The organism is Anabaena sp. CCY 9613 (assembly GCF_963920895.1).
Lineage (GTDB): Bacteria > Cyanobacteriota > Cyanobacteriia > Cyanobacteriales > Nostocaceae > Cyanocohniella.
This window is the reverse complement of record NZ_CAWUDE010000004.1, coordinates 115,344-230,686: the sequence shown is the minus strand read 5'-3', so window position 1 is coordinate 230,686 and position 115,343 is coordinate 115,344. Positions and strand designations below refer to the sequence as shown.

General features: G+C 40.4%; 92 protein-coding genes, 1 tRNA gene and 6 pseudogenes (1 of these 99 only partly in view). 55 read left to right on the top strand and 44 right to left on the bottom strand.

Annotated features, from left to right (window positions below):
- A protein-coding gene (locus ACM0OT_RS06515) for a cytochrome P450 (protein ID WP_414563583.1) crosses the window boundary here: on the top strand, positions 1 to 614 show its 3' end. It extends 775 nt beyond the left edge of the window; the window shows 614 of its 1,389 coding nt (coding positions 776-1,389); its start codon lies beyond the left edge, outside the window; it ends in the stop codon at positions 612 to 614.
- A 120-nt stretch (positions 615 to 734) separates the two neighbouring features.
- On the opposite strand, the gene ACM0OT_RS06510 is transcribed toward ACM0OT_RS06515, so the two are convergent.
- The 5 genes from ACM0OT_RS06510 to ACM0OT_RS06490 form a co-directional block, all read right to left on the bottom strand.
- Entirely contained in the window at positions 735 to 6,359 is a 5,625-nt protein-coding gene (locus tag ACM0OT_RS06510) for a protein kinase domain-containing protein (RefSeq protein ID WP_414563703.1), read from the bottom strand.
- A gap of 97 nt (positions 6,360 to 6,456) precedes the next feature.
- Entirely contained in the window at positions 6,457 to 7,179 is a 723-nt protein-coding gene (gene hetI, locus ACM0OT_RS06505; RefSeq protein ID WP_414563582.1) for a 4'-phosphopantetheinyl transferase HetI, read from the bottom strand.
- A 356-nt stretch (positions 7,180 to 7,535) separates the two neighbouring features.
- Positions 7,536 to 8,750: a hypothetical protein gene (locus ACM0OT_RS06500; protein ID WP_414563581.1), complete on the bottom strand. Its 1,215-nt coding sequence runs from the start codon at positions 8,748 to 8,750 to the stop codon at positions 7,536 to 7,538.
- Between the two features lie 64 nt (positions 8,751 to 8,814).
- The gene (locus ACM0OT_RS06495) at positions 8,815 to 9,495 is read right to left on the bottom strand and encodes a hypothetical protein (RefSeq protein ID WP_414563580.1); all 681 of its coding nucleotides are present in this window, start codon (positions 9,493 to 9,495) and stop codon (positions 8,815 to 8,817) included.
- Between the two features lie 1,016 nt (positions 9,496 to 10,511).
- Entirely contained in the window at positions 10,512 to 11,528 is a 1,017-nt protein-coding gene (locus tag ACM0OT_RS06490; protein WP_414563579.1) for a sulfate/molybdate ABC transporter ATP-binding protein, read from the bottom strand.
- A 286-nt stretch (positions 11,529 to 11,814) separates the two neighbouring features.
- Between ACM0OT_RS06490 and chlP the strand changes: the two genes are divergently transcribed.
- The gene (gene chlP / locus ACM0OT_RS06485; protein ID WP_414563578.1) at positions 11,815 to 13,035 is read left to right on the top strand and encodes a geranylgeranyl reductase; all 1,221 of its coding nucleotides are present in this window, start codon (positions 11,815 to 11,817) and stop codon (positions 13,033 to 13,035) included.
- 152 nt (positions 13,036 to 13,187) lie between these two features.
- A complete protein-coding gene (locus ACM0OT_RS06480; protein ID WP_414563577.1) occupies positions 13,188 to 13,802 on the top strand; it encodes a Uma2 family endonuclease in 615 nt (204 codons plus the stop codon).
- A gap of 90 nt (positions 13,803 to 13,892) precedes the next feature.
- Here ACM0OT_RS06480 and ACM0OT_RS06475 read toward each other — a convergent pair whose 3' ends face one another.
- The 3 genes from ACM0OT_RS06475 to ACM0OT_RS06465 all read right to left on the bottom strand — a co-directional run bounded on the left by ACM0OT_RS06475 (position 13,893) and on the right by ACM0OT_RS06465 (position 17,622).
- On the bottom strand, positions 13,893 to 15,011 hold the full coding sequence (locus ACM0OT_RS06475; protein WP_414563576.1) for an ABC transporter permease: 1,119 nt from the start codon (positions 15,009 to 15,011) through the stop codon (positions 13,893 to 13,895).
- A gap of 67 nt (positions 15,012 to 15,078) precedes the next feature.
- A complete protein-coding gene (locus ACM0OT_RS06470; RefSeq protein WP_414563575.1) occupies positions 15,079 to 15,954 on the bottom strand; it encodes an Npun_R2479 family HD domain-containing metalloprotein in 876 nt (291 codons plus the stop codon).
- A gap of 468 nt (positions 15,955 to 16,422) precedes the next feature.
- Complete coding sequence (locus tag ACM0OT_RS06465) at positions 16,423 to 17,622, bottom strand: RNA-guided endonuclease InsQ/TnpB family protein (protein WP_414563574.1); 1,200 nt, start codon at positions 17,620 to 17,622, stop codon at positions 16,423 to 16,425.
- An 86-nt stretch (positions 17,623 to 17,708) separates the two neighbouring features.
- Here ACM0OT_RS06465 and tnpA point away from each other — a divergent pair, with 86 nt between their 5' ends.
- Positions 17,709 to 18,104, top strand: coding sequence for an IS200/IS605 family transposase (gene tnpA / locus ACM0OT_RS06460; protein WP_414563573.1), 396 nt, complete (start codon positions 17,709 to 17,711; stop codon positions 18,102 to 18,104).
- Positions 18,105 to 18,139: 35 nt separating this feature from the next.
- Here tnpA and ACM0OT_RS06455 read toward each other — a convergent pair whose 3' ends face one another.
- A complete protein-coding gene (locus tag ACM0OT_RS06455; protein ID WP_414563702.1) occupies positions 18,140 to 20,305 on the bottom strand; it encodes a GumC family protein in 2,166 nt (721 codons plus the stop codon).
- 1,013 nt (positions 20,306 to 21,318) lie between these two features.
- Between ACM0OT_RS06455 and ACM0OT_RS06450 the strand changes: the two genes are divergently transcribed.
- The 12 genes and pseudogenes from ACM0OT_RS06450 (at position 21,319) to ACM0OT_RS06395 (ending at position 35,119) form a co-directional block, all read left to right on the top strand.
- Positions 21,319 to 22,668 (top strand): glycosyltransferase family 4 protein, encoded by a 1,350-nt coding sequence (locus ACM0OT_RS06450; protein WP_414563572.1) that lies wholly within the window; start codon positions 21,319 to 21,321, stop codon positions 22,666 to 22,668.
- Positions 22,669 to 23,002: 334 nt separating this feature from the next.
- Entirely contained in the window at positions 23,003 to 23,431 is a 429-nt protein-coding gene (locus ACM0OT_RS06445; RefSeq protein WP_414563701.1) for a hypothetical protein, read from the top strand.
- Positions 23,432 to 23,443: 12 nt separating this feature from the next.
- The gene (locus ACM0OT_RS06440) at positions 23,444 to 24,286 is read left to right on the top strand and encodes an ABC transporter permease (protein ID WP_414563571.1); all 843 of its coding nucleotides are present in this window, start codon (positions 23,444 to 23,446) and stop codon (positions 24,284 to 24,286) included.
- A 16-nt stretch (positions 24,287 to 24,302) separates the two neighbouring features.
- Entirely contained in the window at positions 24,303 to 25,589 is a 1,287-nt protein-coding gene (locus tag ACM0OT_RS06435) for a polysaccharide ABC transporter ATP-binding protein (RefSeq protein WP_414563570.1), read from the top strand.
- Between the two features lie 21 nt (positions 25,590 to 25,610).
- Positions 25,611 to 26,120 carry an acyltransferase gene (locus ACM0OT_RS06430; protein ID WP_414563569.1) on the top strand — a complete coding sequence of 170 codons (510 nt, stop codon included), beginning with the start codon at positions 25,611 to 25,613 and terminating at the stop codon, positions 26,118 to 26,120.
- Positions 26,121 to 26,289: 169 nt separating this feature from the next.
- Positions 26,290 to 27,006: pseudogene (locus ACM0OT_RS06425) on the top strand (Gfo/Idh/MocA family protein); the annotation flags it as partial.
- A 23-nt stretch (positions 27,007 to 27,029) separates the two neighbouring features.
- The gene (locus ACM0OT_RS06420; RefSeq protein WP_414563568.1) at positions 27,030 to 28,058 is read left to right on the top strand and encodes a DegT/DnrJ/EryC1/StrS family aminotransferase; all 1,029 of its coding nucleotides are present in this window, start codon (positions 27,030 to 27,032) and stop codon (positions 28,056 to 28,058) included.
- A 12-nt stretch (positions 28,059 to 28,070) separates the two neighbouring features.
- A complete protein-coding gene (locus tag ACM0OT_RS06415) occupies positions 28,071 to 28,778 on the top strand; it encodes an acyltransferase (RefSeq protein ID WP_414563567.1) in 708 nt (235 codons plus the stop codon).
- Positions 28,768 to 29,742, top strand: coding sequence for an NAD-dependent epimerase/dehydratase family protein (locus ACM0OT_RS06410; RefSeq protein WP_414563566.1), 975 nt, complete (start codon positions 28,768 to 28,770; stop codon positions 29,740 to 29,742). Before ACM0OT_RS06415 ends, ACM0OT_RS06410 begins: the two co-directional genes overlap by 11 nt.
- Complete coding sequence (locus tag ACM0OT_RS06405; protein ID WP_414563565.1) at positions 29,735 to 30,937, top strand: DegT/DnrJ/EryC1/StrS family aminotransferase; 1,203 nt, start codon at positions 29,735 to 29,737, stop codon at positions 30,935 to 30,937. The genes ACM0OT_RS06410 and ACM0OT_RS06405 overlap by 8 nt, the downstream gene beginning before the upstream one ends.
- Before the next feature lie 163 nt (positions 30,938 to 31,100).
- Entirely contained in the window at positions 31,101 to 34,133 is a 3,033-nt protein-coding gene (locus tag ACM0OT_RS06400) for a N,N-dimethylformamidase beta subunit family domain-containing protein (protein WP_414563564.1), read from the top strand.
- Positions 34,134 to 34,156: 23 nt separating this feature from the next.
- Entirely contained in the window at positions 34,157 to 35,119 is a 963-nt protein-coding gene (locus ACM0OT_RS06395) for a hypothetical protein (RefSeq protein ID WP_414563563.1), read from the top strand.
- A gap of 343 nt (positions 35,120 to 35,462) precedes the next feature.
- On the opposite strand, the pseudogene ACM0OT_RS06390 reads toward ACM0OT_RS06395, so the two are convergent.
- Positions 35,463 to 36,074 (bottom strand): annotated as a pseudogene (locus ACM0OT_RS06390) (ISL3 family transposase).
- A 177-nt stretch (positions 36,075 to 36,251) separates the two neighbouring features.
- Between ACM0OT_RS06390 and ACM0OT_RS06385 the strand changes: the two are divergent.
- The 12 genes from ACM0OT_RS06385 to ACM0OT_RS06330 all read left to right on the top strand — a co-directional run bounded on the left by ACM0OT_RS06385 (position 36,252) and on the right by ACM0OT_RS06330 (position 49,539).
- Positions 36,252 to 38,543, top strand: a complete 2,292-nt coding sequence (locus ACM0OT_RS06385) for a glycosyltransferase family protein (RefSeq protein WP_414563562.1) — start codon at positions 36,252 to 36,254, stop codon at positions 38,541 to 38,543.
- 126 nt (positions 38,544 to 38,669) lie between these two features.
- Positions 38,670 to 39,368: a class I SAM-dependent methyltransferase gene (locus ACM0OT_RS06380; RefSeq protein WP_414563561.1), complete on the top strand. Its 699-nt coding sequence runs from the start codon at positions 38,670 to 38,672 to the stop codon at positions 39,366 to 39,368.
- Positions 39,369 to 39,391: 23 nt separating this feature from the next.
- Positions 39,392 to 40,318: a glycosyltransferase gene (locus tag ACM0OT_RS06375; RefSeq protein ID WP_414563560.1), complete on the top strand. Its 927-nt coding sequence runs from the start codon at positions 39,392 to 39,394 to the stop codon at positions 40,316 to 40,318.
- A 30-nt stretch (positions 40,319 to 40,348) separates the two neighbouring features.
- Positions 40,349 to 41,353 (top strand): hypothetical protein, encoded by a 1,005-nt coding sequence (locus ACM0OT_RS06370; RefSeq protein ID WP_414563559.1) that lies wholly within the window; start codon positions 40,349 to 40,351, stop codon positions 41,351 to 41,353.
- Between the two features lie 26 nt (positions 41,354 to 41,379).
- Positions 41,380 to 42,243: a glycosyltransferase family 2 protein gene (locus ACM0OT_RS06365; protein ID WP_414563558.1), complete on the top strand. Its 864-nt coding sequence runs from the start codon at positions 41,380 to 41,382 to the stop codon at positions 42,241 to 42,243.
- 5 nt (positions 42,244 to 42,248) lie between these two features.
- Positions 42,249 to 43,241, top strand: coding sequence for a hypothetical protein (locus ACM0OT_RS06360; protein ID WP_414563557.1), 993 nt, complete (start codon positions 42,249 to 42,251; stop codon positions 43,239 to 43,241).
- 8 nt (positions 43,242 to 43,249) lie between these two features.
- Positions 43,250 to 44,377 carry a glycosyltransferase family 4 protein gene (locus tag ACM0OT_RS06355; RefSeq protein ID WP_414563556.1) on the top strand — a complete coding sequence of 376 codons (1,128 nt, stop codon included), beginning with the start codon at positions 43,250 to 43,252 and terminating at the stop codon, positions 44,375 to 44,377.
- 16 nt (positions 44,378 to 44,393) lie between these two features.
- Positions 44,394 to 45,509: a glycosyltransferase family 4 protein gene (locus tag ACM0OT_RS06350; RefSeq protein ID WP_414563555.1), complete on the top strand. Its 1,116-nt coding sequence runs from the start codon at positions 44,394 to 44,396 to the stop codon at positions 45,507 to 45,509.
- Positions 45,510 to 45,519: 10 nt separating this feature from the next.
- Positions 45,520 to 46,875 (top strand): O-antigen ligase family protein, encoded by a 1,356-nt coding sequence (locus tag ACM0OT_RS06345; protein ID WP_414563554.1) that lies wholly within the window; start codon positions 45,520 to 45,522, stop codon positions 46,873 to 46,875.
- Positions 46,876 to 46,920: 45 nt separating this feature from the next.
- Positions 46,921 to 48,114 (top strand): glycosyltransferase, encoded by a 1,194-nt coding sequence (locus tag ACM0OT_RS06340; RefSeq protein WP_414563553.1) that lies wholly within the window; start codon positions 46,921 to 46,923, stop codon positions 48,112 to 48,114.
- An 82-nt stretch (positions 48,115 to 48,196) separates the two neighbouring features.
- Positions 48,197 to 48,970, top strand: a complete 774-nt coding sequence (locus tag ACM0OT_RS06335) for a glycosyltransferase family 2 protein (RefSeq protein WP_414563552.1) — start codon at positions 48,197 to 48,199, stop codon at positions 48,968 to 48,970.
- A complete protein-coding gene (locus tag ACM0OT_RS06330) occupies positions 48,967 to 49,539 on the top strand; it encodes a YdcF family protein (RefSeq protein ID WP_414563551.1) in 573 nt (190 codons plus the stop codon). The genes ACM0OT_RS06335 and ACM0OT_RS06330 overlap by 4 nt, the downstream gene beginning before the upstream one ends.
- 179 nt (positions 49,540 to 49,718) lie before the next feature.
- On the opposite strand, the gene ACM0OT_RS06325 is transcribed toward ACM0OT_RS06330, so the two are convergent.
- Positions 49,719 to 52,088, bottom strand: coding sequence for a DUF4082 domain-containing protein (locus ACM0OT_RS06325; protein WP_414563550.1), 2,370 nt, complete (start codon positions 52,086 to 52,088; stop codon positions 49,719 to 49,721).
- Between the two features lie 745 nt (positions 52,089 to 52,833).
- Here ACM0OT_RS06325 and ACM0OT_RS06320 point away from each other — a divergent pair.
- The 5 genes from ACM0OT_RS06320 to ACM0OT_RS06300 all read left to right on the top strand — a co-directional run bounded on the left by ACM0OT_RS06320 (position 52,834) and on the right by ACM0OT_RS06300 (position 55,304).
- Entirely contained in the window at positions 52,834 to 53,313 is a 480-nt protein-coding gene (locus ACM0OT_RS06320) for a YdcF family protein (protein WP_414563700.1), read from the top strand.
- Between the two features lie 201 nt (positions 53,314 to 53,514).
- The gene (locus tag ACM0OT_RS06315) at positions 53,515 to 53,934 is read left to right on the top strand and encodes a DUF29 family protein (RefSeq protein ID WP_414563549.1); all 420 of its coding nucleotides are present in this window, start codon (positions 53,515 to 53,517) and stop codon (positions 53,932 to 53,934) included.
- 53 nt (positions 53,935 to 53,987) lie between these two features.
- Positions 53,988 to 54,152: a hypothetical protein gene (locus ACM0OT_RS06310; RefSeq protein ID WP_414563548.1), complete on the top strand. Its 165-nt coding sequence runs from the start codon at positions 53,988 to 53,990 to the stop codon at positions 54,150 to 54,152.
- Between the two features lie 25 nt (positions 54,153 to 54,177).
- A complete protein-coding gene (locus tag ACM0OT_RS06305) occupies positions 54,178 to 54,735 on the top strand; it encodes a WcaF family extracellular polysaccharide biosynthesis acetyltransferase (protein ID WP_414563547.1) in 558 nt (185 codons plus the stop codon).
- Positions 54,736 to 54,983: 248 nt separating this feature from the next.
- Positions 54,984 to 55,304, top strand: a complete 321-nt coding sequence (locus ACM0OT_RS06300; RefSeq protein ID WP_414563546.1) for a hypothetical protein — start codon at positions 54,984 to 54,986, stop codon at positions 55,302 to 55,304.
- 48 nt (positions 55,305 to 55,352) lie between these two features.
- Here the strand turns inward: ACM0OT_RS06300 and ACM0OT_RS06295 are convergent, their stop codons facing one another.
- The 4 genes from ACM0OT_RS06295 to ACM0OT_RS06280 form a co-directional block, all read right to left on the bottom strand.
- Complete coding sequence (locus tag ACM0OT_RS06295; RefSeq protein ID WP_414563545.1) at positions 55,353 to 55,664, bottom strand: DUF2103 domain-containing protein; 312 nt, start codon at positions 55,662 to 55,664, stop codon at positions 55,353 to 55,355.
- 5 nt (positions 55,665 to 55,669) lie between these two features.
- A complete protein-coding gene (clpS, locus tag ACM0OT_RS06290) occupies positions 55,670 to 55,996 on the bottom strand; it encodes an ATP-dependent Clp protease adapter ClpS (protein WP_414563544.1) in 327 nt (108 codons plus the stop codon).
- A 90-nt stretch (positions 55,997 to 56,086) separates the two neighbouring features.
- Positions 56,087 to 56,803 (bottom strand): hypothetical protein, encoded by a 717-nt coding sequence (locus ACM0OT_RS06285; protein WP_414563543.1) that lies wholly within the window; start codon positions 56,801 to 56,803, stop codon positions 56,087 to 56,089.
- A 352-nt stretch (positions 56,804 to 57,155) separates the two neighbouring features.
- Complete coding sequence (locus ACM0OT_RS06280; protein ID WP_414563542.1) at positions 57,156 to 58,547, bottom strand: 1-acyl-sn-glycerol-3-phosphate acyltransferase; 1,392 nt, start codon at positions 58,545 to 58,547, stop codon at positions 57,156 to 57,158.
- Positions 58,548 to 58,615: 68 nt separating this feature from the next.
- On the opposite strand from ACM0OT_RS06280, the gene proS reads away from it, so the two are divergent.
- Both proS and ACM0OT_RS06270 read left to right on the top strand, forming a co-directional pair.
- Positions 58,616 to 60,424 (top strand): proline--tRNA ligase, encoded by a 1,809-nt coding sequence (proS, locus tag ACM0OT_RS06275; RefSeq protein WP_414563541.1) that lies wholly within the window; start codon positions 58,616 to 58,618, stop codon positions 60,422 to 60,424.
- 97 nt (positions 60,425 to 60,521) lie between these two features.
- Positions 60,522 to 60,968: a GNAT family N-acetyltransferase gene (locus ACM0OT_RS06270; protein ID WP_414563540.1), complete on the top strand. Its 447-nt coding sequence runs from the start codon at positions 60,522 to 60,524 to the stop codon at positions 60,966 to 60,968.
- A 311-nt stretch (positions 60,969 to 61,279) separates the two neighbouring features.
- Here the strand turns inward: ACM0OT_RS06270 and ACM0OT_RS06265 are convergent.
- A pseudogene (locus tag ACM0OT_RS06265) lies at positions 61,280 to 61,434 on the bottom strand (metallophosphoesterase); the annotation flags it as partial.
- A gap of 16 nt (positions 61,435 to 61,450) precedes the next feature.
- Positions 61,451 to 61,753 carry a hypothetical protein gene (locus tag ACM0OT_RS06260; RefSeq protein ID WP_414563539.1) on the bottom strand — a complete coding sequence of 101 codons (303 nt, stop codon included), beginning with the start codon at positions 61,751 to 61,753 and terminating at the stop codon, positions 61,451 to 61,453.
- A gap of 239 nt (positions 61,754 to 61,992) precedes the next feature.
- On the opposite strand from ACM0OT_RS06260, the gene ACM0OT_RS06255 reads away from it, so the two are divergent.
- The gene (locus tag ACM0OT_RS06255; RefSeq protein ID WP_414563538.1) at positions 61,993 to 62,142 is read left to right on the top strand and encodes a hypothetical protein; all 150 of its coding nucleotides are present in this window, start codon (positions 61,993 to 61,995) and stop codon (positions 62,140 to 62,142) included.
- On the opposite strand, the gene ACM0OT_RS06250 is transcribed toward ACM0OT_RS06255, so the two are convergent.
- Entirely contained in the window at positions 62,139 to 64,157 is a 2,019-nt protein-coding gene (locus ACM0OT_RS06250; RefSeq protein WP_414563537.1) for a glycoside hydrolase family 10 protein, read from the bottom strand. The two genes, ACM0OT_RS06255 and ACM0OT_RS06250, sit on opposite strands and share 4 nt — an antisense overlap.
- A gap of 219 nt (positions 64,158 to 64,376) precedes the next feature.
- Between ACM0OT_RS06250 and ACM0OT_RS06245 the strand changes: the two genes are divergently transcribed.
- Positions 64,377 to 64,841, top strand: a complete 465-nt coding sequence (locus ACM0OT_RS06245) for a hypothetical protein (protein ID WP_414563536.1) — start codon at positions 64,377 to 64,379, stop codon at positions 64,839 to 64,841.
- Between the two features lie 56 nt (positions 64,842 to 64,897).
- Here the strand turns inward: ACM0OT_RS06245 and ACM0OT_RS06240 are convergent, their stop codons facing one another.
- A complete protein-coding gene (locus tag ACM0OT_RS06240) occupies positions 64,898 to 66,295 on the bottom strand; it encodes an amidohydrolase (protein WP_414563535.1) in 1,398 nt (465 codons plus the stop codon).
- Positions 66,296 to 66,449: 154 nt separating this feature from the next.
- Here ACM0OT_RS06240 and ACM0OT_RS06235 point away from each other — a divergent pair, with 154 nt between their 5' ends.
- Together ACM0OT_RS06235 and ACM0OT_RS06230 are read left to right on the top strand one after the other, a co-directional pair.
- Positions 66,450 to 67,220, top strand: coding sequence for a cysteine hydrolase family protein (locus ACM0OT_RS06235; RefSeq protein ID WP_414563534.1), 771 nt, complete (start codon positions 66,450 to 66,452; stop codon positions 67,218 to 67,220).
- A 21-nt stretch (positions 67,221 to 67,241) separates the two neighbouring features.
- Complete coding sequence (locus tag ACM0OT_RS06230; protein ID WP_414563533.1) at positions 67,242 to 67,697, top strand: cupin domain-containing protein; 456 nt, start codon at positions 67,242 to 67,244, stop codon at positions 67,695 to 67,697.
- 62 nt (positions 67,698 to 67,759) lie between these two features.
- Here the strand turns inward: ACM0OT_RS06230 and ACM0OT_RS06225 are convergent.
- Both ACM0OT_RS06225 and ACM0OT_RS06220 read right to left on the bottom strand, forming a co-directional pair.
- Positions 67,760 to 67,906 (bottom strand): annotated as a pseudogene (locus tag ACM0OT_RS06225) (IS701 family transposase); the annotation flags it as partial.
- A 219-nt stretch (positions 67,907 to 68,125) separates the two neighbouring features.
- Positions 68,126 to 68,911, bottom strand: a complete 786-nt coding sequence (locus ACM0OT_RS06220; protein WP_414544945.1) for an RNA polymerase sigma factor SigF — start codon at positions 68,909 to 68,911, stop codon at positions 68,126 to 68,128.
- A gap of 614 nt (positions 68,912 to 69,525) precedes the next feature.
- Here ACM0OT_RS06220 and ACM0OT_RS06215 point away from each other — a divergent pair.
- Both ACM0OT_RS06215 and ACM0OT_RS06210 read left to right on the top strand, forming a co-directional pair.
- Complete coding sequence (locus ACM0OT_RS06215; protein WP_414563532.1) at positions 69,526 to 70,254, top strand: Bax inhibitor-1 family protein; 729 nt, start codon at positions 69,526 to 69,528, stop codon at positions 70,252 to 70,254.
- Positions 70,255 to 70,574: 320 nt separating this feature from the next.
- The gene (locus ACM0OT_RS06210; protein ID WP_414563531.1) at positions 70,575 to 72,200 is read left to right on the top strand and encodes an adenylate/guanylate cyclase domain-containing protein; all 1,626 of its coding nucleotides are present in this window, start codon (positions 70,575 to 70,577) and stop codon (positions 72,198 to 72,200) included.
- Positions 72,201 to 72,617: 417 nt separating this feature from the next.
- Here ACM0OT_RS06210 and ACM0OT_RS06205 read toward each other — a convergent pair whose 3' ends face one another.
- Positions 72,618 to 73,577 (bottom strand): aldo/keto reductase, encoded by a 960-nt coding sequence (locus tag ACM0OT_RS06205; protein ID WP_414563699.1) that lies wholly within the window; start codon positions 73,575 to 73,577, stop codon positions 72,618 to 72,620.
- Between the two features lie 174 nt (positions 73,578 to 73,751).
- A complete protein-coding gene (locus tag ACM0OT_RS06200; RefSeq protein WP_414563698.1) occupies positions 73,752 to 74,243 on the bottom strand; it encodes a DUF2243 domain-containing protein in 492 nt (163 codons plus the stop codon).
- Between the two features lie 312 nt (positions 74,244 to 74,555).
- Here ACM0OT_RS06200 and ACM0OT_RS06195 point away from each other — a divergent pair, with 312 nt between their 5' ends.
- The 3 genes from ACM0OT_RS06195 to ACM0OT_RS06185 all read left to right on the top strand — a co-directional run bounded on the left by ACM0OT_RS06195 (position 74,556) and on the right by ACM0OT_RS06185 (position 79,515).
- Entirely contained in the window at positions 74,556 to 75,041 is a 486-nt protein-coding gene (locus tag ACM0OT_RS06195) for an NADAR family protein (RefSeq protein WP_414563530.1), read from the top strand.
- Between the two features lie 337 nt (positions 75,042 to 75,378).
- The gene (locus ACM0OT_RS06190) at positions 75,379 to 78,138 is read left to right on the top strand and encodes a GAF domain-containing protein (RefSeq protein WP_414563529.1); all 2,760 of its coding nucleotides are present in this window, start codon (positions 75,379 to 75,381) and stop codon (positions 78,136 to 78,138) included.
- A 606-nt stretch (positions 78,139 to 78,744) separates the two neighbouring features.
- On the top strand, positions 78,745 to 79,515 hold the full coding sequence (locus tag ACM0OT_RS06185; protein ID WP_414563528.1) for a hypothetical protein: 771 nt from the start codon (positions 78,745 to 78,747) through the stop codon (positions 79,513 to 79,515).
- A 14-nt stretch (positions 79,516 to 79,529) separates the two neighbouring features.
- On the opposite strand, the gene ACM0OT_RS06180 is transcribed toward ACM0OT_RS06185, so the two are convergent.
- Positions 79,530 to 80,384: a phosphate/phosphite/phosphonate ABC transporter substrate-binding protein gene (locus tag ACM0OT_RS06180; protein ID WP_414563527.1), complete on the bottom strand. Its 855-nt coding sequence runs from the start codon at positions 80,382 to 80,384 to the stop codon at positions 79,530 to 79,532.
- A 284-nt stretch (positions 80,385 to 80,668) separates the two neighbouring features.
- Here ACM0OT_RS06180 and ACM0OT_RS06175 point away from each other — a divergent pair.
- Positions 80,669 to 81,218: pseudogene (locus ACM0OT_RS06175) on the top strand (IS4 family transposase); the annotation flags it as partial.
- A gap of 196 nt (positions 81,219 to 81,414) precedes the next feature.
- On the opposite strand, the gene ACM0OT_RS06170 reads toward ACM0OT_RS06175, so the two are convergent.
- Positions 81,415 to 81,543 carry a hypothetical protein gene (locus tag ACM0OT_RS06170; protein WP_414563526.1) on the bottom strand — a complete coding sequence of 43 codons (129 nt, stop codon included), beginning with the start codon at positions 81,541 to 81,543 and terminating at the stop codon, positions 81,415 to 81,417.
- Here ACM0OT_RS06170 and ACM0OT_RS06165 point away from each other — a divergent pair.
- On the top strand, positions 81,542 to 82,855 hold the full coding sequence (locus tag ACM0OT_RS06165) for a TldD/PmbA family protein (protein WP_414563525.1): 1,314 nt from the start codon (positions 81,542 to 81,544) through the stop codon (positions 82,853 to 82,855). The two genes, ACM0OT_RS06170 and ACM0OT_RS06165, sit on opposite strands and share 2 nt — an antisense overlap.
- Positions 82,856 to 83,389: 534 nt before the next feature.
- A complete protein-coding gene (locus ACM0OT_RS06160; RefSeq protein ID WP_414563524.1) occupies positions 83,390 to 84,604 on the top strand; it encodes a glutathione S-transferase family protein in 1,215 nt (404 codons plus the stop codon).
- Positions 84,605 to 84,680: 76 nt separating this feature from the next.
- On the opposite strand, the gene typA is transcribed toward ACM0OT_RS06160, so the two are convergent.
- The gene (gene typA / locus ACM0OT_RS06155) at positions 84,681 to 86,471 is read right to left on the bottom strand and encodes a translational GTPase TypA (protein WP_414563523.1); all 1,791 of its coding nucleotides are present in this window, start codon (positions 86,469 to 86,471) and stop codon (positions 84,681 to 84,683) included.
- 693 nt (positions 86,472 to 87,164) lie between these two features.
- Here typA and ACM0OT_RS06150 point away from each other — a divergent pair.
- The 3 genes and pseudogenes from ACM0OT_RS06150 to ACM0OT_RS06140 all read left to right on the top strand — a co-directional run.
- On the top strand, positions 87,165 to 88,100 hold the full coding sequence (locus ACM0OT_RS06150) for a UDP-glucuronic acid decarboxylase family protein (RefSeq protein ID WP_414563522.1): 936 nt from the start codon (positions 87,165 to 87,167) through the stop codon (positions 88,098 to 88,100).
- 162 nt (positions 88,101 to 88,262) lie between these two features.
- The gene (locus ACM0OT_RS06145; RefSeq protein ID WP_414563521.1) at positions 88,263 to 89,654 is read left to right on the top strand and encodes a UDP-glucose dehydrogenase family protein; all 1,392 of its coding nucleotides are present in this window, start codon (positions 88,263 to 88,265) and stop codon (positions 89,652 to 89,654) included.
- 180 nt (positions 89,655 to 89,834) lie between these two features.
- Positions 89,835 to 90,323: pseudogene (locus ACM0OT_RS06140) on the top strand (transposase); the annotation flags it as partial.
- 266 nt (positions 90,324 to 90,589) lie between these two features.
- Here the strand turns inward: ACM0OT_RS06140 and dnaB are convergent.
- The 11 genes from dnaB to ACM0OT_RS06085 form a co-directional block, all read right to left on the bottom strand.
- Complete coding sequence (dnaB, locus tag ACM0OT_RS06135) at positions 90,590 to 91,945, bottom strand: replicative DNA helicase (protein WP_414545670.1); 1,356 nt, start codon at positions 91,943 to 91,945, stop codon at positions 90,590 to 90,592.
- A 113-nt stretch (positions 91,946 to 92,058) separates the two neighbouring features.
- Complete coding sequence (locus ACM0OT_RS06130) at positions 92,059 to 93,291, bottom strand: RNA-guided endonuclease InsQ/TnpB family protein (RefSeq protein WP_414563520.1); 1,233 nt, start codon at positions 93,289 to 93,291, stop codon at positions 92,059 to 92,061.
- Between the two features lie 356 nt (positions 93,292 to 93,647).
- A complete protein-coding gene (gene rplI / locus ACM0OT_RS06125) occupies positions 93,648 to 94,106 on the bottom strand; it encodes a 50S ribosomal protein L9 (RefSeq protein ID WP_414563519.1) in 459 nt (152 codons plus the stop codon).
- A gap of 193 nt (positions 94,107 to 94,299) precedes the next feature.
- Positions 94,300 to 95,241 (bottom strand): Npun_R2821/Npun_R2822 family protein, encoded by a 942-nt coding sequence (locus ACM0OT_RS06120; RefSeq protein ID WP_414563518.1) that lies wholly within the window; start codon positions 95,239 to 95,241, stop codon positions 94,300 to 94,302.
- Between the two features lies 1 nt (position 95,242).
- Positions 95,243 to 96,247, bottom strand: coding sequence for an Npun_R2821/Npun_R2822 family protein (locus ACM0OT_RS06115; RefSeq protein ID WP_414563517.1), 1,005 nt, complete (start codon positions 96,245 to 96,247; stop codon positions 95,243 to 95,245).
- Positions 96,248 to 96,289: 42 nt separating this feature from the next.
- Complete coding sequence (locus ACM0OT_RS06110) at positions 96,290 to 97,249, bottom strand: glycosyltransferase family 10 domain-containing protein (RefSeq protein WP_414563516.1); 960 nt, start codon at positions 97,247 to 97,249, stop codon at positions 96,290 to 96,292.
- A gap of 24 nt (positions 97,250 to 97,273) precedes the next feature.
- On the bottom strand, positions 97,274 to 98,485 hold the full coding sequence (locus ACM0OT_RS06105; protein ID WP_414563515.1) for a glycosyltransferase family 4 protein: 1,212 nt from the start codon (positions 98,483 to 98,485) through the stop codon (positions 97,274 to 97,276).
- Between the two features lie 20 nt (positions 98,486 to 98,505).
- Positions 98,506 to 99,378: a hypothetical protein gene (locus ACM0OT_RS06100; protein ID WP_414563514.1), complete on the bottom strand. Its 873-nt coding sequence runs from the start codon at positions 99,376 to 99,378 to the stop codon at positions 98,506 to 98,508.
- A 98-nt stretch (positions 99,379 to 99,476) separates the two neighbouring features.
- Complete coding sequence (locus ACM0OT_RS06095) at positions 99,477 to 100,607, bottom strand: glycosyltransferase (RefSeq protein WP_414563513.1); 1,131 nt, start codon at positions 100,605 to 100,607, stop codon at positions 99,477 to 99,479.
- A gap of 136 nt (positions 100,608 to 100,743) precedes the next feature.
- Positions 100,744 to 102,987 carry an ATP-binding cassette domain-containing protein gene (locus tag ACM0OT_RS06090; RefSeq protein WP_414563512.1) on the bottom strand — a complete coding sequence of 748 codons (2,244 nt, stop codon included), beginning with the start codon at positions 102,985 to 102,987 and terminating at the stop codon, positions 100,744 to 100,746.
- Positions 102,988 to 103,076: 89 nt separating this feature from the next.
- Entirely contained in the window at positions 103,077 to 104,282 is a 1,206-nt protein-coding gene (locus tag ACM0OT_RS06085; RefSeq protein ID WP_414563511.1) for a glycosyltransferase family 4 protein, read from the bottom strand.
- 448 nt (positions 104,283 to 104,730) lie between these two features.
- On the opposite strand from ACM0OT_RS06085, the gene gloB reads away from it, so the two are divergent.
- A complete protein-coding gene (gene gloB / locus ACM0OT_RS06080) occupies positions 104,731 to 105,504 on the top strand; it encodes a hydroxyacylglutathione hydrolase (protein ID WP_414563697.1) in 774 nt (257 codons plus the stop codon).
- Between the two features lie 43 nt (positions 105,505 to 105,547).
- Here the strand turns inward: gloB and ACM0OT_RS06075 are convergent, their stop codons facing one another.
- Both ACM0OT_RS06075 and ACM0OT_RS06070 read right to left on the bottom strand, forming a co-directional pair.
- Complete coding sequence (locus ACM0OT_RS06075; protein WP_414563510.1) at positions 105,548 to 106,702, bottom strand: iron-containing alcohol dehydrogenase; 1,155 nt, start codon at positions 106,700 to 106,702, stop codon at positions 105,548 to 105,550.
- Positions 106,703 to 106,831: 129 nt separating this feature from the next.
- On the bottom strand, positions 106,832 to 107,545 hold the full coding sequence (locus ACM0OT_RS06070; RefSeq protein WP_414563509.1) for a LuxR C-terminal-related transcriptional regulator: 714 nt from the start codon (positions 107,543 to 107,545) through the stop codon (positions 106,832 to 106,834).
- An 85-nt stretch (positions 107,546 to 107,630) separates the two neighbouring features.
- Between ACM0OT_RS06070 and ACM0OT_RS06065 the strand changes: the two genes are divergently transcribed.
- On the top strand, positions 107,631 to 108,338 hold the full coding sequence (locus ACM0OT_RS06065; protein ID WP_414563508.1) for a DJ-1/PfpI family protein: 708 nt from the start codon (positions 107,631 to 107,633) through the stop codon (positions 108,336 to 108,338).
- Between the two features lie 8 nt (positions 108,339 to 108,346).
- Here ACM0OT_RS06065 and ACM0OT_RS06060 read toward each other — a convergent pair whose 3' ends face one another.
- Positions 108,347 to 109,021, bottom strand: a complete 675-nt coding sequence (locus ACM0OT_RS06060) for a LuxR C-terminal-related transcriptional regulator (RefSeq protein WP_414563507.1) — start codon at positions 109,019 to 109,021, stop codon at positions 108,347 to 108,349.
- Positions 109,022 to 109,122: 101 nt separating this feature from the next.
- Between ACM0OT_RS06060 and ACM0OT_RS06055 the strand changes: the two genes are divergently transcribed.
- A complete protein-coding gene (locus ACM0OT_RS06055) occupies positions 109,123 to 109,779 on the top strand; it encodes a DUF3386 domain-containing protein (RefSeq protein WP_414563506.1) in 657 nt (218 codons plus the stop codon).
- A 111-nt stretch (positions 109,780 to 109,890) separates the two neighbouring features.
- On the opposite strand, the gene ACM0OT_RS06050 is transcribed toward ACM0OT_RS06055, so the two are convergent.
- Both ACM0OT_RS06050 and ACM0OT_RS06045 read right to left on the bottom strand, forming a co-directional pair.
- On the bottom strand, positions 109,891 to 110,292 hold the full coding sequence (locus tag ACM0OT_RS06050) for a fasciclin domain-containing protein (RefSeq protein ID WP_414544013.1): 402 nt from the start codon (positions 110,290 to 110,292) through the stop codon (positions 109,891 to 109,893).
- Between the two features lie 185 nt (positions 110,293 to 110,477).
- Entirely contained in the window at positions 110,478 to 110,783 is a 306-nt protein-coding gene (locus tag ACM0OT_RS06045; RefSeq protein WP_414563505.1) for a hypothetical protein, read from the bottom strand.
- Between the two features lie 333 nt (positions 110,784 to 111,116).
- Between ACM0OT_RS06045 and ACM0OT_RS06040 the strand changes: the two genes are divergently transcribed.
- On the top strand, positions 111,117 to 112,244 hold the full coding sequence (locus ACM0OT_RS06040; RefSeq protein WP_414563504.1) for an acyltransferase family protein: 1,128 nt from the start codon (positions 111,117 to 111,119) through the stop codon (positions 112,242 to 112,244).
- A gap of 182 nt (positions 112,245 to 112,426) precedes the next feature.
- On the opposite strand, the gene ACM0OT_RS06035 is transcribed toward ACM0OT_RS06040, so the two are convergent.
- Positions 112,427 to 113,302 carry a M48 family metallopeptidase gene (locus ACM0OT_RS06035; protein WP_414563503.1) on the bottom strand — a complete coding sequence of 292 codons (876 nt, stop codon included), beginning with the start codon at positions 113,300 to 113,302 and terminating at the stop codon, positions 112,427 to 112,429.
- A 253-nt stretch (positions 113,303 to 113,555) separates the two neighbouring features.
- Complete coding sequence (murA, locus tag ACM0OT_RS06030) at positions 113,556 to 114,923, bottom strand: UDP-N-acetylglucosamine 1-carboxyvinyltransferase (protein ID WP_414563696.1); 1,368 nt, start codon at positions 114,921 to 114,923, stop codon at positions 113,556 to 113,558.
- Positions 114,924 to 115,262: 339 nt separating this feature from the next.
- On the opposite strand from murA, the gene ACM0OT_RS06025 reads away from it, so the two are divergent.
- Positions 115,263 to 115,343 (top strand) — tRNA-Leu (locus tag ACM0OT_RS06025).

The window sequence follows — 115,343 nt, the reverse complement described above, 5'->3', positions numbered from 1 at the left end:
TGCTGTTTGCAGGTTATGAAAGCACGTCAACCGTCATGTCTTGGGGATTGTATTGGATTCATCGCCAGCCAGAAGTTCGGAAAAAACTCCTGGAAGAATTAGATAGCCTTGGTGATTCCCCTGACCCCATGAGCATTTTCCGGCTACCTTATCTCACAGCTGTTTGTAATGAAACCCTGCGGATTCATCCGGTTGTGATGCTGACGTTTCCCACAATAGTGCGAGAGCCAGTGGAATTACTAGGTCATACATTAGAGCCAGGTACGTCAATTGTTGGTTGCATGTATCTGATGCATCAGCGAGAAGATTTGTATCCCCAACCCAAGGAATTCAAGCCAGAACGCTTTCTAGAAAAACAATTTTCTCCTTATGAATTTATGCCCTTTGGTGCTATCAGGCGCTGTGTTGGCGAAGCTTTAGCTATGTATGAAATCAAGCTGGTTTTCGCCAAAATCTTGTCTAATTATCAACTTGAACTAGCCGATCGCAAACCAGAACGACCTGAACGCCAAGCGGTGACACTAGCACCTGCTAATGGCGTAAAAATGGTAATGACAGGTAGGCGTACGCGTCCGGAGTCTCCAGTAAATATGGCAACTGCACACACCGCTTAAGGTTAATTCGTGCATTTTAATTTGCTGGGGAGTAGGGAGAGGGAAAATGAGGGAGATGAGGACATGTCCAACTTTTTGCTTTACTCTAACTACTGCTTCGCCAACTTCAAAAGCAATTGATTATTTTTGCATTGGTATTTCAATGACAAACTCAGTCCCCTTTCCAGGAGTCGAATTACAAGTTAACTGACCTTTGTGTTTATCTACAACAACTTGATAGCTAATTGATAACCCCAATCCTGTCCCACTACCTATGGGTTTAGTGGTAAAAAATGGGTCAAAAATTTTCTGGCAGACCTGGGCATTCATCCCATAACCGTTATCACCAATGCGAATCCTCAAGGTATTGGCTTCTCCTCGCTCAGTGCTGATGTGAATCTGTGGTTTGTCAGTTATTTTTTGATTCACTATTGATTCTTCTAAAGCATCAATAGCATTACTGAGGATATTCATAAATACCTGATTGAGTTGGCCAGCGTAACAATTTACTTGGGGTAGCTCTGCATATTGTTTAATCACTGCAATTTCTGAGCGATCGCTCTTTTCTTTGAGTCGATGCTGCAAAATCATTAAGGTGTTATCAATGCCTTCATGAATATCTACAGGCTTCATTTCTGATTCATCGAGGCGAGAGAAATTACGTAAACCCAAAACTATATTCCGGATGCGTGAACTCCCGACTTTCATAGAATTGAGAATCTTCGGCAGGTCTTGTGCGAGAAAATCGACATCAATTTCTGCGGCTTTTTCTTCAATTATGTCTGAGGTATCAGGATATTCTTGTTGATAGAGAACAATTAAATCTAGCAAATCTTGGACATAATCACTAGCATGATTAATATTGCCATGAATAAAATTGATGGGGTTATTGATTTCATGAGCCACTCCTGCCACCATTTCCCCTAAAGAGGACATTTTCTCACTTTGAATTAATCGAGTTTGGGTACTTTGTAATTCTAGGAGTGCTTGTTGCAAGCGTTGATTGTTTTCGTTGATTTCTTGGGTTCTCTGCTCTACTTTTTCTTCTAAATTGTGGTTGTATTCCTCTAAAGTTTGATTGGCGCTGGCTAAATTTGTGTAAAGCAAAGAATTTTCTAGGGAGATCGCCGCTTGGGTAGTCAACAGCTTCAAAACTTCGACGCGATCGCGGGTAAATGCTCCTGTCGTCAGGTTATTCTCTAAATAAAGAATACCTAACAATTTACCTTGATTAATCACCGGAACACACAACAAACTCTTGGGTTGCTCACGCACAATGTAGCGATCGCCTGTGAGAAAAGCCACGGTTTTGACATCATCAATCACGAAAATTTCTTTGGTACGTTTGATGTAGTTAATTAAAGTTATGGGAACATCAGTACTAGATTCTAGTTGAGTGGATGGAAACTCTGTGGAGATACAATCCAAATTGGCGCTAGAACTAACTGCGGTTACAGTTAAATTTAAATGATCACCTTCACTCAAAATCAGCACGCACTTAGAAGCGCCAGCATTTTCCATTACAACTGCCATTAAGGTGGAAAGTAGTTGCTCCAACTCAATTGCTCCAGATAATGCTTGGGAGGCTTTAATGACAGATGCCAAGTCCAGCATATCGGAAACGCTGCTTTGAGAAGCGTTAGAGCTAATGACAGTTTCGTTAGTACTGGGGATAGATTGAGATATGCTGATATCGGTAATCTGACTATTACTGGCTGAGAGTTTCAATTTTTCTGGCTGAAGAATAGGCGCAAGTAATTGGGGATAGTTGGTTTGTAAGTGTTCCGCTTTGGCTAATGCTCCCCAGTGAATATACCCATAGTAAGCATGATTCATATAAAGTTGGGCAATTTTGTCTTTGCCCCATTGAAAATAAAATTTAGCAGCTAATTCATTAGCTAACGCCTCTTCGTTGAGATATTTGTTTTCTTTGGCTAGAGAAATAGCGCGTTCATAATTATCCATTGCTGCTAAATTTTCCCCAAAAAGTCGCTGCCTTTCAGCCTCCACAAGATAATATTTGTGCAAGAAATTCATGGGGGAATGATTTGCCCAGTGCAGCATTTTTTCTTGATTAACTTGCACTCTTGCTAGTATATTTTTTTGCTGCTCATCTGTTGCATCTGCATAAATTGCCAGATGTGCCAAAGAATCATAAAAATGGAAAATAGGCACAACCAGTTGTCCTGCACCACCATCTAAATACTTTTCTGCCAACACACCATTTTCCACAGCTTCAGAGAAATCTTCAAATAGATAACATAGAAATAATTTACTGACATATAAATGAAACAGTCCCATGATATCGTTACCTTGGATGTGAATCGGCAGCATTTTTTCTTCATCGTAGGCTTCGCCGACTAAACGACAAGGATTTTCCGCCGAATCTACCAAGTTCAAGATATTTTGCCGATAGATTTCATGCCAATAAAATGCTGTTTGTTGTTTAATTTGACAGATGGCATGGCTATAATTTGCTACTTCTTGTTGCAAACCTGCCAGTTTTTTACCGATATAATATGTACCATAAGTGTAATTAAACAATGCATAGGCAGCATGTTCTAAATCTCCTGTTTCTAATCCAGCAGCGTAAGCATCTAATAGAGGTTGAAAATTTTCTCTGGCATGTTCCTTCCAATGTCGGATAGCTGAATTAAATACCACTACGGTTTTAGCGGTAAATTTTTCCGTATTCTGCTTAATCAATAGATTTAAAGCCAAGTTACCAAATTCATAACCAGACTCAATGTTTCCCAGCGAACAGAGTAGAAACCCATAGCTAACATAGACATATGCAGACAACGGCATATTGCCATATTGGATTGATAAGTTGATTTGTTTGAGAATAATCAACAAAAACAGATGAGGATTAGTCTGATAGGCTAAAGAACTGACACTGGATAAGATAGGCATAATTGCCATTGTTTGGACTGCTGTCATTTCTGGCAAGTCAATAAAATCCTCAATGCGCCTACCTGTGAGATTTGATGTTGTTTCTGCCATTGCTAGCTGTACATCTGACTCGCTGGCATTTTCGGGAAACTCTACCCCCAATAACTTTAAAAATGATAGTCCAATATTGACTGCTGCTAATGCTTGATTTTGCGCTCCATAAGCCTGAATTTTAATTTCATAAAGTTTCACTTTCTCGAACAGAGATTGCACCTTTTGTAGTGCTACCTCTGTTAATTTTTCCATTTGCTGAAAATTTCCCGCTAAGTATGCCGCCTCTGCTGCTATTTCATAGAAAGTTAGGGTAAACTCATATTGTGTTTCCCAGCTATCATCTGTCAGTAGTTTAATTCCTGTAGTGAAATACTTGAGTGCAGTCGGATAAGCTGTGGATGCCAAAGCCTTACGTCCAGCCAGCAAATTCATCTCAGCTAATTGAAGGCGATCGCTTGATAGGTTAATTAAAGGAATTGCAATATTAAACTGATTTACTAGTTCAAAAATTATTTCTTCTCTTTCAATAACTGAGGTATTTTTTAACAGTAATTGTCCTATTTTTAGGTGAATTAACTGTTTTTCTCGTTTGGGAATTAGAGAATAAGCCGCTTGCTGTACCCTGTCATGAATAAAACTATACTTAGGTAATTGGGAGTTGCCATGTGTAGATTCTTTTTCTTCCAAGTATTTTGTTGTTTCTGGACTTTCTTTGCCGACTAATTTGTAGGATTCATTTTGTGGTATTACTAACCCTTCAACCAAGGCAGTCCATAAATCTGAAGCTGTATCGACTGTAGATTTATCATAAATCATTGCCAGGGTTTTTAGGTCAAATTGATTACCAATACAGGCTGCTAATTTCAGGACATCTTGAGTTGGTGTTGGCAACTTCATGAGTCGAGTTGTCATAAATTCCACCACATCATCTGTCAGAGCTAATGCCTGAATATTTCCTAAGTCGTACTGCCAAGATCCTAAATCAAAATTAAATTCAAATATACCATCCTTGTATAAAGCCTTGAGAAATTCATGAGTAAAAAAAGGATTGCCTTTGGTTTTGGCAAAGATAATTCTAGTCAGAGCGAACTGACAAGTCAGCGCTTGCGCTATCGCCTGTTTTTCTGGGCAGCGTAAAGTATCAGCAATCAAGCAGTTTAAATCACTTTCCGTTAAGGGTGTTAAAGTGATGGTGTTAACCGCAGCTTTGGTATTTTTCAACTCTTCAATTGTCAAATACAGTGGATGTCCTTCGGCTACTTCGTTATCCCGATATGCACCAATTATGAGCAGACTTTTATCACTTGTATACCCAGAAGATAAAGCCATGTTTTGCGGGGCTTTATTGGTTTCGTTCATTAATAGTTGCATTAATGTTAACGAAGCCGCATCTGCCCATTGCAAGTCATCCAAAAATATTACTAAGGGATGTTCTCTCGTCATGAAAACATGGATGAATCTCTGCAATAATAAATTGAAGCGATTTTCGGCGGCACTACCAGTAAGTTCTATTATTTCTGGTTGCTGACCGATAATTAATTCCAATTCAGGAATCACATCAATAATTACCTGGCCTTGTTCACCCAATGCCAATAATATTTGATTTTTCCACTGTTGAATTTGCTGATCTGTTTCTAAAAGAATTTGCCCAATTAAGTCCCGAAAAGCTTGTACAAATCCGCAAAAGGGAATATCTCGTTGAAATTGATCATATTTTCCCTTAATAAAGTAGCTACGTTCCCGGACAATGGGTTTGTGAATCTCGTTGACTACAGCCGTTTTACCAATGCCAGAGAATCCAGCTACCAATATCATTTCTGTGGTACCGTTACTAACACGTGCAAAAGTAGCCAATAAATTTTCTACTTGGCTTTGGCGACCATAGAGTTTTTCTGGAATCAAAAAACGGTTGGAAATATCTTTTTGGGCTAATTCAAAGTTTGTAATTTTTCCTGTTTGTTGCCATTGTTGACGGCATTCTTCTAGGTCATGTCTGAGTCCGTGGGCGCTCTGATAGCGGTCTTCCGCATTTTTGGCCATCAACTTGCTAATAATGGCAGATAATACTGACGGAATGTTCGAGTTAACTTGGCTAGCTGTTGGCGCATGTTTGGCAATGTGACAGTAAACTAACTCTATGGGGTCTGCGGTAACAAAAGGCAATTCTCCCGTTAGCAGTTCAAACAAGGTGACACCCAAAGAATAAAAGTCACTGCGGTAATCGATACCTCTGTTCATCCGTCCCGTTTGTTCGGGGGAAATATAAGCTAATGTGCCTTCTAAAACGTTGGGATTAGTCAGGAATTGAATTTCTCTAGGTAACAGGGTGGCAATACTGAAATCTATCAGTCTGACTTCAAAGGTGGTAGGGTGAATAATAATATTGGCAGGTTTAATGTCTTTGTGGATGATGCGATCGCGATGCAGTCCCTCTAGAGTCGATGCTATTTCTGTGGCGATGTGAAAAAACTCTTGTAGGGTGATAGCATTTCCATTTTGGTGCTTTTTCGCCTGTTGCCAATCTTTGAGGGAGATACCACCACAGTCTTCCATGACCAATGCATAGCTGTTGCCGTAGTTTTCTAAACTCAAGGGTTTGATGATGCCAGGTAGGTTGAGGTTTTGAGTAATAGTGTACTGATTACGGAACTGAGAAATTTCACTGAATGTAGGGTATTCATTCCGCAGCAGTTTAATGATAACGCCTTTTTGGTCTTGTTCTCTGATGCCTCGATAAACTAAGGTTTTGCTACCAGAATATATTTGCTCGGTAATGGAATATCCCGGAATGGTCAAAATTATGTTGGATAACGCTAACATTACAGCAATGCTCACAGGTATGATTTGCTTTAGTATTCCCTGTTGACTAATACCAAATATCACAAAGGATTATTCTTGGTTCCTGTGGCCAAATATGTTATTGCTGATATGGAAAAGCTGAATATTGCCAGCATTGCAACGAACAATCAAAACCTGCGACCACAACAGCAGCCAGATAATTTTCAGTAGGCGTTAACTCAAAGAGACTCCAATCTTCAGCTGTTTGCAACTTGGCAGGTTCGCTAATATTTAGCATGACTTCAATTTGTTCTAACTGGGCGAGTCCTTCCCCAGTGGCTTTTAAATACGCTTCTTTACAAGTCCAATAACGGAAAAATATTTCTTGCTGTTGATGACCACACAGCGATCGCACTACGTCATATTCTCTGGGTAAAAAGAACCTTTGGGCCAGGGTTTCAATATCAGACATGGGGCGGATACATTCTAAATCTACGCCAATGGGTCGATGATAATTCACTGCACACAAGGCTAATCCCTGGGAATGAGACAAGTTAAAAGCGATGCCACTATTACTTAAGTTAGGAGCTAATACTGGTTTACCACGGGGTTGATAATCAAACTTGACTTGTTGTGGCTCCATACCCAAGTAGCTCCCCAAGATACTCCGCAGACTACCACGACCGGCAATAAAACGCCGCCGATGCTCCGGAAAATAAAAGCGGTTAGCACGAGTGATTTCGTCACTAGAGAGGGTTGCGAGTAAATTTTGTAATTGTGGTTCTGGTACATCCAGGTCAATTCGCCAAACATGAACATCATTCGGCAATAAAGTTAAATCTGCTGGTACAGGTAGCCACATGGAATCATGTATGTCACGTTAATTTGGCATTTTGGCACACTTAATTTTAAAAGGATAGATACACTGTGTAAGTGGGATACATTTCATGTGCAAAGTACTAAAGATTGAAATCCCTCGACTAGTTACCGAGGGATTTTTTATCCACTTTTGTTGAGGCCATAAGCCCGGAGAGCATGACTAGAGCCTCCGGCACGCTACCGCGGTAAGCGCAGCTATGCCCGCTAGGGCTTTATGCCTATCGCAGCTTGATCAGCTAGTGGGCATGAATAATTAAACTATGCCAAATAATAGCAGCCGACTTACTGATCAAGTGATGAGTCTAGAAGATTTGACTTTTGACTTTCAAGGTAGCGGTACTAGCCTCTAGCCCCTAGCCTCTGTTTGTAATTGAGTGTACCCAATACTATAGTCAACAGCAATAAAGCTTTGAGCGCTGACGGTTCTGGTACTTCTCTGACTTGGGGTGGCACAAAAGTATTGCTTGTAGGTGATTCTCCTCCATTATCGACGGCAATTAAGGGGGGCAAAGTATCGGGTATCGCTTCGACAGGAGTAGGTGGTTGGCTAGAAGAACTATCTCCTTCCAGAAGTAAGAATAGAGCCATAAGAGGAATTAAACCATAAAGCCACCCATAATTACCCCCTGAAGGCAATACAACTTCATTCAAAAAAGGTACATCTAGAGCAACCGTCATCTCTTCTCCTACCGGTAGTGGATTTTCACTGACAATAGCTGTACCAGGCAATGTTGGTAATTCTGGTTGATCTGTGAGTGGAACGTCAACTATTTTCCGCCCATACCAACCGTCATCTCTAACGCCCGGTGAGTAAGGAAAGGAAAGTAGTCTCAACACGCTTTGTCTGAGTCCTCTCTCGTCACCTATATTTAATGCGCGTAACCCTTGAGAAATGTTAGATAAGTAAAATTCGGTCATATCTGGAGGTAAATCCAGAGAAGTAACCTGCTGTTCTAGGTTAGGAATTTTGGCTACTTCTTCTAAGAGAACGCGCCCGTAAGAGTATTTCAAGTCCAACAAACCATCACGAGGGCTAATTTCTCTCCCTCTTGATAGGGGTGACCAAGCAAAATTCCGGGTGACATCTGCAAGACCAGTTACAGGATTACGACTTACAGATTGACCCAACACATACCGATGTCCATCCAAAATTGAAGGGTCTTCATTCCGCCAAAATGAGGCGTAGGGAATTGTCGGTAATCGAGGATTGTTATTATAAAAAGCCGCAAAGTTACGGTAGTTATCTTGACCACCAGTAGCTCGCATCAATAAGTCATAGTAGTTAGCACCATGAGATTGATTGATGATTTGTTCAACTACTGTTCCTGTTTTGTTACAGCCCAAACCATCACCCAGACTACAGTCTGGCATAACTCGCATCTGGCGCAGATTCTGATTATTCTGACGTTGGTACTCTAAATACTGCGACTCTTGTCCTTTAGGAATAGAATCACGCTGGTTCACACGTAGCTGTGCTGTGGCTGATTCACCTATTGTCAGCACCACCACCAAAGACGAAAAGAAGATTGCAATATTTTTAAACGTTGACTTCAACAAGATACACCTCAACAAAACCACACAGAACGCTTACCGAACATCATGAAAAACTGAGCATTGCTTAACGATTAAGTTTTAATCTCTCTCTCACAGAGGGTTGTAATCTCCTGGGCGTTGCTCCAGTATTTAAGTTTTCAGGTGCTTGAATATTGATGGTGATAGCCGAGCCTTTGAGATCTCCTGTAGAGAGTGTTTGGTACAAAACTAATGCTCGGTTGGGTTGGTCAAAGAAAAACCCCCGCCGGGAAGCTTGTATTTTGCCTTCTTTTACCAGATCTACAAAGGTTTCTAAATATCTGCGGACACTTTGACGGTTCTCTTGACTGGTATTCATGTGACGCTCAACCAGCTTCATAAAAAAGTCAATACTTTGATATTCCTGTCCTTCAATGAAGTTACCGCCATCTAGAAAAGAACTGGCTATCAGCTGTCCGTTCATCTCTTGAACCTTAAATAAGGTGTAATAGCGTTCTTCTCTTTTGGGGTCGTTTACATAACAGACCCACGCACCATCTTGGCTTTGTGTAAAACCTTCCTGAGCGAGATAGGACAGTAAGGAGTTACTTGGCTTATTTGGTAGTGGTGGTAATAAATCTGCAACTGGATCTACAGAGCAAAGCCTCTGGTTTGTTCTTGGTTGAAGAGTCGTCGGGGCCTCTTTGGCAATGGCCACATAAGACATTGCTATCAGTGCCAAGACTTGCAACACGAAGGCGCTAGACCAGTGAATAAATATCTTCATCTTGTTTTCCTCCATTTTTAGGGTCAGTAAGCAATAATACTGATTTTTGTAAGTATTGACTGAGATTCATATCATAAATAAAAAGTAACAATTGCTTTGTTTATTTTTAGCGGTTATCACGCACTATTATTTACACAAACAGTAAAATTTTCATGAATTGTAAAGGGAATGCAACACTCTAAGTTTTTTACACTCTTGCATTGCTTGAGTTCCCAATGCCACTCTTCTATCAATTGATTTTGCGATCGCTACTCATAATTGATCCTTGTATTTCAACCAATTTATACCCGTCTGAACTGGAGGCAGAGATTAATTGAACTGATGTTAACTAGAGTGTTACTTTTAGTAACATTACTGAGATCAGAATCTATTTGATGGTGTGATTTTGTAGTCTTAGATATTACATGTTATCTAAGTATTAGCTATTGATTACTCATCAGTACCTGGGGATAAGCCTTACTCTGGTTGCAACTAGGATGAATAGTTCAAAATATATCTTCACCCGCACGAGAAATTCAGCGTTGCTAACACTAGCAAGCTATGTGGCTGATTGATATTTTGCGTATCTATACAACAGAAGCTTTGACGGCTTCGGTTAATATGATGCTATTGACTATTTCTTGATCAAAAATTCACATATAGCTTTTTGCTGTATGCCTTAATTGATCAACTTCCATACTCGGATAAATTATGTCTGCTTTACTCTCTAAAGCTTGTGTGAGTTTTTGTGCCTGTATTGAATAACTCACTATATTTTTGGCCATCGGTAGTGCATCCATGTATGTTTTTAGTCCAGTCTGTTATTTGATGGATGTAAAGACTTAACTTTACATAGCGGTGATATTACCATCAAGGACAAACCAGAAAAATGGTGTGTGTACAACTTTCAAAATTGAACACTGTGAATCTTTTAGGTGATTGCTAAAACTTTGCAACTCAAATTTTTTGTCAACGCATTCTTTGACAACCAATATCAATTTTGCTGAATATCGGTGGAAATCAGCGCCATGAAACAGCTAAATGGAATAATACAAAGGAAAAGATTTTGCATCTTTGGGCTTCACATACACCCGTTGCTGTGGTTCTAACTGTAACTCGTTAAAGCGATCGCGTGTTAAATGTGCTGCCACTACTTGCCCATCATCCAAAGTTAATTCCACCTGAACTTCCCAACCCAAATGTATCAACCGACTCACTATAGCCGGGGTAGTAGTACCATTAGCTTGTCTTTCAATCAGCACATCTTGCGGACGCAAAAATATTTGGGGATTTGGGGAATCGAAACCACTGCCTTGAAAAATCCTAGAGGTGTTGGGCAAAACGTTCACAGGTCCGATAAAGCTCATGACAAATGCTGATGCCGGGTTGTCGTAAATTTCTGCCGGTGTCCCCATTTGTTCTACACGTCCTTTATTCATGACTACGACCTGATCAGAAACTTCCATTGCTTCTTCTTGGTCGTGGGTGACAAAAACAGTGGTAACATGTACTTCATCATGGAGGCGGCGTAACCATGCCCGCAAATCTTTACGGACTTTAGCATCAAGTGCGCCAAATGGCTCATCTAGCAATAATACGTTAGGTTCTACAGCCAGGGCCCTAGCTAATGCTATCCGTTGTCTTTGACCACCAGAAAGTTGTGATGGGTAGCGATCGCCTAACCCACTCAATTGCACCAACTCTAGTAACTGATCTACCTTTCCCTTAATCTTTTTTTTGGGTGCCTTGCGAATTTCTAAACCAAAGGCAATATTCTGCCGGACATTGAGATGCTTAAATAGGGCATAGTGTTGAAACACAAATCCAATATTTCGCTCTTGGACGCTTTGATATGTAGCATCTTTGCCAGTAAGTAAAATTTTGCCGCTATCTGGCATCTCTAAACCAGAAATTAACCGCAGCAACGTGGACTTACCAGATCCCGATGGCCCCAATAAGGCAACTAATGAACCACTTTTGATTTCGAGATTGACCTCATCAACAGCCTTAAAGCTCCCGAAATTTTTGGATACATTTTCAACTACTATGCCCACTGCTGCTATTCCTCTGCAACTCTATCTACGGCTTTTCGCTAGGGTTACCGTGCTTTATATATACCATACATTAATATCTTTTGAGTTAATTCAAATTAGACATTTATTTTCTCGGACTAAGGAAGACAACTTGACTTCACGGCGGTACTAGTACCCATTTTTGTATCGAAACATTAAGGAATGTTGCATTTAAGTCAAAACCTGAAGGTAGAGCGCGAAAACAGCCAAAACTCCGTGGTACTATGCTTTCGGTAAATGTTTTTATCAAAAAATTGGGAGAAGACCTTTGACACTACGGGTTGCTGTTGTTGGGTCAGGCCCTGCTGGTTCATCTGCCGCTGAAACACTGGCAAAGGCTGGAATTGAAACCTACCTGTTTGAGCGGAAACTGGACAATGCAAAGCCCTGTGGGGGTGCTATTCCCCTATGTATGGTGGGTGAATTTGACCTACCCCCAGAGATTATTGACCGTCAAGTACGGAAGATGAAAATGATTTCGCCTTCCAATCGTGAAGTTGATATTAATCTGGTAAACAAAGAAGAATATATAGGAATGTGCCGCCGTGAGGTGCTGGATGGTTTCATGCGCGATCGCGCGGCAAAACTAGGAGCAAATTTAATTAATGCCACTGTTCATAAACTAGATATACCCACAAACAACACCGATCCTTATACAATTCACTACGTTGACCATACAGACGGCGGCGCACAGGGTATTACTAAAACCCTAAAAGTGGATTTAATTATTGGGGCGGATGGGGCTAATTCCCGAATTGCCAAAGAAATGGATGCTGGGGATTATAACTATGCGATCGCCTTCCAAGAGCGCATACGCCTCCCCGAAGACAAAATGGCATATTATAACAACCTGGCCGAAATGTACGTTGGTAACGACGTTTCTACCGACTTCTACGCCTGGGTATTCCCCAAATATGACCACGTAGCCGTGGGTACTGGCACAATGCACGTCAACAAAGCCAGTATTAAACAGTTACAAGCTGGCATCCGTTCCCGTGCTTCCGAAAAGCTAGCAGGCGGTAAAATCATCAAAGTAGAAGCTCATCCCATTCCCGAACATCCTCGTCCCCGGCGTGTTGTCGGACGAATTGCTTTGGTAGGAGATGCGGCTGGCTACGTCACCAAGTCTTCTGGTGAAGGTATTTACTTTGCTGCTAAATCTGGGCGCATGTGTGCCGAAACCATTGTCGAAATGTCTAACAGTGGTGCGCGCATTCCCACAGAAAAGGAACTCAAGATTTATTTGAAGCGTTGGGATAAAAAATACGGACTCACCTATAAGGTGCTGGACATTCTGCAAAGTGTGTTCTACCGTTCCGACGCTACCCGCGAAGCGTTTGTAGAAATGTGTGGTGATATGGATGTCCAAAAGCTAACATTTGATAGCTATCTATATAAGACAGTTGTCCCCGCCAACCCCATCACCCAACTAAAAATTACTGCCAAAACTCTTGGTAGCTTAATTCGCGGTAACGCTTTAGCACCCTAATCACAACATAAATTAGGGTAAAACTTGGAGGAGATGGGGAATAGATGCATTTATTCCTTGTCTCCTCTAAATTTTTGCCATGAGACACGCTATATACTTTGATTTAGTAATGCCAAAATTGTTATTAAACAAGCAATTGCGGAAACAATATCATGTTTCAACCTTTAGTTGAGCCTATAACTTTTACAGAATTTCTGGAGTGGAAACCAGAAAATGGTAGATATGAATTACATAAAGGAATCATAGTCGAAATGCAGCCGACAGGAGACCCTGAATTGGTTAGAGCATTTCTGATTAGAGAACTCAACTTTGAAATTCGCAGATTAAATCTTGCTTATTCAATTCCTAGCCAAGCATTGGTTAAAGCAGTAGATAAAAAATCTGGTTACATTCCCGATGTATTAGTATTAAATATCCCTAACTTAGTTAATGAACCACTTTGGAAAAAATCATCTACTGTTGTTCAAGCAGAATCAATTCCATTAATAGCGGAAGTTGTCAGTACTAACTGGCGTGATGACTATTTTCTCAAATTTGGTGAGTATGAAGAAATTGGTATTCCTGAATATTGGATTGTCGACTATGCTGCTCTTGGCGGAAAGCGGTTTATTGGCAACCCTAAACAACCAACAATATCAGTTTATAGTTTAGTTGAAGGAGAGTATCAAATCACTCAGTTTCGTGGCAATGACCGCATTCAATCACTCGCTTTCCCACAGCTAAATTTGACTGCTGAACAAGTTTTTCAAGCTGCTTTGGAGAGATAATCAACAGTTTGCTGTTTTTTACCTCTTTCCTCGCCTCATAAGAATGACTGTTGGGAGGTAGGTAGAACCTCCATTAAAATCAAGTTTTACCTATCTTCGCAAACTGCGGGGGTCGAGGGCATCTCTTAAACCATCACCCAATAAATTAAAAGCCAACACAGTCAGAATAATTAACGCCGCTGGGGGCCAAATTAACCAAGGTTGCAGCACCAAAATCGAAGCATTGGTAGCTAAAGAAAGCATATTACCCCAAGAAGGATCTGGTTGTTGAATTCCCAAACCAATGAGACTTAATACAGCTTCCGCACCAATAAAGCCGGGAACCGCTAAGGTAGCAGAGATAATCACATAAGTGGCAGTTTGGGGCAAAATATGGCGGAGAATAATATAAATTGGCTTACCACCCATTGCTCTTGCTGCTTGGACAAATTCTCGCTCTTTAATTGAGAGTACCTGTCCACGAATTACCCGTGCTAACCCAGCCCAACTAATCACCGAAGTAATCACCACAATCAGTAAAAAGCGTTGGGTACTAGTTAAGCCAGGTGGTAACACCGCACCTAAGGTTACCAATAGATATATCCCAGGAAAAGTCATCAGCACTTCGGCAAAGCGCATAATCACGCTGTCAGTCCAACCTCCAAAATAGCCGGAAATACCACCGATAATTAAACCTAGGGGGAAAGTAATCAACACCCCGATAATCCCAATAAACATACTAATACGACCACCATGCACCAAACGGCTGAATTGATCGCGGCTTTGGTCGTCAGTACCTAAGATATTGAATTGAGCTTCACCAGTGCTGCCAAACAAATGCCAATTTAAAGGTATACCGGGAAAAATAGTTACTTCATTCCAGGTCGGAGGTAGAGGTAAACTAAACTGAAACAGTCGGTATTCAGGCCCAGAGACAAATAAACGCAGAGGCGAGGGTTTTTGAAAGTTTACAATAAGTTGGCGATCGCCTGTTTCTAAATCAGTATCTCCCTGGGTTGTCGGATAAATATGCGGCCCGATAAAGTTTCCTGATTGTTGAGATACCCAATAAACCCGAGTTGGTGGCAACAGTGAAGCATTTGGCTGTGAAGCAAGAGGGTTGTACGGGGCGACGAAATCAGCCGCAATTACCGCCACATAGAAAATTAACAGCACAATTGCCCCAAATCGCGCCAAAGGATTTTTCTGAAGTCTTTGCCACCAATTCATAGTTATTTGTCCCTTGTCATCAGTCTTTTGTGATTAGTCATTCGATAAATAAACTAATGACTAATATCTAAGCATGTCTTTGCTCTACTAAATATAGATGTTCTTCTTGGCTTTTTTCATGTTCTACCACAAAAACATTCGAGTAGAGATTAGCCAGAATTTGTTTACCCTGTTGTGTCAAAGACAAATAATGCAGTCCATCTTTAATATAGGGATGTACGCCATGCCAGTAAAACTTAGCGTAATTCTTGCGTAAATCGGCAGGTGTTTCGTAACCCAAAACTTTATTCATCCCCGTTTCTTCAAACTCATAGAATAAAGAAGTGATTTTCTTTAAGTAACGTGGGTCACTTAGTTGCCCAATCAAATCCGCTGCACGGACTAAGCCAGCAAAGCTAGTGGTATCTTGATGATCTTCTGCTACAGGCACAGGAAACCGAGTCCATTCAATATTACTTTTTATGACATCAGCGTCGATTAACTTGTGACCACCAAAACGCTCATCAATGAAAAGTTTAGCTCTATCAACATGATAAGGAGTGAGACTAGCATCAGATGCCCCTGGATGCAAAGAAATCATTCTGCCGTTTTGTCCTGTAGCATACAAACCTGCTGCTTCTTTGTCTTGGCGACAAACTCCTTTGACGTAGCCAATATCATGACATACCAAGGAAATAATAAAGTGCAACCAGTCTTCACTAGAAACACCACCTTCCCGGATGTGTTTACCGCGTAAAATTTCCTGTCCTACCAGGGCAACTAAAACGGAATGCTCAACATTGTGATATAGAGCATCGCTATTGGCAATGTTTTCCAACGCCATATTCCCAGCCCAAGCGATGATATCTTGATAATCATTTTTTAAGCAGCCGTATGTGCGACTGTAACCATCTCGAATTTGCTTAACAAAGGCATCAATTAAAATTTCAGTGGCATTGAACATATTGTTGGCTCAGATAGATAAGATTTATTTATGTAATGTCGTCAAAATTGCATCATCATGTTTGCCCTGACTAGATTGGAGACAATGCAGATTTATCCTTTGTAACTTAAGTATCGGTATGGGTGCTAGTTACCTTTATACTTGCTCATAATCATAGGCCATGCTTTCGTGAACTACTTACGCCGTAAGCTGCACCTGTCTCAGTATTTCATACTCATCTACTATGTAGCGGTGATCTGAATACACAAGATTTGTGACTTCAATATAAACCGCGTGTGCCTTCGCAAAAGATGCTATTATAGTTGTTAAACTTATTTTAGTTAAGAATTCTTGCGGGTGTAATTCAGTGGTAGAATTTGACATCCTCACCGGGCTGAAGCCTCGGTGATTCCAATCTAATCAAACAGACTTAACCCTTCGGGTTCGCCACTTTGCCATCGACGCAAAGCGCCAAGACGGCAAGTGGACTCACTGAATGAATTCTTGGCGGGTTGACGCTTCGCAGGATGCTGCTACTTTTGTCGTAGTCTGACGCTTTCCTCCACGTCCGTTTTGAGCCTCCGAATATCCTCCGGCGGCTTTAATATTAGTCGCGGCGTTCACGTCCCTATCGTGTGTAGATTCGCAATTTAAACAAATCCATTCACGAATTGAAAGGTCGAGCTTACCGCCTCTAAATCCACAGCATGAGCAAGCTTGGCTCGTTGGTTCCCATCTGTTGATAATGCGAAATTCGCGCCCGTATTTTTCGGCTTTACCTTCCAAAAATGTTCTAAACTGTCTCCACCCTAAATCGCTAATTGCTCTGGAAAGTTTACGGTTTTTGAGCATTCCTGAAACATTTAAATCTTCTAAGATAATCGCTTGATTTTCACGAATTAACCTAGTAGATAACTTGTGTAAAAAGTCTGTTCTAGTGTCCTTAAGTTTGGCTTGTAGTTTAGCTTTGCGTTTACGCGCTACTTCGTATCGTTTTGACCCTCTTGTTTTGCGAGATAAGTTTTTGCTGAGTCGCCGCAGTCTCCCAATACGCTTTTTTAACGGTTTTGGTGCGTCTACCTTTTCGCCAGTGCTGAGAGTTGCAAAAGTTGTTATACCTAAATCTACTCCAACAGCATTGTTTAGCGACGGCAAGGGCGAGGACTGAATTTCTACTACAAAGCTAGCAAAGTACCGCCCCGCAGCATCTTTGACAACAGTTACAGATGATGGCTCGGCAGGTAGCTGCCTTGACCAAACAACTTCTACTTGCCCAATCTTGGCAAGATAAACCGATGTTTGGCATACTTTGAAACCACCCTTCCGAAAACGAGCAGACTGAGCAGCGCGACGCTTTTTCAACTTGGGAGGTCGAGCAGGTTTACCTTTGCGCTCCTTCCTGCATGATTTAAAGAAGTTTTGATATGCCTGTTCTAAGTCGTTTAGAGATTGCTGTAAGGGGATGTTTGATACTTCAGATAACCACTCCCTTTCAACTGTTTTCTTGGCTTGAGTGATGAACAGCTTTTGCAAGTCTGCACATGAAGGCTTTTTATTGCCACCAAGATATTCAGTCTTGCAATGAGCAAGCGCGTCGTTCCACACCACACGAACGCACCCAAACAACTTGCTTAATAGCAGCTGCTGGGCATCAGTCGGATAGATTCGGTAACGATAACGTGCTTTCATAGTGAGTCCAGTGCGGTCTTGGGGTTTCCCCAAGTAGAGCAACTGGCGAACCCGAAGGGTAAAATTATACCATTTGGTCTACCACTATGAATAAAGAATATGGACGCGGTAAACACAGCGTTACATCGCTTAAGTCTCATTTGGTCTTTGTTACTAAATACCGTAAAAAGATATTTGATGCCGAACGTCTGGATGTCTTAATCCAAGCATTTGAGGGAGTAGCAAAGAAGATGGATTTTAGTATTCTTGAGGTTAACGGGGAAGGCGACCACGTTCACTTGCTGGTTGATTATCCACCTAGGTACTCTGTATCTCAGCTGGTGAACCACCTTAAAGGCGTATCATCAAGGCTTTACCGCAAGCAGTTTGCAGACTCTCCCCACGCTGAACACCTTTGGAGTCCTTCTTATTTTGCTTGTTCTGTAGGTGGCGCACCTATTGAAGTTCTAAAAGAATACATCCAAAATCAAAAGTCGCCCTAGAAGGGCGAGGCTTGAATCCCATTCTTTTGGTCAAGCTAAGAATAATTCTTATAGTTACGTTTTTCACCGTTACCAACTATACCTAAGACATCCAAACGGGAAGTTTTGAGGCTATCCAAAGCTTGTTTCAGTATGGAAGAATCTGTTTTGTCCATTTTTACTACCATCAAAATGCCGTCTGTTTGAGGTGCTAGTAAGCTAGCATCAGCAAGTTCCAAGACTGGGGGAACATCATAAATCACTAAATCAAAATTGCTGTGAAAATCTACCATCAATCTCTTCATTTTTTCAGATGAGAGCAACTTTGTCGGATCGGGTGGTATCGGTCCAGCAGTGATCACGGATAATTGGTTCATTGAGGGCAGTTCTTTAATCACTTCTTCTAGGGGCAAGTTTGTAGAAATTAAATTACTTAATCCCCATAGGTTATTGACATTTAATAGAGTGTGAATTATTGGTTGGCGAAGATCTGCATCTACCAGCAGGACTCGTTGTCCCATAACGGCAGCTACTTGAGCTAGATAAAAAGCAATGGTAGATTTACCATCACCAGGTAGTGCTGAACTAATGACAATAGAACTAATCTGGCGATCGGAACTGAGCAATTGAATATTTGTATAAAGTACCCGCACAGCTTCTAGGAATTTTTCTGAAAAGTAACCGCTGTGTTCTTCATTGGTAAAGAAAGGTAAGCCAGAAATACTGCTAGCTAGAGAAATAGGTACTTTAACCCAAGCATTTTTTTTGTTTGTCGTGTGATCACGGTTGTTTTCCAATTGTTTTTCAAATGGAATACTACCTAAGACTGGCAGTCTGACCTTTTCCTTGAGAGTATTAACTGTATGGTAAGTACTGTCTAATTTTTCCATCAAAAAGGCAATACCAATGCCTATGACTATACTGGCAACCAATCCTGTGAACAAACTACGTGTCATATTTGCAGAGTTAACAGGGTTCACTGGTTTTTCAGGTGATTGAATCAATTGCCACCCCAATTCTGTCTGGGATCTCTGAATTTGAAGATTTTCGCGGGTAGATAAAAACCGATTCAAGCTTTCAGTTGCTACCTGTAACTGGCGTTGTATTTCAGTATATTGCCTAGACAAAACTGGTAGTTGCTGGCGTCGTTGTTCCAGACTTTGTTCTAATTTGGCAAGTTCTCGACTTTGTACTTCTAGATTTTGCAGCTGAGTTAATAATTCTGCCGACCTTGTATTTAAAGCTCGCTGTGATTCTTGTTGTAGCACAGACAATAAGCGACTTCGTGTTTCTCTCAATTTTTGGAGACTTGGGTTAGCATCTTGTAAACGAACTGACTCTGTAGCTATCTGTACATCAAGTTGCTGAATTTGGCTGAGTAATTGCTGATACAACGGAGAACTATTTAACACTGTCTCTCGGCCACTTGCCTCTTGTAAAAAATCGAGACTAGCACGGGCTTGTGATAATTGGAGATCAATAACTCCTCTTTGTTCAGACAATGCGGTGGTTTGAGTCGCAAGTGATGCAGCCTGACTTTCTGGATTGCTCAAGTCATGCTTTTGTTGAAAAAGTTGCAGTTCTCGTTGCAGATTATCAACGCGAGTTTGGATGTCTGGCAGTTCTTGGTCAATAAACTGAGTCCCCTGACGCAATTTGGTTTGCCGTTTCTCTTGGCTGTATTCTAAAAACTCTTGAGCAATTTTATTTAGTACTTCTTGAGTCTTATTTGCATCTTGAGTTCGATAGGTGACTCTGATAATTTTGGTTTCATCCAACTGAGCAATATTTAGAGAATTGATCAGCGAACCGTATGTGAGGTCTGGATAATCTATTTGTAGCTGCTGAACAATCTTTCCCAACATTTCAGGGCTTTTCAGAACTTGGATTTGACTGTCATAATCTAAAGCAGAATTATTCCTATTAGGCTCTTCGACAATATTTACAACTTCATCATCCAAAGGTTCTACCAACATCTCAAAAGAACTTTCATATTCGGGTTGCTGGGGATTCAGTATTAAGTTGGCAATCACAGCAGTCATCACAGCAATACTTACCCCTGCTATGACTAGCGCTCGTCGTTTGACAACATCCAACAATCCTGAAAAATCGCCGTCATTTCCTTCTCCGTCATCCATTGGTAAAGGCTGGGACTGAGGAAATACATGTATAAATTGACTATCGTCATTAGAATTTGAGAATTGAGAAGAATGATTCTTCATCATCTATTAATACTTGGTAGTGTTTCACGTAGGATTCAGTAATAAGAACTTTTAATTCAGAAGCGAAGGTATATTAAAGTTAAAAATAAAGGTATTAACATGATATTGACCCTAATTTTCTAATAAAAAGAAATAAATTAAGTTACTAAGATTATTTATATTTTTTTATTTACGTAAATTCAGTTGAGTCTAAGGATAATACTTACGTGCTTGACTTTGATGAATGGGCATTGCATAAAGTATAAGTTAATTTATTTAACTACTATTACATAAGCCAATGTATCTAATGATAACTTATTTATATAGTTTATACCACGGTTGAAGATTGTCAAAGAATTAAGATTTTATTACATTGTTATGTTGATTTGATGAAGAATTTGAGGGCTTAACTTAAAAAATTATCACCTAATATAAATTTACTGTAAAGTAATTTGGGTAACATACAAATATGATATTCTAAATTTGCTAAATAAAACCCAGTAAATGCTTATGTAAGCAAATCAGTAAAATAAATTACATTGTACAGGAATAATATACGTAAGTACAAATAACTAAGGAATTCTGCTGTTGTATAGTTAAGTAAAAGTTTTAACAATGTTCACTTATTGTAGATTTGTTATAAAATTTTAGTTCTACTATTTGCTCCTAGCAGACTACGCAGATAATAAAAACATGTAGTTAGTAATCTATCTAAATTTTATCTTCACCATTTTTGTGTTTCCTTTTATTAAGATTAGTTTTAAGTTAGATAGAGAATTTTTGGATGGGTGTAACACATTTATTCTTGATAGATAATTTAATATTTTCTTTATCCATAGAGTGTGCTGCAAATTATGTAATTCTCTGTATACTTAATACCTATGTTGATATAATTTAGTAGCTAAACCAAAGCTAGTAGAAATTAATTATTAGTGTTCCAGTGCAAATTACACATTAATGGCTAGGGCAGTACAGTAATAATATTTGTTTGCAATTAAAACTTTTGAATTTTTCCAAGATTAGGATGAAAGCCGATGAAAATTGATGAATGGATTAATCACAAATTATTGCAATCCATTTCTACTCGGACAAACACCAAGAACGAGAATTATAGAGAATCATACAAAGCGATCAAATTGTCTGTAGTTACCCAATTTTTTCCTCCAGATTATGCAGCCACAGGCCAGTTAATAGAAGAACTAGTAAGACAGTTAGAGCAACAAGGGGTTGATATAGAAGTTTTTACAAGTCAACCTGGATATGCCTTTAGGTCGGATAGTGCGGCAACATTTGAATACTCTGGTGGAATCAAAATTCAGCGATCGCGCACGGCTCAACTTTGGCCAGGTAGGATTCGTGGTAAAGCCGTAAATGGTATTTTATACACTGTGCGGGCCGCATTGCATTTGCTCAGAGCTTGGCGGCGCAGTAATTTAATGCTAGTGACTACGGCTCCCCCATTTTTACCATTAATAGGGTATTTGGCTTATGTATTGTTCCGATTGCCCTATGTATGCATACTTTATGACCTTTACCCAGATATTGCGATCGCCTTGGGAGTGGTGTCTCCTCGTAGCTGGTTAGCGCGAATGTGGCGCGCCATCAACAGACAGGTTTGGCTAAATGCCAAGGGGATCATAGTGCTAAGTCCAGCCATGAAGGAGCAGGTGGTGGCGAATTGTCCACAAGTGGCTGAGAAAATTTCTGTAATCCACAGTTGGGCTAACCCTGATTTAATTAAACCTCTTGCCAAACCAGAAAACTGGTTTGCGTGGAAGCATAACTTAGTAAATAAGTTTACTGTTCTTTACTCCGGTAATATGGGACGCTGCCATGACATCGACACCATGTTCGCAGCTGCTAAGGAACTGCAAAACGAACCAATTCAGTTTGTATTTATTGGTGGCGGGGCAAAGCGTGATGAATTAGTAGAAGAAGTTGAGCAATTAGGGTTAGAAAACTTTACATTTTTACCATACCAAGACAAGAAAGATCTGCCCTATTCACTAACAGCTTGTGATCTGTCATTAGTTAGTGTAGATGCTTGTACAGAAAATTTAGTTGCTCCTAGCAAGCTTTACTCAGCTTTAGCAGCGGGAAGACCTTTAGCAGTGATATGTTCACCTAATTCATATTTGCGGGAATTAATTTCTGAAGCCGAGTGTGGCGGTACATTTGATAATGGAGATAGTCATGGACTTGCTCAATTTATTCGTTTACTTAGTCGTGATCAACAACTAGGAGAAAAAATGGGCATGGCAGGGAGAGATTATTTGCGATCGCACTTTACACCTAAGGTGATAGCGCAAAAATACTTTGAAGTTTTACAACAAGCTATCACCCCTGGTAAAGTAAGAATTATGCCTCAGAAAATTAAAAAGTAAATATGATGAAGGTATTTAAACTTTGATAAATTTCAGGTAAAGCATGAATCAATGTGTGAAAAAACACCATACATCGTGGTATAAATTTACCATTGCAAGATTAATTGCAGAGATTACAATTCTTGATATCCAAAAATTAATTTTTGCCCTGAATTAAGAGTTGTAAATAGATGATGAAATCCGAAATCAGCTAAAAAAATAAAAAATTGCATTAGTTTCCATTAAAAAAATGTGTGTTCTCTCAGGAGTTGGGCTTTGACGGTCTTGTGATCTCAGTCCCTCCAGCGTAACCTTCCCGATTTGTTGTGTATGTAGATTGACATGGGAGGTCGAATTGCAGAGAAGGTGTGACCGAAATCGAAAACGTTCTAAAAGAAGGGCTATTTATTGCCCAATTCATAACTGTTATTTGGATAGTGTTAGTCAGAAATATCCGATGTTTGCTGACCAAGCAGGACAGTTACAGCAACGGGGGATGAGTCGGCGTAGTGCATTAATGCTAGTCCAGACTCACACAGCAGTACTCATAGAAGGTGAATGGTTAGAAGCTTTTTGGTGTGAAGAATGCCAGGAAACAAAATGGTATCACGTGCGTAAGTCAGGTAATAACGTCTATGAACTTACACCAGCACCACAAGAGCTTTGGCAACAGGTAACAGGCGTAACTGACCCCAGGGGTAATCCTACTGTGGGAGAATTTACCCGCCGACATTCACGAATGGTTAGCAACCATAGCATCAAAGATTTTAAATTTGTGGTTTAAGTATCAAGAAATATGAACAGTCGAGATATCGTCTCCAAACAGGAGTTAGTGATTGAAGCCGGACGCTCCGAGCAGCAGTATTGGCAAGATTTATGGCGCTATCGAGAACTGTTCTATTTTCTTGCTTGGCGAGACATTTTAGTACGCTACAAACAAACGGCTATCGGTGTTATTTGGGCGCTAATTCGACCATTTTTGACAATGGTGGTATTTACCGTGGTTTTTGGCAAAATTGCTAATTTACCTTCAGGAGGAGTCCCATATCCAATTCTAGTTTTTTCAGCTATGTTGCCCTGGCAGTTCTTTTCTACTGCCTTGAGTGAGTGCAGCAATAGTTTAATTGCTAATGCCAACTTAATTTCTAAAATTTACTTTCCGCGTTTGATTGTACCCATCAGCGCCGTAATAGTCAGTTTTGTAGACTTTATGATTTCTGGCATAATTTTATTGGCGCTGATGGCTTGGTATAACTATGTTCCTAACTGGTACATTTTGACCTTGCCCTTATTCATTGGCATCGCTTTTGCTGCTTCCATAGGAGCAGGTCTATGGCTAGCAGCGTTAAATGTAGAGTACAGAGACTTTCGCTATATAGTGCCGTTTATTGTCCAGTTTGGCTTATATATATCGCCTGTTGGTTTTAGTAGCAACGTTGTGCCAGAGCAGTGGCGTTTGCTTTACTATTTAAATCCGATGGTAGGCGTAATTGATGGCTTTCGTTGGGCAATTTTAGGTGGAGATGCAAAAATCTACTGGACTGGATTCATTCTATCTATAGGGTTAGTTTTATTTTTATTAATCAGTGGCATTTGGTACTTCCGCAAAACGGAACGAACATTTGCTGATGTGATTTAAGTTAGGGTATTTGCCAATGTCTCAGAAGATTATTTGTGTAAATAATTTAAGCAAAAAATATATTATTTCTCATCAACGTGAGGGAGGCGATCGCTATCAATATAAAGCTCTCAGAGATGTCATTGCTGATGGTGCTAAATCTCTGGCGAAAACATTTATTAAACCTGGGAGCAAAAAAATACCTAATCCAGGGCGGGAAGAGTTTTGGGCATTACAAGATGTTTCTTTTGAGGTTAAACAAGGTGAGGCGATAGGAGTTATTGGACGCAATGGTGCCGGCAAATCAACGTTGCTCAAAATTCTGAGTCGAATCACCGAACCCACCAAAGGACGTATCTCCATCAACGGGAGGGTAGCCAGCTTACTTGAAGTAGGAACAGGATTTCACCCTGAACTCACTGGACGAGAGAACATTTACCTCAACGGTTCTGTTCTGGGGATGAGTAAAGTTGAAATTAAACAGAAATTTGATGAAATTGTCGCCTTTGCTGAAGTCGAGAAATTTTTAGATACTCCAGTAAAACGTTATTCCTCTGGAATGTATGTCCGTCTGGCTTTTTCCGTTGCGGCTCACCTAGAACCTGAGATTTTGATTGTAGACGAAGTTTTGGCAGTGGGCGATTCGGCTTTTCAAAAGAAGTGCTTAGGAAAAATGGGAGATGTAGCAACTAAAGAAGGACGCACAGTCTTATTTGTCAGTCATAGTATGCAAGCGATCGCCCAACTCACCCAACGTTGTATCCTGCTTTCTAAAGGTAATGTTCAGTTTGATGGTAATACCAGCAAAGCCATACAATTATATCTGGCTGGGCAGAAAGAAGAGGTGGAAGCACAAGCTGTTTATCAAGCGCCAGACAGTAAAACAGGTAATTATATAGCTTGGGCAAAGATACATACTTCAGAGGGACAAGGAATTCACTGCTGGGGGAAACCTATTACCGTTGAGTTTGCCCTCCATATAGAAAAACCCCATGAAAGTCTGCGTTTTTCGTTTCAAATAGTTAGCGCCTTGCAACAGCCCATTGGTATATTCTACTTTTTTGAATCTGATGCACCTTTCCATCGGGAACCAGGAACTCACATCTTACGGTGTGAGATACCCAAATTGCGGCTTTACATGGGTTCTTATACCTTAACGACATGGTTTGCGGAACGACGTAGCGAAGCCCTGTTAGAAAATCTCCGAGAAATTTGCCCGTTTGAAGTAAGTATGCACGAATTTGAACGACTAGATTATCCGTGGCAACCTGATGAATGTACTTATTTAGAAGATGCGGTTTGGAAAACTGAAGAAAAATATTAATCAATTTGAGGGAGATAAATAATGCCAATAAATGATGATGTCAAGTTAGGTAGTCATGTGAAAATTTTTCATCCCCAACTTGTAAACCTTTATGGTTGTACTATTGGGAGTGAAACCAAGATTGGCACATTTGTGGAAATTCAGAAAAGTGTCATCGTAGGCAGTCGGTGTAAGGTTTCATCACACAGCTTTCTCTGTGAGGGAGTCATTCTTGAAGATGAAGTATTTGTTGGTCATGGCGTTATGTTTACCAACGATCTTTATCCACGTGCCACTAATGAAGATAGTAGCTTGAAAACAGATGCTGACTGGGATGTTTCAGAGACACGAGTCAAACGCTGCGCTTCTATTGGTAGCAACGCCACGATCTTAGCAGGAGTGACGATTGGCGAAAAAGCCATAGTTGGGGCTGGAGCAGTAGTGACTACCGACGTACCCGATTATGCAATCGTAGCGGGAGTTCCTGCTCGTGTAATTGGGGATGTGCGCGATCGCTCTCATCACTTGGAAATGTCAGCTAGCAGTTTGTAAGATTTTTGTTTATTTATATTTAGATATTTCTGAATTTTAAGTCCTGCAAAAATCAAGCTTTTTTCTGTCAAATAAAAAGTGATTTGTGATAGAAACAGCAACTATTACTAACCTTTATTGGCATTGGTTGATAGTGCATAAAAAATAAATTTTCATTAATTGAAACACAATGGGAAACATCATTAATATCGGTGTCATCGGCTATGGTTATTGGGGTCCAAATCTGGTAAGAAATTTTGTAGAGATGCCAGAAGTTGAAGTTAGAACAGTCAGTGACTTTAACCCAGAACTCTTGGCAAAGGTGCAGGCTCGGTATCCCAAAATTAAAGTCACTAAAGATTGCCGAGACATATTTACAGATCCCAAAATTGATGCTGTAGTCATCGCCACACCTATTTCAACTCACTTTGAATTAGCTTTAGCAGCATTGCAGGCTGGTAAACACGTCTTGGTGGAGAAGCCAATGACAACTACCTCCGCTCAAGCAATGCGGCTGATTGCAGAGGCGGAAAAACGTAACCTAGTGTTAATGGTCGATCACACCTTTGTGTATACAGGTGCTGTCCGCAAGATGCACGATTTAATCGGCACTAATTCCTTGGGTGATATTTACTACTATGATTCTGTCCGCGTCAACCTGGGACTTTTTCAGCATGATGTCAATGTCATCTGGGATTTGGCAGTTCACGATCTCTCAATCATGAGCTATGTATTACCATCCCAGCCTTACGCTGTGTCAGCGACAGGCATCAGCCATGTTCCTGGAGAACCAGAAAATATTGCCTACTTGACCTTATTCTTTGAAAATAGCTTGATTGCTCATCTTCATGTCAATTGGCTAGCACCGGTAAAAGTTCGTCGCACACTGATTGGTGGTAGTCAGCGCAAGACGAAATTGATACCGCCGTCTTGAAAGTACTTGCAAGTACGCAATTTGTTCTGGGGAATGAAGTCAAGGCTTTAGAAGCCGAGTTTGCAGATTACTGTAACGCTGATTATGGCATTGCTGTCAATACAGGTACTAGCGCCCTCCATTTAGCATTACTAGCAGCAGGTATTGGTGCTGGTGACGAAGTGATTACCGTGCCTTTCACCTTCGTTGCCACCACAGCAGCAATTTGTTATACCGGAGCCACACCCGTTTTCGTAGATATTGATCCTGTTTCCTACACAATAGATGTCACCCAAATTGAACAAGCCATAACTGAGCGCACCAAAGCCATTCTGCCGGTACATTTATACGGTCAACCAGCAGACATGGAACCAATTTTGGACATTGCCCGCCGTCATGGTTTGGTTGTGATAGAAGATGCAGCTCAAGCTCACGGGGCTGAGTACAACGGGCAACGGGTAGGTAGCATCGGTGACATTGGTTGTTTTAGCTTTTACCCTGGTAAAAATTTAGGGGCTTATGGTGAGGGAGGCATGGCAGTTACCAATAATCCTGAATATGCCCACACTATGGGAATGCTGCGTGACTGGGGTCAAGAGCGCAGATATCACCATGTCCTCAAAGGTTACAACTATCGCATGGATGGCATCCAGGGAGCGATTTTACGGGTAAAGTTAGGCTACATCGAAGCGTGGACAGAAGCAAGAAGAACACACGCAGCAAAGTATGATCAACTTTTGGCAGGTTCTGGTGTCAGCATACCAGATGTGATGCCTTATAGCCGTCACGTTTATCATGTCTACGCCGTGCGATCGCCTCAGCGAGATACCCTACAACAAAGTCTGCAAGAGCAGGAAATTCAGACAGGCATCCATTACCCAATTCCAGTGCATCTCCAACCAGCTTATGCTGAATTTGGTTATAAACCTGGAGATTTTCCACACTCAGAAGCAGCATCTAGGGAAGTGTTATCCCTGCCTATGTATGCAGAACTAAGCACAGAGTCACAGATTCAGGTTGCCAAGGCGGTAATTAGCTTAACATAACCAAGGAATTCAATGTCTGATCCAGGTAAGACTAAGATAGTCACAGCTATCCACGGTTTACAATCAGAAAAGCTAGACCCTGACTTTGAAATTCAGCTAGCAGAATATTTAAATACTCAGTATGAACAAAAACCATTAATCGAATTATACGCACGCTTTGCTACAAGTGACGGCGAATTTGACGGGCTAATGCGGCGAGCTATTTGGCGCGCGGTAGCACACAAATTCGGGCATAACGTTCGCATTGGCAATGGTGTAGGCTTTAAACATCTCGAAACCTTTGAGATTGGGAATCAAGTATTTATTGGTTCACAAAGCTATATTCAAGGAAGGTTCGATGGTACTTGCATTATTGGTAACCACGTTTGGATTGGCCCACAGAGTTATTTTGATGCCCGTGATTTGATTATTGAAGATTATGTAGGATGGGGCCCAGGTGCAAAAGTACTGGGTTCAGCACACACTGGCTTGCCGATTGATGTTCCCATCATCCAAACAGACCTAGAAATTAAATCAGTAAAAGTGGAAACAGGAGCTGATATCGGGATGAATGCAGTGATCCTACCTGGCGTAACAATTGGCCAAGGCAGCATTGTTGGTGCTGGAGCAGTTGTTACCAAGGATGTACCACCATTTGCGATCGTCGCTGGTGTCCCCGCTAAGTTTTTACGCTGGCGGGAAGGATATGAACCATTAAAGAGTACAGAATATGCAAAATAAACGAATTTTAATTACAGGTGGTGCAGGTTTAGTTGGTTCCCATATTGCCGATTTGTTGGTACATGAAGGAGTCTCAGAAATTATTGTTCTAGATAACTTCACTCGTGGACAATTGAAAAACCTTGCTTGGGCAAAAGAGCATGGCCCTCTGGTAATTGTAGAAGGTGATATCCGGGAGCAAAAACTCCTGAGTGAAGTCATGCAAGGTGTAGATATAGTCTTTCATCAAGCAGCAATCCGCATTACCCAATGTGCCGAAGAACCGCGTCTAGCTTTGGAAGTGTTAGCAGATGGTACTTTCAATGTGTTGGAAGCAGCAGTCAAAACTGGGGTAAAAAAGGTAGTCGCTGCCTCATCAGCCTCAATATACGGTATGGCAGAGGAGTTCCCAACAACCGAATCTCATCACCCCTACAATAACCGTACTCTCTACGGTGCGGCAAAGGTCTTTAATGAAGGTTTATTACGCAGCTTCTATGATATGTATGGGCTGGACTATGTAGCATTACGGTATTTCAACGTCTACGGCCCGCGTATGGATATTTACGGCGTATACACTGAAGTACTGATTCGCTGGATGGAGCGCATTGCTAAAGGTCAGCCACCACTGATTTTCGGTGATGGCAAACAGACAATGGACTTTGTGTATATCGAAGACATTGCCAGAGCAAATATCTTGGCTGCCAAAGCCGATGTTACTGATGACGTGTTTAATATTGCCAGTCATGTGGAAAGCAGCCTGAACGACCTAGCCTATAGTTTGGCTAAGGTAATGGGGTCAGATTTACAGCCAGAATATGGTCCAGAACGCAAAGTCAACCCCGTAGCCCGCCGATTGGCAGATGTGAGCAAAGCCAAACAATTGCTGGGTTTTGAGGCGCAGATATCTCTAGAAGAAGGATTACGTCGGCTAGTAAGTTGGTGGCGTGAACAGAAATTGGCAAAGGAAACAAGCAATGTCTGAGAAAATCAAGTCTATCCCCATCGCTAAACCCTGGATGGGTGAAGCAGAAGCAGAAGCAGCTAGCCGCGCGATCATGTCCGGTTGGGTAACACAAGGGCCAGAAGTCGCCGCCTTTGAGCAAGAGTTTGCAGCTTATATAGGGGGAAACTACGCTTGTGCTGTATCTAATTGCACTACTGCACTGCATTTAGCGCTCTTAGCTGTAGGTGTGCAACCTGGGGATGAAGTGATTACCGTCAGCCATTCCTATATTGCCACTGCCAATAGTATTCGCTACTGCGGTGCAAAACCAGTGTTTGTGGATATTGAACCACAAACATACAACATCAACCCAATGTTAATTGAGGATGTGATTACAACTCACACCCGTGCCATTCTGATCGTCCACCAAATCGGGATGCCTTGCGACCTCAAAGCCATCCTCGATATTGCCCACCGCTACGATTTGCCAGTAATTGAAGATGCAGCTTGTGCGATCGGTAGTGAAATTCTCTGGGATGGGCAGTGGGAGAAAATTGGTAAGCCACATGGAGATATTGCTTGCTTTTCTTTTCACCCCCGCAAAGTAATCAGCACTGGTGACGGTGGGATGCTGACCACAAATAACCCCGAATATGATAAACAGTTTCGCCTTTGGCGACAACATGGAATGAGTGTCCCTGATACTGTACGCCACGGTGCGAAACAGGTAATATTTGAGTCATATCCGATGCTGGGTTACAACTACCGCATGACTGATATTCAAGCAGCAGTTGGCCGAGAACAACTCAAACGTCTGCCAGAAATTGTGGAACGCCGACGTTATTTGGCACAGCAATATCAGGAAAAGCTAGCAGATGTACCGGGATTAAAGTTACCCACTCAGGCAAATTGGGCAAAGAGTAACTGGCAGAGTTTTTGTGTACGGCTAACAGAGAAATATGACCAGCTACAAGTCATGCAGGGAATGCTAGATGCTGGCATTGCCACGCGACGCGGGATTATGTGCGCTCATCGGGAGCCAGCTTATCAAATTGAAGCTTGGTCATGTGGACTTGAGCCAAAAGCTTGTGAGTGTGATGTTGGAAAGTGCGATCGCCTTTCTGAGAGTGAACAGGCACAAGACCATACAGTCCTCCTACCCCTGTTTCATCAAATGACTGAACAGGAACAGGACTATGTGGTGGAAGTTTTGAAAGTAGCTTCTCAGGTTTAAGGGAGTTCTCAGAAATTAATTACCACTAGTTGTGGGGTGTACATATTGTCCATCCGTGGCTTGGCCACCCCACAAGAAGTAGTTGATTATTTTTTTATTTGTAAGTCCCTAAGGAAGTTACTTTTTATCTTTCGTAATTATTAAACCTTATGGGAAACTAAGTATGGTTACTATCTTTAGCAATCAAGTTCCAAGCATTCCCAATAACAGCGATAGCTCTTACGAATTAGGGATGAAATTCCGCAGCACCGCGGCAGGAGAGATTTCCGCCGTTCGCTTTTGGAAAGCCCCCAGCGAAACAGGAACTCATATTGGCAAGATCTGGTCAGTAAGCGGAACTCTTTTAGCAAGCACCACTTTTACCAATGAGACGACTTCTGGCTGGCAGCAACAAACTCTGGACACGCCACTGATCATTCAAGCCGACACCACTTATGTAGTCTCTGTCAACGTTAACACCCATTACGTCGCCACTAACGATGAACTAGGCACCTCCATTATCAATGGGCCTCTCAGCTCAGTGGCAGACGGTAACAACGGGGTTTTCAATTTCACTCCAGGAGATTTTCCAACTGTTTCTTACCAGAATACGAACTATTTTCGTGACATCGATTTTGTAGCTATTCCCCAACCGACAATCACAAAGATTAGCGGCGACAATCAAACTGGTGCAGCCGCAACTCCCTTACCCAACCCATTGGTTGTTCAGGTCAAAGATGCAGATGGCGATCCCATATCAGGGACTACGGTGACCTTTGCTGTTACCAGTGGTGGAGGGTCAGTATCACCTTTAAGTGCATTAACTGATACAAATGGTCAGGCTAGTACTACCTTAACCCTTGGAGCGAATCCTGGCGCTACAAGTCCTGTGGTTAATAATGTGACTGCCACAGCAGACATAGGGAACGCTATCTTTTCCGCTATCTTTTCTGCCAATGCCAGTCCTTCAGGAGAGGTTCAAACTCTGTTTACAAATCAAGTCCCAGATTTGCCAAATTCTACAGATTATAACCCTACTTATGAATTAGGCATGAAATTCCGCAGCGCTCAAGGCGGACGAATTGCCACCATCCGCTTCTGGAAAGCTGCTAGCGAAACAGGAAATCATGTCGGCAAAATTTGGACGGCAACGGGAACTCTATTAACAAGTGTGGTTTTTACTAACGAAACGGCTTCTGGCTGGCAGGAGCAGCTTCTAGAAACACCAATAAATATTCAAGCCAATACGACTTATGTAGTTTCTGTCAACATCAACACCCATTACGTTATTACTCAAAATGCACTGGCTAACCCCATAGTCAATGGCGATCTTAGCTCAGTAGCAGACGGCAGCAACGGGTTATACAATGTAAATTCAAATTCTTTTCCAACCAGCTCTTTCCGGAATGCTAACTATTTTTGCGACATTGGCTTTATCGTTGGCAGCGCCTTAATTAAAGTCAGTGGAGACAATCAAAGTGCCACCACAGGAGCAGCTCTGCCCAACCCCCTAGTTGTACGAGTTGTAAACGCTCAAAACGTTCCTCAATCAGGGGTAACGGTGAACTTTGATATTATCAGTGGCGGGGGAGCGCTCTCGGTTACCAGTGCAGTCACTAATGCTAGTGGTGAAGCAAGTACTACTGTCACAGTAGGGCAAGCTCCTACCGCACTTGGAGGACTGACAGTCAGGGCGAAGGCAATAGGCATTGGCACTACCAACTTTTCGGCTACAGCAATTCCGACGAACCCGAATCCCATCTATTTGGAAAATCTCAATCCAGGCACGACTAACTGGAAACTGGACAACCCTGGCAATGGAGAGATCGCGGGTTATGCCTCGGCCACCAGTGTTAATAAAGGGGGATCGCTAGATATTAAGGTTTCTCTTGGACAACCAGCACAGTATACCATCGATGTGTATCGCTTAGGCTACTACAGTGGTAAGGGAGGAAGGCTGATTGCCAGCAGCGGTACCCTAACAGGCACGACCCAACCCGCCTGTAGTATAGACCCTAATACCAGACTTGTTGAATGTAACTGGACAACTTCCTACGTTTTGCAGGTAGGTAGCAACTGGACTAGTGGTCTTTATGTAGCGAAACTCACTGACCAGGCAACAGGCGTAGTAGCCCACGTGTGGTTTGTAGTCCGGGATGATAGCAGCACGGCTGATGTTTTATTCCAGAGTTGTGTTTCTACTGTCCTAGCCTATAGCTCCACGGGGGGTTACAGCTTGTACAGTTCCGACAGCCTTGAGAGGCAGCGGGCTTTCAAGGTTTCCTACGACCGGCCGTTCTTCCAAGCAACTTATCAAAATTCTAGCCAACCAGCCAAACCTTTGCAGTGGGAATACAACATGGTGCGTTGGCTAGAATCTCAAGCTTACGATGTTACCTACACTGACAACATGCAGGTACACGCCAACCCACAAGAATTGTTCAGTCATAAAGTATTTTTGTCTGTAGGCCACGATGAGTACTGGTCTAAAGAAATGCGGGATCATGTGGAAATTGCCCGAGATGCCGGAATTAATTTGGGAATTTTCTCCGCCAATAGTTGTTATTGGCGAGTGAGGTTTGAAAGTTCTACTACTGCTGCGGGACAAGTCAGACCTAACCGGGTGATGGCCTGTTACAAAGCGGATTGGGCATTAGATCCAGTTGTCCAACAGCAGGGGCCATCAGCTGCAACTAATAAATTCCGTAGCGCCCAGAACCAGCGACCAGAAAATGCTTTGTTTGGAGTGATGTACGGTAGCGATTTAGATACCTACGGTGGTTTTAATTTTACTGTTAGCAACGCTAGTGATCCTTACTACGCAAACACAGGACTCCAGAATGGAGATCATCTGGCGATGTTAGTGGGTTATGAATGGGATTTTATCGTTAATAATGGGTCTGCTCCTGCTGGAGTCGTCAAATTGTCTGAGTCAACAACCATACCCTCCACTGTACTGCCTACCTTCGACGAACCAGTTGGAGAACAAGGACTTCCTGCCAACCAGGATTTTACCAAATCTCACTCAGTCCGCTACACAGCTAGTAGTGGGGCTAAAGTTTTTGCCTCCGGTACCATTCAGTGGGCATGGGGGTTAGATAGTGACGGCATTAGCCCATTTCGGGAAGATACTCGCGCTAAGCAAATGACTGTCAACATCTTAGCAGACATGGGGGCGAAACCCCAGACACCAAATGCAAACCTGATTGTTCCTTAAAGCATCTCACAAGGAGTATCGTAATGCCATCATTAAAACGCCGACAATTTGGCCAGCTAGCTGCTGCGAGTTTGACTTCTACTGTTGTTGCTGGTCTGTCTAATAAGGCCGTTGCTCAAAAGCCCGAACTCAAGCAGGAAATTCTTTATGGAGTCAAACCCCTTGCTACACCCAACAATGAAAACCGGGAAGACCAAACTCCGTCAATAGAGTTGAGTACTGCCGAATTGGCAACGGGAAAAGTTCTTTCTAGGCTCAATCGCCAATCTCTGTTCGTTGACAATCCTTCGCCTGTACCGAAAAAAGGAAGAGCTTTCTATGTTGCTCAGTCTAATCGAGTTACAAAGGCGGTAGCACTTAAAGATGGGAGTCTTGTAATTTCTACTGTGTCTAGCACGAGAAATGGTTTTTTCAACCATCTGTTGTTTACTGTCGGTAATGCTGCTGTCCCTGTATTTAGAGCGAAAAAAGTACTAGGCTTTAAGAAATCCAATCAAACTGTTGAAAGTTTGCTGAGCCTTCCCAATAATCGACTTCTGTGTTTGGTAGCAACCGAGGGTGTCCCGCCTTATAGTTTCAGAACGATCGATTTCACCACAGGTAAAGTTCTTGACCGCGACGATTTGGATCTACCTCCATTACCACTCAACCATGGATTTGCTAACCTGTGCCAAGATGCCAAGGGAAATATTTTTGCAACTGAGATCGGCTCAGAAGGTATCCCAATTTTAATTTCAATTAACTTGCAGGAGAAAGCCCTAGTTACTGGCAAGGTGGTAATTAAGAGATTGGCGCCACTGAAGTTTGAAGGACGCCCTCTTTCCAACGATCTTAAAGACTTGACCTTCTCTCCTTCTGGTCAATTGTATGCGGTTGCTGCTGATACTAATAGAAAAAACAATGCCGTATTTACAGTAGACGTGAAAACCGGCAGGCTGGGGCGAGTAAGGAACTTTGAATCTGAGAAGTTTACGTTCGCTCTCTAGTATTACAAGTTTATACCAATTCGCAATAGTCGCCTCCAGCAAGAAGCAAGCTACGCAATTAATAAATACAGATTCTATCTAGGTTTTAAGGGTTGAATCTGTTACCGAATTTTAGAGAATTGGTATTAGTGCTAAAGAAGCGAGCGCATGAATTAAAACCTTTGTGCAATCGCTTCGCTTATTCCTAAAAACTCAAAGCCATAAAAAATAGGCTAAGTAGTATTATTAGTATTAAAAGTGTGCGATATATTCTGAAATATACAGAAAAATTGAACGTTCGCTGTTCGATAAAATAAACTTATATAAAAGAAAAATATGGCTCTTCCAGACTAGATATGTTAAATTAACAACAGAAATACCAATTTAGTAAAACCCTTCTTCTAAAACTATGAAAGTTAGTTAAGCCATAAGCTTTGCGTTTAATAAGCTTAATCTTCTGATTAATTCCTTCTACAATACCCTGAGTAATTCGGTGATCAAAATAAGCAATAATTTCATCTATCCATTTACTGATTGTTCGACAACTTTTGGGGAAAAGTTTATAAGCTGCTTGTGTCCAATCCAGAAATTTATATAAGGCTTCATCACTGGTTATGGAACTTTCAAATATATCTCTAATTGCTTCTTTATGGCGATATATTTCTCCTAATTATGGAGCCACTTTTTGGAGTAAATTTATCTGAGATTGTTCCTGAGTACTGAGGCATTCTTTTTTCTTTAACAAAGGGTATTTACTGTGATTTAAGCCAGTTAATTTATTTTCTCTTTCTTGGCGGTTTTTAATTTTTAAGGCTGCTCTTTTTTCCTGTTTTCTTCTTGCATCTAACTCCTGATTGATTTGTTTCATGACATGAAACCTATCGGCTACATAAGTGATAAAGTCGTAATTAATAACCTTGATATCTTCAATATTAATAAATTTAGTAATAAAATGAAGTAGGGGATTAGATGGCATATTTATTAAAATAGTAGTTTTCATATTTAATCTTTCTTTTACTTTATATTATGAATTTATTCTGTAATTACTCTTCCTGCATACTTTACCGCCACTATTAACTGCTAATTACAGAAATTATGCTTGATTTATTTATGTTATTTTAACATAACTACTCTGGGAGAGCCAAAAATATTTATGAATAACATTAATAAACCAAAACTTGTTTTCTTTCAATGGAATAATCAAGGTTCAGCCAAATTTTACAATTTACATAAACAAGAACATGTTAAGTGTCTATCAGAATTTTTTGAAGTAATTGTTATTAGTCATGAAAGCGATTACCAACAAATTTGCGAACAATATCAACCAGATTTAGCTTTGTTTGAAACTGGTAATGCCTCATCTGATAAACGACGAGTTAAAAATACTCATTATTATCCAGAAATACCAAAATTAGCTTTCTATAACGGAGATTCTTTTTGTGGATTTCATTCAGCCTTTCTTTCTGATATCGAACATTGGGGAATAGAGACAGTATTTACAATATCCATTCCTTTAGCTGAATATCTTCCAGAGATTGCTGACAATTTATTTATCTGGCCAAATTTTATAGATTCTGACATATTTAGAGACTATAATCAACCTAAAAATATCCCAGTGCTGATTACTGGTAGCCAAACATCACTATATCCTTGGCGACAAAAAATTAATAGACTTGTTGCTAAATATTATCCCACTTTAATTTGTCCGCATTTAGGATATATGCAAAACCGAGAAACATCAAGAATGCTTTTTGGCGAACAGTATGCTCGGATGATTAATGCTTCTTCTTTTTCACCTACTTGCGGTACAATGGCAAGGGAATTTGTTCGCAAATTTCTGGAAATTCCTGGTTCTAAATCCTGTTTGATAACAGAAAAAAATGCAACTGTCGAAGCAGCAGGTTTTGTTGATATGGGAAATTGCGTCTTTGCTGATGAAAATGACATATTAGATAAGCTGGATTACCTATTTCAAAACCGGGAAGAATTAGAGAAAATTACTAATGCTGGTTATCAACTAGTTCATTCCCAACATACATTAAAACAACGAGATCAAATTTTGCAATGGTTTCATCTACACAAAGCCCTGAAACCAAATCAAAGGATTGTTCAAAAAAGTCCTTTTGAGCCTTTAAAGGTTGTAGACAGTTCATCAGCAATTAAAAATTCACATATTGTTGTGAACGCATCGGATGTAGCGCTACTGCATCAAGGAGATGAAAAACTCTGGGCGGGTAAATATGATGAAGCAGAAGCTTTGTATCTCAAATGCTTAAACTTTGTAGACTCTCAAGCACAACCAAAATTCCGACTGGCATTATGTCACCTCTACAAAGGCAATGCAGCAACGGCACATTATTGGATTATTCAGCCAATTGAATGGACTCTCGATCTACTAAAAGCTATAGATCCCGATCCATTAGAGTGGGCTTATTTAATTATTACTCTGCTTTGCCAAGGAAAATTAAATGATGCTGTCAACTATGCTAATAAGTTTCCCTCTCTTTGCCATTCCGAACTAGATCGGACTCGTTGGGTTATTAATACTCTCACAAGTAGAGACATTTTACCCTACAGTGACCCATTAAAATGCCAGTATAGCGCTCACCGATTGCCTAGCCAAAACTTCCAAGACTGGCTCAACCAAATCTGTATGATGCTTACAGCATGTCAACAATTTGAAGTTGTTAAATTGTTGAGCGATGCCGCTTATTTAAAATCTCAATCGCTAAATAAACAAACCAAAGGTTTTACAGATAATTTGGTTTCTAAATCGATTGATTTTAGAAGCTTAAAATCTTATAAAACCTCGGTAAAACAGTGGCTAATTTTAAATTTAAAAACATTGCTACGTGAGCCAGTCTCTCGTTTAGAAACTAGATTTGGTTACTTCCTTCCTTACGAATTTTCAACTATAAAATCTGATGAATTTTTTCAGACAATCCGCAAAATGGTCAAGGAAGAAGATATCAAAACAGCTTTAGTAATTGGAGCGTCTAGTGGAGAGGTGATTACGGAAGCACTTTTAACAGGCATCAGAGAGAACCCAAACAAGCCAACCGCCTTTTGTATCAATATTTCTACTCCTAAGTTTAATAAGTTACAAAAGCGTTTCATGAGTGAGTCTGTTGTCAAATCTTATGATATTCCGCCCAGTTCTTCAGAAGACTTACCTAAAGAAACTAGTAAAATTATCAGAAATATTAAAGAAAAAAACAATATTAATCTTTTTGATATTATTTTAATCGATGGTTCTCAATTAAGCATAAGTATTGAGGAATTAGACAATGAATTGGAAGACTATAAGTTTGTTTTATTGGATGATATAAATACATTTGAAAATTATAAGAATCACCAAAAACTACTTTTAGATTCCAATTATTTAGTATTCACCCAAAATCCAGAATTACGTAATGGGTATGCGATTTTTGAGCAACTTACTTAAATAATAGGCTAGGAAGTGATCGGGTAATGCAGAGTAGAAAATAGGAATTTTTATTACTCATTGTGAGTGTAACTCATATTCATTTAGAATCGGTTGGTGAAAACATATTTTTGGAGATTTAAGAAAATGAAAATGCAAATAAGTGATTTTTCTTATAGGGCATCATATCACTTGATTTGGCGAGCAGAACAATTACTAACTGATTTCCAAAGTTCTTCAATTAATAGGCAACTTAGCAAACTAAGCTGCTTAAATAAGAAAAAGATAAGCACACACATGACTGCTCGCGAACTAAATACGCTCTACATATTAGCTAAGGAGCTTAGAGAATCTGCAAAAGCTTTAGAAATAGGGTCTTATTTAGGAGCATCTAGTTGTTATATTGCGGCTGCTTTGGCTTCCAAAGGCGGACACTTATTTTGTGTTGATACTTGGGAAAACCAAACTATGCCTGAGGGTGAAAGAGATACATTCAAGGAGTTTAAAAAAAATACCAAAGCAGTAGCTGATCGCATCACTCTAATCAGGAAGAATAGCCAGGATCTGATACCTTCAGATTTCCTTGAGAATCCTCTAAATCTTGTTTTTATTGATGGCGATCATAGTTACAAAGGAAGCAAAAATGATTACGAAAAAGCAACTCCTTGGATTGTAGGAGGAGGTATTCTTGCATTCCATGATTGTATTGCTTTTGAAGGCGTAGCTAGAACAATTGGTGAAGCCCTTGCTAGTGGTAAATGGAAATTTGGCGGACAAGTTGATAATCTTCTTTGGCTACGTAAAGTAGAAAAAGGTTGTTTAGAATTTGAACATTCAGCATTTTAAAACAAAGCCCAAAGTCATTTTGTATGCAACTACCCCTTAGTATAATTATCTGTGCCCACAATCCTCGACGAAATTATTTAGAGAGGGTTTTAGAAGCGTTAAAATATCAAACATTATCTAAAGATTTTTGGGAAATTTTGTTAGTTGATAATGCTAGCGATCGCCCTCTAGCGTTGGAAATTAATTTAAGTTGGCATCCCCAAGCTCGCCATATTCGAGAAGAACAACTAGGGCTGACTGCGGCTCGGCTGAGAGGAATTCGAGAAGCTACGGCTGGAGTAATAGTATTTGTTGATGATGATAACGTTTTAGATTCAGATTATTTAGAAACCACATGGCAGATTAGTAAAGATTTTCCATTTATTGGTGCTTGGGGTGGACAAATTAAACCTGAATTTGAAGTACCACCTCCATCTTGGGCAAAACCTTATTTAGGAAATTTGGCAATTCGAGAATTTGAGCATGATCGCTGGTCTAATTTAACAGAGCAATATGAAACAACCCCATGTGGGGCTGGGCTTTGTGTTCGTAAGGTTGTTGCACAAAATTATAGTGAGTTAGTTCGTAAAAATCCTCAACGAGCAAATATGGATCGCAAAGGTAAAATGCTTACCTCTTGTGGAGACTCCGACTTAGCATTTACAGCCTGTGATATCGGTTTAGGTACAGGCCTATTTGCATCTTTAAAACTGACTCACTTAATACCTGCTAATCGTTTACAAGAAGACTATCTGTTGCGTTTAGTAGAAGGACTGGCTTACTCACAAACAATCCTCGCATATTTTCGAGGCGTTTTTGCGCCCCAATCTTTTTGGAAAAGCTCAAAAATATATTCGCTATATTTATTTTTACGATATGGCTTAAAAACATACTCTTTCCATCAAGCAGGAATTAAGGGTAAAAATTTGGCTTTTAAAGAGATTAAAATGCAAGAAAATGCCGTTATCTAGTTATTATTAATAAATAATATTTAATTTTATATGAATACGATAATTAGTTTGTTTTTGAATATAAGTAGATATTTAATTTCTCGAAGAAGACCTGGCATTTCTCACAAAACTTTAGACAAATGCCAAACACATTTTGATATCCAAGGGCAAGAGGCAGGAGATTATATAAAAGATATTTTATCGAGAGATAAACCCTGCATGATTAGTAGACTAGGTTCTACAGAGCTTGATACTATTTTGGTATATTTAAATATCATCGATAAATCAAGCCTTTTGCTGAAAAGCATTAAATATATCAATGGCGATTTTGGTTGGTTTTGGTGGGATGAATCAGTCAAGAAAAAAATTATAAATTTATCTGGCTTTTTCCCATCTGACGAAACTAACTTAAATCGTTTTTGTGAATTAATGATTCGTGATATCAAAAATATTGATGTACTTGGTTCCTGGTTAGAAGCAGAGGAGCGATTTAGCCAAATATTACCTAATACAATAAATGCAACAAAAGTATTACTAACAGATTTAGAACCGTATCGCCATGAACGACCTTGGTCAGCAGCTTTAGAAGGAAAAACAGTTTTAGTAATATATCCTTTTGAAGAAAGTATCAAACAACAGTACAATAAAAGACATTTGTTATTTGCGGATAGCAAAGTTTTACCAGAATTTGAACTAAAAACCATGCCAGCAGTTCAATCTATTGCAGGAAATAGTGTAGATTTTCCCACATGGTTTGATGCTCTTAATTTTATGTGCGATCGCATTTCCAATATTAATTTTGATATAGCTGTTATCGGCGCAGGAGCCTATGGTTTGCCATTAGCTGCTTTTGTCAAGAATATTGGCAAAAAGGCTATTCACCTTGGAGGAGGTACTCAAATTTTATTTGGTATTCGTGGTGCAAGGTGGGATGAAAGACCTTATTATCAAAAATTATTTAACGAACATTGGGTACATCCCCTTCCCTCAGAAAAGCCGGCAACAGTAAATAATTTTGTGCAATCTCATGGAACTGAAAATGGTTGCTACTGGTAGAATTTTAACCAAAAATAAAGGTTTTGATGGTAAGCAAATACGATGGATTCAAGGATTTTGCTGCTCAAGAGCAGTCCTTGAGGGAAAAATATCCAAAAATTTCTGTGATTACAGTAAGTTTTAACCGGCTGGAGGAATTACGGGAAACATTTTCTAGCATCATTTCTCAGACATACAAAAATGTAGAATATATCATTATTGATGGTGGTTCTCAGGATGGTACGCTAGATTTCCTACACAAAAGCAATGAAAATATATCCTATTGGATTAGTGAAAAAGATGCTGGAATTTATGATGCCATGAACAAAGGAGCCTTGGCGGCTACTGGGGATTGGATAATTTTTATGAATTGCGGTGATAAATTTTTTGCAGAAGATACGCTGGCTAAAGTTGCAGAATATCTTGATAATTCAGTGGATGTTGTTTATGGCAGAACTGAATATGTTGTTAACGATAAATATGGATATCATACCTATCAGCGTCAGCCATATAATTTATCTATAATCTGGCGTGAAATACCTACTTGTCATCAGAGTATTTTTGTTAAAAGAGAACTACAAGTTAAATATCTCTTTGATACGTTCTTAACTTGGTGTGCAGATCATGATTTCATCGCCAAGGTTTACGTTGCTGGCTATCATTTTCAGGAAGTTCCTGTAATTATATCTAAATTTGATGGATCAGGAGGAGTGTCTAGAGATTTATTGAGCTTTACTAAAGAGCGTTGGTCTATTTGTAGAAAATACTTTGGCAAATCTATTCAGCAAGAGTTGTATTTTGTTAATGAATACAAAAGTTTTTGGTTGCAGAAAAACATCATTAGTAAAATTCGTGAGATCCTTCCTAGTCAATTGATTCTTGCTTTACGTAAACATAGAAAAATATATTGATTAATATGGCTCATTCTAAGAATATTGGAGTCTATTTTTCAGCGAATGATGCAGTTTATGATTGGACGATCGCTTTTCTCAATAGCTTCAGAACCTTTAACCCAGATTTGCAGCTGATTCTGATTCCCTTTAATGATAAGTGCGATCGCCTGTTTAATTTGAGTGATATTTATAAATTTGAGGTATATACTGATTCATTTTTTCTTCGATTAGAGGTAATTGGTCAGGCATTTGAGCTAGGCTACACACCTACTGGCCCTTATTGGTTCAGGCGATATGCTTCTTTTTGGGGACCATTAGAACATTTTATGTACTTAGATGCCCGGCAAATCGTGCTAGCGGATCTCAAACCTTTCATCGAAGCAGTAGAAACCTACGGATTTGACTTCTTACATTATGATTGCGCCATTAATCAAGTTTACGAACCAGGAGAATTTCGCCAAGAAGCGTTAAGACAAGGTCGAGGTCGCGGTTTTAATTCCGGTCGTTGGGCTTCTCGAAAAGGACTATTCTCAATAGAAGAGTTTGAAAAACTAGCAGAGAGTGCTTTGAAAATACGGAACCAACTCAATCCTCGTAATACAGATCAAGCCTTTATTAACTACTGCTGCGACACGAAACCCTTGCGCTATGGGCATTTTGCAGAAGTGATTGGAGGCATCTGTCAAAACGGGTGGGCAAGGCAATCAGGAAAAATTTACCTAAAAGATGGGAAGTACTATTTGTGGGATTATGGCGGTTTAGACCATAAAAAGCAGGTAGTTATTTTGCACTGGGCTGGTTATCAATTAAATTCATTAATGCCTAGTAAATATTTATTTTATAAATACTTTTTAATTGATAGATCTATTTTTGATTTATTGTTTATTGTTTGTAAAAATAGTTTCTACTACTTATTAGAGTTTCCCATTCAAAGCTTGAGAAAAAGGCGCTTTTTAAATAATATCTACCACAAAATAGCCAACTCTATAATCAAACCCAAAAAGGCTGGTACATAATAATTTTGATGAAAATAATATCTTACATTCATCCCATTCGCACATATCTACCCTGCACAGGAGTAGGTCGGCATATAAATCATATTTTGTTAGGTATTAAAGCTAGAAAAGAGGTCGAACTAGAACTTTTTTTTTCACAACAATGGCTTGGAAAAGATAATAAGCTAGACCCGCGTTGTCCCTTACGGGAACTACCGAAGTATACTTTCCCTACATTAGAAAATTTTACTGAGCGTACATGGAAACTATTTGGTTACCCACGTATGGATCGATATTTACCAGAACAAACAGACTGGCTCTACGCACCAATGGAAACTTATATACCAGTGTCAAAGTGTCCAGTTGCTGTCACAATTCATGACGTACAAGCATTTGAACCAAATTTACCTTGGTCACATACTTGGCAGCATCAATTGTTTCGCTACAAATGGGGGCGTTGGGTACGTCGTGCTTTATCTGAATGCCGGGTCGTTTTTACTGTGTCGGAATTTTCCAAGCAGCGAATGGTGGACTTACTAGGGGGTGATCCGCAAAAGATTATAGTAGTTGGAAATGGTGTTGAGCAGTCTTTCTTTGATATTGCCTCAAAAAATCCAAAAGATTTAAAGCGACCAATCGAAGCTCCATATACTTTAGTAGTTGGTGGCCTACGTCAAAAAAAAGGAGGTGATTATGTCCTCGCTGTCGCAGAGGCTTTGCTAAAGCGCAACAGTAACTTAAATATCGTTGTTGCTGGTGAATTAGAAGCAAATTACATTGAAGCTGCTAAATCTTACTCTAATATTACCTTGTTGGGCATGGTTTCAGATGAGGATTTACCCCAGCTGCTACGCAAAGCAACATCCCTGTTATTTCTTTCTCTCTATGAAGGATTTGGTATGCCCGCGCTTGAAGCAATGGCTGTAGGTATTCCAGTCATTGTTTCCAACAAAGCCTCTCTGCCAGAAGTTGTTGGAAATGCTGGGATTATTGTTAATCCAGAAGCAACTGAACCCATCGTAGAAATCCTTGTAAATTTGACAGAAAATAGTCATCTTGCCGAAGAATATGCTCAACGAGGGCGCAAACATTCAGCACAATATACTTGGTCGCAATGTGTAGATCGGGTACTAACTGCTTTACAGCAATTTGCTTAACACTAACACAGTAACTATGGCTCTCAAAGTTGTCTTCTGCTGGGCTGATATCTCTGGCTACATGGCAGCCTGTTGGCGAGCTTTGCATCAATTATCAGAAATTGATGTATTTGTTATTGCCTTTCAAGCTCGTACTGAAACGGCATTTTCTGACCAACTGATGCAAGGTATTCCCTGCCGGCTTTTAGATCTACAGGAAAGACAGGATGCCAATTTCATTAAACGTTTAGTGTTGTCAGAATCTTCCGATGTAATTGTTCTTTGTGGCTGGTTACACAAACCTTATCGTCAGCTGGCGTTTGCGTCTGAATTTAAAGAAGCAGCCATAATTATGACTATGGATACCCCCTGGTGGGGTACTTGGAAGCAGCATCTAGCCCGTTGGTTTCTCCACTCTTACTTACAACGGATAAATAGTGTTGTCGTTGCTGGAGAACGTAGTTGGCAATATGCCTCACGTTTGGGAATTGACTCAGCAAATATAGTACGTGGAGTTTATGGTATTGATTACGATGCCTGGTCTCCATTATGGAGACAACGGCTAGAATCTCAATGGCCGCGTTCCTTTTTATTTGTCGGTCGCTATGTGCCGGTGAAGGCAGTTGATGTATTAATAGAGGCTTATCAACTTTATCATTCCCAAGTATCCAATCCTTGGACATTGGTATGCTGTGGACAAGGGGCGTTGGAATCACATCTTCAGGGAAAACAGGGAATTGAGAATCGAGGATTTTTACAGCCAACAGAAATGCAAGCCGTATGGCAATCAGCAGGCGCTTTTATCTTGCCCAGTCGGTTTGATCCTTGGCCTTTAGCTTTGGTCGAAGCTGCCGCAGCTGGTTTACCTATTATTTGTACTGATGTCTGTGGTTCTGCGGTTGAGGTAATTCGACCTTGGTATAATGGGTTGATTATACCGAAAGAAAATCCAAAAGCTTTAGCCAAGGCAATGCTTACTTTACATCAAAACTATCTTGAGCTACCAATTTGGGGAGAGCGATCGCAACAGCTAGCAGCACCGTACGCCACAAATATTTGGGCAACTCGTTGGCTGCATTTGATACATGGCGTACATCAGATGAAAACAGTCAAGCAAAATACCACTAATCTGGTTTCTGGAAATTTGGTATGAGTTCTAAAGGATGACTTCAGATTTTACTAGTAGACTTCTTGACCTCATTTTTAGCCCTTATGGCTTAGTAGGTATTGTCATTGGTGTAATAGTTTTGGAACAAGCTAGACGCTCCCGCCGTTTAGCTTGGTTATTATTCTCATTTTGCTGTTACGCGGCCTCACTAGGAAAGTTTAAGGATGAGTGGATACCCGAGCCACCACCTCTAGTTGTTCCCTTGCAGCAGTTGCGCGATATGGGTCGCCCTCTAACTATAGTTCTTCTCGTTTTGCTGATAGTACTAGGAATGCAAACGCGCAATGGATGGCGAAGGACACTGATTCCACAACCAATCTACTACTTGATAGCATTTCAGATAGCAGTTTTTGCCAAAATCTTATTGTATGGCGACATAGGCTTTGGGTTACTTGCTTTGCTTACATTTGTGGCTCTTGTACTTATGTTCAAATTAGGGCCTTCACGTTGGTTGCAGGATGAATACAATTTCCACTTAGGTGTTTGGTCACTTGCGATGGTTGGTGCCATCTTTGCGATTTCCTGTGCTTATCAAGGAAGATTCAATATGCAGGCAATGACATTTGTGCAAGGAAGATTCTTGGGAACTACTGGTAATGCACAACATGCGGCTGCTCTGTTAGCCGGCACTATTCCCAATTTGATCTTCCTTATAGAAAGCCGTAAAAAATGGGATTGGATAAAAGCTTTATGGATTGCTATTTTACTTCTTATAGCTTACTTTTTATTCTTAACAGGTTCCCGAACTGGTGGAATTATGGCAGTAAGCTCGATTTTATTCTTTTATCGTAATAGAGGTGGTTCTTTGCCAAGGCTAGGCTTGTTTATTGGTGTTTTATCTGCCATAGTATTTTACTTTTTAAAAACTCCAGATGCAATTTCTAATAACGCACCGGAAAGCAACAGGTTTGTTTCGGGTGGAAATACACGTGAAGGAGCATGGTCTGGGATGTGGAGTGGTTTCAGGAGTAATCCACTCTTCGGTTCTCCCTTGCAAGGAGATCGGTTGGTTTTTGGTGAAAATTCTTGGTTAGCTGCTGGAGACACTACAGGTTTGGTGGGATTTATACCTATAGTAATGGTAGGACTGGGGTGTTTGAAGATGATGTTTGAACTTCATAAATTAAGTAATAGAAAGCCTAATTATTTTTTACAAAGTAGTACTGTTATTGCGGGTTTGACAGGTCTTTTAGCTGGAAGCTTTTCAGAAGCTCTTCTCTTAGGAAATTTATCTTTTTCTGTCTTTTCATTGCTTATGTATTTGTCACTAGGAAAATATTTACTTGATTTGGATGTTATACAAAATCAGTACCTTTTACGGCAGTCAACACAAAATCAAAATTCTAAATAAAATTTGTATTATTACCAAAATTTTTTACCTATTAATTCTTCATTAATGAAAGTCCTCCATATTATTCCTTCTGTAACAAAAGTGCGTGGTGGTACTAGTCAGGCTGTTTTAGATATGGTAAAAGCATTGCGATTAAATAATGTCGATGCTGAGATTGCCACCACGAATGATGATGGTGATACCTTACTGGATATTCCACTTGGAAAACGTATTGAATACAATCATATTCCAGTTTGGTTTTTCCAACGTTTTTCACCAAAGATCAGAGCAGTCAGGGAATTTGCATTCTCTAGTGAGTTGACACAATGGCTTTGGCACAATATTTTTAGGTATGAGATTTTGCATATTCATGCTCTATTCTCCTATCCATCTACAATCGCAATGGCGATCGCTCGCCTCAAAAATGTTCCTTATATAGTAACTCCGCATGGTTTACTATGTGAGTGGTCTTTACAACAAAGTAAACGTAAAAAGCAAACTTACCTTAAACTCATAGAGCAAGCAAATCTTAATAACAGTCAGGCTATTCACTTTACCTCCCAAAAGGAAAAGCAAGAAGTATCCCAACTTAAACTGCACCCAGCCAATTTTGTGTTACCCCTGGGAATGTCTTTACCAACCCAGATTTCCGAAGCTCGCCAACGTCTGCGGCAACAATTTAATATTCCACCAGACGAACCTATAATTTTATTCTTGTCTCGGCTGCATTATAAAAAAGGTTTAGATTATCTGATTCCTGCTCTCAGTAAAATTACACAGTATAGATTTACTTTCATACTTGCAGGTAGTGGTACTTCGGATTACGAAGCCCAAATAGAATCTCTGCTTGTCTCTAACAGATTGCGCGATCGCACTCGTGTTGTTGGATTTGTCGAAGGGGAGACAAAGGATATATTGATGCAAGGTTCAGACCTTTTTGTTCTGACCTCTCACTCTGAGAATTTTGCTGTCTCAGTTTTAGAGGCATTATCTGTAGGTGTTCCTGTTCTCGTTACTCCTGGTGTAGCTCTAGCTTCTGTTGTACAACAAAACCAACTAGGTTATGTTCCAGAAATGGATATAGCAGCGATCGCCGATGCTTTAGAAGATTATTTAAACAATACTCAAATTGCTAAAAACATGGGTGAGCAAGCTCGCCAGATGATATGTGAAAAATATACTTTAGAAAAAACAGCCTCACAAATGAAAGAGATTTATACAACTGTTCTGAAAAAAGCACCTCTTACTGTTTTGTTTTAAAATTTATTCACTGTCTATTTGAGAGATTTATCAACAATTTACTCGTGTCTGCAATTTTGTTAAATTTGTATGTATTTAATTTATGTTAGATAAAATTACCCCACTAATTCTTACCTATAATGAAGCATCTAATATCAATCGAACACTACAAAAACTGAATTGGGCAAAAGAGATTATTATTGTTGATAGTTATAGTAACGATGAAACTTTAAAAGTTATAACATCCTATACCCAAGTGAAATTATTACAAAGAAAATTTGATACCCATGCTAAACAATGGAATTACGGGTTACAACAAATTAACTCCGAGTGGGTATTATCTCTAGATGCAGATTATGTTGTTTCAGAAAAATTAATTGAAGAAATCAAAGGATTACCTGAAAATTCACCAATAGATGGTTATTTTGTTAAATTTAAATATTGTGTTTTTGGTAAACCTCTTAGGGGTACTATACTCCCTCCTAGACAGGTTCTCTTTAATATAAACAAATCTATTTACATTGATGATGGTCATACCCAACTCCTACAGGTGAAAGGGAAATCAGCAATATTATCCAGCTATATTTATCACGATGATCGCAAATCTCTTAGTCGTTGGTTATGGGCACAGGATCGCTATATGCTGATTGAAGTCGAGAAATTATTGAGTACTCCGGTAAGTAAATTAAGTTGGGGCGATCGCATCCGCAAACAAAAATTTCTTGCCCCTGTCATTATCTTTTTCTACTGCCTGATTATCAAAGGTGGAATTCTTGATGGGTGGCATGGTTGGTACTATGCATTTCAACGCGTATTAGCAGAAATTCTTCTGGCAATTCGTTTGATTGAAGCAGAGCAATTAAAAGAAGAAACATGAAGAGAAAATTTCATTGGCAATTCAAAAAATATTTGATTTTAGTTCTAGGAAGTTCTCTTCTGTCTTTACTGCTCATCATTCCGCTACGTTTATTAATTGCCCAATCCCTAGCTCCTCAACCGCAAGCTATCCTTACCCTTGGCGCTTGGACAGATCGAGAAGAGACTGCTGCTGAAATCGCCCGTTGGAATCCTTCTTTAGAAGTTTGGGTTTCTTCAGGTACCCCACCTGAACTAGTAAAACCGATTTTTCAGGCTGCTGGTGTATCAGAAAGCCGTCTTCATCTTGATTACCGTGCTATTGATACAGTTACAAACTTTACCACAATTGTTCCTGAATTTAAGCGTAAAAGTATACACCACGTTTACCTAATTACTTCGGATTTTCATATGCCTAGAGCAAAGGCGATCGCTATCTTGATTCTTGGTAGCCGAGGTGTTGCATTTACTCCCATTTCTGTACAATCAGAACAATCGAAAAAAGAAACTATTTTTCCTGTTATTCGCGATATGGGGCGATCTCTACTTTGGATTGTCACAGGTTATACAGGAGCAACCGTGAAAAGTTAGAATAAAGTACTTTTTGTCAAACAGTTAAAATACTCAAAATATTTTTAATAAAAATGATAATCGCGAATGAAGAAAGGGGAGATGAGGCTAGAGTTCCTAGCCTCATCTCCCACTCTTTTTGACTATTATCGTCAAAATTATTGTCGACTTAACATAGATGTAGATGTGAGTTCAGTAAACTAAAAAACCGTAGAAGGAGTCATATTCTTTGTCGGGTTCATAGCATCAGAATCGACAAGAGTGACTTGAGGTAGGCCATTGAAAAGTTTAACAACATACACAGAACCTGCCTTCCTTGCACGTAAAGTCAGAGTTCCTAGTTTATTATCAATTTTTACCCTGATGTCACGGTCATCACCTACATTTGCCCAAGTAGTTACTAGCCAACGGTCTTCACCGACAATTTTACGTGCTAGGACACGAGCCGTGGGTATTGTGATAGATCCCCATATACCTGGTACTTGTTTTGTTTGACCTTCAGCAGGGAATTCCATTGCTGGCAATAGTTTAGTGTAACTTTTGTACGGATGCAGATTTGGACCAGACAGCAGATCTCCATTACGCAGATACTCCTCTAGATGTGAGAACAACGCATGAACATGACCTTGTACTGTTAATTGCTGAATTAGTGTAGGAGTTGTTGTCCCAACGGCCTTGTTATGGTAGAGCGACTCCCATATCGGTCCACTACATACAAAATAAGTACCCACAGACCCGACTGCTCCTGCCGTGTAGTAAGCCTTCATCATACCCATAAACCTATCTGGATCAGAGATTGGCACTTCGCCTTCCGAACCCATACTTACCCAAGGATAAGTAAATTTCTGTCCAAGATTGATTGCTCCAGATATATTGTTCAATGCTTGTGTCAAGGCATCCCACGGCACCATACTGTTGTACGATACACCACTCCAACCAGAGTTATGAAAATTGTGATACATCTCGGGAGACGTATAATCAGACACAATAGGTTTACGAGAAGAGTCTAGAAAATGCTCGTACAAGAACATATACCATGACCAGCCAGCCCATCGACCACGTTCAGTACCATATTGCTCCTGATACCAGGAATATACAGGTCGAGACTGCAAGTAACTAAATAATTTCTCCTTCAGGACTCCTTCTTGTCGCGCCTTGTTGCGAGATATATAAACAAACCAGTCATTCAGACCAGAGTTAATAAAGTCAGCTTTTACTTTAGGATCTTGTCCAAAGTACTGTTCCGGATCATTGTCGCCAAGAATCCAAAGCCCAGTCTCACCCTCATTAAGGACTAATTTGATAGGCTGTCCAGCAGATTTTTCTAACTGACCTAGCCGTTGACCATAATAATCGCCGATAATTTGAAAAGCCTCATTCGGTGCAGCAGGACTAACTATTGGTCGACCACCATTGAGAATGATATTTCCATTCTTGTCACGTAACCAAGTGTTTGGCGGTAGCTTAGGAAGGTCAGCGTTACGCCCATCATAGTTATCATAAAATCTATATACACCTCCTACAATAGCTATAGGTTGGTAGCGACCAGGATTAGCTAAGGCGACTTTGGACAAATCCTCTTTATCTATTGGTAGTCCATATCCCCAGTAATTGGCTAACTCAGTGTAAATTTCCTTAGATGGTCCACAACTTGCGTGACCTAAAGGTAACAGTGTATTGCCCTGTTTAAAGATAGGTCGAGGTGCAGCCCTGAGATGATCTAATGGAGTAGATTGCTGGTTGAGGATTGGGTTCGGAGTTGGTGTTGGTGTTGGCGTTGGCGTTGGTGTTGGTGTTGGCGTTGGCGTTGGCGTTGGTGTTGGTGTTGGTGTTGGCGTTGGTGTTGGTGTTGGTGTTGGTGTTGGTGTTGATGTGGCGGTAACAGCAACAAAATTGATGTCACGAAAATAGTTGCTATTACGGTAGGAGCTATTCGGGAAATTTCCGCGAGTTGAGTTATACACTCCATTATTACCGTCAGCAACTGAACTAAGATTTCCATTGGCTATGGAACTAGCTAGTTGATTTTCTGTGTAGGCATAATGGCTATTCGCGTTCACAGAAACAACATAAGTTGTATTAGCTCGAATACTCAATGGTGTACTCAGAGCCTTTTGCTGCCAACCAGAAGTAGTCTCGTTAGTAAAAGTGACGCTGGCTAAGAGAGTTCCTGTTGCTGACCAGATTTTACCAATATGAGTTCCTGTCTCGCTGGCAGGTTTCCAATAGCGAATGGAGTTAATTTGCCCGTCTCTGGTACTGCGGAATTTCATCCCTAATTCGTAGGGAGCGCCATCAGTCTTGGAAATATTAGGAACTTGAGTTGTAAAAACTGTACTTGTGGATGAAGTTGTCTGTGCTAATTTTATGTCGGTTAAAAATTTCTTTAGACTACCACTCTGAACAGAGTTAGTGTCCTTGTCTTGGACTGTGATTGAATAGGTTGCTGTTCGAGATGTATTCGTTGGGACTAGGCTAGCTGCATTGGTTGGAACAGCCCCAAAGACAACAGCCCACAAGAGAACAGTAGGAGAATAAATTACTCTCAGAACATTATTGAAAAGCTTCATAAAATCCTCATCCACCAACTATTTTGATGTTGCAAACACATTTCTATCTAAATTCAAAAGTTCAGTAGTATTTAGGTATACACACTGAAAAATTGAATCGCATGAAAGTATTAACTACCTTTGGCAGCTTTTCAACAATTGATTGCTTCTAGTAAGCCATAAAAATTGCTTACAGAATAAATTGGCACCGAAATCTTAAATTGTGACTAACACTAAGTTAAATCAGTGAAAAAACCAGGTTGTCAAAGGTGGTTTTAAATACGATCGCATAAATCCAACAGATGCTGTGAACAGTCATTACTGTTACCTCTCAATAAACCTGAAATTTTCTTGTTTCGCCTGGGTAAATTTACCATAATTTCATATATTGTCAAAGAAATTACAGTTAAACTACATAAATTTCCTTGAACTGAAAACCCTACAAATCACAGTCAGCAATGCTTTGGTAAAGAAAAAATTTTAAATTTATAGTACCGATTTAATGATTTTTTTTACTGTGTAGTACGTGCTTCGACATGAAGTATTTATGAAGTGTGTCGTTTATGTGAAAAGATAATAGGAGATTTTTTTGTGAAACAGATAAGTTAAATTTATGAAAATATGGGCAAAGTTATTCAAATTTCAACTTACAAAATATTTGATTTTGACTCCAGTAATTTTTGTCCTGACAATACTATTGCTCATTCCTGTAAGACTAGCGAACTGACAAAAGCCCTCCGGGCATCCAAGAAACAGCGCTTGCGCTATCGCCTATCACCAGTCCCCTCAACCTCAAGCTATTCTGACCCTCGGCGGTTGGACAGATCGGGAAAATTCTGCGGCTGAAATAGCACGTTGGTATCCTGATTTAAAAATTTGGGTTTCTTCTGGTACTCCACCTAAATTAGTAAAACCAATTTTTCAAGCTGCGGGTGTATCAGAAAGCAGACTTTATCTGGATTATCGTGCTGTTGATACAGTTACTAACTTTACTACCCTCATCCCAGAGTTCCAACAACACGGTGTTCAGCACTTATTTTTGATTACTTCAGATTTTCATATGCCGAGAGCCAAAGCGATCGCAACTCTCGTCCTGGGTAGTCAAGGTATTGCTTTTACTCCAATTGCTGTACCATCAAATCAACCCCAAGAATCAACTATCCGGATTATTCGCGATATTACTCGCGCCCTCTTGTGGATTTTTACAGGGCGTACAGGAGCAAGTCTTAATCCTGCTTTTGATTAACGACAAATATGCGTTTAGATAAATCAGTCAACAGTTGAGTTGATGCAAAAAGAAGCAACATGATCAAGAATATGTTGAGTTGTGCTGCCTGTTGACCCCATCTACAATTATCATTAACTGAATTGTATTGAAATATGGGAACTCAGCCCCTTGTTTTAGATAATTGAGTCAGCATTCAAACTTCAACTTTAATGGACGTTTATGGAAGAAATACTCAACTTAAAATCTTTATTGTTACAAGGTAACATCACGGAAGCATTAGCTATTGTTGAAGAATTAGAAGAAATGAGCCGTGAAGATAAAATTAATAATATCCGCAGCTATGCTAAAGTCTTGCTACTACATCTCATTAAGCAAAAAGCTGAGGAGCGAACAACCCGGTCTTGGGATGTATCAATTCGCAATTGTGTTCGGGAAATTCAGCTAAAAAATAAACGACGTAAGTCAGGAGGCTCTTACTTAACATCAGAAGAGTTGCGATTGGTTTTTGAAGAAGCCTATCCCTCAGCTTTAGATAATGCCTCTTTGGAAGTAGAAGAAGGAAGATATGAAGTAGAAGAGTTAGAATCAAAAATTGATCAAAATGTTATTATTAATCATGCCCTTAACTTAATTGCATAGATTTACATAGTGCATAATTTCTACACATATAGCTAATTCCCCCAGATTTTCATATGCCTAGGGCTAAAGCGATCGCAACCATCATCTTTGGTAGTCAAGGTATTGCTTTTACTCCAATTGCTGTACCATCAAATCAACCCCAAGAATCTTCCGGATTATACGAGATGTTGCTCGCGCTCTCCTGTGAATTTTTACAGGCTATACACAAGCCAGTATGAATCCTGCTAGTAATTAACTATAAATATGCGTTTAGATAACTATACTCTTGGTACTTATACTCCTGGCGCTCCTTACTTGCAACAAGTTTTGTGGTACTTTTTAGGGTCACCCTTGGTTGAAAGTCGTTGGCTTCCCATGTCAGCCTTAAAGGTTTGGGTACTCCGCAGATTTGGGGCAAAAATTGGTCAAGGCGTTCGCATTAAGTCTGGGGTGCGGGTGAAGTTTCCTTGGCGGTTAACTGTAGGCGATTATGTTTGGATTGGGGAAGATGCTTGGATAGATAATCTTGCCCATGTCACCATAGATAGTCATGTTTGCCTATCTCAAAATGTTTATCTTTGCACAGGTAATCATGATTGGAATCATTCTGATTTTCAACTGATTACGGCTCCAATTCATATTCAAGAAAGTAGTTGGATTGCGGCTAAGTCAGTGATTGGCCCTGGCGTGACTGTTGGTCGGGGAGCAGTTCTGACTTTAGGTGGAGTGACGGGGCGCTCTTTAGAACCGATGATGATTTATGCAGGTAATCCTGCTGAACCTATTAAGGAACGGAAGAAGGGAGTAGGAAGTGGGGAGTAGATTTATTTTTAATGTATTTAGGACTGCCATATCAAATCATAATTAGCGATCGCCTACTTTCTTTATAAATCTCCATAATTGAATTTAAAACTTATTATTAATAGCAATTTTGATAAAAATATAACTTTTGTTGCATTTTTTTAAATTAATTGCTGTGTTCTATTGCAGTTTGTAAATGTTTTTTGTAAGCAGGAGGATTATTCCTTTAGACTGAATCTCAACTGATTCAAGTATTGGGATAAGCGCAAATGCATTCGATCAATGTATTGTGTCACGAATTTGTAGTTGCTGTATCCTTTGTTGCTTGTATTGCTGGCCTACTGTTACTGTGGGATCGCAAGCAGCCAAAAGATAATCTAGAAGAAACAGAGAAAATTCTCTTTAGAATGAGCTTTTCTTATTGGCTCGTTTACTGTGTGGCATTCGGCATTGAGAAGATGATTTTACCTGACTGGGAAACTCTACTCATGTCTGTGAAAATAACTACGGCTTTGTCGTATTTTTTGACTTTTTCTTGTATTCTGAGTTTGCCGCTACATAAATTCGCAGTCCGCCATATTGAAGAATAATCAATAGTCAACAGTCGTTGAACTGTAAACAAGAGACTATGGGGCTGATTAATTTTTCATGGCGATCGCTAGTGTATCTTTGAATGTGTCCTGATCTAACGTGGTCAGGATAAATACCTCTTGTACTGTCTTACCCTGACGGGCGATTACTTTGTAGCCACCACGAATGGGTACAGACACACGCAGTTGCATTTTGGGACAATGACCCTTTGCACGTCCAATCACTCCTGGCGTGACAGTTTGAATCCCATGCTGTTGACAGAGGCGTTCTAAAATTGGGATGAGACCAGAAATATGAGTTGAGTGATTCCAGACTAATCTACCGTCTTTGTGAGCAGCGTCTTTATTGGCTTTACCCATGATATTTAAGCCGCTTCCAAAGGAGCCATTGTTAAACCAGCACGACGCAGCTGTTGATGATACAGTTCTGCTGGTTCTTGGGGTCCTACCCAAACAATGGCTTGTCCTTCGTAATGTACCTGATTAGTCAAATCCCACGCTAGATCACCCGTCATTCCGGGAATATACTTCATCAAACACTCAGCTACGTGTTGAAAAGTATTAAAGTCGTCATTTAACACGATCACCTTATAATTCGGATAAGGCTTACGGGTAACTTGATTAGACTGTTCAGGCGCTACAGTCGGTGACGTACCCGTTGCGTAAATAGCTGCTGAAAGTCTTGTAACCATAAAACAGTTAGCCAACAGAATTTTACAAAACTACACTATAAATAACTAGTTTAGTCTATTGTCTGGAGACTGGGGAATAGGGGCTAGGGGCTAGCGAATGCCAAACTCTTGAAAGATGCGTTGGTAGCTAGTGCGTCCTAGTTCTTCAAATTCGCTGCGTTCTTCATTACTGAAAGTAGTAAACACTTTTTCCCCAGCATCCTCAAACTTTACTTCTAATCGCCCATTGTCAAAAAAGAAAGTTTCACCATTATGGGTGAATTGTACAGCTTTGACGTTCCCATTTTCAAACCAGATGATTAATCCATCGCCTAATTCGGTGAGGTATTCTGCTGCTTGTACAGGGCGATTGTTAAGTATACAAGTTGTGTAAGTTATATCGCCTTCAACCTTGCTATTTTCTTGGCAACCTTCAGTTAGTTGTTCTAAAGCCTTCATGCGAGTGTCATACAAGGCTTGAGGATTTGTGGTGTCAATATTGTTGGTGGCTTCCTCATTCTTGATGACATTGCCATTATCGTCGTAAGTAATACAGTCATCGGGAATGCCGTCCTTGTCGTAATCGATACGGTAACCGTTATCTTTGCCATCATTATTGCAATCGATAGCTTGCCCAATAGTTGTGCCAGTTTTCTGGGGTGATGTGGTTTTTTTCTGAGATTTGCTGGACTCAGTAGATGGCAAGTTTGGGGCAATTTTAGAGACTGCAACACTGTGAGTTACAGTAGGTGCTATGGAAGAATTACCAAGATTTGGTTGTGATGAAACTTGAGATTCTTGACAACCTAGTAGAACTCCCATTATCATAAAAATTATAATTTGCAACCGTATATTTAACATATTTGTTACTGACAGATGTAATGGGACACAGTACTAAAACTGCTTGCGGAGATAGTTCAATAGCAGTGGTGCTGAAGCGTTACTTAGGAATGTGGATTTAATAAAATACAGAACCTCACCCCCCAACCCCTCCTTGGTAAGGGGAGACTTTGACGCAAGTCAAAGGCGGGGTGAGATCAAAAACTAGACTTGCATGTTATTTAATTCATATTCCTTATCTTAATGCGACTGATCATACATTTAGAATGTGGGAAACACTGGAAAATAACGACTCCAGGTTGAATTTACGGATAGATTGACACTCTAAACTGAATCATTCTCAAATTAAATTTTCCATCGCCTGTTGTAAATCATTGGTCAAATCAGCAACAGCTTGCCTCGCATTTAATCGATTTTCTTGATACACAGGATAACGCTCAGATACTGATATCGGCTCACCGATGGTAATTTTCACCCTTTGCTTACCTAGTTGGGGAAGTTGGGTGGCTTTATCACCTTTAATTCGGGCAATCATCTTCCATAAAATTAAAGTTGTCTCCGCAAACCTTTCTACTGTGGGTTTTTCGCGGATATAGCTGCTAGAAACCGCCACAAAACTTTCTACTAATCGCATATGCCACATTCGGGAATTGGCTTCGTTGGCAACGCGATCGCCTAAGGCTTTCTCTACAGGTGATAATGTTTTGATATCCTTATACTCTTCTCTAAATATATAATTCCAGCCAGCTTGCTCTACCCGCCGACAGCGATCGCTTAATTCACCTTTCGGCTGTAAGTTAAAATACTGTTCGGATATTTGTAAGGCTGTATTTAATAAAGCTTGCAACCGCATGGCTAAGATTTCATTACGATTACTGGTTTCTGTTGCCGTTGTTTTGGTATCCGGCAAAGTTTGATGATAAAACTGCGTATAAAACTTTTCCATCAAAGAAAGTAGGTGTTCAGCTAAAGTTAATAACCTGGGATACAGCGATTCTAAACAGGGATGCTGACTTTGTTCTTTGGGATTCACCACTAAACCACTAGCCGCTTCTAATTCACTTAATAAATCTGCGATCGCCTTCCAAGGAGCCGCCACATAACTATATTTCATCCCAACTGGTACAATTAAAACTTGTTCAGAGCGTCCTAGTTTCTGCAAGTCTTCTGCACACCAAAAGCCTAATTGGGAAATCCCTGGTTCCAAAGGACTGATGATCTCCGACAAACCATTGGTAGCACCTTCTGGCGCCGCCGCCATCGGGAATTTGCCATTGGCAAACAAGTCCCGCGCCGAACGTAACCCCGTCCAGTCAGCTTTACCCCTTTGAATGGAAGTCCCACCCAAATGCGAAGCAATCCAGCCGGTATAGGCACCAGCCCATAGAGGAATGCCGCGATCGTAGATAAAATGAGCATGAATTGGTAGTTGTAAGGCTGCATTCTGCTGGCGTGCTACTTTGGGCATAATTTGAGAAAACAAGTAGCCCAAACAAAACGGATCATCTGTTTTGGGATGACGAAATGCCAGCATAAAGCGGATTTTTCCCTCTTGAAACTGACGATAAAGATCCACCAAAACCTCTACGTTATCTGCTTCAATTTGGGTAATAGCTGTTTGCCAGTTAATCCAACTCGGTAGCAACAGATGAAAACCTCTCAAAATTAGAGGATTAAAGGCTGGGGGAATAAATTCTAGGGGTGCTTGTGCTTGATAAATTACATTTGACAAGGTAATTTGCTCCTGATGGATGGAAAATTATAAATTTAACCGATTACTTCTGGAAAGGGAAAAACACGATGCGACTGTCACAAATGTTATTCGTTACACTGCGGGATGATCCAGCTGATGCTGAGATTCCCAGTCATAAATTATTACTGCGTGCAGGTTACATTCGTCGCATCGGTAGCGGTGTTTATGCTTATTTGCCTTTGATGTGGCGAGTACTACAAAAGGTTTCCCAAATTGTCCGGGAAGAAATGAACGCCACAGGCGCACAAGAATGTCTTTTACCACAATTACAACCTGCTGAGTTGTGGAAAGAGTCGGGACGCTGGGATACCTACACCAAAGCCGAGGGAATTATGTTCTCCCTCATCGACCGTCGTGAACAACAATTAGGATTAGGGCCGACTCATGAAGAAGTAATCACGACTGTTGCCCGTGATATGATTCGCTCCTATCGCCAACTACCGCTACATTTATATCAAATTCAAACTAAATTCCGCGATGAAATTCGTCCCCGTTTTGGGTTGATGCGCGGACGAGAATTTATTATGAAGGACGGCTACTCGTTCCATACCGATGAAGCCAGCCTCAAGGAAACCTACCAAGATATGTACCAAGCCTATAGTAATATGCTCCGGCGTTCTGGGTTAGCATTTCGGGCAGTGGAAGCTGATTCGGGTGCAATTGGTGGTTCTGGTTCTACAGAATTTATGGTGTTAGCGGATGCTGGCGAGGATGAGGTTCTCTACACCGAAGATGGTAAATACGCCGCCAATGTGGAAAAAGCCGTTTCTTTACCCATTGATGCCGAAACTTCACCGTTTACCAGCTATGAAAAACGGGAAACACCAGGAACAGACACCATTGAAAAATTGTGTAATTTTCTCAAGTGTTCTCCCACTCAAATTGTCAAAAATGTCCTTTACCAAACAGTTTACGACAATGGCATAACTGTATTGGTGCTAGTGAATATTCGGGGTGATCAAGAAGTCAATGAAGTGAAATTACAAAATGAATTGACAAAACTAGCTACCAATTACGGTGCGAAAACAATTATTTCTTTAGATGTACCCGATGCCGAAACTCAAGCTAAATGGGCTAGTAAATCTTTACCTTTAGGTTATATTGCTCCTGATATTGGCAATGAGTATATTACTGCTAATAAACAATTGCATTCCCAGTTTTTGCGGTTAGTTGATCAAACAGTCGTTGACTTAAAAAACTTCGTTACAGGTGCCAATGAAACTGGCTATCACGTCGTTGGAGCAAACTGGAATGAGCAATTTAAGCTACCAGAATTAAAAGTAGATATACGCAAATCTAGACCAGGCGATCGCGCCGTGCATAATCCAGAGCAAACCCTAGAAACCGCCAGAGGAATTGAAGTAGGTCACATTTTTCAACTGGGTACGAAATATTCCCAAGCAATGAATGCAACATATACAAGTGAACAGGGTGAAGAAAATCCCCTATTCATGGGTTGCTATGGCGTGGGTGTATCCAGGTTGGCACAATCAGCCGTAGAGCAATCTTACGATAAAGACGGTATTATTTGGCCAGTTGCGATCGCACCTTATCAGGCGATCGTCACAATTCCCAACATCAAAGATGCTAAACAAGTAGAAATTGCCGAAAAACTTTACACTGAAATGAACAAAGCAGGTGTAGAAACATTACTTGATGACCGTGATGAACGAGCCGGGGTAAAATTCAAAGATGCCGATTTAATTGGGATACCTTACAGAATAGTTACAGGTCGGGCAATTAATAATGGCAAAGTTGAAGTAGTAAAACGCGCCACCCATGAAACCCAAGAAATAGCCATTGAAGAAGTTATTAATACACTCCAACAATGGATTAAAGAAGAAGTAGAAGCATAAAACACAACTCTTGTGGGGCAGGCATCTTGCCTGCCATAAATATGATTTTTTTTAAACTAAAATTTCCTGAAATTGCTATTGCCACTTACAGGTTATTATGAATTTTGCAGAAATTGAGTATCAAGATAAAGCAGAACTTACGCGTAATCAAGTCATCAATCTTTATGCACAATGTGGATGGTCATCAGCAGAGAAGCCTGAACAACTTTTATTAGCTCTTGGCAATTCGCACACAGTTATTTCAGCATGGCATCAGAATTTGCTAATTGGTCTTGGTAATGCCATCTCAGATGGAGCATTAGTTGTTTATTATCCTCATTTATTAGTGTTACCGTCATATCAAAATAGAGGTATAGGGCGCGAAATTCTAAAGCGGTTGCAAAGCCGTTATATTAATTTTCATCAGCAAATATTACTGGCAGTAAATAATGCTGTCCCATTTTATCAAAAACTTGGTTTCCAGCATTCACAGGGTGTCAAACCAATGTGGATATATGATGGCAATGATATTAATTTTTTTCAAAAAAATGATAAATCAGAGTAATATTGTTTGTCTTGCCTATTTTGGATTCAAAAGTTGAGGCAGATTTTGAAGTTTGAGATTATTCCAACTCTATAACCTACACTGCTTGTGCTTACTCAACTTCCGATTCATCCCGAATTTGGAAGTAGTAATAAAGGTTGGTAATAGTTAAGTCAGAAGTTTGCTGTAAATTTTTAGGAACTAGGGATTTTTCTTAGCACTGGCGATGGGATGGGATAGGCTCGATACTCAGCATTAGCTAGCCCATAATGGGCGTAAAAGCGTTTGCTGTTTTATAAATTCATTGCTTTGACTATATTTCAGCTATCTTGTCATCCCGTGAGGGTAATTTCTGTGACTTCTGGAGGGCAAAACAAGCATCCAGGCGGAAAAGTGCCCAGACCCCGATTGACATACAGCTTGTTAGCTCCCACCGGATACAATCCTGTGCCCATTCCCAATGCTTGACAACTTTAGGCCATTTGCCCAATATAGTAAAATTATCAGTATGCGATGATAATATTTCTTTCCCCTTTTATTGGAACGCCATTTACGTAAGTTTTCCTAGAATTATCTATACTATTGATCTCTTTTTTATTACTAACAGTACCTAGAGATTTAATTTCGGGCTGACTGGTTTCGGCCTGACTCGGATTTTTAGTAATATTGATTATATAAGCATAAGGATAATCTTCATGAGGTTGCCAATAACCTCCCAAAAGAGTCTCCGCCTGCCTCGGAGTTATGTCTTGTATAAGTAATTCTGTATCAATACGATGAAATCCTAAATCTGTTATTTCAGCCATTATCCTACTCCTTTATTTGATCAAATGATAGTTGATTGACAATATTAGAGGTTATGAAAAATCAAGTCAGGTTACTAAGTTGAAATGATATCTTAATTGATATTTTTATTTATAAAAGGGTTTTCTAAAAACTAAATTATCCTAAAGCAATAAATAAAATTTCACCTTTGGTAGTAGATTTTAGGTAGCTTTTGTTTTACCCTGCGATAGAAAGGGTTAAAAAAGTTCATCAAGAGACTATGAGACAACGCGAAGCTGAAAAAGATTTTATTTATCAAAAGCGTCAAGAAATTGAAATAGTAAAAAATGATTTAGCCTCTGGTGATAAGCAGGCAAGATGCCTGCTCTACAAAAAATTTGGGAATGTTTTTGAATTTGCAACTCCTTAACTGACTGTAATTACTGTTCCTAAACTCTCATTTGCCAATCTATCAACCGCACATACGGCATAGGTTCCAGCTTGTTGTACAGTGGCGAAAGTTGTACCAGCAGACAAAACCCGCTGAAGTATCCAAGTAGTACCAGTTTGGCGGTATAGAGTCCAAGAACGAACAGGCTGATTATCGCCTGGTTGCCAACTTAACCGACGATTGTTAACTTGTAGTTCTTTCGGGGGCGGTGGTGTAACTGTATTCTGCCAAGACATGGTAGGTACTATTGCAGGACTAGCATAAAGTGAATTTTGGAATCTGTCAGCAATGCCTTGACGATTTTGATTAATCGGAGTCATGCTGAAGAAAATATTTCCTAATGCTAGGTTTCCTACAAGGTTGCGCGTAATTTTTACTTGTTTATCAATTTCTTCATCTTTCCAGGCCTTACCATCGAGTTGACTAAGAGTATTACCTACATATATGTGTCGTCGTTGAGGATTAATTCCTGTCCACCATTGCAGTAAGACTGGGTAACTCTGAGCTGTTTGATCAGTGCGCCAATAAAGTTGGGGGGCCATATAATCAATCCAGCCTTGCTCTAACCATTTTTTAGCATCTGCATAAAGCACATTATAGGCATCTAAGCCAGTGATTCCTGGTGGTTGTCCAGGTCGATAAATCCCAAAAGGACTAATGCCAAATTTGACATGGGGCTTTGTAGCTTTAATTCCCTGAAATAGACGCAGCACCATTTGATTGACATTTTCTCGTCGCCAGTCACCTAAGCTAAGTCCACCACCTGTAGCCCTATATGCTGCGTAGGTTTTATCATCGGGGAAAGTCTGTCCTTGGATAGGATAAGGGTAAAAATAATCATCTAGGTGAATGCCATCCAAATCGTAGCGACTGACAACATCCATAATGACGTTATAAGCTCTATCTTGGACAATTTTGATTCCTGGGTCCATCCATAGCTGAGTACCCCACTGGTAAACTACATCGGGATTGGTTAAAGCTATATGGGGACGGGCATTGGGTCTAGCTGTGAGACTAGTTTTGGCGCGGTAAGGATTAAACCAAGCATGAAGTTCAATATTACGCTTGTGACATTCTGCGATCGCAAACTCTAAAGGATCATAAAATGGTTCTGGTGCTCTACCTTGAGTTCCCGTCAGCCAAGCACTCCACGGCTCTAATTGGGAAGAATATAAAGCATCTCCCTCTGGTCGCACTTGCAAAATTAAGGCGTTAAAGTTTAGGGTTTGGAGGCGATTGAGAATTTCTAGAAATTCCGCTTGCTGTTGGGCTACAGGAAGTCCCGCTTTGGAAGGCCAATCACTATTCCACACTGTTGTTACCCAGGCCGCGCGAAACTCTCGCTGATGACTGACACTTACAGTTCCCGACGTTGGCACGGCTAGCGGTGGCACTATGATAAAGTTGGAAGCTATTTTTTCTATCTGCCCCAAATACACCAAAGCTTGATATACCATCACTGATACTTCAGCGCGAGTTGCCGCTACAGTTGGGTTGAGTAATTTTACATTGGGATGACTCGCCACTAAATTTATACCAGTAGCAATAGCTACTTGACTTCTGGCATAACCAGGAATTTTATCTGCATCTTGATAAATTTGTGGTAAAGCACTCAACAAATCAAGTTTGATATCAGCCGCAATGTTCAAGCCATTGACCAAAGCAACTAAAACATCGCTGCGGAAAATTCGGTCATTGGGACGAAAACGCCTATCAGGATAGCCGATGAGAAATCCCGTTTCATAAGTTTTTTGAATGGCACTTATAGCCCAGTGATTAGCTGGGACATCCACAAAAGGAGTATATTTCCGCAACGGTGGCATTGTAAACACCGCCCCAATTATGGCTGCGAACTCAGCGCGAGTCACGGAATTATCGGGACGAAAAGTTCCATTAGGATAGCCATTCAAAATCCGCCGTGCTGCTAGGGCTTCAATGAATGGAAGCGCCCAATGGTTTTGAACATCAAGGAAGCGTGTAGTAGTAGATACCATAATAGATTGTAAGTAACTGTGCTTGGTTCTAATATTCTTTGTTAATTTAGCAACATGCAAGCGATATCGGATAAATTTTCACAGTTGCCCGATGACATATACAAGTGGCTCAGATTCAGTGCGATCAGCCTAACGGCATAACTGCGCTTACCGCATTATCGTAATGATTCGCTAAAATATGAAGTTACATGAAGTAATCCAGTATCTAGTCAAGTGCAAGTGAAAAAATTAATATTCTACTTATTATTTTTCCTGAGCTTATTTGGAGTTCTAGGATTTTCTTATGTTTCCTCTTACATCGCCGAAAAACCGCCTGTAGTTAGGTGTCAAGCAGATGCGTTTAGATCTGCCTCAGGTGAAAAATACTACACACATCCAGAAAAACTAGTAGTTCAACCTTGGCGCGGCCCGCACAATGTCTATGCTATATTTGCCATTCCCAATGGATATAGAAGTGACGGATTATTCACAGTATCAATCCGGGGAACTGAACTTTACTGTGGACAATTTTTCAATACTGGCAAAGTATTCACAGGAGTTGAACAGCCAAAATATTACACCATAATCAAGGGGCAATTAAACACTCGTATTGCTTTAAAGCTAATTGCTCAAGGCAAGTTAAATCAGTTAAAGCAAGCACAAAATTGGCAATTAGGTTACGTTAAATATCAGTCAAAAAGATAAATGAGGGGAATAATGAGGATAACATTTCCTATTCCTTAATCCCCACTCCCTAGATTTCACAAATCCATAACTTTGCGGTAATGTGCCTCAATTTGGGCAACCGTTTGAGACTTACGCTTTGTCTCCCATTGACTATGCTTAAATAATTCTTGCCGTAATTGATCAACATTAATTGTGGTAACTTGACCATCAGCCACAATTTGTTTACCATTCACCCACGCACTAGCCACAACATTTGCGGGACGTCCTAACACTAATAAACCAATGGGATCTGTCCGGGGAAGTAACGATAAATTAGTCAAATCATAGAGAACTAAATCAGCTTGTTTACCTACAGTGAGGGAACCAAGTTTATCAGCTACATTTAGTCCTTTAGCACCGCCCAAAGATGCCATTTCTACAGATTGGCGGGGAGTAATCCAGTGCTGATAATCTAAGTCTGTAATATTATGCAAAATAGAACCAATTTTAATGGCTTCCAGCAAATCCTGTGAATCATTACTAGAAGCACCATCACAACCAAAAGAGACATTTACCCCAGCTTGGCGATATTTTAAAATCGGGGCGATACCACTGCCTAAACGCAAATTACTTAAAGGATTGTGAACAACTGTAGATTGGGTTTGAGCCAGAATAGCAATATCATTATCACTTAACCAGACACAATGGGCTAAAGAAGTGCGATCGCTCAAATAACCAATACGTTGAAGATGTTCAACAGCAGTACAACCGTATTTTTCTTGGGCGAGTTTTTCTTGGGCCTTAGTTTCCAGCAAGTGAGAGTGACGACAAATATAATAGCGATCGCTTAACTCAATACATCCTGTAAATAAGGCATCGGTACACAGCTGAATCCCTGTAGGTGCAACTAACATACTCACACCCTCATCCGGGCGATGAAACTGCTTGATGACCTCTTCCATAATTTCCAACGTGGCCGCAGTTGAGCGAAAATAAGGCTCATGATTTTGTGCTGATTCCCCAGAGGGTATACCGGCGGTGAGGGATTCATCTTGAATTAGGGGCGCAATAAAAGCCCGAATCCCCACTTCTTTGTAAGCACGAACAGCCGTGGCGATGGTGGCTAACTCTTGTCCCGGAATTAACACCAAATGGTCTACCACACTTGTCCCACCGGAAAGTAAAGTTTCTACGGCTGTACCTAAAGCACTGAGATAAACTTTTTCTAAATCCAGGGGCGCAAAGTCATATAATTCTGCCAACCATAATTCCAAGGGAAAAATTGACATAATCCCCCGTTGCCACATTTCCGAGGAATGGGTATGAGCGTTAACGAAACCTGGGAGTAATAGCTTATTTCTCCCATCAACGGTAGTACCGATGACATCGAGGTTAGGTGCAATGGCAACTATCTTATTGTCTGCAACCTGCACATTTACGGTTGTGTAGGCATTTTCATCAGCAATCAAAACATTTTCGATAGTGAAATTCACAATTTACCTCTATCACTAGATTTCAACTATTCTATGAGTAACACTTGAGTAGCAAAACTAGGACTCACTTAACTTTTTAACCTTAATGAAGCGATCGCACTTTCAATAGCAATTCGGGTTACAAATTTAAGTACTGTCTTGTGTGTTGTCATTTATGAATCCGTCATTTCGGACTTTGGGAGTCGCACCAAACGCTTGGGCTGTGAATCAGGACATTGCAGACATTACTCGTCCGCCAAAGTCCCCCCTACCTGTTACAGTATCGACAGAAACTAAAACTCTGCACCTGGATTTAGCCAAAACTGCCATCCTAGTGATTGATATGCAAAACGACTTTTGTCACCCTGATGGTTGGCTTGCACATATTGGTGTAGATGTCAATCCAGCACGTCAACCCATCCCACCTTTAAATAACTTACTTCCAGAACTACGGGCCATCGGTGTACCTGTAATTTGGGTAAACTGGGGAAATCGTCCAGACTTATTAAATATTAGTGCGGCTTCGCATCACGTCTACAACCCTACAGGCGACGGTGTGGGGCTTGGTGATCCTTTACCTAGCAACGGTGCTAAAGTACTGATGGCGGGTAGTTGGGCGGCGGCGGTGGTAGACGAACTCCCACAGTTACCAGAAGATATTTGTGTGGATAAATACCGCATGAGTGGTTTTTGGGATACGCCTTTGGATAGTATTCTGCGGAACTTGGGAATAACGACACTATTATTTGGGGGTGTCAATGCTGATCAATGTGTAATGACCACGCTGTGTGACGCCAACTTTTTAGGATATGACTGCATTTTAGTCAAAGATTGCACCGCTACCACTTCTCCTGAATATTGTTGGCTGGCAACTTTGTACAACATTAAGCAATGTTTCGGTTTTGTTACAGATTCACAAGCAGTTTTAACAGCACTGAAGTCTTGAATTACGAATTAGGGGATAAATATGCACGCTACTAGATGTGTAATTCCTATTATCAAGTCACCCAAAGACTATCAAACATATCGTATCAGTCCACATGACTCCAATCGGCTGGCAATTATTTTCGATTCTATTAATGCCAATACCTCTTTAACTTGTTGTGTAGAAATTTTTGATGTTGGGGGTCAAACACCACCAAATCGTCATCAGTGGGCGGTGGAAATGTTTTTTGTCCTGAAAGGCGAAGGAATAGCTATTTGTGACGGCAAGAATGTTCCAATTAAAGCTGGAGATAGTTTATTAGTACCTCCTACTGGTACTCATTTGCTGAAAAATACAGGAAATACTCGCTTGTATACTTTGACTGTAATGGTTCCCAATGAAGATTTTTCGGAATTAATTCGTAGTGGTATTCCTGTGGAGTTGGATGCAGAAGATATGGCAGTATTGGGGAGATTAGATGCGTTGATGCCTTGTTAATCAAGTGGGAACAGATGTAAAAAGCCCACCTACGTGGGCTACTATTAACGGAACTTAAACTTGATAAAACTATATGCACAAAAAACTAAGATAAAATGTAGAGTTAGATTTCTTTTATTTCGGACATGATATTATTTTAACCCTAACCAAACCTTGGCTTATCTATAAAAAACTTCTACCCCATTTCTTGCCCCATAAGTATCAACTATCAATTGGGGTGAGACAATTTCATCATCTCTAAACGGCGTTTATTGACTTTGGTAATAAACTAAGGTACTTCGGTTAAAAAATGGTGCAACCGATGGTAAGTGACCCCTACGGCGTTATCTGCTATGGGAAATTTGAGTTGCTGCTGATTCTGCCTGATAAACTTCTAAATCATTGCCCCTGATCCTCTTCATCTCCCTCATCTCCCCCATCTACCCACTTCAAGACCCTGTAGGCATTACTTGTGGTTGCAAATAGCCAATGAGATCCTGAATACCTTTTTGCAAATACCGCGTAACTGTCATGGGACTAGTACCAATATTCTTAGCAGCATCCTTGCGAGAAAGTTCCTTTAAAAATACCATCTCAACTGCCATGCGGGGCTTTTCTTCTAACATACTGATTGCCCCTTGTAATTGTTGCCGTTCTTCGTCTTGTTGTTGAAGGGCTGTAGAACGAGGACAAGGAAGTGCTTCGCCTAAAGTTATTTGGCAATCAACGTAATGGACTGCGGTAGCATCCAAGCTTAAAGGCATCCGATTTTGTGCTGCTAATTTAGTTTCTTGCCATTCTTGTACAGAAACGCGAAGTACATCGGCAATTTCTGAATCTTTGGGAGAGCGACCTAAAGAAATAGATAATTCTTTACGAATTCTTTGCCCCTCATTGTAGAGTTCTTGCCAACGCCGAGGAATTTTTAATAGAGTACTGCGATCGCGTAAAAAGTGCAGCATCTCACCTCGAATATATGGCACAGCGAAGGAACTAAACGCATATCCTTGGCTGGGGTCGAAGCGCTCAATAGCTCTAATTAAACCAAAATAACCGATTTGTTCTAAATCTTCATAAGGTTCATTACATTGATGACTAAATTTATGTGCCATCTTACGAACTAAACCAGTATGTAACTGTACCAGTTGATTACGAAGTTTAATAGAGGGATTTTGGTGGTATAAGTGCAATAACTCCATACCATCAATTCGCATAGAGGATTCGCTTGTTGCCATATAAAAATTCCTTTGGTTGAACTCCTTTTATGGAAAAAAATGGAGTTACGTATATTGCCTTCAAATCTGTCATTATTTTCCTTAGTCAACGCTGAATAAACCATCGTCGTTTTACTGAATTTACGAAGAAACCTACTTTGCCAATCAGTATATACACGCATGAATTGGGACTTTCATCTGTTATTAGTTATTTTGTTTTTCTAGTTAGAAATTAATTACAACGAAATGTTGATTTTTTGCTATAAAAGATAGCTATTTATGCTGAAAAATGCATTAATTACTTCACAGCTATTTTGTATGATGAGCGAAACCTATTACAGTACAGGGTCAAGAAGAATCCCCCTACTCTGTGAGCAGACGTTTTGCATCTACGGGTGATGCGGCAAGTCTTGAGCGATAAGGGTAGTAATACACCAGTTACCTGGGAGTAGTTCACCCTCACCACAGTTTGTTTGGAGGAGATTACTTCTAGTCTGAGTTAATTACCTGGGGATGCAATTTTGTCAACGGCTCATACCAGCAGCAGGTTATTTCTCAGGGTGAATTCTGGCTGTTAACTACAAAAATTGGTAAGAATGGGAGTAAACCGGATCATTCATCTACAAAATTAACTTATGAGCAATACAAGTAACTTTCGTAATGCTATTCGTGAGGCTAAAACTCAAGCCCTCATTGGCCCAAATGTAATTGCCAATGCCCTGCCTTATGTCGGTGGCGGACTTGTGCTAACCGCTTTAGGAACCTATGGTGGTCTGAGCGTTATCCGTAGCAACCCTGAGATTTTCTTTCCCACCTTCATTGGGGCAATGATTGTGGAGTTAATTTTGTTTTTTGTGGCTCGCAATGTAGCTGAAAAAGGTAACAAGGGTATGGCGCTACCATTGTTAGCCACCTACAGCCTTTTATCTGGATATACTCTCAGTGGTTTAGTGTTTATAGCCTTGAGAACCCAAGGCGTTGGTATTCAAGGTATTGGTTTGGCAGCCTTAGGTTGTGGCATCACCTTTATTGCTGCTCGTCAAATCGGTTCTAATCTCTCTGAGCAAGATGGCATGGCTTTGACAAAAACTGTCAGCCTGGGTGTCATGGCTTTAGTAGCTGTCGTACTTATCCAATTTGTGCTGGCCTTGTTTGGTGTTTACACACCCAGTTGGTTAGAAATCGGTATCTCAGGTTTAGGAGTATTTCTGTTTGTGGGTGTATCTGTAGTTGATTTCTACATCTTGCCCCGCACTTACGAAGATGATCAATACCTACCTGCGGCTTTATCCATGTACCTTACCTACATCAACCTGTTTATCTTTATCTTGCGGTTACTGATTGCCATCAATGGCCGTGACTAAGTGTTACTGAAGATGAGGCATTAAACTTTAAGTACTGACCAAAGACGTAGGGGAGCAGGAGAGATTTTCCTGTTCCCTTTTAAAAACTAAAAAATATGCCAGAATTTCTTGTGGTGTGGGCATCTGGAGCGCTAATCACCCATAACAGGATGACCATCTGACAAGCTGGGATGATTAATTTTTTGGTGTTACTTTAACTACAAATAGTTGTCGTAATGCTATTAACAGTGCCATAAAGAAAAGGTAAAGTATACACTCTGCATATACTTGATCTTCAAGATGCTTGCGTCCCCAGTTTTCAGGATAGACACGTCACACTCATGACTGAAATTACATTACGTCTAAAACAGGGCGATACGGAAACAACGGTAGTGGTGAATCAAGATGAATTCACAATTGGTCGTTTACCGGAATGTGACTTGTACTTACCTTTTGGGGGAGTATCTCGTAGACATGCGCGTCTGGTGAAGACGGGTCAAGGTATGTGGACTATTGAGGATGTGGGCAGTAAAAATGGAACACAAGTAAACCAAACTCTCATCAGTCATGCTCAAGAGTTACATCATGGCGATATCATTTGGCTAGGAAATGTGAATTTGGTAGTACTATTTGCTAATCCTGGTACAGAGTTGATGCACCAACATACTGTAGCGGCTGGCACTTCTGAGCCAAGAACCATTTTTCGCAATGTCAAGCAATTGCAACAGCAATGGATAGAAGCTGATAGCAAGGATGGGGAACCCAGTAATAAAGATAAAACCATTGCCCGTCTCAAAGACTTGGTAGATATAGCTAAAAATCTTTGTGCAGCAGCATCTATCGAAGAGATTTTCTCTCAGGTACAACAAGTTGTGTTTCGTTACCTTGATAGTATTGACCGCTTGGCATTATTAATTGATGTTGGCGGATGTGGTCACCTAGAGTTAGTCAATGCTGGTACTAGAGACATTTCCCAACAAAGATATCTAGAAGGTGATAGCAATTGGATTAGTCATAGTATTTGCCAAAAGGTATTTGCAGAGAAAATAGCGATTCAAAGCGCTGATACCCATAAAGATGAACGGTTTTCTGGAGAACACAGTATTTTAGTCAAAGGCATTCGTAGTGCCATGGCTGTACCTTTGTGGGATGAAAATAAAGTTGTCGGTGTTCTTTACGCTGATGCTCATCTTTCTTCTTATCATTGGGCAGATGATGGCGAGGAAGAACTTAGCTTTTTTTCGGCTTTAGCGAATTTGGTAGCGTCTAGTGTGCAGCGTTGGTTATTGGCAGATAAGTTAAAAACTGAAGAAGTCATTCGTCATCGATTAGAGCGTTATCATTCTCCCGGCGTTGTCCAGCAATTAATAGCTATGGGTGGTTTACCAGATGGTCGTTTAGCTCCCGCAGAAAGCGAAATTAGTATTTTGTTCGCAGATTTAGTGGGTTTTACGGCCATATCAGAAAAATTAACACCAACGGCGATCGCCCAATTATTGAATAATTTATTTGAAGAGATGTTGCAAGAAGTGTTTGCTTATGGCGGCACTTTAGATAAGTATATTGGCGATTGTATTATGGCATTTTTTGGCGCGCCAGAACCACAAGCAGATCATGCCGATCGCGCCACCGCTGCTGCTAAGGGAATGCTGGCTCGTCTTGAACGTCTCAACGCCAATAATTTTTGGCACGAACCTTTACAATTACGTATTGCCATTAACAGTGGTAAGGCTGTGGTGGGAGATGTTGGTAGTTCCCAAAGGGTGGATTATACGGCATTGGGGGCGACAATTAATCTTGCAGCTCGCATGGAAGCCGTTTGTCCCCCTAGCGAATGTGTGATTAGTGAAGTTACTTATAATCTGCTTTCCCAATCCTTGGATTTTCAAGAAATGGGGCATCATCGTTTCAAAGGTATTGACCGATTAGTGAAGGTTTATCAAACAAAATACGTGCATGATTCGTAAATCATTTGCCCATTAAAAAACCTGGCACGGGTTGACCAGGTTTTTTACGATTTACAGGTTTCAAATTTGTTAACTTGTTAATTAATTGAAAGAGTCAATAACTAAGGTGGACATAACGACTAGCATTCTCAGCAATCTTAGTTTTTCCGCTGTGGGATTTGGCTTTGCCTGTTCAGTTAGGTTGTTGCCACTTACCATTTACTTGCCGAGATTTGCTTGGGCTAATGACAGGGGACACAAAATCATTTACCCATTAAGTTTTGGTTTTGCTTGTTTTGGTGTCCTACTATTTAAGTTATCACTCAGTTGAGGAAAAACAAACCTGACTTTACTAAAGTTGATGTTTTGTTTAATTTTGCAATAAACCAGAATTTGTTGATCCCCAAGCTTTTTTTATGGTTAAGGGGCAATAATGAATTACCAATTCCACATCACAGAGTTGTTATCAAGATGATCGGTGACAATACGTCCGATGGCCTCAATTTCTGTGAGTTCTGTGGGAGAAAGTTGAATATTCGCCGCTAAAGCATTGTCTTTTGCTTGTTCAGGATAACGCGCCCCAGCAATAGCACTTGTTTGGGGTTGAGCAATTAACCAAGCTAATGCCAACTGAGCCAGGCTACAATCATGGCTAGCAGCTAGGGGACGTAGTTTTTCTAAAGCTTGCTGGGCGCGTTGAAAGTTCTCACCTTGAAACAGCTTGTTTTTAGCACGATTGTCTTGGGGGTCAAATTTCTGGTCTGGGGCAAATTTCCCGGTTAATAATCCCTGGGCTAGAGGTGAATAAGCCAAGATGGAAATATTATTTTCGATGCAGTAAGACATGGCATCTTGTTCTACCTGCCGCCAAAATAGGGAATAGGGGGGTTGTAAGCTATCAATCCGCCCATACTGTGATGCTTCTATTAATTGGTCGCCAGAAAAGTTAGAAACACCAATGGCCCGAATTTTACCTTGCTCTTGCAGCAGGTTGAGAGCGCTCATCGTCTCCTCAATGGGGACAATTTCACTATTAAAAGATCCAGAGGGCCAATGAATTTGGTACAGGTCGATGTAGTCAGTTTTGAGGTTTTGCAAAGAGCGATCGCACGCTTCAATTACCAAATTATACTTGAGATGGTTGGCGAAAACTTTTGTGGCATACTGGACGCGATCGCGGACATCCGATAAAGCTGCGGCAATAATCCGCTCAGAGTGTCCTTCTCCATACACCTCGGCTGTATCTATGGTGGTAATACCTGCTTCAAATGCTGCCCGAATGGTTTTAATCGAGTCATCATCTTCAATTCCCACCCACATTTTTTTCCCGGCTTGCCAAGTTCCCATAAGAATGGGCGTAATTTGCACGTTTGAGTTGCCCAATTGTCGCATTTCCATGCTTTGATCCTGATTAATCGTCACTGCTTGATTTTACTGAAATTTTCATTTATGTAGATATCAGCGAGATGGAGATTAATGTTTCATTTCTAAGCTGTTCTACGTTTAAGTTGCATATCCTGGGCGGGCAAAATGCCAATCCTACAAAGGTTTCATTTAATCTCAATATGCAAACTATATATTTTTTAGCTTACGTCTAGACTTTTGTAGCATGATCCAACCAACTACAATCAGTAGTACACCAGATAGGAGAAATCCCAAATCCCAAGCTAATTGATGCGGCCCTGGTTTAACGTGATGAATCCCCAGAATTTGATGGTCAATGAGTCCTTCAACGAAATTGAATAAGCCTGCACCCATGAGTATAGACCCAACAAAAGTATGGGGTGACCAAGGAACATCCTCTTGACTTCCGGCGCGCCATAGCAATGCGATGCCGATTACGGTCAATATCCAATCAAAGGCATGAAATAAACCATCCCATGCCATGTTTAAATCTATATTAGAATCGGTTTTCAGAGGACGAACATTGCTTAACATATGATGCCATTGCAAAATCTGATGCAGCAGGATGCCATCCACAAAGCCTCCCAGACCCAATCCCAAGAAAATTCCCGATACAATCAGTGGCATCCGCCGATGAGCAGTTTCTCTGTTAGCCTCCATCTCAACCTCACAAACCGACTTTTTACCACCATAGAATTTTTTCTTAGCCATATCTTCTGTCTGGAGGCAAGTGCTAGCTTTCTCTTCTAGGAAATAGACAATTGCACAGATGTAAGAGAGGTTTTCCAGATACCTTGAAAGAAAAGTTAGCTGCCTCCCCAACTCCCCCAGTCTCTTCTGTGATGGAATATTGATTTATTTGTCAGTCCCTTAAATCTTTCTCCCTGATACCCTCATCTCCCCAAAGGAGTTGGTAAAGGCTGTAGACACTCGGCTAGAGTGAAATTGATATATATAAAGAGCAATTTTCAAATGACCATATACTTTTACAAGGTTTGGCAGCCTTATGGCTGTTTTTCTAATTTTTCTCGCCACGGCATCCATATCCAAGGTACTTATTGGCCCACTGTCGAACATTATTATCAAGCACAAAAGTTTGTGGGTAGTGTTGATGCAGTGATTATTCCTGTTATTCATGCTGCCCCTACTCCCGAAGATGCTGCTGCTTTAGGACGCTGTAGCACGCGCCAACTCCGTTCAGACTGGGAGACAGTCAAAACTCAAGTGATGCGAGAAGCGGTACGCAAAAAGTTTTCCACCCATGATGAAATTCGTGAAATTCTCCTGAGTACAGGTGATGAAATTTTAGTAGAAAATTCGCCAAAAGATTATTTCTGGGGCTGTGGAATGGACAAAACAGGTCAAAACCATCTCGGCAAAATCCTGATGAGTGTGCGTGCAGAAATTCGTCAATTACGTCTTATTACCGTATCTTCTGGTGAGCTTAAGTGCGATTAAGTACATTGAATTAAATATTGATGATGACAGGGGAACATTTTTGTTTTTTCCCCTGTAAAAAAACAGCGGTTCAACTAATGATAATTACTGGGTTTTCTTGCTGAATTTATTAAAAACTTGTCAGGTTTTTTGCTCAAACCAAGGAAATATATAAATTTTTCTGGTTTACATGGTTTTACTCTATGCATCTCAATATTGAAGATATAGAATTGAGTGTAAATTAATAAACTTTTCTTAACCTTTAACCCTTGATTAAGGCAATACTTTAGTGGTAAACACTAGCAAATAAAATAATTTTAAAAATTTTATACTTTAACTTTTAGGTATAGTCGACAATATGGCTTTTACTGATAACTCCAGTGGTTCGCAATTACCGTTTAACCAGGAAGGTTTATTGCATCGGATCACCAAACGGATTAGGCGATCGCTCGAACTTCAAGAGATACTGGGGGATACTGTTGCCGAAGTCCGGTTATTTTTGGCTACCGACCGGGTAATGGTGTATCAATTTGATGCTGATGGTAGTGGTGAAGTCATTGCTGAATCTATTCATGAGCAGCGTTTGCCATCGTTATTGCGGCTACACTTTCCGGCGGATGATATTCCCCTAGCTGCACGCGAGATGTTTTTAACAGTGCGACAACGTTCCATAGTTGATGTAGCTAGTGGCAGGATAGGACTATCACCACTCAAGTCAACAGAAACTGGTGAAAATTTACCAACAAAGAATATCCATTATCGGCAGATAGACCCATGTCATATTCAATACTTAAAAGCAATGGGGGTACAATCTTCGCTAGTGGTGCCAATTTTACATCAAGAGCTGGGAGGACAATCAACAAAACCCAAATTATGGGGGTTATTGGTTTCGCATCATAGCCAACCACGCACGATTTTGAAGCGGGAGCTTAAAGTAGTCCAACAAGTTGCTGATCAAGTAGCAATAGCGATCGCTCAAAGTAATTTACTCACCGAAGCCCGTGCAAAGCAACAGCGAGAAGCCACTATTAATCAAGTGAGTATGTTGTTGCACCAACTACCCACAATCCAATTACCAGAAGCTCTACAAGCAATTATTACTGCATTCAATGGTGTTGGAGGGAGAATTTTTATTGAACATAGTGGAGAAATACACACATCAGGCCCACAACCGCAACTTCCTGATGAATTAGACGATACTGTCATTGAACAGCATCCCGTCTGGCAAAACTGGATAGGTGAGTTTAAACCAGGTAAGATTTGGGCAATTACTGATCTTTACCAAGAACCACGTCTGCAAACTATAACTGCGGCGTTTCAAGCAACTGAAATTCGGGGAATTTTGCTGATTCCTCTACATATGCGTCAAACTTTTATCGGCATGATTAGTATTTTTCGCGCCGGATTTGACAGCGAAATTTTATGGGCAGGACAGCACGACAAAAATCAGCAACAAAGACTACCCCGATTGTCTTTTGCAGCTTGGCGAGAGCAAAAAAAAGGGCAACCTCTAGAGTGGAAACCCGAAGAAATTTCCTTGGGGCAAGCTTTGTGTTATCACTTTTCAATGGCAATTCAGCAGCAGCAAATGTACCAACAGGTGCAAGCCCTGAATGCCAACTTAGAATGCCGGGTACAACAAAAAACGGCTGAACTAGAACAATCATTACTGCTAACCAAGGCCATTAAGCAAGTCTCAGAGCAAATTCGCAGTACATTGGACTTGAAAACCACCTTGCAAGCCATTGTCAAGGAAGTCCGTCCTTTACTAAATTCAGACAGAGTGCTGATTTATCAGTTGGTAGGTGAATCTGCTGGTGAAATCATTGTCGAAGAAATTAGTGGCAACTGGCCATCGGTTTTAGGCATGAAAGCACCACTAAATTGCTTTCCTGATAAATCTGCGCGTCTCTACTTACGGGGCAGAATTAGGGCAATTGATAATGTATCAACAACATCTTTAAGTGCTTGTCATCGGGAGTTTTTACAGAGTTTGTTAGTACAAGCTAACTTGATTGTACCAATTAATATCAGTAAGGAACTCTGGGGGTTACTGATAGCCCATCAATGCAATGCACCCAGAAAATGGCAAGATGCAGAAATTGATTTACTACAACAGCTAGCAGATCAGGCCGCGATCGCAATTCAACAAGCTCAAATCTATCAACAAAGTTGTACCGCAGAAACCGAAGCCAGAAATAAAGCTGCACAATTAGAACAAACTTTAACTGAACTGCAAGAAACCCAGTCCCAATTAATTCAAACTGAAAAAATGTCCAGCTTAGGGCAGTTAGTGGCGGGTGTAGCCCACGAAATCAACAACCCTATTAACTTTATCTATGGCAATCTTTCCCACGCCAGTAACTACACTCAACACCTGCTGGAACTTTTAGATTTGTATAAATTACATTATCCCCAACCAAATCTGGATATTTGCTCATTCATTAAGACCATTGATTTAGAATTTCTCCGAGAAGACTTACCAAAAACTATATCTTCCATGCAAATGGGAGCTGAACGTATCCGCTCCATAGTATTATCGCTCCGCAACTTTTCTCGTTTAGATGAGGCTGATAATAAGGCTGTTGACCTACATGAAGGCATAGAAAACACCTTATTGATTTTACAACATCGCCTCAAATCAAGTGCCAACTTGAGTAGCATTGAAATTATTAAAGATTATGGTAATTTGCCCCTTGTAGAATGTTATGCCGGTCAAATGAACCAGGTATTTATGAATATTCTCAGCAATGCTATTGATGCTTTAGAAGAGCAAGGGATAAAGGCAAAAGCAGAAAATAATCTTTCCTCACCGAAAATCTGGATTTCTACTCAAGTTTCTCTAGATAAATGTCGGCTATTAGTTCGCATTGCTGATAATGGACCGGGAATGACTGAGGAAGTGAAAAAACGCATTTTCGATCCATTCTTCACCACTAAGTCCGTGGGCAAAGGTACAGGACTGGGACTAGCCATTAGCTACCAAATTGTTGTCGAGAAACATGGCGGAGTCATGGAGTGTATTTCGGAAATAGGCAAAGGTACAGAATTTTGGATTGAAATTCCTATTCAACGTATAGGTAAAATCAATCCTTTTCAAAAGTTAAACAATTCCTGATCTGTGACTCAATTTATGTTTCATATTATGTTTATTGCAGCCCCAGTTACCTCTTTGTTGGTGTTATAACTCGAAATTAATAAAAAACAAAGGACGCTAGTATCATTGCACAGAAGACAAAATTCAAAAAGCTTTGATGGGGGAATTTTTAAGTTTAGTTAACACATTTATCTGGAGCATCAACTGTAAATAAACTTTACTTTACCTAGAATTAAAAGTAAAGTTTGGTTGCGAAAGCATGACCGTTAATCTAGAGAATGCTAATCTAATAATTGAAGCTATAAAGCTTACCTGGCAGATGCAACAGCTAAATTTGCAATAAACAAAGAGGTAAAGGCGCTGTTTAATTTATGTCTGTCTCGTCAAAACCCAACAACACCCAACGCGAACGCTGATATTTCCTCAAAGATTGAAAATCAGGGGGCGCTGTAACTGGTTTTCATTGCTTATTTGGTAATGAGATTAATTACATCCCTGGCTAGTATAAACAAAAGTGAGGAAAATCAAAAAGCTAGTAGATGCTTGGGTGTTGTTGTTTTGATGGGTACATGAGGGTGTAAGCTAATGACGAAGTTAAATAGTATGAGACATTTGAAATAGCCTCTTATGTCAATTATTGCGCTCAGAGCATGGTACATTGAAGATTACGAGCCGATTGCAGAACTGGAAAAGCGCCTACCAGACATTCGCCTCAGTAAAAAAAGTTTGCTGAGATCGGCATTACGAGCGGATTTTTTGGAAGACAGTGACGAAGTTAAGCAATCAACCTGGTTTGGGCGCTACCTAGAAGGCGAAAATATTGAATTTTATATTGAAGGTAGTGGCGGTTATTGCGTAGCTAACATTGACTTGATTAGTCATGAGATTTATTTCACCAAACAATCATTACTAGCGCAGTTAGAACCAACAATTTTTTTATGCTCCCAAGCTGAGTATGCCGCAGCCAGTGACGCTCTGCGAGAGGAACTGCAAAAAAGTTTGGCACAATTGAACTTGCGATCGCGGATGCCGTTAGCATTAGTAGAATCTCATCGTTCAAGTGATACTCCCATCAGGCTCAGTCGCGCCATTATGCGAAAAATCCGTAAGAGTCTGTTATTTATCGCCGATACTACACCCATTGCTAGTATTGCAGGCAAAGAAACTAGTCAATTGATACCTAGTCCTAATGTCTGTGTAGAAATTGGCTATGCCATTCAAAGTAAACGCTCAGAACAAATTTTACTAGCTCACATGCAGCGCCCAGACATGGAGGGGAAATTTCCCTTCGATTTGCCCATCCAACAAATTTTACAATTTCAAGATAGTACAGAACTAAATAAAATATTAACTGAGGCGATCGCCACACAATTAGCAAGATTTAAATTGTTTTTTTAAACAAAAATTTTGACTCAAAATAAATCGACAGGCTGAGTCTGGAGGTCAGAAGTGATAAATTTTACCCGTTCAACTACAGAAATCATATACTTGTAATCTGGTACTCGCCCATTGGGTACATACCCGACTTCTTGAGCTAAAGTTGCAGGAAACTCTCTGATGACTTGGCTGATGTATTGTTGGCGATTTTTTTCTATATTAGGCCCCATCAAAATCACACCAGATGGTACATTGTGTGGATCTGTATAGAGTATATGAAATTCCGTCTGCTTGAACTGTGAACCGTAAAGTTGAAATTCCTCTAAAGAGACAGCAGCGGCTGCGGCTTTTCCTTCAGCAACCCATTCCAAAGCAGTTTTGGGTGTAGGTGCAAATAATATTTGCTTTAAAGTTAAACCATAAAGATTGTACAAGGGCAAATAATATCCTGTCGCTGAACCTGGTTGACCTAATGCAACTGTTTGTCCTTGTAACTGTTGTAATTCACGAATAGGATTGTCTTTGCGAACAATCAAGACTGAACGTAAATTAGTTACACCTAATAAAGGAGCCACCGGAGTATATTGGTAGCGGGAGATGGCAATAGCAGCTAAACCAGGCGGAGCAACCACTAATGACCAAGCATTTGCTGCCAAACGTTCAATGGCTTTATTTTCATTAAACGTAGGCTCTAGTAAAATCCGTGCTTTGGTTTTTTCGCCCAAATAACTATTGAACTTAGAGTACTGATCAATTATTTCCTGCCCTCCACCATAATTAATCACACCCACAGTTAACGTACCCTGAGGACTTGACCTTGATTGGCATCCAGCCAAGATGACAACTAGTATTTGTACAAGCAATAAACGACGTGAGAATTTGCCAAACATCTTTCTAAATATCATTGAGTTGTTAGAGATAACTTTATTAATAAGTAGAACAGGGTAAATAATTAAAGGTTTGTAGTGAGAACTTTAGTTCTCAAATCAGGACTAAAGTCCTGACTACGAACTGATTTTAGGTAAATTTACATTAATTTACATAGTTTGGTTTTTTCAAGTCGTTCTACTTATATATATAAGACCAGAAGTGTTGAATGTTAAGAAAAATCCGATAAAAATAGCCCAAAATATGTTGGATTTTGGGCTAATGATTAAAATATTTTAATTTAATAGTGATTATAAATTCATTTCCCAAAATTGTCAAAGATATCCTGAAAGGACTGCCAAAAAACGATTATCCAGTACTAAATAGTCGTCTGTTCGTTGAGTGCTGGCTATCTTACGTCTTGGATAACAGCTTAACAAGTATGCGAGATTTATTTACCAGGCTAAATCACACAGGATTCGAGGTAGATATTTCCACTTTCTCTAAAGCAAATTTACATCGAAGCCAAAAACCCTTTCAAGAAATTTACCAAAAATTAAATGAATTAGTACAGAATAAAGCTCATAATAAACTACATAATAAATACGCAATTTGCCCAATTGATTCCACAATTATTACTTTAACCAGTAAGTTATTATGGGTACTAGGTCATCCAGAGCGTAAAACTTTTTAGTTCTCTAAATCTGGCTACTGGAAGTCCAGAAGATAACTTCATCAACTTTGGACATGACCATGATTATAAATTTGGTTCTAAAATGATGTCTAGTCTACCAACAAATGCTGTTGGTGTAATGGATAGGGGATTTGCAGGGTTGAAATTCATCCAAGAATTGGTAAATGTTAAAGATTAAGAATCAAGGTGAAATTCCCCAACCCTCCACTAGACTTAGCGAAGCGAGAAAGTAACAGTTACAGTGTAGACACAAGTTTCGTGGCAATGCCCACTACTGATACAGAGTGATACATGCTGATGATTTTGGGAAAATTCTCTGTGGCGATGATTCGCGGATAGATACCAATGATTTGGGATAATTATTTGCGTCCATCTATGTTGCTAAATGGCTCATGCCAATACAAGCTGATGGATACCAAAGATTTGGGATAATTATCTGCGTTCATTTGCAGTTCAAAATCCAAAATCCACAATTCACTAAGGGTCATGGATTCTGAAAACTTGTCACAAGATACGCTAGCAGAACAACTGCTAGAACTAGCCATAAAATCGGGAGCCGAAGCAGCGGAGGTATATCAGTCGCGATCGCTTTCTCGTCCCGTGTTTTTTGAGGCTAATCGCCTCAAGCAGCTAGAAACCAGTCAATCTGAAGGCACAGCCCTGCGGCTGTGGTGCAATGGGCGTCCAGGACTCGCTGTAGCTTATGGTTCTGTCCAGGCACAAGCAATGGTGGAACGAGCGCTGGCGTTGAGTCAACTGAATGAGCCAGAACCATTGGAATTGCTCAGTAACAGCCAGCCATTTTATCCAGATCTAGGCAAGACTGTACCCTTAGAGGTATTGGTCAACTGGGGCAAACAAGCGATCGCTCTGATTCGTGATGTCTATCCCGATGTTCTGTGTAATGGTGATTGGGAATGTGATGTGGAAACTACTAGACTTATTAATAGTCAAGGTTTAGATTGTTACTACACTGATACGACCCTCAGTTGCTATATGTCAGCCGAATGGGTTAGAGGTGATGATTTTTTAAGTGTTGCCGATGGACAAACCCAACGAGATATTCTCCACCCTGAAAAATTAGCTCATCAAATTTTACAAAGATTACATTGGGCTAAAGAAAATGTCTCTTCTCCCAACGGTCGCCTTCCTGTTTTGTTTACCTCTAAAGCTGCTGATATGCTTTGGGGGACGGCACAAGCAGCCTTGAATGGCAAGCGCATTTTAGAGGTGTCTTCTCCTTGGGCCGAACGCCTCGGTAAATTAGTCACTTCACCCAGCCTCACGCTCTATCAAGACCCACAAGCTGGCCCTTACAGTTGCCCTTTTGATGATGAAGGTACCCCCACCACCGATTTAGTCTTTATCCAAGATGGGATTTTACAGAATTTTTATTGCGATCGCACCACTGGTCGCCACTTGGGTATTAACACCACCGGCAATGGTTTTCGCCCTAGTTTTGGCAGTTATCCCACCCCTGGTTTATTTAATTTCTTGATCCAACCTGGTACGGCATCATTACAAGACTTAATTCAACAGATGGATGATGGCTTAATCGTGGATCAAATGCTAGGTGGTGGCAATGGCATTTCCGGTGATTTTTCTATCAATATTGATTTGGGTTACCGTGTAAAAAATGGTCAAGTAATTGGACGTGTTAAAGATACAATGGTTGCAGGTAATGTTTACACGGCCTTGAAACAATTGGTCGCATTAGGTGGCGATGCTGATTGGAATGGTTCTTGTTATACTCCATCACTAATCGTAGAAGGACTATCCACCACTGGGCGCAATTATTAACTGTTGATTAACCTTTGAGTCACTCAATATTAGATCTGAGTACTTGTCTAAATATCAGCGCGAATTAACGGCTGACAACCAAAAAATCCTAGCAATGGTGCTACTTTTGGATGTTAAAGCCTTAAGCAATTTTGAGCGATCGCTTGCCCACAAATAACCTTTAAACTGCATAAAGAACTACGAGCTTGGTAATTTCATCAAGCAATTTGAAATTTAGGTCAGAAATGGGTTCACCTATGGCAGTGATCCCCAACCTAGCGATTTTCTTCGTAACATCTCGTAAAAATATACTTATTTATGTTTCAAATATTACAAAATTAAACTTGCATGAGCATATTAAGAATGCTTATATTGCAAAAGAAAACAATGACAGCCACTTTATCTGGTTATTAACTCCTCGAAACCCTTCACTCTGATAGTAAAACCGTCATTTATTGGGGACGGCGAGAAACCGATAACGTCTCTGTTATTGTGTAATTAAAAATATTGTAGAGTCAATAAAAGTCCTAAGTATTGCCCTACTCAACTCACCCTATGACTACCGCACCCTTAAGCTGGCAAGAACTAGAAACTCTCACGGACTATCAAATAGATACCGTTAATGGTCTCACCAACGCTAGAGCCAGGTTGCGCTTGTTTGGTCAGTCCGAATCTGATGTACGGGTAACACTGTACCGCGATAACCACGCCTGGTGTCCTTACTGTCAAAAAGTTTGGTTATGGCTAGAGGAAAAACAGATCCCCTACCGCATCGAAAAAGTGACAATGTTCTGCTATGGGGAGAAAGAAAGTTGGTACAAACGTAAGGTACCATCAGGAATGCTTCCTGCTATCGAGCTAGATGGACGAATTATTAAGGAAAGCGATGATATTTTGATCGCTTTGGAAAAGGTTTTTGCTCCATTGAGTCAAGGTATGGAAGACCGCAGGGTGCTGCCTCTACGTCAATTAGAACGACTTTTATTTAGAGCCTGGTGTATTTGGCTGTGTTCTAGAGCCGATTCCTCTCAACAAGAACAACGCAACCGAGAACAATTTATCTCAGTGGTGACTAGGGTTGAGGAGGCTTTGGGTCGCACCCCAAGCCCTTACTTTCTGGATAGCTTCGGCATCGTTGATGTGATTTTTACGCCATATCTCGAACGGATGAATGCGAGCCTTTACTACTACAAGGGCTATTCCCTGCGAGAAGAAAACCCTCGCTTAAGCGCATGGTTTGCGGCAATGGAAAGCCGACCTACCTACTGCGGTACTCAGAGCGACTTTCACACCCATGCACATGATTTGCCGCCCCAGATGGGTGGCTGTTGGGAAAACGGTGAATCCCAGATGCTTCTCAATAAAGCGCGGGTGGATAACGGCCCCTGGTTCGGGCTACCAGATGTTACTTATCCAGAACCCGAAAACTCCCGCAAGGAAGCTCTGCAAAGAACTATCGACCACCGCATCAATATTATCCGAGTCAACCCCTTAGATGATAAATTGTTTGATCAAGCGCTACGTTGTGCTTTAACACACATGATGACTGGTGAAGACTGCATACCTCCATCGGGATCTGATGTTGCTCTGCGATATTTGCGCGATCGCATTAATGTCCCTCGAGATATGTCTATCTACGCGGCCAAGCGATTGAGAGAATCTCTGGAGAAAACCGCAGCCCTAGTGGGTGATGGGCAACCAGCCCCCATTCCCACTAAGCATCGACGAGATCAAGACCCGTCTAACTTCTCTACGTTGGCTCATTCTTGATACTTAAAAAATGCTGTAAACAACCTAAATAAAAGCCCGCAAATGCGGGCTTTTAAAATCAATCAGACAAATTTACTTAGCGTTTTGCAAACTTCTTCGCCACTTTCCGTAAACGAATCGATTCGGGTGTGACTTCCACCAATTCATCAGGGCCAATGTACTCTAAAGCGCGTTCTAAACTCATGTCTATGGGTGTTTGCAGTTGTACCAGTTCATCACCACCAGCAGCGCGGTGATTGGTTAACTGCTTAGTCTTACAGACATTCAATTCCAAGTCTTGAGGGCGATTATGTTCTCCAATAATCATGCCTTTATAGACTTTAGTACCTGGAGTGATAAAGAAGGCTCCTCTATCTTCTGCGTTTTTCATGGCGTAGAAAGTAGAAACACCTTCTTCAAAAGCAATAAGAACGCCTTTGTTGCGGGCTTCAATGTCACCAGACAGGGGACGATAGTCATGGAAACTGTGGTTCATAATACCTTCACCACGAGTCATCCGCATGAATTCACCCCGGAAACCAATCAAGCCCCGGGCGGGAATAATAAACTCTAGTAGAGTCCGTCCATTGCCAATAACTTGCATATCTTGCATTTCGCCTTTGCGTTGTCCCAGGCGTTCAATACAACTACCAACACCGTCTTCGGGCGTATCTAGAGCTAGGAGTTCAAAAGGTTCACAAGGTTGACCGTTGATTTCTCGGTAAATTACCTGTGGTTGAGATACTTGGAACTCAAAACCTTCTCGGCGCATGGTTTCGATTAAAATACCCAAGTGTAATTCACCACGACCGCAAACTTGGAATTTATCGGGAGAATCAGTTTCTTCGACTCGCAGGGCGACGTTGGTTTCTAATTCACGGAATAGGCGATCGCGTACTTGTCTGGATGTCACCAACTTACCTTCTTGACCAGCAAAGGGTGAATCATTTACCCAGAAGGTCATTTGTAAGGTTGGTTCATCCACTTTAATTAGTGGTAAAGCTTGCGGTTCGTTGGGGTCAGTAATGGTTTCCCCAATATAAGCATCAGCGAAACCAGACACAGCCACAATATATCCTGCGGTGGCTTCTTCCATTTCCACCCGCTTTAGTCCTTCAAATCCCATCAATTTGGTAATTTTGGACTTGACAATCGTACCATTTTCTGTAACCAAAGCCGCTTGCTGTCCAGCGCGGATAGTACCGTTGTGGATTCTGCCAATGACAATCCGTCCCAGATATTCAGAATAATCTAAGGTAGTGACTTGCAATTGCAGGGGCTTGTTGATGTCACCGACAGGAGGTGGAACGTGTTGCAGAATCGCATTAAACAAAGGCTGCATATCTACCGCTTCTGCTTCCATGCTTTCCTTGGCGTAACCGCCCATACCGGAAGCAAACAGATAGGTAAAATCGCACTGATCCTCATCTGCGCCTAATTCTAAGAACAGATCCAAAACCTTATCTACAGCAACGTGGGGGTCACCTTGGGCGCGGTCAATTTTGTTAATAACTACGATGGGGCGCAGTCCTTTTTCTAACGCTTTTTTCAATACAAAGCGTGTCTGGGGCATGGGGCCTTCGTTAGCATCGACAATCAACAGACAGCCATCAACCATGCCGAGTACTCGTTCAACTTCACCGCCAAAGTCAGCGTGTCCGGGAGTATCAACAATATTAATCAGCGTTTCTTTGTAGCGAACTGCTGTATTTTTCGACAGAATGGTAATACCCCGCTCCCGTTCTAGGGTGTTGGAGTCCATGACACAATCCGGAACGTCTTCACCTTCTCGGAAAATTCCAGATTGTTTGAGGAGTGCGTCAACCAGCGTAGTTTTACCGTGGTCAACGTGGGCGATAATGGCGACGTTGCGAATTGGGAGCGTCATAGGAGCTTTTAGTGAACTCTAGAGGGGGTTTTCAGATTTACATGTAAATGCTAAGTTGTTCTAACAGAATCGGGAATGATCAGCAAATTCTGTAAAGAAGCTTTAACAATTCTAGCGCAATCGTCACAATTCCGGGGACTTTTGTAAACACTCCCCAGGAATAAACGCGCTTTGGTGGAAAAATTATGAAAATAGAGTTGTAATTAATACCAGTGTTTTAAACTAGCCAACAAGGCAGCAATTATGCAATGGGCTATTCATTAAGAAAACTGCCAACAATTCAGTTATCTAATTGCTGGCACTTCTTCTGTTCTTGTCTTTCTTGTACTCAGTGATGGGATGTTTTTTATTTGTCCTCTAACACCTGTTACTGAGTCATAGCTATAACACAGAGGGAGAGGAAGAAAAAGTTGGCTGCACTCTTGTGAGAAAACTTTATTTGATTAAAGATTTGATGAATTCTAGGTCAAACAAGACAATCATGAAGCGATGTTTGGTATTTTGCTAGATAAATTGTTCAACAATCAAGTTAAAATCTATCAAAATTACATAAATAAAATATCAAATGAAGACAAACATCTCCTCTAAGTGAACTTTGTTCAATCTGCATTTTTGTATCTAGTATGGGTACTCTAAAATAATAAGCTAAATAGCATAGCAACTATACAACATCCATAAAGTAACTGGGAAACTATGAGAATTTTGGTGACGGGCGGTGCTGGGTTTATTGGCTCCCATCTCATTGATAGACTTATGCCTGAAGGGCATGAAGTTATTTGTTTAGATAACTTTTACACAGGCGACAAACGTAATATCCTCAAGTGGATGGGAAATCCCTACTTTGAACTTATTCGCCACGACATCACAGAGCCAATTCGGTTAGAAGTAGATCAAATTTATCATTTGGCTTGTCCAGCTTCCCCAGTGCATTACCAGTACAACCCTGTGAAAACCGTTAAAACTAACGTCATGGGAACATTGAATATGTTAGGGTTAGCCAAGCGTGTGAAGGCGAGGTTTTTCTTAGCTTCTACTAGTGAAGTCTACGGTGATCCTGAAGTTCATCCCCAAACCGAAGAGTATAGAGGTAGCGTGAACCCTATCGGTATACGTTCATGTTACGACGAAGGCAAACGAATTGCCGAAACTTTGGCGTTTGATTATTACAGACAAAATAAAGTTGAGATTCGCGTAGCGCGGATCTTCAACACCTATGGCCCCAGAATGTTAGAAAATGATGGGCGAGTGGTAAGTAATTTTATTGTTCAAGCCTTACGGGGTAATCCTTTGACTGTGTATGGTGATGGTTCACAAACTCGGAGTTTCTGCTACGTATCTGACTTGGTAGAAGGGTTTATCCGCCTGATGAATGGGGATTACGTTGGCCCGGTAAATCTGGGAAATCCTGGTGAATACACAATTTTGCAATTGGCACAAGCTGTACAAAACCAGGTGAACCCAGACGCAAAAATTAAGTATGAGTCATTACCATCTGATGATCCGCGTCGTCGCCAGCCTGATATTACAAAAGCCAAGACCTTGTTAAATTGGGAACCTACCATTCCGCTACAAGAAGGGCTAAAACTAACAATAGAAGATTTCCGCAGTCGCATCACAGGCGATCGCTAGGATTTGGGTTCAGGGCAGTATACAATGCTGTCCTAAACCGGGTGCAGGCTCACCATATTTAGTAGCCCGTACTGTAGTTACTGGTAATACCAGTGGTATTTAAGTATCATAATTGACAAGTTCTCTTTGAAGACTAACCCAAAAAGCGAGGAGTTAAACTAAATGCGTGTTTGCGTAATTGGTACTGGTTACGTTGGTTTGGTTACAGGCGCTTGCTTGGCTCATATTGGGCATGACGTAATTTGTGTAGATAATAACGAGGAAAAAGTTAAATTAATGAAATCTGGGCAGTCCCCGATTTTCGAGCCGGGACTCTCAGAAATTATGCAATCCGCCATTCAAGCGGGTAAAATCCAATTCACTACAGATCTGGCAGCGGGAGTCAACCACGGGGAAATTCTGTTTATTGCGGTGGGAACACCACCTTTACCCACAGGAGAAAGTGATACCCGTTATGTGGAAGCTGTAGCTCGTGGTATCGGGGCTAATCTCAATGGCGGTTATAAAGTCATCGTCAATAAATCTACAGTCCCCATTGGTTCTGGTGACTGGGTGCGGATGATTGTGTTGGATGGTATTGCTGAACGGCAAAAAACACTTGTACCCGCAGGTGGAGTGCCGATTGATGAGAACATACCTGAGTTTGTAGCCCAGTTTGATGTTGTCAGCAATCCAGAATTCTTGCGCGAAGGTTCAGCCGTGCTTGACACATTTAACCCTGATCGGATTGTTTTGGGTGGCAATAGTCAAAGAGCGATCGCCTTAATGCAAGAACTGTACACCCCAATTGTCGAGCGCCAGTATGCGGAAGATAAATCTTTACCGCCTGTACCAGTTCTGGCTACAGACCTCAGTTCAGCAGAAATGATCAAATACGCTGCTAACGCCTTTTTGGCAACCAAAATTAGTTTCATTAACGAAGTTGCTAATATTTGCGATCGCGTCGGTGCTGATGTTACCCAAGTAGCAAAAGGCATTGGTTTAGACTCTCGTATTGGTAACAAATTCCTCAACTCTGGTATTGGTTGGGGTGGTTCTTGTTTCCCCAAAGATGTCGCCGCACTAATTCACACTGCTGACGACTATGGTTATGAAGCTCAGTTGATGAAAGCAGCTGTCAGCGTCAATGAACGCCAACGCCTGATTGCTTTAGAAAAACTCCAACAAGCCTTGAAAATCCTCAAAGGCAAAACTGTCGGATTACTCGGTTTGACCTTTAAGCCTGATACCGATGATATGCGTGATGCACCTGCACTCAACCTAATTGAGCAGCTAAATCGATTGGGTGCTAAAGTCAAAGCCTATGACCCCATCGTTTCCCAAACAGGCTTACGTCATGGTCTGACTGGCGTACTAGTAGAAACTGATGCTGAACGCTTGGCTGATGGTTGTGATGCCTTGGTACTAGTTACTGAATGGCAGCAGTTCAGCACTTTAGACTTCGCGAAGATGGCTAAATTAATGAATAATCCTGTCATCATTGATGGTCGTAACTTCCTCGATCCGGAAAGTATGGTTAGAGCTGGTTTCCAATATATAGGTGTAGGACGATAAAAAATTCACAGCCAACTGTGTGTTTTGCTAATAAATAATCATGCCGTCTAGAAATTTCTAGGCGGTTTTTTAATGTTTGTAGTGAGGGACTGGAGTTTAGACTAGTTCCCGGTGCGAAACCCAAAAGCCTTACAGTGATTGAGGTAGGGAAAAATGTACTCAATCAAAAGGCAGACTTGCAAACCTAACCTAGATGTAGAGTTTGGGCGGAAGGTGTGGTTGGATGAAGTTGATGGAGGAATTATCAGTAATTATCGAGTATTAAAGGGAAATCCTCATGATACACAACAGTTAGTTTCCAGTCTAGACCAACATATAGGCAATTTTGGACATCCCCCTAAACTAGTTTCTAGTGATAGAGGTGTTTATTCTCAAAGTAATGAAAACTATGCCCAATCATTAGGAATAAAACAAGTCATATTGCCGAAAGGAGGTTATAGAAATAAGCAACGAATTCAACATGAAAGGAAAAGAAATTTTAGAAAAGGCCGCCATTGGCATAACGGCGTAGAAGGACGTATTAGTTTTCTGAAAAGATGTTTTGGATTTCAACGTTGTTTGTATAGAGGAGATATAGGATTTCAACGGTGGGTGGGCTGGGGAATAATCGCTCATAATTTAACTATTATCAGTCGATGTTTAGTTTCTCAGTCTAGAAATATTAACTAAATAAAACTAATATTTGATGACGGAAAAACCTAATTCATTAACATGATTTTCGCTTGAGAAATAATTGAATTCTCTTACAGTTTATTCTGTTGTTTTTATCACTCTCCATTTTATCTTTCTTATTCGAGCTTTCAGAATATTTTTTCTTGATTGTCTCGTTAGTTTCGCACCGGGAACTAGTCTAAACTCCAGTTCATCAAATTCACGTTAATATATAAGTCTGTAACTTACTTGCAAAGCGCTGTATCATGCGCCTGATAACTGATTTAAAAATTGCCTTGTCTAGCTAGGTTTTTAAATTTTGTAAACTGCGGATCGAATAATAGTTTTACTGTGCCTGTGGGGCCGTTACGATGTTTGGCTACGATGACTTCTGCTACGCCGCGATCGGGAGTATCGCTATTATAGTAGTCATCGCGGTATAACATGATTACTAAGTCTGCGTCTTGCTCAATACTTCCACTTTCCCGCAAATCCGACAACATGGGACGCTTGTTGGTGCGTGCTTCTACTCCCCGGCTTAACTGAGATAAAGCAATAACAGGTACAGATAATTCACGGGCTAAACCTTTGAGAGAACGGGTAATTTTTGATAATTCTTGCACACGGTTATCACCGCCACCTTCCATTAATTGCAGGTAATCTATCACGACTAATCCCAGTTCCATACCTTGTTCTGCTTGCAGTCGCCTGGCTTGACTCCGCATTTGGGTAACGGTGATATTCGGGGTGTCGTCAATAAATATTGGCATTTCCGAAAGCATCCCAATGGCGCGACTTAAGGGTTCCCACTGGGTTTGACTGATGCGCCCACTACGGAGATAACCTGATTCAATGCCGGCTTCGCTAGCTAATAGCCTCTGTACTAGCTGTTCTTTGGACATTTCTAAGCTAAACACTGCAACTGGTAATTTATACCCGGCGGCGATGTTGTGGGCGAGGTTGAGACAAAATGCTGTTTTTCCCATTGATGGCCTGCCAGCGATAATAATTAAATCAGAACGCTGGAAGCCACTGGTCATGGAATCTAAATCATAGAATCCACAGGGAATTCCGGGTAGGGCAATGCCTTGATGCCGAGTTTCAATTTCTTGGAAGGTATTAATTAAGGTATCAGAAATGTGAACTAAGCCTGATTGTGGACGTTCTTGGGTAACGCCGAAAACTTTCTGTTCGGCTTGGTCGAGAACTATGGGTAAATCTTTTTCTGTTTCGTAACCAAGATGGACGATTTCATTGCCAGCTTTAATTAATTGCCGTCGCAGGTATTTTTCCATGACCAACCCTGCTAAGGCATCGATGTTAACAGCTGACACTGTGCGGTCTACCAGTGTGGCTAATTTATTTCTGCCACCAATACGGGCTAATATATCGTTATCGGTTAGCCAACTGGTGACTGCAAGCAAGTCAGTGGGTTTACCTTGAGCGTGCAGGCGCAGTGCTGCTTGATAGATCTCTTTATGAGCGCTAATGTAGAATGCTTCTGCCACCAGGCGATCGCTCACTCGACCAACGGCTTCTGGATCTAGTAAAATACCTCCCAAAATCGCTTCTTCTGCTTCAATATTTTGGGGTGGTAGGCGATCGCTACCATCACCTTGAAAACTCAGTACTTCAGCCATAAGCGATGTCAGTGGGGAGATTTGGGATTTGCTGTTGGGTTCACTATTCCCTTATAGTCCAAAATCTAGGGGAAAATGCTGTAGCAAATTTTTTGTTCTTGACACTCCCCTGGCTAAAGTCGAGGGGATTCTACATTCAATGACTCGCCGTTAGACAGCAGGCTGGCGCCAACCGCCCAAGAGGGCAAATCTCCTGTAGCGTAAATTCCGGTATGCCCTACCGTACTCAGTGCTAGTTTCAAAATGTTAATGCTGGCGTTCAAATCCCTATCTGCCACGTAGCCACAATAAGGGCAAACATGGGTTCTCGTAGATAGAGATTTTTTCACTTTCTCGCCACAGTTAGAACAATTTTGCGAAGTATTGTAGGGAGGAACAGCAACAGTCACTTTCCCATACTTATGCCCAAAATATTCCAACCACAACCTGAAAGTGTACCAGCCAGCATCACTTATACTTTTAGCTAGATGTCGGTTACGTACTAACCCTTTCACATTCAAATCTTCATAGGCTACCAAATCATTAGATTGGATGACGGAGTATGCTAGTCTCTTGCAGTACTCTTTTCGTTGCCTACTTACTCTTAAATGCTTACGGGCATACCTATTTCTAGCTTTGTGGTAGTTTTTAGATTGTCGAACCTTGGCTTTCTTTCTTGCTGTATTGAACTTCTTGGATTGTTTACGATTGGCACGGTTTAACTGTTTTTCAGACTTCCGGTAAAACTGGGGTGAAGGTTCCACATTACCTTTACTATCGGCAATGAAATACTTCAAACCCAAGTCAATGCCAACTACTTGTTCAGTCGGTTGTGTCTCAACTTTAATCTGAACATCAATCGCAAATTGAGCGTAATACCCATCAGCACGACGTACTAAACGGACACGTTTAATTTGCTTGATGTCGTAATAATTGAGGTCATAGGTTCCCTTTAGCTTCAAAGTTCCGACACCTTTCTTGTCAGAGAAAATAATCGCTTTACGATTGGTGGACAGTTTGTACCCAGTAGTTTTATATTCAACTGAGCGACAGTGCTTTTTGAATTTTGGGAAACCTTTTTTACCTTTAACCTTCTTTTTACAGTTGTCGTAAAACCGTGATATCGCAGACCATGCGCGTTCAGCAGCAGACTGTCTAGCCATTGAATTAAGTTTATCAGCAAAGGGAAACTCAGCAGCAAGTACAGCGCAATATTTATTTAATGCATACTTGTCAATTTTTTTGTCTTTGTTGTCCATCCAGTAACGTAAACACTTGTTTTGAATGAACTGACTAGTACGAATAGCATCGTCTATCGCCCTGTATTGCTTATCTTTTCCTTTGACTTTAAACTCGTAAATTATCACTGGTTCGACCTAACCAACTACATATTTATGCTAACACGCTTGGCATAAGCTAATCGCAAAGATAGGCAAAACTTTACGAAGTCCTAAAGGACTTAAATAGCTTTCATCCCTTGCCTAAATTACGGAATACGCAACTACATTGCTGTTCCTCAAGGGTTTTCAGCATTTCCCTTATAAACTATCTTCTTACCTACTCCCCACTCCCCACTCCCTACATTGTAGGTTTTGAGCCTGCATAGGCAGGCTTAAGTTCATCAGGAATAGGGATACCCCTGCAAATAGTTCAAAAGCCCAAAATAAAATATTTTTGACTTTTGACTTTTGATTTTTAACTTTTGACTTCCAAGGTAGCGGCCTTAGCTAGCTACAACTTCAATATCAATTTGTGCTGTGACATCAGAATGCAGCTTAACTTCAGCTTTGTAAGTACCAAGGTGGTTAATATCGGGAATGGTAATCCCCCGCCGATCAATTTCTTGGCTGGTAGCTGCTTGAATTGCTTCTGCAACGTCTTGAGTAGTGACTGTACCAAAAATCGCTTCGTTTTCACCCAGGGGCTTGGCAATTTGCAAGTTGCCAATTTTTTCTAAAGCTGCTTTTTGTTCTAAAGCTTGTTGACGCAGTTCTAATTGCCGTTGACGTTCTTGTTCCCGGCGGCGTTCTACTTGCTTGAGAATACCGGGAGTGGCATGGGTTGCCAATTTTTGAGGAATTAGATAATTACGAGCATAGCCGGGAGCTACATCTACTAAGTCGCCGGATTTTCCCAGCTTGCTAATATCTTGATTTAAAACTAACTGCACGCGTTTCGCCATTGTTTTGGTTTTTCCTGTAAAATCTGATTAACTTGGGCTTCAGCAGCATACCTCACATGAGTGTGGCTGTACCCCAAGCAGCTTGGCTGATACTCTAAAGCTTACAGATCCTAGCGAATCGTAGGGTGCGATCGCAACTATTTGGTGATGAAAAAATCCAGGTGCGATCGCTAATGGCTGCAAATCAAGGTAATTAGTCGCTGAAAACACCCTTTTGAATTTTCCGGACTTGCGTTTTCACTTTATCTAAAGTTACTTGTACCTGAGTTTTTTGCACGGGTGCTGGTATATTTGCCGCAGGTAACGCTGGATTCAAATTACGATAATGTTCCCAAATGTCCCAGTAAGGACAACCAGGTTGAATGCGAATACCCGCCCAGTGCAGATATTGTAGATGCTGGTTAACTGTAGGATCAAATAAAATATGGTCTTCTGTCTGAAAATGGGGAGTTCCTGCCCAATTTCCCGGAGCTTTACCCGTTCTCCTCACTACGTTAAAGCGGCGCGAAATCCGCTTGAGCAACATATAATTGATGATTGGTTGGTCAGAAGTTTTTTCGGAAAAGTCAAAGTATTCTGGATGGTTGGCACATTCGGTAAAGGTTTCGTATAAATCATTTTCCGAGACTAGGTTTTTCTTGGAACCCCAAAAACCACCATTAAAAATCTCTTTGACTTCAGCTTCGGTAAATATTTTTTCTTCTAAAACTTGGGGACTAAAAACATTTTTAATCCCGCCTAAATGTTGATAGTCACAACAAATAAAATCTGATTCTGCTAGATAGTTGAGATTATCAATAATCTTTTCAAAAACAACTATATCTGTATCAATATACAAAAATTCATCAAACGGGCCAAACCAGCAAGCCTGCTTGCGAAATTGATTAGGACGGGCGAAAAATTGCCCCCCAAATGTTTTATGTAGATTCTGGGAAAGTCGGTCAATAAAATCTAAATCTTCGTAAACTTTTACTCCATAATATTTATTGAGAGTATCGGCAATTTTGTGATAATTTTCATCATAAGGAATCATCACAATTGGTGTGTCTGCATCATGCAACCTAATACTATTAAGTAAGGCGATGGCATGATCTGTCACTTTGTCATTAGCAATAATATAAATTCCGCGACTCATTTTATTTACCTCTACCTGCTAATCCTAATTTTTTCAGTACTTTTGTTGTCAAACTGGGAGGGGCGTTATAAACTTTGGGTTTAGTGGTGAATTTTGGTCGCTTATCTGGTTCATGCAAATAGCGATAATGCAAGAAAATATCACGATAAGGAAAATCAATATTTTCTCCTGCACACACTTTATGAAACAGCTTAGAAGATAAGCCAATATAATGTATGTATGTCAGTTTATTGCCTTGATCGTAGAGAATGTTATTTTGGGCTGCAAAATGCTCAGAAGTTACACAACAGCCGGTTTTTTGAGATTCAGGAAGTTCTAGAGCTAAGTTATAGCTAGAAATACCTGAACGCATTACCATATAGTTGAGAATAGTTTGATCAGGCGCCATATCATAGAGAATTTGGGCTTCTCCTTGGCGGAGTTTTTCTAGTAATGATTCTCGGAGCTTGGCATCAAACACACCTTTTTTGGAGCCATAAAAACCAGAACAAAATATTTTTGTTTCCAGTTCTTGGGGTGTAAAGATTTCTGTTAATTTCGCCGATGATTGATCATAAACGTGAGATAAATCAGTATATTGAAAGTCATATACTACCCAATTATAATCATTTAATTTATTAAAAATTTCCGTTAATGGACTCATTAATAAAGTATCAGCATCCATATAAACGAAACGGTCGAAAGGCCCATCAAAAGCGCCATAACGCCTATGAGTACCAACTCGATAATATTTGTCCTTACCTAACTTTAACCACTTTTCTTGCGCCACAGGATGTGCATCCCAAATCTGGCAAACAAACTCATCCCATCTCTGAATCGACTCTCGATCATTGTACAGTTGCACTTGGGGACGATGAGCAATTTCCGCAGTAATTTTTGCAGTGTTGTCGTCATAAGGATAGATGCAAACTGGCATTTCTTGCCCATAAATTGCTTCTATGCTGTTGAGTAAAGCAACGACTTGTTCATAAACAATGTCGTTAGCGAGAGTACAAATACCATCCATATACAGTTCAAGATTTTAAGATAAACATTGTAACCATCGAATCTAAGAGACTTTAGTGACAAATTCAGAAAGCCAATTCAGCAGGTTTAACTTATGTAATATAATTTGTCTAGCTTCTGCGATCGCATCTTTAGCAGCATACCAAGCATCAGGAGTAGCAGTCACTTCCTGAATATAGGCAATACCTTTTTCATCTAAACTGGGTAACCGCAAAAAACTCCCCGGTGGTAGTAATTTATCGGCTGCTGGCCCACCATAGTAAATAGGTAAACACCAAGCTAACAAAGCATCCCATAATTTTTCGCTGACATACCAATTATTATCCGCATAATTTTCAATAGACAAATTGTAATAATAAGGTGCCATTCCATACCATTTGTTACCCAATTCCCCGGATTTTCTAGCCCAGTTTGGTAAATCACGCCCATACAAATCAAATTTAATGTCACTAGATTGTAAGGAATGTAAAAAATCTAGTCTCTGGCGATGGTTAGCGGTGCGATTAATTCCTGAAGTAATCCAACTACAGTTAGCAACTTTTTCCGGTGGTGGCATTTCATTTAATTCCCGAAACGAGTTGCTATGATACCAAATCGCGGGCATATAGTCAGGAACAGGAGCAAAATCATCAGGGCCGGAAACATAACCAGAATACTTTTGTGCTTCTTGGTAATTGCGTTTATTTCTATCTACAACCTCAGTTAATGGTGGTTCCCGCAACAAATAAATTATTCTTTCCTTGCTTACTCCTCGAAGTAAAGAGTCAATATTTAATGGGGGTTTTTGTTGTCGTTTACGAAAATTATCTAACCAGGACTTCTGACTGGGAGGTTTGGGAAAGTCGAACTGATACATCAATAGAAAATCTGGTTTTGATGCTAGCGCCTGCATTTGAATATTGTCCCAAATGCCAAATTGATGGGGGGTTTGTTGCCACAGCCAATCACCCCTTTTTTCCAGAGCGCCATAGCTACTAATCATGCCAACAGTTTTTATATTCATCTGATTTATATTGTATGATTCATCTTAAGAGATAATTTGCGGATGTAGTGATTCATCAACATAACTCAAAATTTTGGCTGCACGATTTTCCCAAGAAAACTGCTGCACATATTCGATGATATCTGCATAACCTTCTACTTTTCTGGGACGAGTTACTAAAATTTGTTTTAAACATTCGGCAAATTTAGTTGGGTTATCTGGCTCACACCAAGCGGTGATGGCTGGAGTATTTTTAAATTCCTTTAATGAGGGAATTTCTGTGGCTACAATGGGATTTCCTGACGCTAAGTAATCAAATAATTTCAAGGGAGATGTAAAAGTTGCCGCCTTACCAGAACAATGAGGGTGAGCTAAAATATCGGCTGCTTGCAGTAAAGATGCTAACTGTTCATGTAAGACGTAGCCTAGAAATATAATATTATCTACCTGCTTTTCTTGTGCTAATTGCTGATAATGTGCTACTTCTGTTGATTTACCACCGGCACAAGCAAATTGTACATTGGGCATTTGTGCTGCAACATCAATCAGGACATCAATACCTTTAAATCTTTGTAATGCTCCTGCATATACTACTAATTGTGAACGGCTATTAATCAGCAGTTTTTCGCGCCATGCTGCTATTTTTTCTGGTTGTCTAATCATAAAAGAGCGATTGAAACCATTATGTAAAGTAATAACTTTTTCTGATGGCATACCGTTTTTAATCATACTTTCACGAATAGTATCGACAACTGTCACAGCAAGTTTAAAAAATGGACTTTTGACAATTTCTGGCTCAAATTGCTTATCTTCGTGATGGTGATGTTCGTAAATTGCCGGAATCCCATTTTTGATGGCTGTTTTGATTAAATTCCAGTTGCGGCTATGAACTAGCTTTGTCTGAGGAAATATATGCACTGGAAAATAATATTTTGTAGCAATAGTATTAGAGTTAGTAAACTTATTTTTAAGATGATCAATAGGCCAAGGCATCGGTAAGGGGGCCACTTTTAATTTATCTTGCAAGTTATAATACTTGATAATTTCTTCTGGTGCTTTTCTGGGACGAAAAGGAAAAGTCAAATTAACCGGGTTAATAGCTTCTAATTTTTTATCAAGGTAGACCAAAACTGTAGAATAACCTAAGTTTGCTGCTCCATTGGCTGCATTGGTTGATTGCACTAAATGAGCTTCGGCTTTTGGTAAATCTCCTTGAATAAAAAAGATATAGTGTTTCTTTAAAGTAGCATTTTTCATATAATTATTTATTATTAAATTCATGTATGAGCTAAGGTATCTAATATCTGATAGTAATACCAATGATTACGTTCACGATTTTCATTCAGGCTCTCAGGATAAGATTTACAGTCTTTGAGATAATCTTGCCAGTTGTCAATTTTACAAGAGAATTTATTTTTATAATGGAGTTCTAGCAATGTTTTATTAAATATTGATAGCTTGAATTTATTCTGAAACCACTTTTGAATAGGGAAGATGCCAGTAGGATGTTTGAGCGTACTAAATTTGCTACTAAAAGGAAAAGATAACACTTTTCTACCAAGTAATGTACCCCAGTATGCCCCATGATAAGAACTAGTTAATATAGTTTCACCTGAACCGAGAAAATCTAAAATTTCTTCAATATCTTGGTTATTATTAGTCAAATGGGGAAAATTACCAATTTTAATCTGAAATTTTTTATGTGAAAAAACTACAAATTCATGTTTAATTTCGCGCTTTTTATCAAATCCTGGGTGCATACAACTACAACAAGGAACCCAATTATATTTATGATTAAAATCACGAATACCCACTAAATCGAAATTTTTCAAATATTGAGAATAGTCAAAATTATCCAATTCCTGAATTTTGCCCGAAGTACCATAAGCTTGCTGACCAATTCCCCAAGCGATTAACTTGGTATGTGCTTTTGATTCAATAAGTTTTACAAACGAATTTAAAAATGGAGAGTATAAAAGTCCCCCTCCACCCACAATAATGTGTTTATCTTTGATTTCATCAATGTTAATTGTCCGAATATCAGCTTGTTCAACAGTATATCCAGGAAAGGAAAAATATTTTGTAGGTGCGGAAAATAAATCTCCGATATTAGTGGGATCAATCACATGGTAATTAATAATTGATTTCATTTTCTTCTATTTTTTCAACAGTAATATAGTTTGGTTTTGTCATAAAATATTTAAAGATTTCAACTAAAATGTGTGGGTTGCTCAATAAAGCAAATAAATTAACAAGCGGGTATTTCCACTTGGGTATCAAAGTAAGTACTGACAACATCATTCATTTCCGACATAAATTTCTGGGTAGAAAATAAATATTTTTGAGTATTTAAGGATTGAATTAGTTGATTTTGAATACCCGCATCTTTTAAGACATCAATAATTTTTTCAACAGCTTCTGCTTCGGTATCAAAAAATAACTCTTCATTATCCTGACCAACGATTTCAACTTGTCCACCTTCATTTCTCACAAAAGGAATAGCACCAGCTTTGACCATTTCCGCAATAGAGATCCCAAAAGGTTCTTTTTTGTAGTGAATGCCATACTTACATTTCGCTAAAACTTTAATGTATTCTTGATAGGGAAGATTATCATATAAGGTAATCCAAGAAGAGTTTTCTGCTACTAGCTTTTTGATTAAATTAGTATATTGCCATTCATAAATTCCCCCACCTCCACCTGTGATATATAGTTTAATATCAAATCCTTGCTCACGAACCAATTGGAGAATTTTGATTACTTTGTGGGGCTGTTTAGGTTGGACAATTCTACCACTACAGATAAAGGCATTTTCTTTCTCAACCCAAGGTATATTTGGCGGATCTAGGACAACAGGAGGATAGACTACCTTGGCGTTAACACCATAATGTCTTTTTACTGCCTCTGCGACACAATCAGAATTAGCTATAGATATATTCTGGGTTAGCTGTTCTTGAGAAAAATTTGAGACTTTTCTATGAAAATCTTTACCTTCGAGAACTTTTACCCAATGTATATATTGAATTCCTATTTTACCCATATCCATCGCATTGTATGCAGACATTACTAGGTCATATTTCTGGCTATTTTCTTTAAAAATACGAATTAAAAAATGAAAAAATAACATTCTGGCATCTTTGTTTTTTACCATCATAAAATAACAAAATACCGCCAGGAAATTTGGCAATATCGTTTTAATTTTTAAATCGTCATTTGATATACTGGTCCCATACATAGAATTGAGTTTTTCAATTTCAATATCTCCCAGAGTAAATAACGTTAGCTCATATTTATCCTTTAATGCTTGGATTATCCATAATCCTACTGCCTCTGCACCGCCACCCATAAAATATGGGTAATAAATAGCTATCTTTTTCATAATTAAATAATTTATTTAGTTGTGTGATATTTTATATTAGCGATTACCATCTATAATCGTCAATGAAATTCTGAGGTTACAAAAAAATTATGCTTTATCCGAAGATGAATTTAATTAATGCTAATTAAATATTCTTTTACACTTGAATTTTTTCCAGGCTTTCTACTTTATCTAGAAGATAAATAGATAAGTTATAGCAATTAGCAATTAATTCATCTTCTTCTTGAGCATTATCTGTTAAATTATCGGCTAATAACACTAAGGTAGCAACCATGTTATTGAGTTTTCTTTGAAGTTCATCAAACATTTGGCTAAAACTTTCGTCATGCTCTTGAATACTATAACTTTTGCCTATTAAAAAAGATGGTGGTAAGTTATTTTGGGATTGAAAACTTTCCTGAAAAATCTCAACGTTTGTGATAATCCTCAATGTTGACTTGTAAGATTCATTCAGTAACTCTTGACGTTCTTGAGCATCATCTACCATGCCATCAGCTAATAATCTTAGGCAACCAATGATGGAGTTCAATCGTGTGCGAATTTCGTAGGAAATACGAATGAAAGATTGATGAGATTTAGTGGAAGTTTCTGCCTGTTCGCCAAATTGCATTGTGTAGAGACGTGAGTAGTAACCACCTTTTTGTAAAAGTTCTTCATGGGTTCCTATTTCCACTACATTTCCTTGATCAAATACGGCAATTTGATGAGCTTTTTGGACTGTAGAAAGGCGGTGGGCAATTACTAAGGTTGTGCGATCGCGGCTTAAATCATCGATGGCTGATTGCACTAAACGCTCAGAAACAGTATCTAAGGCGGAAGTAGCTTCGTCTAAAATCAGAATTTCGGGATCTTGGAGTAAAGCACGTGCTATGGCTAAACGTTGGCGCTGTCCTCCAGATAACATGACGCCGCGATCGCCTATCATGGTGTCAAAACCATGGGGCAATTTGCTAATAAATTCATAGGCATTTGCCCGCTTGCTGGCGGTAATAATTTCTTCTTCGCTAGCACCGGGTTTGCCATAGGCGATGTTATGTTTTACCGACTCATTGAACAAAAAGGTATCTTGACTAACAATACCCATCGCTTTACGCAGAGTTTTAATATTAAATTCGCGGATATCAACCCCATCGATAGCAATGTAGCCAGATACGGGGTCATAAAATCTGGGCAAAAGATCAGCTAGGGTGGATTTACCGGCACCTGAACTGCCCACCAAAGCTAGAGTAGTACCTCGTGGTAAGTATAAATCTACATCCTTCAGCACCAACTTATCATGATTAGGATATGCGAAAGATAGATTATTAAAATGTACTCCTTCTTGTAATTTTGTGTAAGATAAATTACCGTTGCCCATGAATGGCTTATTATGCCGCTGTAAAAACTCAGCCACCATATCCACACTAGCTGAGTTATTCGCAAAGCTACTGCGAAGAGTATTTAACTGCGATACAAAAGGTAACAGCCGCAAGAGTACTAATAAATATGTCAACAGAACGGCTGAAAGCGAAGCAACTTGATCGGAAAATAATATTCGTCCTATAAAGACAATCAAAATTAAAGATATGAGTCCAGCAACTTCACTAATTGGTGCAATGATATTGGAATTAACTTGAGACTTAAATTCTGCTGTTTCGCGCTCATCAATTAATTCCTTAATTTTTTGATATGTTAAGTCTTCATTAGCAGTTGCTTTAACTAGGCGAATACCACTCAAAGTTTCTATCAGAGTATTGGTGAGCGTTTTAGACATTTCGGTCAGCACTTTACCAAAATATTTAGAACGACTAATGGCAAACTGATTTACTAAAGTGACAAAAACTAGTAAAACCGTGGAAATAATCGTTAATTGCCAAGATATTGATAATAAAATAAATATAAAAACTAAAATTGTAATTACAAGAATAATTAATTTAATTATATTATTTATAGAAGTAGCTGCACGGGGAATCTCTCCATTTAGGCGATTCATTAAATCGCCAAGTTTCATCTTGGTATAATAATTAAGATCAATATCTAATAATAAATTGATCCCGGCTTTACGCATATCTGATGTGAGTGTCCGAGATACAGAACTAGATGCCAAACTACTGGCGTAGCTAAAGGCATTTTTTAAAAAAATTATAAATATAATTGCTCCCGCCATCATTACCAAACGATAACTTTCAGGAAAATTATCAAATGGCGACATAATAGCTCTAATAATGGGCGGCGCATTAGTTAAATCTATTTCTTGCCCTACGATTTTTAAAACTATTGGCACAATCATTGCTGTACTGATGCCATTAAATAAAGCGCCAGAAAAGCCCAATACTATTGTTAAGAAGATTCTACCTGGATAAGGTTTAGTGAATTTTATTAGTTGATTAAGAGTAGACATATATTTATAATTAACCTTGGCAAATTGACGCGTACTCAAGATTTAGTTTTTTATCTTCAAATGAAAATTCCATGATTTGGCTAACATTTTTATTTTTCCAGTTGTGAAAAAACTTGAGAAAGTGTCGATGCCATAGTATCAACACTATAATATTTAACACACCTTTCTCTAGCCATTTGACCGTTTGCTTGTGCTTCATCTAAATTTTGGAATATATATTTAATCTTTTCAGCTATTTGTTCTGGACAACTAGAATCAACCAAATAACCTGTTTTGCCGAGGATTTCGGGAATATCTCCGACCCTGGTTGCCAAAACAGGTTTCGCCATGGACATACCATCAGTTAATTTCAAAGGAAATTGAGCTAAAGCGGCTGGAGTATTGCGCTGTGGAACCACGACTACATGTGCTGCTGCCACAATTTGAGGCATTTCTATAGATGGATATTTTGGTAACTTGATAATCCAACGTCCCCATTTTTCCATAAGTTGAGCATCATAATCGTCATAAGGACTGCCACCGACAATTACTAACCTTAAATCCGGCTCGTTTAGCAGGTCTAAAGCCATTAATACATCTTCAACTCCTTTGTAGGGTCTGGGCGCACCGGGAAACATTAAAATGCGATATTCCGAAAGTCCATAACGCTCTCTACTTTCTTCAGCATGATACAAATCTGGATTAAACAGATAAGTATCTTTGCCGTTGGGCAAATAAACACCGCCAAATCGCTCTTTTAAAAATTGGGTATGAATTGTAATAGCATCAGCATTTTGTGTCATACCTTCAACCCATTTTAAATAAAGTGGATGATCTGGATATCTCAAAGCACCATTTGTTTTAAAAATATCTCTAAAAATTTGCTTAGGAGAGGGGCGATACTGCCATTTTTCGCCACCATGCCAACTCATTTCCCAGTCATCTATATCTAAAATAATTGGTCGATGATTTTTTAGCTTTTTTAACATAGATAAACCGAAGGTTGTCGGCTTCGGTCGCATAGCATAAATAATATCACCATTAAGTTTTTTCAGAACTTGAGATGCTGAATAGATAAATTGCGGATAGTTATAGCCAATTACATGACTGACCGGAATTTCTGATTGAGGAATTACCGCTGGCTCATCACCAAAAACAAATCCGACAATTTCTACTTGATAATCAAGTTTTTGGAGAGCTTGAGCTAGCAAAAATGAACGAACACCTCCGCCTCCCCATCTACCGGCTCCAGCACTTGATAGATCGCTGACAATTATTGAGACTTTTAATTGAGTTCTTTTTTGCTGTAAACTCACAATTTTTTTTACTTTGGTTGATATTGACTATAAAATTTAATTCAGGATAAAATTGCTAATAAATTAATTCATGGAATTTCTTACGGTTTTTAAACGAATTATTATCATTTATGTCAGTAAATATTTAGGCGAAATCGGTTGCTGATCAAAACAATATTAAAAGTAATTACTTTGATTTTTAAACAAAAAATTTCACAATAAATGTAGCTTTTAATTTACACCTTTACATAGGGAAATTTTACTGATAAATCAAAACGGTTTTTAACGAATTTTTGGATGATTTCAGTGTAAGTACGGTTGTATACTATCATTTTTCATGAAATATGACAGCTATAATCAATAAAATATAGATAGTTTGGTACAACTTGTGCAAGTTGCTCAGTGACTTACTGGACTACAGGATAACTGAAAAATACCAAATATGTACACGAGCAGGGAAGCAGAAGGAATGCAGGTAATCCGTATTGAAGCATTATCAGACAACTACATATTTTTACTACATGATGAGCAACAAAATATTGCTGCTGTTGTTGACCCCGCAGTAGCGGAACCAGTATTGAGAAAACTTGCACAACTGAAAGCAGAGTTAGTGGCAATTTTCAATACTCACCACCATAACGACCATGTGGGTGGAAACAAGCAGTTAATAAAACATTTCCCCAACTTGACAGTGTACGGTGGAGCCGAAGATCAAGGGAGGATTCCTGGACAACAAGTATTTTTACAACAAGGCGATCGCGTGGAGTTTGGCGATCGCGTCGCTGAAGTGTTCTTTGTTCCTGGACATACCCGCGCTCATATTGCTTACTACTTTCCCCCCATAACATCTCGTGAACCAGGCGAGTTATTTTGTGGCGATACGCTGTTTGCTGGCGGTTGTGGTCGCTTATTTGAAGGAACACCGACGCAAATGGTGGCATCCTTGGGTAAATTACGTTCTCTGCCAGATAATACTCGTGTATGGTGTGCCCATGAATACACTTTGAAAAATTTGCAATTTGCCATCACAGTGGATAGTGAGAATGCTGAATTACAAAAGCGCTACCAGGAAGTGAAGGACTACCGTAATCGTCAAGAAGCGACTGTTCCCTCGTTACTGGGAGTAGAAAAACACACCAATCCCTTTTTGCGTTGGGAACAACCATCATTACAATTGGCTGCTAAAAGTACCGATCCCGTGCAAACATTTGCCCGCATCCGGGGAATGAAAGATAGATTTTAGAAACAAAGCCTGCATATGCAGGCTCAAAAATATGATGACGAATTTAGGCACAAAGAGTGAGAATCTTTTCGACCATCTCAGAGTTGACATCTTGATGTTCACCCAAAGCGACAAAGCCGCGCTTTTCAAACCGCTCAATAATTACAGGAATGGTATCTAATCCGACACCGTAGTCAGATAAACGAGTGCGGACACCCACAGACTCGAAGAAGTTACGAGTTTTAGCGATCGCCTCATTCACGCGAGCTTCTTCTGTACCATCGGTAATATTCCAGACTCGTTCAGCGTATTGTAAGAGTTTTTGCCACTTGCGATCGCGCCTAATGGTCAGAGTACTAGGTAGGACAATCGCCAAGGTTTGAGCATGATCTAAACCGTGTAACGCCGTCAACTCATGACCAATCATGTGAGTAGCCCAATCTTGAGGAACTCCTGCACCAATTAACCCATTGAGTGCCATTGTTGCACACCACATGACATTAGCTCTGGCATCATAGTCTTGAGGATTGGCGAAGGTTTTGGGCCCTTCCTCAATCAGTGTTTGTAAAATTGATTCAGCCATGCGGTCTTGCAATGGTGCATTCACTGGATAAGTCAAATATTGTTCCATCACATGGGTATAAGCATCGACAATACCATTGCTGATTTGCCGAGGCGGTAAAGAAAAAGTTGTTTCTGGGTCGAGAACAGAAAACCGGGGAAACACCAAAGGACTGGCGAAAAATAGTTTTTCTTGAGTTTCCCATTTCGTTACAACCGAGTTGGTATTCATTTCTGAACCGGTGGCTGGGAGAGTCAACACAGCCCCAAAAGGTACAGCATCCGTTACAGGTGCTTGTTTCGCCAAAATATCCCAAGGATCGCCCACAAAGGGAGCCGCAGCTGCAATAAATTTAGTACCATCCAGCACCGAACCTCCACCCACGGATAGGAGAAAATTGATACCTTCTTGTCGTACTATCTCCACTGCTTTTAACAGGGTTTCCAAATGGGGATTGGGTTCAATTCCGCCAAACTCAGTTACCTGAAATTCCGTTAACGCAGACTTAACTTGCTCATAAACACCGTTGGTTTTGATGCTACCTCCGCCATAAGTCATCAGAATTTTGGCATCAGCAGGAATTTCCGCAGCAATGTTAGCAATTTGACCTTTGCCAAACAGGATTTTCACTGGGTTGTAAAAAACAAAGTTGTCCATGAGTAAATTCATATAGATACTGATTAATTGTAATCAGGATGAAATTACTCGGCTGAATGTGGGTACTGCCAAATCACCGAAAATATTCTGACTGTTGATCAAAATGAGCGATCGCAAAATTTTACTCTGCTATTCCCCAATATCTTGCAAACGTGCCACCATTTCCGCACGATTGGTAACTTCCAGCTTGCGAAATATCCTCTTCAAAGCTTGCTTAACAGAATTTTCTGTGATCCATAAATTTACACCTATTTTGGCATTAGTTAATCCTTGTGCTACTAAATGGGCAATTTCTATTTCCCGTGCAGTCAAGCGATTAGCCGCATAAAATCTTGATTTTGGCTTTCCTAACATTGCTAGACTAGCTGAAACATGAGTACAAACAGCACTCAAATCAGCAACATCCTGATAATTAAATGCTGGTGTTTCACCCACACGAGCAAAATAAACCGCACCAATTAAATTACCACCACCTACTATTGGCCCAGTCATAATATGTTCATGGTCATAGTAAGCACAACAATTCTGATATAGTTCACATTGCTTCCAGCCTCCTGGAGATAATACCATTTCTTCATGTGCTGGGGCATGATGCTCGGTTACGTAGCGTAACACTGGATCGACTTCCCGACCAACTTTTTCATACAGTTCTACAAAGGTATCAGCATTAGGTAAACCGTGAGTATCTACTGACGCATAGCGTGATTTTTCATCAAATAAATAAATTCCCCAACGTTGAATGTGAAAATGCTCACCAACTCCATCCATAAAACACATTCTAAGTTGGTGCTGATTGGAAGCAGAGGCTAAAGCTTGAAAGAGCAAGTGAAGAGAATTAGCCATTGAAATCAAAGTGTACCCGAATGAGGACTATACTGCCTCGATTTTCACTTTTAGCATAATTCATAACCTTGCACAAAAGCGAACAATGGCAAATTCAACTACACATCACATTGGTTTAGTTATATACCCAGGTATGACACAACTTGATATTACGGGACCACATCAGGTATTTGCCATGATGCCTAATACTAGTGTTCATTTATTGTGGAAAAATTTGCAGCCAGTTACCAGTAATGAGGGGATGACAATTTTACCCACAACCACCTTTGATCAATGTCCATCACTTGATGTTGTGTGTGTTCCTGGTGGTGCTATGGGACAGGTAGAAATGATGCGGGATACCGAAGTGCTAGACTTTCTCCAGCAACAGGGCAAAATAGCAAAATATATTACTTCTGTCTGTACTGGTTCATTAATTCTGGCGGCGGCTGGATTACTACAAGGCTACAAAGCTGCTTGTCATTGGGCATTTCGGGAGCAATTAGCAATGTTAGGAGTGGAAGTTGTTAATGAAAGAGTAGTAGTTGATCGCGATCGCATTACTGGTGGTGGTGTGACGGCTGGTATTGATTTTGGCTTAGTGGTTACAGCTCATTTGTGTGGTGAGGATACAGCCAAGCTGATTCAGTTGTTGTTGGAATATAATCCTGCACCACCTTTTAACGCTGGTTCTCCAGAAAGTGCAGGAGAGGCTGTAGTTCAGCAGGTAAGGAAATTAGGAAATCAGCTGATTACAGCATCCTTGATGCAGACAAAGCAAACTGCTAAGTTTTTGGGAATTCGTAATTCATAATTAAGAAGCTATTGCAGCGAAATTAAATGCAGTTTTGCCACCATCTCGCTACGAGCTGAAACCCCTAATTTGCGAAACATCCGTTTTAAGGCTTGCTTGACAGAATTTTGGGTAATCCACAGTTTTCCACCAATTTCGGCATTTGTTAACCCCTGCGCGACTAATTCGGCAATTTCTAACTCCCGCGCGGTGAGAGGACTAGCTAACTGAGAATTAGATATTTTGGGAGGTTTTGCTCTGAGAGTTGCTAGTTTTGCTGATAGATGAATACACAAGGCGCTTAAATCAGCTAAATCATCAGCATCAAAAGGGGGATTACCCTTATCCCTTGCTAAGTTGAGTGTGCCTACAAGTCTACCATCGCAAACAATGGGCCCGGTCATTACGTGTTCATGGTCATGGCGTGAGCAAAAATTTTTCCAATCTCCTGGGGATAATACTGATTGTTCATGGGCGGGAGCGTGACGTTCAACCACATAGCGCCCGACGGGATTGCTTTCCATACAGACTGCGGGAATAGCCTGGGGATAAATATCAGCTGTGGGTTGTTCATCGAGAAGATAAATCCCCCAATGTTGCACGCCAAAATGTTCGCTAATTTTATCCGTCAGAGCTAGTCTTAATTCTGACTCATTGCGGACATTAGCGATCGCTTGAAATACGGCGTGAAGAAAATTAGGCATAAGTGTACCCACTTGGGGACTATGCGGAGCTTCAGAATACTCTTATGCTAATACCAGCAAAGATAAAAAGCTAATAGAATTAGTCAAGCTAGGAGAAGCATATGACAGTAACAAAACTCTCTGCTCAGGAACTTTTCCGGGCTGCTTATGAGAACCGTTACACTTGGGACAAGACTTTCCCCGGTTATACCGCAGATATTACCTATAAATATGACGACAAAGTATTTACTGGTAAAGTGGTCATCGACGCTAACCTGAAGGCGGAAGTATTGGACGTAGATGACGAGCAAGCAAAAAAATCAATTCATGGACAAGCGTGGGAAATAGCTATTCACCGCGTCCGTCGCAGCTTTGAAGAAACCCATAGTACCAATACTTTTAGCTATGGTGACACTGACGAAACCGGCGCCACTGAAATTTTAGTTGGTGGTAAGTCAGAAGGTGATAAATACAAAGTCCGCAATAATGAGGTTTGCCACGTTCACCGTTTAATTCACGGTACCTTCGTAACAATTAACACATTCAGTAGTCACGATACAGGGGCAGGTTATCTATCCCATACTTATGACTCTGTGTATCATGACCCCAAAACTGGGGAACAAAAAGGTGGTAGAAGTGAGTTTACCGATGAATATGAAAAAGTTGGTGACTATTCCATTTTGAATCGTCGGGAGATTCGCACTGAAGCCGCAGGCAAAATATCTGTTCAAGAATTTGTGTTCTCTAACATTCAATTGTTAGAACCTGTTGCAGCTTAAGCTAAAACGTAAAGCTGAAGCTAAAAGCGATCGCACTTCGTACATGGGAGGCGATCGCTTTCAGTTTATCGTTACTTAATAACGATGCTATTGATTATTGATGCGGATAATTTATGCAGGAATTAACACTGTATCAATAACGTGAATGACACCGTTATCAGCAGCGACATCGGGTGTTGCAACATTAGCATCATTGATTTTGACACCATTGGAAGCGTCAATATTCACTTTGCTGCCTTCAACAGTAGTCGCTGACTTCATCTTAACTACGTCGGCTGCCAATACTTTACCTGAAACAACGTGATAAGTCAGGATTTTCTTCAGCTTAGGAATGTCCTTGAGTAATGCATCTACTGTACCTGCGGGAAGTTTAGCAAATGCTTCATCAGTAGGAGCAAAAACGGTAAATGGGCCGGAACCTTTGAGGGTATCCACTAAACCAGCAGCTTTGACAGCCGCAACTAATGTGTTAAAGGAACCAGCGTTTACGGCGGTATCAACAATGTCAGCCATGTTTTTAATTAACTTTTTTTACATTTCATCACAAATCTAAACGTTCCTTAAATATAAAGTCTCTATCTAAAGACATAAGTCCATCCATATGAATTGAATTATACTGAGTATTATACAAACACAAAGCCCAGTTGAAAATACTTATTTCAAATAATTTAGGACTTACGCAACTGGCATATTATTCGTCAGCTTATAAAATCTCTATGGGCCGCTACAAGCATCTGAGCCTGCCTTAAAACATTGCCAAATAAATAAGTAGGAATCTGCCAGGCTGCAACGGTCACTTCTTTAGTAATGTCTTGGACGCTAATTGCGATTAATTCATGATCTGGTGGCTCTCCCTCAATCGCACCAGACCAAGTAAAAGCTAACAAGAAATCATCGTATCCAGGTAAAGATGCAACTAAGCACTCTTCTGGTACTGCTTGACAATTAATCCCGTATTCATTGGCCAATGCTATTAATTTTTGATAATTATTTAAATTTGTCATTTGTCTTTGGCGTTGCTGTAACAGCAGCTACTATCAAATTTCCTTAACTAGTGAAGATTCAAGTTTCTGCTGCAAATTGGAGTTCGTCAAGTGGAATCTTACTGCAAATGCTTAGTTTCATTAGCAACAATTACTACAGTTTTTAAACGTTTTATTTGATTTTATTTTTCAATTTAAAGGAGTGCAGAGGTTTCATGAAAGCTTTATGCTGCGTGTGGGAAAAAATTGGGTTGTTCCTATGTATTGAAATGTATTGATATGTATATATATGTTGCTTGATAGTTGGCATTAAGCAAGTTACTTTAGATACTTATCACATAAAAAATTCCGCCCATGCGCCTGACTTCATTGGATGTGTTTCGCGGTATTACTATTGCTGGCATGATTCTTGTCAACATGGCAGGAGTTGCAGGTAATGTCTATCCGCCCTTAGCCCATGCCGATTGGCACGGTTGCACACCCACAGATTTGGTATTTCCCTTCTTCTTATTTATTGTCGGTGTAGCCATGACTTTTTCTTTGGCAAAGTATACCGAAGTCAACAAACCCACATCAGACGTTTACTGGCGGATCTTGCGCCGCGCCGCCATACTTTTTGCCTTGGGGTTGATACTAAATGGCTTTTGGAATCAGGGTATTGGGACTTTTAATGTAAGTAATATCCGCATTATGGGAGTGTTACAAAGAATCAGTCTTACATATCTGTTTGCCTCCCTCATAGTCCTTAACCTCCCTCGCAAAGGGCAATGGATACTGGCAGGTATATTACTCATAGGCTACTGGCTAACGATGATGTATGTCCCAGTTCCCGATTATGGTGCAGGTGTACTGACGCGGGTAGGTAACTTTGGCGCTTATATTGACCGCTTAATTATTCCCCAGGCTCACTTATACGCAGGTGACGGTTATAAAAATTTAGGAGATCCAGAGGGACTATTTAGCACTATTCCCGCCGTCGTTAATGTCCTGGCTGGCTACTTTACAGGGCAATGGATACGCAATCAGCCAGTCAAATCTCGCACAAGTTTAGGGTTATTATTATTTGGGATTGGTTGCTTAATTATTGGTTGGGCGTGGGGTTGGATATTCCCCATCAACAAGAAATTATGGACAAGTTCCTATGTTGTCTTCAGCAGTGGTTGGGCATTACTATTACTAGCAGCTTGCTATGAACTCATCGAAGTCCGACTGATTCGTCGCTGGGGTCAGCCTTTTGAAGTGATGGGCTTAAATGCGATCGCACTGTTCACTGCATCGGTTTTATTAATTAAAATCTTAGTTAAAACCAAAATCGGCACGGGTGAAAATGCCATCACCACCTATAATTGGATTTACCAAAATATTTTCGCATCTTGGGCAGGTACTTTCAACGGCTCATTCTTATTCGCCCTAGTAACCGTTTTATTCTGGTTAGCAATTGCTTATCTCATGTATAGCCAACGCTGGTTTCTCAAAGTTTAAACTCTGTGCGATGCCACTTGCTACAAGTCGCTTAACCCGCCCAACGCAGTGGCTCCTCTGGGTGAAATTTAAAGTCACATCTTCATTATATTCACAAGAAACCTATATCTTTTGCTGCCTGTTGGGTATCGCTATTGCTCCACCCAACCTACAAATTTTGGATCTTATTCAATCCCCAATCCTTACCAATTTCGCCAGCCACCTGGGGATGCGACTTCACTATTAGACTTCAGTCCGTGATTTTGCAATAGTAACTGATATTCTGTACTGCTTGACCAACGATCAATTTCTTTGGCTCGGAGTACTGGTACTGGATGACTTAACTGCGCTGTGCGGGCTTCTTTGACCATTTCACCCAATTCCGTCTTACTAATATCATCGTAAGCGCGAGCTTGGTCAACGAAGGCATCTAAATTAAGTTGCGGTGCTAAAGTGGGTGAACCACCTGCTAACTTCATTAATACCGACATCACAACTTTGGGATCTTGGGTGGCTAACAATGCAGCGCGATCGCAGGTAAACTCAGCACAGCGTACCCATTCTAAAAGTTGTGATTGTATGGCTTGAGCCAGAAAAGCTCCCACATTAGGCACAATGGACGCCGCTAACACTAATAAGTTTACAGGTGTGAGGTAGACACTATGGTCACACTTGAGATGCCCCAACTCATGGGCAATTACTGCCTGTAATTCCGCTGGTGTGAGGATATCAACTAGCGAAGTGTGTAGCACAATAAACGGCTGCTTACCCCGCATAGCAAAAGTGTAAGCATTAGGCGCCGGATGTTGGCGGATATACAACTGAGGAGGCTCTATATCGAGAATTTTGCAGGCTTCTAACAATAATTTGTATAAATCCGGCAGTTGATTTTCACCAACAAGTACACTAGCGGCAATATTTTCCACATAAAAAACTTGTTCGGCCATTGGCCCGAGCCAATTTCGCACCATCATATCCAAGCCTGGTATTTGCTTCAAAGATTTGGTAGCTTCCAGGTCTAATGGATGACGAAACGAGTCAGCTTTTAAACCGATTAATGGAGTTTTAAACAAGGACATGATGTAGCAAGCTGGAAAAACAAAATATCAACAGCCTCCCACAGACAGTATAGCGAGATTATTCATGAGATATTGGCGACTAGAGAAGCTAGAGGCTAGAGGTTAGAGTAATTTCTAGTCCCTAGTCCCTAGTCCCTAGTATTCCAGGGCGTAAATAGGCATACCATTTGAAATCGTCAAACAGCCTGTTTGATAAGCCTTTTGACTTTTGACTTTTGACTTCCGCCTTGCGGTACTAGCCCCTAGTCCCTAACTATGTCGAAATTGATGCCGGGTTAGAAGCTAATTCTGCATTTGCTGGTACATCGCTCACACGCAGAATTTTTGCTCCCAATTTTTCTAATTTCATATCAATTCGATCATAGCCACGATCAAGGTGGTGTAGGCCCTGAACTGTTGTTTGCCCTTCGGCTGCCAGTCCGGCTAAAACTAACGCTGCCGATGCTCGTAAGTCTGTACCTATTACTGGTGCGCCAGATAACATTGGTACTCCCCTGATGAAAGCAGTGTTGCCTTTTACCCGAATATCTGCTCCCAAGCGATTAAGCTCGGAGGCATGACGCAAGCGGTTTTCAAAGACAGATTCGTTAATTAAACTGTCTCCTTCTGCTAAGGTAAGCAAGGCCATAAATGGAGCTTGCATATCAGTAGGAAAGCCTGGATGGGGTAGGGTTTCAATATCCCTAGCTTTGAGCGTTTCTGCTGGGAGGACACGTAAGCAGTCTGGTGCATCCTCAATGATGGTCACGCCAATTTCCCGCAGCTTGGCAATGACTGGGATTAAATGGTCTGGTAACACTGGCGACAAGCTAATTTCCGAACGGGTGATGGCTCCAGCTACTAAGAACGTGCCTGCTTCAATGCGATCGGGAATAATGCTGTAATCAACAGAGTGTAATTTAGGCACACCAACAATAGTAATTGTACTAGTGCCAGCACCCTGAATTTTAGCTCCCATAGCGTTACAGAAATTCGCCAGATCGGTTACTTCTGGTTCCCTCGCTGCGTTTTCGATGATAGTTTCGCCATCTGCGAGGGTGGCAGCCATCATCAAAGTTTCGGTTGCTCCCACACTGGGGCTATCTAGGTAAATTTTGGCTCCTTGTAATCGGCCATTACTCCCTGGAATATAAGCATTACAAATGCCATGTTCAATCTGCACTTCAGCTCCCATTGCTTGCAGTCCGCGGACATGCAAATCAACTGGTCTAGCACCAATGGCACAACCTCCTGGTAATGGCATTTGTGCCACTCCTAGGCGCGCCAAAATTGCCCCAATGGCAAAAAAACTTGCTCGCAATTGGGTAACTAGTTCGTAGGGAGCTTTTGATGTAGTAATTTCGCTGGCATTGATGTCTAAAATGTCCCCTTGTCTTGTTAAGCGCAAACCTAAAGCTGATAAAACCTGACCCATCCGCTCTACATCGGCTAATAAGGGCACATTGCGGATGCGACAGTCTCCTGAACACAACAAAGCCCCAGCCATAATTACCAAGGCTGAATTTTTGGCTCCGCTAATTTTCACATGCCCCTGCAAACGATGCCCACCCCATATTTGCAAGACTGAGGAGTCTGCTTCAGGAGAAAGCTTGGCATCTGGTAAGCTGCTAGAAGGATTAATAAGCCTACCTCCAAAAAAAATACGTAATTTTATAGGTTAGAAGTTGGTTTCGATTCTACAGTAAAGAATTGGTTTGTCTACATTTTGTCTTCATATCTTGCACAAATAAATTTCCTTTTAGATGTGCTTTGTAAGCTGTAAGCCATCTATGGCAAGCTTGTTGAGCATTTGACACTTCCAATTCTCATGAATGTTCAAGTATACCCCTTAGGCACAAATTAATACACAGTGATCTAGGATTTGGCAAATAAAACAGATAGGGGAGAAGTCCCCAATAACTTGACAAATATAAATTATTAAGCAACAATGATAAATTGTCGATAAACATTGACAATACCAGCGGAACTGGCGGAATGGCAGACGCGCTAGATTCAGGTTCTAGTGCCGCAAGGCTTCCGGGTTCAAGTCCCGGGTTCCGCA

What these genes read in the sequence shown, in the direction of transcription:
- ACM0OT_RS06295 (WP_414563545.1), bottom strand. Translation starts at nt 55,664, where the DNA reads ATGGGTAAAGCCAATAAAGACGCTGCTCACAAAGACGGTAGATTAGTC.
- ACM0OT_RS06350 (WP_414563555.1), top strand. Translation starts at nt 44,394, where the DNA reads ATGGCTCTCAAAGTTGTCTTCTGCTGGGCTGATATCTCTGGCTACATG.
- ACM0OT_RS06365 (WP_414563558.1), top strand. Translation starts at nt 41,380, where the DNA reads ATGGTAAGCAAATACGATGGATTCAAGGATTTTGCTGCTCAAGAGCAG.
- ACM0OT_RS06205 (WP_414563699.1), bottom strand. Translation starts at nt 73,577, where the DNA reads ATGGAAATGCGACAATTGGGCAACTCAAACGTGCAAATTACGCCCATT.
- ACM0OT_RS06355 (WP_414563556.1), top strand. Translation starts at nt 43,250, where the DNA reads ATGAAAATAATATCTTACATTCATCCCATTCGCACATATCTACCCTGC.
- ACM0OT_RS06385 (WP_414563562.1), top strand. Translation starts at nt 36,252, where the DNA reads ATGAATAACATTAATAAACCAAAACTTGTTTTCTTTCAATGGAATAAT.
- ACM0OT_RS06220 (WP_414544945.1), bottom strand. Translation starts at nt 68,911, where the DNA reads ATGGCAACAAGCGAATCCTCTATGCGAATTGATGGTATGGAGTTATTG.
- ACM0OT_RS06255 (WP_414563538.1), top strand. Translation starts at nt 61,993, where the DNA reads ATGAGACAACGCGAAGCTGAAAAAGATTTTATTTATCAAAAGCGTCAA.
- ACM0OT_RS06105 (WP_414563515.1), bottom strand. Translation starts at nt 98,485, where the DNA reads ATGAAAAATGCTACTTTAAAGAAACACTATATCTTTTTTATTCAAGGA.
- ACM0OT_RS06465 (WP_414563574.1), bottom strand. Translation starts at nt 17,622, where the DNA reads ATGAAAGCACGTTATCGTTACCGAATCTATCCGACTGATGCCCAGCAG.
- ACM0OT_RS06115 (WP_414563517.1), bottom strand. Translation starts at nt 96,247, where the DNA reads ATGGATGGTATTTGTACTCTCGCTAACGACATTGTTTATGAACAAGTC.
- ACM0OT_RS06050 (WP_414544013.1), bottom strand. Translation starts at nt 110,292, where the DNA reads ATGGCTGACATTGTTGATACCGCCGTAAACGCTGGTTCCTTTAACACA.
- ACM0OT_RS06480 (WP_414563577.1), top strand. Translation starts at nt 13,188, where the DNA reads ATGTTTCAACCTTTAGTTGAGCCTATAACTTTTACAGAATTTCTGGAG.
- ACM0OT_RS06300 (WP_414563546.1), top strand. Translation starts at nt 54,984, where the DNA reads ATGCATTCGATCAATGTATTGTGTCACGAATTTGTAGTTGCTGTATCC.
- ACM0OT_RS06375 (WP_414563560.1), top strand. Translation starts at nt 39,392, where the DNA reads ATGCAACTACCCCTTAGTATAATTATCTGTGCCCACAATCCTCGACGA.
- ACM0OT_RS06040 (WP_414563504.1), top strand. Translation starts at nt 111,117, where the DNA reads ATGCGCCTGACTTCATTGGATGTGTTTCGCGGTATTACTATTGCTGGC.
- ACM0OT_RS06345 (WP_414563554.1), top strand. Translation starts at nt 45,520, where the DNA reads ATGACTTCAGATTTTACTAGTAGACTTCTTGACCTCATTTTTAGCCCT.
- dnaB (WP_414545670.1), bottom strand. Translation starts at nt 91,945, where the DNA reads ATGGCTGAAGTACTGAGTTTTCAAGGTGATGGTAGCGATCGCCTACCA.
- hetI (WP_414563582.1), bottom strand. Translation starts at nt 7,179, where the DNA reads ATGTGGCTACCTGTACCAGCAGATTTAACTTTATTGCCGAATGATGTT.
- ACM0OT_RS06325 (WP_414563550.1), bottom strand. Translation starts at nt 52,088, where the DNA reads ATGAAGCTTTTCAATAATGTTCTGAGAGTAATTTATTCTCCTACTGTT.
- ACM0OT_RS06035 (WP_414563503.1), bottom strand. Translation starts at nt 113,302, where the DNA reads ATGTCCTTGTTTAAAACTCCATTAATCGGTTTAAAAGCTGACTCGTTT.
- ACM0OT_RS06045 (WP_414563505.1), bottom strand. Translation starts at nt 110,783, where the DNA reads ATGACAAATTTAAATAATTATCAAAAATTAATAGCATTGGCCAATGAA.
- ACM0OT_RS06180 (WP_414563527.1), bottom strand. Translation starts at nt 80,384, where the DNA reads ATGTTTGGCAAATTCTCACGTCGTTTATTGCTTGTACAAATACTAGTT.
- ACM0OT_RS06310 (WP_414563548.1), top strand. Translation starts at nt 53,988, where the DNA reads ATGCCTAGGGCTAAAGCGATCGCAACCATCATCTTTGGTAGTCAAGGT.
- ACM0OT_RS06110 (WP_414563516.1), bottom strand. Translation starts at nt 97,249, where the DNA reads ATGAATATAAAAACTGTTGGCATGATTAGTAGCTATGGCGCTCTGGAA.
- ACM0OT_RS06145 (WP_414563521.1), top strand. Translation starts at nt 88,263, where the DNA reads ATGCGTGTTTGCGTAATTGGTACTGGTTACGTTGGTTTGGTTACAGGC.
- ACM0OT_RS06070 (WP_414563509.1), bottom strand. Translation starts at nt 107,545, where the DNA reads ATGGCTAATTCTCTTCACTTGCTCTTTCAAGCTTTAGCCTCTGCTTCC.
- ACM0OT_RS06075 (WP_414563510.1), bottom strand. Translation starts at nt 106,702, where the DNA reads ATGGACAACTTTGTTTTTTACAACCCAGTGAAAATCCTGTTTGGCAAA.
- ACM0OT_RS06185 (WP_414563528.1), top strand. Translation starts at nt 78,745, where the DNA reads ATGTCAATTATTGCGCTCAGAGCATGGTACATTGAAGATTACGAGCCG.
- tnpA (WP_414563573.1), top strand. Translation starts at nt 17,709, where the DNA reads ATGAATAAAGAATATGGACGCGGTAAACACAGCGTTACATCGCTTAAG.
- ACM0OT_RS06190 (WP_414563529.1), top strand. Translation starts at nt 75,379, where the DNA reads ATGGCTTTTACTGATAACTCCAGTGGTTCGCAATTACCGTTTAACCAG.
- ACM0OT_RS06160 (WP_414563524.1), top strand. Translation starts at nt 83,390, where the DNA reads ATGACTACCGCACCCTTAAGCTGGCAAGAACTAGAAACTCTCACGGAC.
- ACM0OT_RS06380 (WP_414563561.1), top strand. Translation starts at nt 38,670, where the DNA reads ATGAAAATGCAAATAAGTGATTTTTCTTATAGGGCATCATATCACTTG.
- ACM0OT_RS06215 (WP_414563532.1), top strand. Translation starts at nt 69,526, where the DNA reads ATGAGCAATACAAGTAACTTTCGTAATGCTATTCGTGAGGCTAAAACT.
- ACM0OT_RS06450 (WP_414563572.1), top strand. Translation starts at nt 21,319, where the DNA reads ATGAAAATTGATGAATGGATTAATCACAAATTATTGCAATCCATTTCT.
- ACM0OT_RS06370 (WP_414563559.1), top strand. Translation starts at nt 40,349, where the DNA reads ATGAATACGATAATTAGTTTGTTTTTGAATATAAGTAGATATTTAATT.
- ACM0OT_RS06430 (WP_414563569.1), top strand. Translation starts at nt 25,611, where the DNA reads ATGCCAATAAATGATGATGTCAAGTTAGGTAGTCATGTGAAAATTTTT.
- ACM0OT_RS06150 (WP_414563522.1), top strand. Translation starts at nt 87,165, where the DNA reads ATGAGAATTTTGGTGACGGGCGGTGCTGGGTTTATTGGCTCCCATCTC.
- ACM0OT_RS06210 (WP_414563531.1), top strand. Translation starts at nt 70,575, where the DNA reads ATGACTGAAATTACATTACGTCTAAAACAGGGCGATACGGAAACAACG.
- rplI (WP_414563519.1), bottom strand. Translation starts at nt 94,106, where the DNA reads ATGGCGAAACGCGTGCAGTTAGTTTTAAATCAAGATATTAGCAAGCTG.
- ACM0OT_RS06470 (WP_414563575.1), bottom strand. Translation starts at nt 15,954, where the DNA reads ATGTTCAATGCCACTGAAATTTTAATTGATGCCTTTGTTAAGCAAATT.
- ACM0OT_RS06170 (WP_414563526.1), bottom strand. Translation starts at nt 81,543, where the DNA reads ATGACCCTTAGTGAATTGTGGATTTTGGATTTTGAACTGCAAATGAAC.
- ACM0OT_RS06230 (WP_414563533.1), top strand. Translation starts at nt 67,242, where the DNA reads ATGCACGCTACTAGATGTGTAATTCCTATTATCAAGTCACCCAAAGAC.
- ACM0OT_RS06400 (WP_414563564.1), top strand. Translation starts at nt 31,101, where the DNA reads ATGGTTACTATCTTTAGCAATCAAGTTCCAAGCATTCCCAATAACAGC.
- ACM0OT_RS06335 (WP_414563552.1), top strand. Translation starts at nt 48,197, where the DNA reads ATGTTAGATAAAATTACCCCACTAATTCTTACCTATAATGAAGCATCT.
- gloB (WP_414563697.1), top strand. Translation starts at nt 104,731, where the DNA reads ATGCAGGTAATCCGTATTGAAGCATTATCAGACAACTACATATTTTTA.
- ACM0OT_RS06340 (WP_414563553.1), top strand. Translation starts at nt 46,921, where the DNA reads ATGAAAGTCCTCCATATTATTCCTTCTGTAACAAAAGTGCGTGGTGGT.
- ACM0OT_RS06165 (WP_414563525.1), top strand. Translation starts at nt 81,542, where the DNA reads ATGGATTCTGAAAACTTGTCACAAGATACGCTAGCAGAACAACTGCTA.
- ACM0OT_RS06235 (WP_414563534.1), top strand. Translation starts at nt 66,450, where the DNA reads ATGAATCCGTCATTTCGGACTTTGGGAGTCGCACCAAACGCTTGGGCT.
- ACM0OT_RS06405 (WP_414563565.1), top strand. Translation starts at nt 29,735, where the DNA reads ATGTCTGAGAAAATCAAGTCTATCCCCATCGCTAAACCCTGGATGGGT.
- ACM0OT_RS06250 (WP_414563537.1), bottom strand. Translation starts at nt 64,157, where the DNA reads ATGGTATCTACTACTACACGCTTCCTTGATGTTCAAAACCATTGGGCG.
- ACM0OT_RS06100 (WP_414563514.1), bottom strand. Translation starts at nt 99,378, where the DNA reads ATGAAATCAATTATTAATTACCATGTGATTGATCCCACTAATATCGGA.
- ACM0OT_RS06060 (WP_414563507.1), bottom strand. Translation starts at nt 109,021, where the DNA reads ATGCCTAATTTTCTTCACGCCGTATTTCAAGCGATCGCTAATGTCCGC.
- ACM0OT_RS06495 (WP_414563580.1), bottom strand. Translation starts at nt 9,495, where the DNA reads ATGAAGATATTTATTCACTGGTCTAGCGCCTTCGTGTTGCAAGTCTTG.
- typA (WP_414563523.1), bottom strand. Translation starts at nt 86,471, where the DNA reads ATGACGCTCCCAATTCGCAACGTCGCCATTATCGCCCACGTTGACCAC.
- ACM0OT_RS06435 (WP_414563570.1), top strand. Translation starts at nt 24,303, where the DNA reads ATGTCTCAGAAGATTATTTGTGTAAATAATTTAAGCAAAAAATATATT.
- clpS (WP_414563544.1), bottom strand. Translation starts at nt 55,996, where the DNA reads ATGGTTACAAGACTTTCAGCAGCTATTTACGCAACGGGTACGTCACCG.
- ACM0OT_RS06200 (WP_414563698.1), bottom strand. Translation starts at nt 74,243, where the DNA reads ATGGAGGCTAACAGAGAAACTGCTCATCGGCGGATGCCACTGATTGTA.
- ACM0OT_RS06440 (WP_414563571.1), top strand. Translation starts at nt 23,444, where the DNA reads ATGAACAGTCGAGATATCGTCTCCAAACAGGAGTTAGTGATTGAAGCC.
- ACM0OT_RS06455 (WP_414563702.1), bottom strand. Translation starts at nt 20,305, where the DNA reads ATGAAGAATCATTCTTCTCAATTCTCAAATTCTAATGACGATAGTCAA.
- ACM0OT_RS06065 (WP_414563508.1), top strand. Translation starts at nt 107,631, where the DNA reads ATGGCAAATTCAACTACACATCACATTGGTTTAGTTATATACCCAGGT.
- ACM0OT_RS06285 (WP_414563543.1), bottom strand. Translation starts at nt 56,803, where the DNA reads ATGATAATGGGAGTTCTACTAGGTTGTCAAGAATCTCAAGTTTCATCA.
- ACM0OT_RS06315 (WP_414563549.1), top strand. Translation starts at nt 53,515, where the DNA reads ATGGAAGAAATACTCAACTTAAAATCTTTATTGTTACAAGGTAACATC.
- ACM0OT_RS06260 (WP_414563539.1), bottom strand. Translation starts at nt 61,753, where the DNA reads ATGGCTGAAATAACAGATTTAGGATTTCATCGTATTGATACAGAATTA.
- ACM0OT_RS06090 (WP_414563512.1), bottom strand. Translation starts at nt 102,987, where the DNA reads ATGTCTACTCTTAATCAACTAATAAAATTCACTAAACCTTATCCAGGT.
- proS (WP_414563541.1), top strand. Translation starts at nt 58,616, where the DNA reads ATGCGACTGTCACAAATGTTATTCGTTACACTGCGGGATGATCCAGCT.
- ACM0OT_RS06120 (WP_414563518.1), bottom strand. Translation starts at nt 95,241, where the DNA reads ATGAGTCGCGGAATTTATATTATTGCTAATGACAAAGTGACAGATCAT.
- ACM0OT_RS06395 (WP_414563563.1), top strand. Translation starts at nt 34,157, where the DNA reads ATGCCATCATTAAAACGCCGACAATTTGGCCAGCTAGCTGCTGCGAGT.
- ACM0OT_RS06270 (WP_414563540.1), top strand. Translation starts at nt 60,522, where the DNA reads ATGAATTTTGCAGAAATTGAGTATCAAGATAAAGCAGAACTTACGCGT.
- ACM0OT_RS06055 (WP_414563506.1), top strand. Translation starts at nt 109,123, where the DNA reads ATGACAGTAACAAAACTCTCTGCTCAGGAACTTTTCCGGGCTGCTTAT.
- ACM0OT_RS06095 (WP_414563513.1), bottom strand. Translation starts at nt 100,607, where the DNA reads ATGAAAAAGATAGCTATTTATTACCCATATTTTATGGGTGGCGGTGCA.
- ACM0OT_RS06360 (WP_414563557.1), top strand. Translation starts at nt 42,249, where the DNA reads ATGGCTCATTCTAAGAATATTGGAGTCTATTTTTCAGCGAATGATGCA.
- ACM0OT_RS06195 (WP_414563530.1), top strand. Translation starts at nt 74,556, where the DNA reads ATGACCATATACTTTTACAAGGTTTGGCAGCCTTATGGCTGTTTTTCT.
- ACM0OT_RS06510 (WP_414563703.1), bottom strand. Translation starts at nt 6,359, where the DNA reads ATGTTAGCGTTATCCAACATAATTTTGACCATTCCGGGATATTCCATT.
- ACM0OT_RS06305 (WP_414563547.1), top strand. Translation starts at nt 54,178, where the DNA reads ATGCGTTTAGATAACTATACTCTTGGTACTTATACTCCTGGCGCTCCT.
- ACM0OT_RS06410 (WP_414563566.1), top strand. Translation starts at nt 28,768, where the DNA reads ATGCAAAATAAACGAATTTTAATTACAGGTGGTGCAGGTTTAGTTGGT.
- ACM0OT_RS06475 (WP_414563576.1), bottom strand. Translation starts at nt 15,011, where the DNA reads ATGAATTGGTGGCAAAGACTTCAGAAAAATCCTTTGGCGCGATTTGGG.
- ACM0OT_RS06415 (WP_414563567.1), top strand. Translation starts at nt 28,071, where the DNA reads ATGTCTGATCCAGGTAAGACTAAGATAGTCACAGCTATCCACGGTTTA.
- ACM0OT_RS06330 (WP_414563551.1), top strand. Translation starts at nt 48,967, where the DNA reads ATGAAGAGAAAATTTCATTGGCAATTCAAAAAATATTTGATTTTAGTT.